The organism is Candidatus Pantoea rara, from assembly GCF_051136265.1.
GTDB lineage: Bacteria > Pseudomonadota > Gammaproteobacteria > Enterobacterales > Enterobacteriaceae > Pantoea > Pantoea rara.
Genome location: NZ_CP194942.1, coordinates 1375593 through 1490935 on the forward strand (window position 1 = coordinate 1375593; position 115343 = coordinate 1490935).

General features: G+C 53.6%; 93 protein-coding genes and 1 riboswitch (2 of these 94 cut by a window edge). Of the genes, 55 read left to right on the plus strand and 38 right to left on the minus strand.

Annotated features, from left to right (window positions below):
• From ACR8BF_RS06545 to yeiP, 7 genes are all read right to left on the minus strand, one after another.
• Positions 1 to 168, minus strand: the beginning of a protein-coding gene (locus ACR8BF_RS06545) for a microcin C ABC transporter permease YejB (RefSeq protein WP_434745743.1). 927 nt of this gene lie to the left of the window's left edge; only the first 168 of its 1095 coding nucleotides appear in the window; its start codon is at positions 166 to 168; the stop codon falls past the left edge of the window.
• Positions 169 to 179: 11 nt separating this feature from the next.
• Complete coding sequence (locus ACR8BF_RS06550) at positions 180 to 1988, minus strand: extracellular solute-binding protein (protein ID WP_314984480.1); 1809 nt, start codon at positions 1986 to 1988, stop codon at positions 180 to 182.
• A gap of 43 nt (positions 1989 to 2031) precedes the next feature.
• On the minus strand, positions 2032 to 3594 hold the full coding sequence (locus tag ACR8BF_RS06555; RefSeq protein WP_314984479.1) for a cyclic di-GMP phosphodiesterase: 1563 nt from the start codon (positions 3592 to 3594) through the stop codon (positions 2032 to 2034).
• Positions 3595 to 3816: 222 nt separating this feature from the next.
• Complete coding sequence (mepS, locus tag ACR8BF_RS06560) at positions 3817 to 4392, minus strand: bifunctional murein DD-endopeptidase/murein LD-carboxypeptidase (protein ID WP_179895253.1); 576 nt, start codon at positions 4390 to 4392, stop codon at positions 3817 to 3819.
• 512 nt (positions 4393 to 4904) lie between these two features.
• Complete coding sequence (locus ACR8BF_RS06565; protein WP_179895254.1) at positions 4905 to 5612, minus strand: phosphatase PAP2 family protein; 708 nt, start codon at positions 5610 to 5612, stop codon at positions 4905 to 4907.
• A 46-nt stretch (positions 5613 to 5658) separates the two neighbouring features.
• A complete protein-coding gene (locus ACR8BF_RS06570; RefSeq protein ID WP_179895255.1) occupies positions 5659 to 6627 on the minus strand; it encodes a CobW family GTP-binding protein in 969 nt (322 codons plus the stop codon).
• A gap of 75 nt (positions 6628 to 6702) precedes the next feature.
• Complete coding sequence (gene yeiP, locus ACR8BF_RS06575) at positions 6703 to 7275, minus strand: elongation factor P-like protein YeiP (protein ID WP_003854146.1); 573 nt, start codon at positions 7273 to 7275, stop codon at positions 6703 to 6705.
• Between the two features lie 163 nt (positions 7276 to 7438).
• On the opposite strand from yeiP, the gene ACR8BF_RS06580 reads away from it, so the two are divergent.
• The 4 genes from ACR8BF_RS06580 to fruA all read left to right on the plus strand — a co-directional run bounded on the left by ACR8BF_RS06580 (position 7439) and on the right by fruA (position 11760).
• Positions 7439 to 7693 carry a YkgJ family cysteine cluster protein gene (locus tag ACR8BF_RS06580; RefSeq protein WP_179895256.1) on the plus strand — a complete coding sequence of 85 codons (255 nt, stop codon included), beginning with the start codon at positions 7439 to 7441 and terminating at the stop codon, positions 7691 to 7693.
• A 272-nt stretch (positions 7694 to 7965) separates the two neighbouring features.
• Positions 7966 to 9096: a fused PTS fructose transporter subunit IIA/HPr protein gene (gene fruB / locus ACR8BF_RS06585; RefSeq protein WP_314984471.1), complete on the plus strand. Its 1131-nt coding sequence runs from the start codon at positions 7966 to 7968 to the stop codon at positions 9094 to 9096.
• Positions 9093 to 10031, plus strand: a complete 939-nt coding sequence (gene fruK / locus ACR8BF_RS06590) for a 1-phosphofructokinase (protein ID WP_090959394.1) — start codon at positions 9093 to 9095, stop codon at positions 10029 to 10031. Before fruB ends, fruK begins: the two co-directional genes overlap by 4 nt.
• A gap of 16 nt (positions 10032 to 10047) precedes the next feature.
• Positions 10048 to 11760 carry a PTS fructose transporter subunit IIBC gene (gene fruA / locus ACR8BF_RS06595; RefSeq protein ID WP_179895258.1) on the plus strand — a complete coding sequence of 571 codons (1713 nt, stop codon included), beginning with the start codon at positions 10048 to 10050 and terminating at the stop codon, positions 11758 to 11760.
• Positions 11761 to 11894: 134 nt separating this feature from the next.
• Here fruA and nfo read toward each other — a convergent pair whose 3' ends face one another.
• Both nfo and ACR8BF_RS06605 read right to left on the minus strand, forming a co-directional pair.
• On the minus strand, positions 11895 to 12740 hold the full coding sequence (gene nfo / locus ACR8BF_RS06600) for a deoxyribonuclease IV (RefSeq protein ID WP_434745744.1): 846 nt from the start codon (positions 12738 to 12740) through the stop codon (positions 11895 to 11897).
• A gap of 51 nt (positions 12741 to 12791) precedes the next feature.
• The gene (locus ACR8BF_RS06605) at positions 12792 to 13847 is read right to left on the minus strand and encodes a YeiH family putative sulfate export transporter (protein WP_434745745.1); all 1056 of its coding nucleotides are present in this window, start codon (positions 13845 to 13847) and stop codon (positions 12792 to 12794) included.
• 106 nt (positions 13848 to 13953) lie between these two features.
• Here ACR8BF_RS06605 and ACR8BF_RS06610 point away from each other — a divergent pair, with 106 nt between their 5' ends.
• The 6 genes from ACR8BF_RS06610 (at position 13954) to ACR8BF_RS06635 (ending at position 20392) form a co-directional block, all read left to right on the plus strand.
• Positions 13954 to 14328 carry a YkvA family protein gene (locus ACR8BF_RS06610; RefSeq protein ID WP_434745746.1) on the plus strand — a complete coding sequence of 125 codons (375 nt, stop codon included), beginning with the start codon at positions 13954 to 13956 and terminating at the stop codon, positions 14326 to 14328.
• A gap of 9 nt (positions 14329 to 14337) precedes the next feature.
• Complete coding sequence (gene yieE, locus ACR8BF_RS06615; RefSeq protein WP_179895262.1) at positions 14338 to 15204, plus strand: DNA-binding transcriptional regulator YeiE; 867 nt, start codon at positions 14338 to 14340, stop codon at positions 15202 to 15204.
• Between the two features lie 116 nt (positions 15205 to 15320).
• Complete coding sequence (locus tag ACR8BF_RS06620; RefSeq protein WP_292992140.1) at positions 15321 to 16787, plus strand: amino acid permease; 1467 nt, start codon at positions 15321 to 15323, stop codon at positions 16785 to 16787.
• A 395-nt stretch (positions 16788 to 17182) separates the two neighbouring features.
• Positions 17183 to 18202 (plus strand): alpha/beta hydrolase, encoded by a 1020-nt coding sequence (locus ACR8BF_RS06625; protein WP_292992141.1) that lies wholly within the window; start codon positions 17183 to 17185, stop codon positions 18200 to 18202.
• A gap of 325 nt (positions 18203 to 18527) precedes the next feature.
• A complete protein-coding gene (locus ACR8BF_RS06630) occupies positions 18528 to 19604 on the plus strand; it encodes a FecCD family ABC transporter permease (protein WP_434745747.1) in 1077 nt (358 codons plus the stop codon).
• Positions 19604 to 20392 (plus strand): ABC transporter ATP-binding protein, encoded by a 789-nt coding sequence (locus ACR8BF_RS06635; RefSeq protein WP_434745924.1) that lies wholly within the window; start codon positions 19604 to 19606, stop codon positions 20390 to 20392. Before ACR8BF_RS06630 ends, ACR8BF_RS06635 begins: the two co-directional genes overlap by 1 nt.
• A gap of 90 nt (positions 20393 to 20482) precedes the next feature.
• Here ACR8BF_RS06635 and fghA read toward each other — a convergent pair whose 3' ends face one another.
• The 3 genes from fghA to ptrR form a co-directional block, all read right to left on the minus strand.
• Entirely contained in the window at positions 20483 to 21325 is an 843-nt protein-coding gene (gene fghA, locus ACR8BF_RS06640; protein WP_292992143.1) for an S-formylglutathione hydrolase, read from the minus strand.
• A gap of 12 nt (positions 21326 to 21337) precedes the next feature.
• Positions 21338 to 22462 carry an S-(hydroxymethyl)glutathione dehydrogenase/class III alcohol dehydrogenase gene (locus tag ACR8BF_RS06645; protein ID WP_010248270.1) on the minus strand — a complete coding sequence of 375 codons (1125 nt, stop codon included), beginning with the start codon at positions 22460 to 22462 and terminating at the stop codon, positions 21338 to 21340.
• Positions 22463 to 22539: 77 nt separating this feature from the next.
• Complete coding sequence (ptrR, locus tag ACR8BF_RS06650) at positions 22540 to 23451, minus strand: putrescine utilization regulator PtrR (RefSeq protein WP_179895268.1); 912 nt, start codon at positions 23449 to 23451, stop codon at positions 22540 to 22542.
• Between the two features lie 117 nt (positions 23452 to 23568).
• On the opposite strand from ptrR, the gene ACR8BF_RS06655 reads away from it, so the two are divergent.
• The 7 genes from ACR8BF_RS06655 (at position 23569) to mglC (ending at position 31811) form a co-directional block, all read left to right on the plus strand.
• On the plus strand, positions 23569 to 24696 hold the full coding sequence (locus tag ACR8BF_RS06655; protein ID WP_434745748.1) for a YbfB/YjiJ family MFS transporter: 1128 nt from the start codon (positions 23569 to 23571) through the stop codon (positions 24694 to 24696).
• A 124-nt stretch (positions 24697 to 24820) separates the two neighbouring features.
• Positions 24821 to 25486 (plus strand): GTP cyclohydrolase I FolE, encoded by a 666-nt coding sequence (gene folE / locus ACR8BF_RS06660; protein ID WP_179895270.1) that lies wholly within the window; start codon positions 24821 to 24823, stop codon positions 25484 to 25486.
• Positions 25487 to 25536: 50 nt separating this feature from the next.
• The gene (gene yeiB, locus ACR8BF_RS06665) at positions 25537 to 26697 is read left to right on the plus strand and encodes a DUF418 domain-containing protein YeiB (protein WP_179895271.1); all 1161 of its coding nucleotides are present in this window, start codon (positions 25537 to 25539) and stop codon (positions 26695 to 26697) included.
• 147 nt (positions 26698 to 26844) lie between these two features.
• Positions 26845 to 27885 (plus strand): HTH-type transcriptional regulator GalS, encoded by a 1041-nt coding sequence (gene galS, locus ACR8BF_RS06670; RefSeq protein ID WP_292992146.1) that lies wholly within the window; start codon positions 26845 to 26847, stop codon positions 27883 to 27885.
• 311 nt (positions 27886 to 28196) lie between these two features.
• Positions 28197 to 29192, plus strand: coding sequence for a galactose/glucose ABC transporter substrate-binding protein MglB (gene mglB, locus ACR8BF_RS06675; protein ID WP_179895273.1), 996 nt, complete (start codon positions 28197 to 28199; stop codon positions 29190 to 29192).
• Positions 29193 to 29260: 68 nt separating this feature from the next.
• On the plus strand, positions 29261 to 30781 hold the full coding sequence (gene mglA, locus ACR8BF_RS06680) for a galactose/methyl galactoside ABC transporter ATP-binding protein MglA (RefSeq protein ID WP_313700400.1): 1521 nt from the start codon (positions 29261 to 29263) through the stop codon (positions 30779 to 30781).
• Positions 30782 to 30800: 19 nt separating this feature from the next.
• Positions 30801 to 31811 carry a galactose/methyl galactoside ABC transporter permease MglC gene (mglC, locus tag ACR8BF_RS06685; RefSeq protein ID WP_090959445.1) on the plus strand — a complete coding sequence of 337 codons (1011 nt, stop codon included), beginning with the start codon at positions 30801 to 30803 and terminating at the stop codon, positions 31809 to 31811.
• A 143-nt stretch (positions 31812 to 31954) separates the two neighbouring features.
• Here mglC and sanA read toward each other — a convergent pair whose 3' ends face one another.
• The 6 genes from sanA to metG form a co-directional block, all read right to left on the minus strand.
• Positions 31955 to 32674, minus strand: coding sequence for an outer membrane permeability protein SanA (gene sanA, locus ACR8BF_RS06690; protein WP_179895275.1), 720 nt, complete (start codon positions 32672 to 32674; stop codon positions 31955 to 31957).
• A gap of 134 nt (positions 32675 to 32808) precedes the next feature.
• Positions 32809 to 34506: an NAD-dependent malic enzyme gene (locus tag ACR8BF_RS06695; RefSeq protein ID WP_292992148.1), complete on the minus strand. Its 1698-nt coding sequence runs from the start codon at positions 34504 to 34506 to the stop codon at positions 32809 to 32811.
• A 269-nt stretch (positions 34507 to 34775) separates the two neighbouring features.
• A complete protein-coding gene (cdd, locus tag ACR8BF_RS06700) occupies positions 34776 to 35666 on the minus strand; it encodes a cytidine deaminase (protein WP_434745749.1) in 891 nt (296 codons plus the stop codon).
• A gap of 120 nt (positions 35667 to 35786) precedes the next feature.
• Positions 35787 to 36479 (minus strand): CidB/LrgB family autolysis modulator, encoded by a 693-nt coding sequence (locus ACR8BF_RS06705; RefSeq protein WP_179895278.1) that lies wholly within the window; start codon positions 36477 to 36479, stop codon positions 35787 to 35789.
• Positions 36472 to 36864 carry a CidA/LrgA family protein gene (locus tag ACR8BF_RS06710; RefSeq protein ID WP_434745750.1) on the minus strand — a complete coding sequence of 131 codons (393 nt, stop codon included), beginning with the start codon at positions 36862 to 36864 and terminating at the stop codon, positions 36472 to 36474. Before ACR8BF_RS06710 ends, ACR8BF_RS06705 begins: the two co-directional genes overlap by 8 nt.
• Positions 36865 to 37090: 226 nt before the next feature.
• Positions 37091 to 39124 (minus strand): methionine--tRNA ligase, encoded by a 2034-nt coding sequence (gene metG / locus ACR8BF_RS06715; RefSeq protein WP_434745751.1) that lies wholly within the window; start codon positions 39122 to 39124, stop codon positions 37091 to 37093.
• A gap of 176 nt (positions 39125 to 39300) precedes the next feature.
• On the opposite strand from metG, the gene apbC reads away from it, so the two are divergent.
• Complete coding sequence (gene apbC / locus ACR8BF_RS06720) at positions 39301 to 40413, plus strand: iron-sulfur cluster carrier protein ApbC (RefSeq protein WP_314984450.1); 1113 nt, start codon at positions 39301 to 39303, stop codon at positions 40411 to 40413.
• Here the strand turns inward: apbC and ACR8BF_RS06725 are convergent.
• Positions 40410 to 40865 carry a GNAT family N-acetyltransferase gene (locus ACR8BF_RS06725; protein WP_292992150.1) on the minus strand — a complete coding sequence of 152 codons (456 nt, stop codon included), beginning with the start codon at positions 40863 to 40865 and terminating at the stop codon, positions 40410 to 40412. The genes apbC and ACR8BF_RS06725 overlap by 4 nt on opposite strands.
• A gap of 235 nt (positions 40866 to 41100) precedes the next feature.
• On the opposite strand from ACR8BF_RS06725, the gene ahpC reads away from it, so the two are divergent.
• Positions 41101 to 41664, plus strand: a complete 564-nt coding sequence (gene ahpC, locus ACR8BF_RS06730) for an alkyl hydroperoxide reductase subunit C (RefSeq protein ID WP_090959470.1) — start codon at positions 41101 to 41103, stop codon at positions 41662 to 41664.
• 71 nt (positions 41665 to 41735) lie between these two features.
• Complete coding sequence (ahpF, locus tag ACR8BF_RS06735; RefSeq protein WP_313700414.1) at positions 41736 to 43304, plus strand: alkyl hydroperoxide reductase subunit F; 1569 nt, start codon at positions 41736 to 41738, stop codon at positions 43302 to 43304.
• Positions 43305 to 43364: 60 nt separating this feature from the next.
• Here ahpF and ACR8BF_RS06740 read toward each other — a convergent pair whose 3' ends face one another.
• Positions 43365 to 44324: an AEC family transporter gene (locus ACR8BF_RS06740; RefSeq protein WP_179895284.1), complete on the minus strand. Its 960-nt coding sequence runs from the start codon at positions 44322 to 44324 to the stop codon at positions 43365 to 43367.
• 97 nt (positions 44325 to 44421) lie between these two features.
• Positions 44422 to 44619, minus strand: a complete 198-nt coding sequence (locus tag ACR8BF_RS06745) for a hypothetical protein (RefSeq protein ID WP_314984739.1) — start codon at positions 44617 to 44619, stop codon at positions 44422 to 44424.
• Positions 44620 to 45462: 843 nt separating this feature from the next.
• Here ACR8BF_RS06745 and ACR8BF_RS06750 point away from each other — a divergent pair.
• The 6 genes from ACR8BF_RS06750 to thiD all read left to right on the plus strand — a co-directional run bounded on the left by ACR8BF_RS06750 (position 45463) and on the right by thiD (position 52714).
• Positions 45463 to 46173, plus strand: a complete 711-nt coding sequence (locus ACR8BF_RS06750) for a fimbria/pilus periplasmic chaperone (protein ID WP_434745752.1) — start codon at positions 45463 to 45465, stop codon at positions 46171 to 46173.
• A gap of 75 nt (positions 46174 to 46248) precedes the next feature.
• A complete protein-coding gene (locus tag ACR8BF_RS06755; protein ID WP_434745753.1) occupies positions 46249 to 48837 on the plus strand; it encodes a fimbrial biogenesis usher protein in 2589 nt (862 codons plus the stop codon).
• A gap of 90 nt (positions 48838 to 48927) precedes the next feature.
• Positions 48928 to 49476: a fimbrial protein gene (locus tag ACR8BF_RS06760; RefSeq protein WP_179895287.1), complete on the plus strand. Its 549-nt coding sequence runs from the start codon at positions 48928 to 48930 to the stop codon at positions 49474 to 49476.
• Positions 49477 to 49535: 59 nt separating this feature from the next.
• Positions 49536 to 50306 carry a hypothetical protein gene (locus tag ACR8BF_RS06765; protein WP_434745754.1) on the plus strand — a complete coding sequence of 257 codons (771 nt, stop codon included), beginning with the start codon at positions 49536 to 49538 and terminating at the stop codon, positions 50304 to 50306.
• A 676-nt stretch (positions 50307 to 50982) separates the two neighbouring features.
• Positions 50983 to 51083: riboswitch (TPP riboswitch) on the plus strand.
• A gap of 34 nt (positions 51084 to 51117) precedes the next feature.
• Positions 51118 to 51927 (plus strand): hydroxyethylthiazole kinase, encoded by an 810-nt coding sequence (thiM, locus tag ACR8BF_RS06770; protein ID WP_434745755.1) that lies wholly within the window; start codon positions 51118 to 51120, stop codon positions 51925 to 51927.
• Positions 51914 to 52714 carry a bifunctional hydroxymethylpyrimidine kinase/phosphomethylpyrimidine kinase gene (gene thiD / locus ACR8BF_RS06775; protein ID WP_179895290.1) on the plus strand — a complete coding sequence of 267 codons (801 nt, stop codon included), beginning with the start codon at positions 51914 to 51916 and terminating at the stop codon, positions 52712 to 52714. The genes thiM and thiD overlap by 14 nt, the downstream gene beginning before the upstream one ends.
• A 51-nt stretch (positions 52715 to 52765) precedes the next feature.
• Here thiD and ACR8BF_RS06780 read toward each other — a convergent pair whose 3' ends face one another.
• The 13 genes from ACR8BF_RS06780 to ACR8BF_RS06840 all read right to left on the minus strand — a co-directional run bounded on the left by ACR8BF_RS06780 (position 52766) and on the right by ACR8BF_RS06840 (position 72499).
• Positions 52766 to 53452 carry a GntR family transcriptional regulator gene (locus tag ACR8BF_RS06780; protein WP_179895291.1) on the minus strand — a complete coding sequence of 229 codons (687 nt, stop codon included), beginning with the start codon at positions 53450 to 53452 and terminating at the stop codon, positions 52766 to 52768.
• Between the two features lie 99 nt (positions 53453 to 53551).
• Complete coding sequence (locus ACR8BF_RS06785; RefSeq protein ID WP_179895292.1) at positions 53552 to 55012, minus strand: mannitol dehydrogenase family protein; 1461 nt, start codon at positions 55010 to 55012, stop codon at positions 53552 to 53554.
• A 68-nt stretch (positions 55013 to 55080) separates the two neighbouring features.
• Positions 55081 to 56364: an MFS transporter gene (locus ACR8BF_RS06790; protein ID WP_179895293.1), complete on the minus strand. Its 1284-nt coding sequence runs from the start codon at positions 56362 to 56364 to the stop codon at positions 55081 to 55083.
• Positions 56365 to 56444: 80 nt separating this feature from the next.
• Positions 56445 to 57455, minus strand: a complete 1011-nt coding sequence (locus ACR8BF_RS06795; protein ID WP_313700434.1) for a Zn-dependent oxidoreductase — start codon at positions 57453 to 57455, stop codon at positions 56445 to 56447.
• Positions 57456 to 57465: 10 nt separating this feature from the next.
• Positions 57466 to 58680 carry a D-mannonate dehydratase ManD gene (gene manD / locus ACR8BF_RS06800; protein ID WP_179895295.1) on the minus strand — a complete coding sequence of 405 codons (1215 nt, stop codon included), beginning with the start codon at positions 58678 to 58680 and terminating at the stop codon, positions 57466 to 57468.
• 208 nt (positions 58681 to 58888) lie between these two features.
• Positions 58889 to 59788, minus strand: coding sequence for a lipid kinase YegS (gene yegS / locus ACR8BF_RS06805; RefSeq protein WP_179895296.1), 900 nt, complete (start codon positions 59786 to 59788; stop codon positions 58889 to 58891).
• 222 nt (positions 59789 to 60010) lie between these two features.
• Positions 60011 to 61390 carry a tRNA 5-hydroxyuridine modification protein YegQ gene (yegQ, locus tag ACR8BF_RS06810; RefSeq protein WP_314984431.1) on the minus strand — a complete coding sequence of 460 codons (1380 nt, stop codon included), beginning with the start codon at positions 61388 to 61390 and terminating at the stop codon, positions 60011 to 60013.
• Positions 61391 to 61513: 123 nt separating this feature from the next.
• Positions 61514 to 62221, minus strand: coding sequence for a two-component system response regulator BaeR (baeR, locus tag ACR8BF_RS06815; protein WP_179895298.1), 708 nt, complete (start codon positions 62219 to 62221; stop codon positions 61514 to 61516).
• A 6-nt stretch (positions 62222 to 62227) separates the two neighbouring features.
• Positions 62228 to 63616 carry a two-component system sensor histidine kinase BaeS gene (gene baeS, locus ACR8BF_RS06820; RefSeq protein WP_434745756.1) on the minus strand — a complete coding sequence of 463 codons (1389 nt, stop codon included), beginning with the start codon at positions 63614 to 63616 and terminating at the stop codon, positions 62228 to 62230.
• The gene (locus ACR8BF_RS06825; protein WP_434745757.1) at positions 63613 to 65019 is read right to left on the minus strand and encodes an MFS transporter; all 1407 of its coding nucleotides are present in this window, start codon (positions 65017 to 65019) and stop codon (positions 63613 to 63615) included. The genes baeS and ACR8BF_RS06825 overlap by 4 nt, the downstream gene beginning before the upstream one ends.
• Before the next feature lie 51 nt (positions 65020 to 65070).
• Positions 65071 to 68145: a multidrug efflux RND transporter permease subunit MdtC gene (gene mdtC / locus ACR8BF_RS06830; RefSeq protein WP_292992164.1), complete on the minus strand. Its 3075-nt coding sequence runs from the start codon at positions 68143 to 68145 to the stop codon at positions 65071 to 65073.
• Complete coding sequence (locus ACR8BF_RS06835; RefSeq protein ID WP_434745758.1) at positions 68142 to 71264, minus strand: MdtB/MuxB family multidrug efflux RND transporter permease subunit; 3123 nt, start codon at positions 71262 to 71264, stop codon at positions 68142 to 68144. The genes mdtC and ACR8BF_RS06835 overlap by 4 nt, the downstream gene beginning before the upstream one ends.
• Positions 71264 to 72499 (minus strand): MdtA/MuxA family multidrug efflux RND transporter periplasmic adaptor subunit, encoded by a 1236-nt coding sequence (locus ACR8BF_RS06840; protein ID WP_434745759.1) that lies wholly within the window; start codon positions 72497 to 72499, stop codon positions 71264 to 71266. Before ACR8BF_RS06840 ends, ACR8BF_RS06835 begins: the two co-directional genes overlap by 1 nt.
• A 240-nt stretch (positions 72500 to 72739) precedes the next feature.
• Between ACR8BF_RS06840 and ACR8BF_RS06845 the strand changes: the two genes are divergently transcribed.
• On the plus strand, positions 72740 to 73699 hold the full coding sequence (locus tag ACR8BF_RS06845) for an aldo/keto reductase (RefSeq protein WP_434745760.1): 960 nt from the start codon (positions 72740 to 72742) through the stop codon (positions 73697 to 73699).
• Between the two features lie 207 nt (positions 73700 to 73906).
• The gene (locus tag ACR8BF_RS06850; protein ID WP_179895305.1) at positions 73907 to 75247 is read left to right on the plus strand and encodes a carbohydrate porin; all 1341 of its coding nucleotides are present in this window, start codon (positions 73907 to 73909) and stop codon (positions 75245 to 75247) included.
• 224 nt (positions 75248 to 75471) lie between these two features.
• Here ACR8BF_RS06850 and yegD read toward each other — a convergent pair whose 3' ends face one another.
• The 3 genes from yegD to ACR8BF_RS06865 form a co-directional block, all read right to left on the minus strand.
• Positions 75472 to 76824 carry a molecular chaperone gene (gene yegD / locus ACR8BF_RS06855; RefSeq protein ID WP_179895306.1) on the minus strand — a complete coding sequence of 451 codons (1353 nt, stop codon included), beginning with the start codon at positions 76822 to 76824 and terminating at the stop codon, positions 75472 to 75474.
• Positions 76825 to 76899: 75 nt separating this feature from the next.
• Positions 76900 to 80238, minus strand: a complete 3339-nt coding sequence (locus ACR8BF_RS06860) for a diguanylate cyclase (RefSeq protein WP_434745761.1) — start codon at positions 80236 to 80238, stop codon at positions 76900 to 76902.
• 163 nt (positions 80239 to 80401) lie between these two features.
• The gene (locus tag ACR8BF_RS06865; RefSeq protein WP_313700453.1) at positions 80402 to 81016 is read right to left on the minus strand and encodes a phosphatase PAP2 family protein; all 615 of its coding nucleotides are present in this window, start codon (positions 81014 to 81016) and stop codon (positions 80402 to 80404) included.
• Between the two features lie 284 nt (positions 81017 to 81300).
• Between ACR8BF_RS06865 and udk the strand changes: the two genes are divergently transcribed.
• From udk to asmA, 3 genes are all read left to right on the plus strand, one after another.
• A complete protein-coding gene (udk, locus tag ACR8BF_RS06870) occupies positions 81301 to 81942 on the plus strand; it encodes a uridine kinase (protein WP_179895309.1) in 642 nt (213 codons plus the stop codon).
• A gap of 83 nt (positions 81943 to 82025) precedes the next feature.
• On the plus strand, positions 82026 to 82607 hold the full coding sequence (gene dcd / locus ACR8BF_RS06875) for a dCTP deaminase (protein ID WP_004571280.1): 582 nt from the start codon (positions 82026 to 82028) through the stop codon (positions 82605 to 82607).
• 12 nt (positions 82608 to 82619) lie between these two features.
• A complete protein-coding gene (asmA, locus tag ACR8BF_RS06880; protein ID WP_434745762.1) occupies positions 82620 to 84443 on the plus strand; it encodes an outer membrane assembly protein AsmA in 1824 nt (607 codons plus the stop codon).
• Positions 84444 to 84473: 30 nt separating this feature from the next.
• On the opposite strand, the gene ACR8BF_RS06885 is transcribed toward asmA, so the two are convergent.
• On the minus strand, positions 84474 to 86045 hold the full coding sequence (locus ACR8BF_RS06885) for a TerC family protein (RefSeq protein WP_434745763.1): 1572 nt from the start codon (positions 86043 to 86045) through the stop codon (positions 84474 to 84476).
• A gap of 796 nt (positions 86046 to 86841) precedes the next feature.
• Between ACR8BF_RS06885 and wbaP the strand changes: the two genes are divergently transcribed.
• The 24 genes from wbaP to ACR8BF_RS07005 form a co-directional block, all read left to right on the plus strand.
• The gene (wbaP, locus tag ACR8BF_RS06890; RefSeq protein ID WP_179895312.1) at positions 86842 to 88275 is read left to right on the plus strand and encodes an undecaprenyl-phosphate galactose phosphotransferase WbaP; all 1434 of its coding nucleotides are present in this window, start codon (positions 86842 to 86844) and stop codon (positions 88273 to 88275) included.
• 294 nt (positions 88276 to 88569) lie between these two features.
• Complete coding sequence (locus ACR8BF_RS06895; RefSeq protein WP_179895313.1) at positions 88570 to 89709, plus strand: polysaccharide export protein; 1140 nt, start codon at positions 88570 to 88572, stop codon at positions 89707 to 89709.
• 9 nt (positions 89710 to 89718) lie between these two features.
• Entirely contained in the window at positions 89719 to 90153 is a 435-nt protein-coding gene (locus tag ACR8BF_RS06900; protein ID WP_136198042.1) for a protein tyrosine phosphatase, read from the plus strand.
• A 12-nt stretch (positions 90154 to 90165) separates the two neighbouring features.
• Entirely contained in the window at positions 90166 to 92343 is a 2178-nt protein-coding gene (gene wzc, locus ACR8BF_RS06905; RefSeq protein ID WP_434745764.1) for a tyrosine-protein kinase Wzc, read from the plus strand.
• A 277-nt stretch (positions 92344 to 92620) separates the two neighbouring features.
• Positions 92621 to 93760 carry an EpsG family protein gene (locus tag ACR8BF_RS06910; protein ID WP_179895315.1) on the plus strand — a complete coding sequence of 380 codons (1140 nt, stop codon included), beginning with the start codon at positions 92621 to 92623 and terminating at the stop codon, positions 93758 to 93760.
• A 14-nt stretch (positions 93761 to 93774) separates the two neighbouring features.
• Positions 93775 to 94479 carry an SGNH/GDSL hydrolase family protein gene (locus ACR8BF_RS06915; protein WP_179895316.1) on the plus strand — a complete coding sequence of 235 codons (705 nt, stop codon included), beginning with the start codon at positions 93775 to 93777 and terminating at the stop codon, positions 94477 to 94479.
• A 33-nt stretch (positions 94480 to 94512) separates the two neighbouring features.
• Complete coding sequence (locus ACR8BF_RS06920) at positions 94513 to 95691, plus strand: acyltransferase family protein (RefSeq protein WP_179895317.1); 1179 nt, start codon at positions 94513 to 94515, stop codon at positions 95689 to 95691.
• Between the two features lie 75 nt (positions 95692 to 95766).
• The gene (locus ACR8BF_RS06925) at positions 95767 to 96684 is read left to right on the plus strand and encodes a glycosyltransferase family 2 protein (protein ID WP_292992171.1); all 918 of its coding nucleotides are present in this window, start codon (positions 95767 to 95769) and stop codon (positions 96682 to 96684) included.
• 69 nt (positions 96685 to 96753) lie between these two features.
• Positions 96754 to 97506 (plus strand): glycosyltransferase family 2 protein, encoded by a 753-nt coding sequence (locus ACR8BF_RS06930; RefSeq protein WP_179895319.1) that lies wholly within the window; start codon positions 96754 to 96756, stop codon positions 97504 to 97506.
• A gap of 46 nt (positions 97507 to 97552) precedes the next feature.
• Positions 97553 to 98587: a glycosyltransferase gene (locus tag ACR8BF_RS06935; protein ID WP_434745765.1), complete on the plus strand. Its 1035-nt coding sequence runs from the start codon at positions 97553 to 97555 to the stop codon at positions 98585 to 98587.
• Between the two features lie 82 nt (positions 98588 to 98669).
• Positions 98670 to 100886 carry a phage tailspike protein gene (locus tag ACR8BF_RS06940; protein WP_434745766.1) on the plus strand — a complete coding sequence of 739 codons (2217 nt, stop codon included), beginning with the start codon at positions 98670 to 98672 and terminating at the stop codon, positions 100884 to 100886.
• 160 nt (positions 100887 to 101046) lie between these two features.
• A complete protein-coding gene (gene wcaK / locus ACR8BF_RS06945) occupies positions 101047 to 102309 on the plus strand; it encodes a colanic acid biosynthesis pyruvyl transferase WcaK (protein WP_292992173.1) in 1263 nt (420 codons plus the stop codon).
• A 4-nt stretch (positions 102310 to 102313) separates the two neighbouring features.
• Positions 102314 to 103537, plus strand: coding sequence for a glycosyltransferase (locus tag ACR8BF_RS06950; protein ID WP_314984410.1), 1224 nt, complete (start codon positions 102314 to 102316; stop codon positions 103535 to 103537).
• Positions 103534 to 104874 (plus strand): lipopolysaccharide biosynthesis protein, encoded by a 1341-nt coding sequence (locus ACR8BF_RS06955; protein WP_031591354.1) that lies wholly within the window; start codon positions 103534 to 103536, stop codon positions 104872 to 104874. The genes ACR8BF_RS06950 and ACR8BF_RS06955 overlap by 4 nt, the downstream gene beginning before the upstream one ends.
• Positions 104875 to 105152: 278 nt before the next feature.
• On the plus strand, positions 105153 to 106055 hold the full coding sequence (galF, locus tag ACR8BF_RS06960; protein WP_292992175.1) for a UTP--glucose-1-phosphate uridylyltransferase GalF: 903 nt from the start codon (positions 105153 to 105155) through the stop codon (positions 106053 to 106055).
• Between the two features lie 42 nt (positions 106056 to 106097).
• Entirely contained in the window at positions 106098 to 107111 is a 1014-nt protein-coding gene (gene galE / locus ACR8BF_RS06965) for a UDP-glucose 4-epimerase GalE (protein WP_179895325.1), read from the plus strand.
• A 432-nt stretch (positions 107112 to 107543) separates the two neighbouring features.
• Positions 107544 to 108623 (plus strand): dTDP-glucose 4,6-dehydratase, encoded by a 1080-nt coding sequence (gene rfbB, locus ACR8BF_RS06970; RefSeq protein WP_179895326.1) that lies wholly within the window; start codon positions 107544 to 107546, stop codon positions 108621 to 108623.
• Positions 108623 to 109510, plus strand: coding sequence for a dTDP-4-dehydrorhamnose reductase (gene rfbD / locus ACR8BF_RS06975; RefSeq protein WP_434745767.1), 888 nt, complete (start codon positions 108623 to 108625; stop codon positions 109508 to 109510). The genes rfbB and rfbD overlap by 1 nt, the downstream gene beginning before the upstream one ends.
• 44 nt (positions 109511 to 109554) lie before the next feature.
• A complete protein-coding gene (rfbA, locus tag ACR8BF_RS06980) occupies positions 109555 to 110436 on the plus strand; it encodes a glucose-1-phosphate thymidylyltransferase RfbA (protein WP_115764907.1) in 882 nt (293 codons plus the stop codon).
• Positions 110436 to 110984, plus strand: a complete 549-nt coding sequence (rfbC, locus tag ACR8BF_RS06985) for a dTDP-4-dehydrorhamnose 3,5-epimerase (RefSeq protein WP_115764906.1) — start codon at positions 110436 to 110438, stop codon at positions 110982 to 110984. Before rfbA ends, rfbC begins: the two co-directional genes overlap by 1 nt.
• A gap of 1 nt (position 110985) precedes the next feature.
• Entirely contained in the window at positions 110986 to 111915 is a 930-nt protein-coding gene (locus ACR8BF_RS06990) for a glycosyltransferase family 2 protein (RefSeq protein ID WP_179895328.1), read from the plus strand.
• A 35-nt stretch (positions 111916 to 111950) separates the two neighbouring features.
• Positions 111951 to 112784, plus strand: a complete 834-nt coding sequence (locus ACR8BF_RS06995; RefSeq protein ID WP_115765539.1) for an ABC transporter permease — start codon at positions 111951 to 111953, stop codon at positions 112782 to 112784.
• The gene (locus ACR8BF_RS07000) at positions 112774 to 114147 is read left to right on the plus strand and encodes an ABC transporter ATP-binding protein (RefSeq protein ID WP_241528063.1); all 1374 of its coding nucleotides are present in this window, start codon (positions 112774 to 112776) and stop codon (positions 114145 to 114147) included. Before ACR8BF_RS06995 ends, ACR8BF_RS07000 begins: the two co-directional genes overlap by 11 nt.
• Positions 114140 to 115343 carry the 5' portion of a methyltransferase domain-containing protein gene (locus tag ACR8BF_RS07005; RefSeq protein WP_179895330.1) on the plus strand. 815 nt of this gene lie beyond the right edge of the window, so only the first 1204 of its 2019 coding nucleotides appear in the window; the start codon lies at positions 114140 to 114142; the stop codon falls past the right edge of the window. The genes ACR8BF_RS07000 and ACR8BF_RS07005 overlap by 8 nt, the downstream gene beginning before the upstream one ends.

The following is a 115343-nucleotide window of genomic DNA, read 5'->3' on the forward strand; positions in this document are numbered from 1 at the left end:
CTCCGCACCGCTGCCGGGCAGGCCGGTTGTCTGGCCAAACTGAATGTTAGCCAGCGCCTGATCGACCGGGCCGCCGGGCGCGATTTGCACGATAAAAAAGTTAAGCGTGATGATCGCCCATAAGGTCGGGATGATCAGCAGCAGTCTACGCAGAAAGTAAGCGGCCAACGGTCATCTCCTTAGCGTTTGCTGGCCGGCAGGCGTCCGGCTTTGTTGGTGTCATACCACCAGTTTTCCAGCCCGGTGCTGTAGGCGGGCCTGCGGGCAGGGTGAGAAAACTTATCCCAGTACGCCAGCCGCTGTTCAGCGTTGTACCACATCGGGATCATATACGCATTCCACAGCAGCACCCGATCCAGCGCCTGAGCCAGCGGCCGCAGCGCGGCGGGATCCCCCTGGTGCGCCACAATCTGTTTCACGAAGTGGTCGACCAGCGGATCTTTGACCCGGGCGGTGTTCCACGATGAGGTGATGTAGTCGGATTGCCAGAAGATCTGCAGGCTGGAAGACGGGATCGGCATCGCTGAATAAACGGTGGCAACCATGTCGTAGTCACCTTCACGCAGTCGCCGCAGATACTGCGAGTTGTCGATCTGCCGCAGGTTCAGGGTAATGCCAAGTCGGGAAAGATTGTGCTGGAACGGTAGCGCCCAGTCGGTATTGGTGCCGCCGCGCAACAGCAACTCGACGGTGAACGGCTGACCGGTTTTGTCGTTTACGAGGCGGCGATTTTTAATCTGCCAGCCCGCCTGTTTCAGAAGCTCAAAAGCGGTTAACAGACTGGCGCGGTCATAGCCACTGCCATCGGTTTTGTGTGGCTGAAAAGGCTGGCTGAACAGCTCAGGCGGCAGTTGCGCGCGCCAGGGGTCAAGCAGCGCCCGTTGCTGTGCATCCGGCAGGCCGCTGGCAGCATACTCCGTGTTCTGGAAATAGCTGCTGGTGCGCTGCCAGGCACCGTAATAGAGCGCTTTGTTCATCCACTCAAAGTCGAACATCAGAGAGAAAGCCTGACGCACGCGGCGATCGTGAAACTGCGTTTTTTCATTGTTAAAAGCCAGCCAGCGGGTATCGATAGCGGCATCGTTGGGCGAAGTCTCTTTGACGATGCTGCCCTCGTCGAAATTGCGGCCGCGATACTGAGTGGCCCATTTCTTCGCTGAGGTCTCTTCGCGCAAGTCGTAAGCACCTGCCTTAAAAGCCTCAAACGCCACATTGTCATCCAGATAATAGTCATAGCGCAGGCGATCAAAATTAAAGCGCCCGCGATTCACCGGCAGATCGGCGGCCCAGTAATCTTTTACCCGGCTGAACTCAATAAACTGGCCCAGCTTCCAGCGGGTGATGCGATAAGGTCCGCTGGATAACGGCGGTGCGCTCAACGGCTCGTTAAACTTCTTATCATGCCAGAACGACCCGGCGATAACCGGCATCGTCAGTAAACCAAGCAGCAGATCTTTTTCCGGCTTCTGTGCCTCAATGCGTACCGTGAGATCGTTCAGTGCTTTAACGGTTACGCCGCGATAGGCGACGCGAAACTGGGGCACGCCCTCAGTCATGAATTTTTGAAAGGTGAACGCCACGTCGCGGGCGGTGATCGGTGTGCCATCCTGGAAACGAGCGCGTGGATTCAGATGGATCTCAATCCATGAAAAATCGCTGGCGTAGCGCGCCGACTCGGCAATCAGCGGATAATAGCTACCTGGTTCATCATCTGAGCTGGTGTAAAGTCCGTCATAAAGCGTGCCGGTATTAATGCCCGGATTGCCGCGTGAGGCATAGCGGTTGAAGTTGTCGTAAGTGCCGACCACCGCCTGAGTCAGGCTGCCGCCCCTGGGGGCGTCGGGATTGGCGTAGTCGTAATGACTGAAGCCAGGCGGATATTTCGCTTCACCGGCCTGAGTGAAGGCGTAGCTTTGCAGGACCGTCGCAGCCAGCAACGGGGTGCTGAACAGGCTGCACAGCAGCAGAAGTCCGTAACGAAACAGCATGCTCTCTCCTGTTAAATGCCCGTCATCTGCCGGGCGGGCCATGTCAGGCGTTATGATGCCGGAAATAGTCTATCAGCGTTTCTGGCCGCAGCGGACGGCTAAAAATGTACCCCTGCAAATGAGTCACACCTCGGTTAATCAGCCAGGCAGCCTGCTCGCCGGTCTCTACACCCTCGGCCACACTTTTCAGGTTCAGCTTCTTCGCCAGCTGCAGCACGATATCCAGTACCGGCGAGGTCTGATTATCATGACCGATGCTCTGAACAAAGCCACGATCGATTTTCAGGTAATCAAAGTTATAACGTTCCAGATAGATCAGCGCGCTGTGACCGGTACCAAAATCGTCAATGGCGATATGGATCTGCTGCTGATGCAGCCAGTCGAACAGTTCTCCGACGTTTTCGCCGCGCACCATAGCCCGCTCGGTGATCTCAAACACGTAATTAAAGTGGTCCGCAGGCATGGTATCAAGCCAGTGCAGCACATCCTGACGAAAGCGGTTATCAGCCAGATGCAGGGGCGAAATGTTGAGGCTCAGGCAGGCATGACGGGGAATGGTATGACACAGCAGGTGTGCATCACGGGAAACCAGCTGAAACAGATGCTGCGTCAGCGGAATAATCAGGTTTTGCGACTCGGCGTACGGAATAAACGCATCGGGTGGGATGGGCCCTTTGGTTGGATGAGTCCAGCGTAATAACGCTTCCATGCCATATGGCTGACCATCATGAGAGGTGACCAGTGGCTGATATTCAACGTGAAACTCGCCGCGCTTCATACCCTGGATCAGCTCTTTACCCGGACGCTGATAAACCGACAGCAACAACCAGCAGCCGCCAGCAACCATAAGCGACAGCAGAAGGCCGCACAGCACAATAGTCTGATAATCGGTGAACGCCAGCGTGGTGCCGTACAACACAAACTGCAGCGGATAACCTGTCAGCGCCTGCCGGACCAATGGCTGCGGCAGATTTGTATTCTCAATAACGCCGGCCTGCCAGCTGGTTAAGGCGCTGCGCTGGGCCATCAGTGCCATAGCGGTAATTTCCGGATGCCGTGACGCCAGCAGCTGATAGGGTGCCAGGGTAATATTGATCGTCGCGAATACGCCTGACTGCAGGGTACCGGGATTTTTAACCCATAATGCCAGCGCCGGTTTGTTTGGCTGTAACGGTGTGCCTGGCATCAGCTGTACATCGAAATCACGCGAAATATCACTATGAGGCGCAATGACATTAATCGGCAAATTAAAACTGCCGGTGGCCGAAGAGCAAAAGGCATTACCGTTATTAACCAGCAGGATAGCGCGAAGGTTGCCGGCAAAGGCGGCGCGTGAGGTGAGTTCACGATTAATGGTATGACAGGCAGTGTGGGTAAACGGAAGCAGGGGGCTGAGGGTATTGTTGAGCAGGCTGGAGAGCGTTTGCTGTAAGGCTGTGCGGCTCTTCTCCAGCAATTGCTGATGTTGTCGTTCGCGCTTCTGCCATGTCTGGTGAAGCGACAGTGCGGTAAATAAAATAAAGAATAAGCCGCCGGCCATCGCGCTACTCCATGCGATGCGGCGAGGATAGGTTGCATGGCGCCGTAGCGCCCCCGACAGTGGCATGAGGAACTTCCCCTGATCAAATTATTATTATGTTATTGCGCACGACTGCTTCGGTTTAAGCGACCGAGAATATAACGAGAGTGTCTGAAAAGTCTCGATATTAATCTGAATTACAATGCATTTAACTTATCTGTCTGCTGCCCGTAAAAATATGAGACGAAAAAAAACGCTGCATAAGCAGCGTTTCATGTTCTCTGGCTGAGAGAAGATCGAAGGTGATAATCAGGTCGGGTTACGACTTAATACACGGCGTCCTTCACGATAACGTTTTTTCCAGTAGTCATCATTAAGACTGGAGATCATGACGCCACTGCTGGTGGAGGCATGAACGAAGTTATCATTACCCAGGTAGATACCGACATGACGGCCCGTTGAACCGGCACGAAACATCACCAGATCGCCAGGACGCAATTTACCGCGGGTAATCTCTTTGCCGGTATCCTGCTGCTCAGAGGTCGAGCGAGGTAATTCTAAGCCAAATTGATCGCGGAAGGTGCGTTGTACAAAGGCGGAACAATCGATCCCGCGTTTGGTATCGCCACCGAGGCGATAGCGCACACCTTTCCAGACGGCGTATTGTTCCATGATGCGCGACTTAACGTCGACATTACGCACCATTTCTTCAAACTCATCCTGAGACGCCTGAAGTAAAAAACCATTGTGGTTGTTAACTTCATGATTCTCGTTATTCGCGTTCTCACTACTATGGGTACTGCTACAAGCTGAGAGGAGTGTTGCCAGTGCCAGGGCGGGCACGATCCGCAAGATATATCTCAGTATTGGTTGAGACTTGACCATTATTCAGGTTTTCCTTCGATTTCCTTACGACAAAATTGTCGCCAGCCAGATGACAAAACAGGGAGATTAATAAGCGCAACAGACTAAGACAAATCCTTAATTACTAAAATGTGTTAATGGACACATTTTAACGGTAAAAAATCCGAATTTTCTGCCGCTGTAGCCTCACTGCGACTGAGGTTAACTGATTACAGACGCCGTGGCGAGTGCTTTTAATCAATTTCATATAGGTTTTTTTGATGAGAATCAAACCGTAACACACTGACTACTTTAGCGACAATTGTGGTCAGATGATGAAGAGAACAGGGGGAGAAAGGGGCGCTAATTCAGGACATAGACCCTGTTTTTAGATATTTCGTTATTGACAGAGAAAGTGGGTGGATATTTAGCCTGCCAGCAGGGTCATAACCTTTTCTTTTCGTGATTTTAATTAGCAGGCTAATAGTGATTATCTGTTTTTAATAAGCGCTGAGGGTTAAGACCAGGGCGGTTTAACCGACAGCGCTTAACATTTACATCACGGGCTTATATTTGCCCGGTAATTTGCGATAAAACCAGTTAACCAGCACATCACTGGCAGGCGTTAATAGCCACCAGCTCAGACCCACTAATATCACTGACAGCGAACCGACAGCAATATCGGTAAACCAGTGTGCACCCGCCATGACGCGCGGCAGTGAAAATAGAATCACAATCGCGGCGGCAATTAAAAAACGGCTGAAGCCAAAATAACGCCATATAAAGCAGGCGAAAATAATCAGCATCATACCGTGGTCGCCAGGGAAACTGTCTTTGGAGGCATCTTTTGCGGGGATACCTGTCAGTTCACTGACGCGATGCACGTTCTCGAAGAACAGTGTCGGACTGGAATGTTTCACTGGCAGCAAATGCCCAAGCTGATTGAGTACCACTGCGGTAAGCAGCATAGTAATACCAATCGCCAGCATTCGTCGGCGCGCCTGAGGGGCTTCCCGCTGCCAGATCGACAGATAAAGCAGGCTCATCGCCAGCAATGACACCGCATCAAAACCACGGAAATTCGTGATGGCAACGATCAGCGCGAACAGCGGATGGGTGACCATCTGATTATTGAAGCCAAAGAAAACAGATTTATCGATGCCAAACCAGAAACCATGTTCAGGCGGCAGATACCACGAAAGAAATAGCACTATGCCCAGTGCATTAAGCAGCAGGATAGTAATGAGGCGGGTTGCACGCATAATCAAAAACTCATTATTAAAAAAATAACCGCCGACAATACCTTTCTTAGCGTAAACGGCACTTCAACAACGCCGATTGTAGCCGATTCCAGTCAGTCTGCTGAGAATGGATGATCTCAATGCGACTATCGGGTGGCGGTGAGGTGAGCGTTTCACTTTGCAGGTCTTTTGCCTGGCAGTTAATACGCATCGTGCCTTCTGCTGTGCGCATTACGCCTTTAATGCGATCGACCTGTGCCTGCCTGACCCATTCCAGTAGCGCGTCGCTATCAAAAAGCGTATCCGCATCGAACAGCCAGCCGCAGGCGCTATAACCCTGGCCGTGGTTCAGCGCCCGACGCCAGCGCGCCTCGCCATCCAGTCGTAACGCCGCCAGCCCACTCGCGTGATTGGCCGGATGATGATGATGGGGCACGGGAAGCTCGCGGGACTGATAAGGCGTATCCAGCAGGGAAAGGGGGATCTGACCAAATTCTGTTTCTATTAATGGACGCAGAGGCTGCATCTGTTGCTGCCAGTCAGCCAGGCGCAGGCGATCCTCTTCATCCCAGCAATCACGCTTATTGGCGATAATTATGTCGGCTGCAGCCAGTTGATCGCGAAAGTTTTCATTGGCAACGATACGCGGATCGGCGAGCTGGCGCGCATCCAGCAGTGTCAGGGTGGCGTTCAGTTGCAGCCACGCCTGATAAACCGGCGCACTTAGCATCTCCAGCACCTGACGGGGATGGCCCAGACCAGTAGGCTCGATCAGCAGACGATCGGGATTGCTCTTCAGCAGCATGTTCAGCCCGACCTGCATTGGCAGGCCATTCACGCAGCAGAGGCAGCCGCCAGGGATCTCTTTGAGGGTGGCTCCGCGATCGGCCAGCAGGGCGCCGTCGATCCCGATCTCGCCAAATTCATTCACCAGCACCGCCCACGTTTCTCCGGCAGGCCGGGCTGCCAGCAGATGGCAGAGCAGCGTGGTTTTGCCGCTGCCCAAAAAACCGGTAATCAGATTTACGTGTGTCATGGGACTGACTCCTGCCTGGGAATAGCGTGATAATGTAATACTATAACACTATCACGATCGGCAGCGTGTCAGGGGTTAGTCTGCACGGCCCATATAGCGGCGTTCAGCAATATGGATGCGGATGCGGTCACCGTTGCTGAGATATTCCGGCACCTGGATAGAGAGGCCTGTGCTCATCCCGGCTGGCTTGGTGCGGGCGCTGGCGGAAGCGCCTTTAATGCCTGGTGAAGTATCTACGATTTCCATATCCACGGTCTGTGGCAGTTCCAGCGCCAGCACCTGACCCTCCATCGTCAGCACATGAATGCCAGGAATGCCGCCTTCAGGGATAAACAGCAGCTCTTCTTCAATCTGCTCCTGTTTAAAGGAGTAAGGGGTGTAATCCTCATCATCCATAAAGATATATTCGTCACCGTCTATATAAGAGAAGGTCACGCTGCGACGGCTGAGCGAAATCGCATCAATTATCTCGTCGCCTTTAAAGCGTTCTTCGACTTTTAAACCGGTGCGGACATCGGTAAAGCGCATTTTATACAGAGTGGCGGCACCGCGTGCGCTGGGGCTCTGGACATCAATGTCTTTAACCAGCAGCAGTTTACCGTTGTGTGTGACGGCCATCCCTTTTTTGATTTCATTGGCTTTTGGCATTGCTGTTCTCGCTATCTTGAGAGTGAAGTGCGCGCAACGTTACCCGTGCCGGTGAAAACTGGCAATATGGCGGATGCGAAATTTTGTGTCAGGCTGCGGCTTTCATGGCAATTGCAGCCCCGGACTGCTATTGTCGCCACGACATTCTCTGCCGGAGCACAGCATGCAATGCCGTAGTCAATGCGGTGCCTGTTGCACAGCGCCCTCTATCTCTTCACCCATTCCTGGCATGCCTGACGGCAAACCTGCGAATACGCCCTGCGTTCAGCTTGATGACACACTGCGCTGCAAACTCTTTGGCTCACCACTGCGTCCTGCTGTCTGCGCAGGCCTGCAACCCGCCCACAGCATGTGTGGTAACTCGCGCCAGCAGGCGATGACCTATTTACTTCAGCTCGAGGCCGATACTGCGCCCTGATGCGCTGACGCTGCTGAATTTTCTGGTCCACTCATTTCTGGTTTACAGCTGCCGCGTCAGCCTGTTCACTTTTTATTCCCCTTAACCACCCCGAAATGTGCGTAACGTCAAAAATCTGGTACGCCGCTTGCGCATTTTCTTGCCTCCGGAAAGTTGCTGTACCACAATCCCTGAAACGTTTCAGCGGTGACTGCGCCACCTGTTTTTAACAGCATGGCGTAAAAAAATTCCCACTGGCTGAAACGATTCAATCTCAGCAAGCGAGGAGAATTATGTTCCAGCTCGAATTGCAGGCCATCCATACCGGAGCCAGCGCCAGTAATAAAGAAGAGGCCATTCGTCAGGTTGCCGCCGCGTTAACCGCTGCGGGCAATGTGACGGAAGGCTACGTCAACGGCATGCTGGCGCGTGAACAGCAGACTTCAACCTTCCTCGGCAACGGCATCGCAATCCCTCATGGCACCACTGATACCCGCGATATGGTGCTGAAAACCGGTGTTCAGGTGTTCCAGTTCCCGCAGGGCATTGCCTGGGGTGACGATCAGACCGCCTATGTCGCCATCGGGATTGCCGCTAAGTCGGATGAACATCTGGCGCTGCTGCGTCAGCTGACGCATGTTCTGAGCGATGACACCATTGCCGAACAGCTAAAAACCGCCTCTGCTGAAGACCTTCGTGCGTTGCTGATGGGCGAGAAACAAGCCGCCGAGTTCAGCTTCGACACTTCATTAATTACACTCAACGTGGGTGCCAGCGATCTGATCACCCTGCAGGCGATGAACGCTGGCCGGCTGCAGTCCGCGGGCGTAGTGGATTCCAGCTACGTTGCAGATGTGGTCTCAACGGCTCCGCTGAATCTGGGTCAGGGTATCTGGCTCAGCGACAGCAGCCTCGGCAACCTGCGCAGCGGCGTGGCCATCAGCCGTGCTGAACATGCATTCGACCATCAGGGCGAATCAGCGGCGCTGTTAATCAGCGTTTCGGCGACCGATGAGCGTCCGCTGGAAGTACTGGGTTATCTCAGCGCATTGCTGCAGCAGGGCAAAGCAGATCGTCTGCTGAAAGCCGATGCGGCAGGCGTCTACGCACTGCTGACCAGCGAAGTTGATGAGCAGGCTGACGTGCTGACCGCTGAATTCACCATTCGTAACGAACATGGCCTGCATGCCCGTCCGGGCACCGCGCTGGTCAGCGTAATCAAGCAGTTCAACAGCGATATCACCGTGACCAATCTCGACGGCAGCGGTAAACCGGCTAACGGTCGCAGCCTGATGAAAGTGGTTGCGCTGGGCGTGAAGAAAGGTCATCGCCTGCGCTTTACCGCCAGCGGTGAAGATGCTCAGCAGGCGCTTAACGCTATTGAAGAAGCGATCACCAGCGGTCTGGGTGAGGGGGCATCATGAGCAGACGCGTTGCCACCATCACGCTGAATCCGGCGTACGATCTGGTGGGATATACTCCTGAAATTGAACGCGGCGAAGTCAACCTGGTGAAAACCACCGGGCTGCATGCGGCGGGCAAGGGCATCAACGTTGCTAAAGTTCTGAAAGATCTGGGTATCGATGTCACCGTGGGTGGCTTCCTGGGTAAAGAGAATCAGGACGGCTTCCAGCAGCTGTTCAGCGAGCTGGGCATTGCTAACCGTTTCCAGGTGGTGCCAGGCCGAACCCGTATCAACGTCAAACTCACTGAACAGACCGGCGACGTTACCGATCTGAACTTCTCTGGTTTTCAGGTAACCGCTCAGGACTGGGATCGTTTTACGACGGATTCTCTGACCTGGCTGGGCCAGTTTGATATGGTCTGCGTCAGCGGCAGCCTGCCAGAAGGCGTCGATCACGATGCCTTTACCCGCTGGATGACCGAACTACGCACCCACTGCCCATGCATCATTTTTGACAGCAGCCGCGAGGCGCTGGTGGCAGGACTGAAAGCCGCACCGTGGCTGGTGAAACCTAACCGCCGTGAGCTGGAGATCTGGGCTGGCCGCAAACTGCCTACGCTGCAGGATGTGATTGGTGCTGCGCATGAACTGCGTGAGCAGGGTATCGCCCATGTGGTGATTTCACTGGGTGCTGAAGGCGCGCTGTGGGTCAACGCTTCAGGCGAATGGATTGCTAAACCGCCGGTGTGTGAAGTTGTCAGCACCGTGGGTGCCGGTGATTCCATGGTTGGCGGCCTGATTTATGGCCTGCTGATGCGCGAATCCAGCGAACATACGCTGCGACTTGCGACTGCCGTGGCGGCGATGGCCGTCAGCCAGAGCAACGTTGGCGTTTCCGATCGTACTCAGTTGGCCGCCATGATGGCGCGCGTCGACTTACAACCCGTTAACTGACAGCAGGAGAGCGATAATGAAAACGCTGCTGATTAAAGACCCTACACTGGGACTGGCTTCCGCATACATGGCGCAACAACGTCTGGCTGCTGCCGCAGCTGCTGCGGGCCTGACCCTGACTGATAATCCTGCCGACGCTGAACTGGCGATTGTGCTGGGCAAAAATGTGCCGGACGATGCGGCGCTCAACGGCAAAGCGGTCTGGCTGGGTGATATCCAGCTGGCGGTACGCGAGCCGGAAACCTTCCTGAATCGCGCGAAGGCTGAAGCCAAAACCTGGCAGGCACCGGCTGCGGTGGCAACACCTGCAGGCGCACCTGCTGCGGCACCGGCTCAGGCTGGCGCGCAGAAACGCGTGGTTGCGGTGACCGCCTGTCCGACCGGCGTGGCGCACACCTTCATGGCTGCCGAAGCCATTCAGGCTGAAGCGACCCGTCGCGGCTGGTGGGTGAAAGTTGAAACCCGCGGTTCAGTGGGTGCCGGTAACGCGATTACGCCTGAAGAAGTCGCTGCCGCCGATCTGGTTATCGTCGCAGCAGACATTGAAGTCGATCTGGCGAAATTTGCCGGAAAGCCGATGTACCGCACCTCAACCGGTCTGGCGCTGAAGAAAACCGCACAGGAACTGGATAAAGCAGTCGCTGAAGCGAAGCCGTACAAAGCGGCGGCTGGCGGACAGAGTAATGAGAGTGAAGAAGAGAAGAAAGGCGGCGCAGGGGCTTATCGTCACCTGCTGACCGGTGTTTCTTACATGCTGCCGATGGTGGTCGCGGGGGGGCTAAGCATTGCCCTGTCGTTCGCTTTTGGTATTACAGCCTTTAAAGAGCAGGGCACCCTGGCCGCTGCGCTGATGCAAATTGGTGGGGGGAGCGCCTTTGCCCTGATGGTACCGGTGCTGGCGGGCTTTATTGCCTTCTCTATCGCTGACCGTCCAGGTCTGACGCCAGGTCTGATTGGCGGTATGATCGCCACCAGCATCAACGCCGGTTTCTTAGGCGGTATCATCGCGGGCTTCATTGCCGGTTATGCAGCGAAGCTTATCAGCGGCAAAGTAAAACTGCCGCAGAGTATGGAAGCGCTGAAACCGATACTGATTATCCCGTTATTCGCGAGCCTGATCACCGGTTTGCTGATGATCTACGTGGTAGGTAAACCGGTTGCGGGCATCATGAGCGGCCTGACGCACTGGCTGGCGAACATGGGTACGGCGAATGCGGTCCTGCTGGGTGCGATTCTGGGCGGCATGATGTGTACCGATATGGGTGGGCCGGTGAACAAAGTGGCTTACGCATTTGGTGTCGGCTTACTGAGTTCGCAGACGTATGCGCCGATGGCCGCCATCATGGCAGCCGGTATGGTGCCACCGCTGGCTATGGGTCTGGCAACACTGGTTGCCCGTCGTAAATTCAACAAAGGTCAGCAGGAAGGCGGTAAAGCGGCTCTGGTTCTGGGTCTCTGCTTTATCTCTGAAGGTGCGATTCCTTTCGCTGCCCGTGACCCGATGCGCGTTCTGCCTTGCTGTATCGTGGGCGGCGCAACGACCGGCGCGATCTCCATGGCGATTGGCGCAAAACTGATGGCACCGCACGGTGGACTGTTTGTATTGCTTATCCCTGGCGCGATTACCCCGGTTGTCGGCTATCTGATGGCGATTATTATCGGCACTGCGATTGCAGGTCTGAGCTACGCGGTACTGAAACGTCCTGAAGAGCAGCTGGCGAAAGCCTGATTTGCAGAAGTGCCTAATCTGCTGATGTAAAAATAGCAGGGAGCCGGATGGCTCCCTGTTTGCTTTTGTGAGGGACCTGCTCCCTGAGCCAGCATTCGGTCTGAACGAAAAGGGAGCCAGCAGGCTCCCTTTTTCTATCCCTGCTGTTCGGCTTTCAGCCAGGCAATCTCATCTTTCCAGATATCAGGATTAATGGTCTCCAGAATCAGCGGAATACCATCAAACCGCGGATCTTTCATCAGCCAGCTAAACGCTGTTTTACCGATATTTCCTTCACCCAGGCTGTGATGGCGGTCAACGCGACTGTCGAAGGTACTTTTGGCATCGTTAAGGTGCATGCCGCGCAGATAGGTAAAGCCGACAATGCGCTCAAACTCGGCAAAGGTTGCCTCGCAGTCCGCTTCGGTACGCAGATCATAACCGCCAGCAAACGCATGACAGGTATCAATGCAGACACCGACGCGCGACTTATCTTCAACATGTCCAATAATGGTGGCGAGGTGCTCGAAGCGGAAGCCCAGGTTACTGCCCTGACCGGCAGTGTTCTCAATCACGGCGGTCACGTTCTGGCTCTGATCAAGGGCGATATTGATCGACTCAGCGATCCGCTTCAGGCAGGCCTCTTCATCAATCTGATGCAGATGACTGCCAGGATGGAAGTTCAGTAGCGTCAGACCGAGCTGGTCACAACGATGAAGTTCATCAATAAAGGCAGCGCGGGATTTCTCCAGCGCCTCTTCAACCGGATGACCGAGGTTAATCAGAAAACTGTCGTGCGGCAGGATTTGCTGCGGACTGTATTTGTACGTCTCGCAGGCGGCGCGAAAAGCATCAATCACGTCAGTGGAGAGCGGGGCGGCCTTCCACTGACGTTGATTTTTAGTAAAGAGGGCGAAGGCGGTGGCTTCTATTTCATGGGCGCGGATCACGGCCTGATCCACGCCACCTGCCGCACTCACGTGTGCGCCAATATATTTCATGCCTTTCTCCTGGGGCTATGCACGGATGAAACGGCATGATACCCGATGCCGTTAGCCCATGAAATGTTGCACCAGCAGATTGATGGTGCCGCCACCCACAATTAACCAGCCAAATACCAGCGCACCCAGCAGCAGCGGTTTAACGCCCGCCTCACGTAATGCCCCAAAACGAGTGGTTAATCCCAGTGCCGCCATCGCCATCGCCAGCAGCAGACCCGCCAGCTCGTTCAGCGTGGCAACCACCATGGCAGGCAGCAGCTGCAGCGAGTTAAACAGGGCGACTGCGATAAACAGCAGGGCGAACCAGGGAAACGTCACCGGCTGACGCGCTTTGCTCGCTTTGCGTTTGCCGCGTAACACTGCACTCAGGCAGAGCAGGAACGGGGCCAGCATCATCACCCGCAGCATTTTGGCAATCACCGCGCTGTTTTCGGCGTCCGGGCTGATACTGTGTCCGGCGGCGACCACCTGTGCCACTTCATGGATAGTTGAGCCAGTGAAAACACCAAACTGCGCCGCACTGAGATCCGGAAACAGGTTATGCGCCAGCGGCCACAGCAGCGGATAGATAAAAATCGCCAGCGTGCCGAACAGCACCACGGTCGCGATAGCCACCGCGACTTTCGACGGCGCAGCTTTCACTACCGGTTCCGTCGCCAGAACGGCTGCAGCACCACAGATACTGCTGCCCGCGCCAATCAGCCAGACGGTATCGCGATCCAGCTTCAGCAACCGGATGCCCAGCAGGCAGGTCACCAGAAAAGTACTGCTCAGCGTCAGTGCATCAATCAGAATGCCGCTAAAACCAACGTCAGCAATCTGTTGTAAGGTGATACGAAAACCAAACAGGATGATCCCCAGCCGCAGCAGCTTCTGTTTAGCCAGTACCACGCCGCTGTCGCAGCGCGACGCCAGGGGCGTATAGACGCTATTGCCGACCAGGATGCCCAGCATAATCGCCAGGGTCAGTGAACCCAGCCCTGCTGCTGCAACTGTCGGTTGCTGTGCGAGCCAGCTGGCAGCAGCGGCAATCGCGGCAGTCAGCAGCAGACCGGGGAACCAGAGCGTAACAGGATGATGTGTTTTAGCGATGCTCAGTTCGGTCATGATGGTCACTCCTCGTGGTTGAGTCATGATCATGAGGGTCGCTGGCTTAAAAGTGAAATTGATAATATATTTATAATTGACCAGAATAAACGATAAGGCAGCAATCATGATAGTTTCGCGTCTGCGCCGCTGGGCAACGCTGATCAAAAAAGATGTGTTTGTGCTGTGGTTCGCCTTTCGCGATCCGCGCACGCCCTGGTGGAACAAGCTGGTGATGCTGGGGCTGGTCGCCTACGGTGTCAGCCCGATCGATCTTATCCCGGATGTCATTCCCTTCGTCGGACTGCTGGATGACGCGGTCATCATCCCCATGGGGGTCATGGTGCTGTTGCGGTTGCTGCCGCGTGAGGTGCGCATCAGCAGCAGCGAGCGGGCGCAATCCCAGCGTTCCCGTGGCAAAAAAATCGCTGGCTGGCTGGGGGTAATAGGGCTGATCTGGCTGGCGATAATCATTTACCTGGTCAGGCATTCACTGAGTTAAGAGGCGACGATGCACATTACGCTGCGGCAAATCGAAGTGTTCACCGAAGTGCTGAAGAGTGGTTCCACAACTCAGGCTTCACAACTGCTGGCGCTATCGCAGTCGGCAGTCAGCGCGGCACTGGCCGATCTGGAAAGTCAGATCGGCGTGCAGCTGTTTGATCGGGTCGGCAAGCGGCTGGTATTGAATGAGCACGGCCGGCTGCTCTATCCGCGAGCGGTCGGGTTGCTGGAGCAGGCGGGTGAAATTGAGCAACTATTCAAAGAGGATAACGGCGCGATCCGCATCTTCGCCAGCAGCACCATCGGTAACTATCTGCTGCCGGGCATGATGGCGGCTTATCGTCGTGATTTTCCCGGTCTGCCCCTGGAGCTGAGTGTTGGCAACAGTCAGGATGTGATTCAGGCGGTTTCCGATTTTCGTGTAGATGTCGGTCTGATTGAAGGGCCGTGCCATATGACCGAGCTGGTCAGCGAACCCTGGCTGGAAGATGAGCTGGTCGTGTTTGCCGCGCCTGACGCCGCGATCCTGCAACAGCCAGTGACGCTGAAAACGCTGGCGGAAGCGCCGTGGATCCTGCGCGAACGTGGCTCGGGCACCCGGGAAATCGTCGATTATCTGCTCCTGTCACACCTGCCAAGTTTTCAGCTGGGCATGGAACTGGGCAACTCCGAAGCGATCAAGCATGCGGTGCGACACGGTATGGGCATCAGCTGTCTTTCGCGCCGGGTGATTGCCGATCTGCTGGAGGCGGGAACGCTGACAGAGCTGGCGATTCCGTTACCGCGTCTGACCCGGACGCTCTACCGCATTCATCACCGGCAGAAGCATATTTCAAAGGCACTGACGCGCTTTTTGTCCTATTGCCGTGAGTGACCGCTAATAATTCGGGCGCGATCATGAACTTAACTTATAACAGCATGGCATCGCTATACAGAGTCGGTCTGGCTGCTACAATCGCGCCTCATTTTTACCCAGCGTAGCGTTAACACATGCATAATGACTCAAAAACAACACAACAACCTGCATTACGACGTGCGTTAAAAGCCCGTCATCTGACGATGATCGCCATCGGCGGTTCCATCGGTACCGGCCTGTTTGTCGCCTCTGGCGCAACCATCGCGCAGGCTGGCCCTGGCGGGGCACTTCTCTCCTATATGCTCATCGGCCTGATGGTCTACTTCCTGATGACCAGTCTTGGTGAGCTGGCCGCCTTCATGCCCGTATCGGGTTCCTTCGCCACCTACGGTGCAAAATATGTCGAAGAGGGCTTTGGTTTCGCGCTCGGCTGGAACTACTGGTACAACTGGGCGGTAACCATCGCGGTTGACCTGGTCGCGTCACAGCTTGTGATGACCTACTGGTTCCCGGACACACCTGGCTGGATCTGGAGCGCACTCTTCCTGGGTCTGATATTCCTGCTTAACTACATCTCGGTGAAAGGCTTTGGCGAGGCAGAATACTGGTTCTCACTGATCAAAGTCGCCACCGTGATCATCTTTATCATTGTTGGTGTGCTGATGATCACCGGCATTATGCGCGGTGCAGAGCATGCGGGCTGGCAGAACTGGCAGGTAGGCGATGCGCCGTTTGCGGGTGGCTTTGCGGCGATGATTGGCGTGGCGATGATTGTGGGATTCTCCTTCCAGGGCACCGAGCTGATCGGTATCGCGGCGGGCGAATCTGAAGACCCGGCGAAAAATATCCCGCGCGCGGTGCGGCAGATTTTCTGGCGTATTCTCCTGTTCTATGTGTTTGCCATCCTGATTATCAGTCTGATCCTGCCGTACACCGATCCGCAGTTGCTGCATAACGACATCGACGATATCAGCGTCAGCCCGTTTACTCTGGTGTTCCAGAACGCCGGTCTGCTCTCTGCGGCTGCGGTGATGAATGCGGTGATTCTGACGGCGGTGCTGTCAGCCGGTAACTCCGGCATGTATGCATCAACGCGTATGCTTTACAACCTGGCCAGCGAAGGCAAAGCGCCGCGTATTTTCGCGAAGCTTTCTAAGGGCGGCGTGCCGCGCAATGCCTTATGGGCGACGACCGTGGTGGCCGGGCTGTGCTTCCTGACCTCTAAATTTGGTAATCAGGAAGTGTATCTGTGGCTACTGAATACCTCAGGGATGACCGGTTTTATCGCCTGGCTGGGTATTGCTATCAGTCACTATCGCTTCCGTCGCGGCTATGTCGCTCAGGGACATGACCTGAACGATCTGCCTTACCGCTCTGGTTTCTTCCCGCTGGGACCGATTTTCGCCTTCGTGCTCTGCCTGATCATCACGCTGGGTCAGAATTATCAGGCCTTCCTTAACGACAGCATTGACTGGTATGGCGTGGCGGCAACCTACATCGGCCTTCCGCTGTTCCTGATTATCTGGTTCGGCTACAAGCTGACGCGCGGAAGCCATTTCGTGAAGTACAGCGAGATGGAGTTCCCTGTTCATAAAGAGTAATGCTGATCTGGCGCTGCAGCGCGGCGCCAGAAACCGCCTTTACAGACCAGCGATAAGCGTAAAGCGATGGGCGTATTCGCCCCCGCTGCGGCTTCTCAAATCTTTATTGAGTCAGGCGTCGTCAACAGAAACTCCGCTTCACTGATGTCAACCCCACCGTAAACCGTTATGCGGATATCAATAACCTGGCCGACGAGGCTATGTGTATAGAAATGCCAGCTACGCCATCCAGATGCGCACCTCACTTCTGAACCCCTTGATCATCGCCATCACATGTCTGTCAGCGCTAAATATTAACTTGCGCGCTATTTAGTTGTTTGCAATGTGACTGCGGCCTGTCATTCTGCTCAAACTAAATAGCACGCTACTTAATAATGAATATAAGGAAGCCAGAAATGAACGTGAAACTCACTGCAGGAGCTTTATTATTAGCCAGCCAGATCGCTTCAGCATGGGCAAGCCCGGCGGAGAATCTGCCGCAACCTACCGCCGGTGTTGCCGCCTTTCTTAAAGCTCTGAACAGCAGCGGTGGCAAGCCCATCGAAACCTTAGCGCCTGTCGAGGCGCGCGCAGTGTTAACGGGTGCTCAACAGGGGGCGTTGCTGCCACCCGCACAAATTTCTGAAAAAACCATTACAGCACTGGGTAAACCGCTCAAACTGACGATCGTAAAACCTGAGCACAGTTCTGGCGTGCTGCCCGTATTTATGTTCTTCCATGGGGGAGGCTGGGTGCTGGGTGACTTCCCGACCCATGAACGTCTGGTAAGGGATCTGGTGAATGAGTCCGGCGCTGCTGCCGTATTTGTGAATTATGATCCTTCCCCGGAAGCCCATTATCCGGTCGCCATTACACAGGCTTATGAAGCAACAAAATGGGTGGCCGAAAACGGTCATGAAATTGGCGTAGACGGCAAGCGACTGGCACTGGTCGGTAACAGTGTCGGCGGCAACATGGTCGCTGCTGTCGCGCTTCAGGCTAAGCAGAACAATGCACCGTCCATTCGTTATGATGTCATGTTGTGGCCTGTTACTGATGCCAGCTTTGATGATGCTTCCTATAAGCAGTTTGCCAGCGGCTATTTTCTGACCCGGAATATGATGAAATGGTTCTGGGACAACTACACGCCTTCAGAAAAAGATCGGAATAACATTCTGGCCTCTCCGCTGCGTGCAACCCAGGCCCAACTGGCTGGTTTGCCACCAACGCTTATTCAGACTGCTGAACTGGATGTATTACGCGATGAAGGCGAAGCTTTTGGGCGCAGGCTGGATAACGCTGGCGTGCCGGTGACCGTCACCCGTTATAACGGCATGATCCATGACTTTGGGCTGCTGAATGCGCTGAGTAAAGAGCCTGCAGTGCGCACAGCGATTGGCCAGGCGTCTGCGGAGCTTAAGGAACACCTTAAGTAAACCCTGCCTTAATGCCTTACCCCGGACATTCTTCGCAGACTGTCCGGGTCATTATCACCACTGCGCGCAGCATAGCGTTTGATGCCATACCTTTACGGCGCAGAGTCCGCTAACCAGCGTTAGTTTTTCGCTTATTACGGTCATGAAAGTTGCGGACCTTGCGCACACGGGTCACCATGCTGGATCCGGAGCCAGTATCCTTCCCATAACAACACCGTTTTTTTCTGTTTTTTCACGTCTCGCTTATGTTCTCGAATTGATAATTATTATCACCTGCACTATTGTGGCTGCGTTTTCTGACGTGATAGCCACACAGGGTTCAAACATGACTACCGAAACTTCGCTGCTGGCGGGGGAAGAGACGCTTCACCACACCATGCAAAATTACCATCAGGTGCTGCGCCGCCGCCTGGTCTGGATTGGCGTATTACTGGTGGCAATTGTCGCCTCGCTGATCCTCGACTTCACACTGGGTCCGGCTGGACTCTCCCTTGAAACGCTGTGGAATACGCTGCTCAGCCCCGACAGCGTCGATGCCGGCACCCGCGTTATTGTCTGGGACATTCGTCTGCCCTATGCGCTGATGGCGCTGGTGGTGGGGCTGTCGCTGGGTCTGGCGGGTGCAGAGATGCAGACCATCCTGAACAATCCGCTGGCCAGCCCGTTTACGCTGGGTGTCTCATCGGCGGCGGCGTTCGGAGCCGCGCTGGCGATCATTCTTGGCGTAGGTATTCCCGGCATACCCGATCAGTGGTTAATTTCTGCCAACGCCTTTGTGTTTGCGCTGTTTGCTGCGCTGATGCTGGATGCGGTGACCCGCTGGACGCAGGTCTCCTCTGCAGGTGTGGTGCTGTTCGGTATCGCCCTGGTGTTTACCTTTAACGCGCTGGTCTCGATGATGCAGTTCATCGCCAGCGAAGACACGCTGCAGGGCCTGGTGTTCTGGACCATGGGCAGCCTGGCGCGTGCCTCCTGGGAGAAGCTGGGCGTACTGACTGTGGCGCTGGTCATCCTGGTGCCGTTCTCAATGATGAGCAGCTGGAAGCTGACGGCGCTGCGTCTGGGCGAAGACCGCGCAGTGAGCTTTGGCATTGATGTGCGTCGTCTGCGCCTGACCACCTTGCTGCGTATCAGTATTCTCTCGGCGCTGGCCGTGGCGTTTGTCGGACCCATCGGTTTCATCGGCCTGGTCGCACCCCACATTGCCCGCATGATGTTTGGTGAAGATCATCGCTTCTATCTGCCTGCCAGTGCGCTGGTCGGTGCGCTGGTCCTGTCGCTGGCGTCGGTCGCGTCGAAAAACCTCCTCCCCGGCGTAATCATCCCGGTTGGCATCGTCACCTCACTGATCGGCGTGCCGTTCTTCCTGAGTATTATTCTGCGTCATCGGGGGACAGTATGATGGAACAGGGTCTGACGTTACGCGGCTTCAGTGCCGGTTATCCAAAAAATAAAGTCATTGATAATCTCAATATCGCGCCGCTGCCACGCGGTGAAATCACCGTGCTGCTGGGGCCAAATGGCTGTGGTAAATCGACGCTGTTGCGCGCGCTGGCCGGTCTGAATAAAGGCCAGGGTGAGATGTGGCTCAACGGTGAAGATCTCATGACCCAGCCGTTTGCCCGCCGGGCGAAGAATGTGGTCTATCTGCCGCAATCGCTGCCTGCGGGCGTGCATCTGCATGTGCTGGAATCGATTATCGTGGCGCAGCGTGCCTCCGGTGGTCTGCATAGCGCCAGCAGCGAAGCGGAGATCATGCATCTGCTGGAGCAGCTTGGCATTGCCCATCTGGCGATGCGATACCTCGATCAGCTCTCTGGCGGTCAGAAGCAGCTGGTCGGGCTGGCGCAGTCCCTGATCCGTCGCCCTGAACTGCTGCTGCTGGATGAACCGTTGAGTGCGCTGGATCTTAATTACCAGTTCCACGTCATGGATCTGGTACGCCGTGAAACTGCCCAGCGCAATATTGTGACGGTGGTGGTGGTGCATGACATCAACATCGCACTGCGCCATGCGCAACATGCGCTGATGCTGAAGCAGGGCGCACTGGTGGCGGAAGGGCAACCGGATAAGGTGATTACGCCGGCTACGCTGGCAAAAGTGTATGGCGTCAATGGCCGAATCGAACACTGCTCGCGCGGCATACCGCAGGTGATGATCGATGGGCTGACGGGGCCGGCACTGGTCTGAGAGTCGGGCGAGGCCTGGCGTTGAGCCCGCGTTTGCGGCAGTACAGTATGCAGAAAAATTCAGGGCCGCAATTGCGGCCCTGATGAGTTACTACGCCAGCAGATGCTGCGCATGGAAGCGCAGATGATCTTCCACGAAGCTGGCAATAAAGAAGTAGCTATGGTCATAACCTGGCTGAATACGCAGCGTCAGCGGGAAACCCACCTCGCGGGCGATTTCCTCTAACCGCTCTGGTTGCAGCTGATCGGCCAGGAACTGATCGCTGTCGCCCTGATCGATTAGCATCGGCAACCGATGAGATACTTCCGCCATCAGCTGGCAGCTGTCATATTCCCGCCACGCCGCACGATCGTCGCCCAGATAGGCCTGAAACGCTTTCTGGCCCCACGGCACCTGCATCGGATTCACAATCGGCGCAAAGGCAGAAGCCGAGGCAAACCGGTTACTCAGTCGCAGCGCCAGCATCAGCGCCCCGTGTCCGCCCATAGAATGACCCATGATCGACTGACGTTCACTGACCTTGAAATTATCCGCAATCAGGGCGGGTAACTCGCTGCTCAGATAGTCGAACATGCGGAAATGGCTCGCCCAGGGTTGCTGGGTGGCATTGAGATAAAATCCCGCGCCCTGGCCCAGATCATATCCCTCATCATTCGCCACCTCATCACCGCGCGGGCTGGTATCTGGCATAATCAGCACCAGACCCAGTTCCGCCGCAACGCGCTGCGCGCCCGCTTTGGTGGTGAAGTTCTCATCGTTGCAGGTCAGCCCGGCCAGAAACCAGACGACCGGCGGCGGTGCATCACCGTGCGGGGTGGGCAGATAGATGCTGAAGGTCATCGGGCAGTTCAGCACGGCTGACTGATGACGCCAGCGCTGCTGCCAGCCACCAAAAATACGGTGTTCTTCCAGTAGCTCCAGAGTAGATGCCATAACGCCTCCTGATTACTTGTTAAAGTGCACGACCGAGCGAATCGATTTTCCTTCGTGCATTAAATCAAAGGCATCGTTGATCTCTTCCAGCGGCATGGTGTGGGTAATAAAGTCGTTCAGCGCAAATTTACCGTCGAGGTAATCCTGCACAATGCCCGGCAGCTGTGAACGGCCTTTCACGCCGCCAAAGGCGGAACCGCGCCAGACGCGACCGGTTACCAGCTGGAACGGACGGGTGGAGATCTCTTCACCGGCACCCGCGACACCGATAATCACAGATTCGCCCCAGCCTTTGTGGCAGCACTCCAGTGCGGAACGCATTACGTTCACGTTGCCGATACATTCAAACGAGAAATCCACGCCGCCGTCGGTCAGCTCGACAATCACATCCTGAATGGGCTTATCATAATCTTTCGGGTTGATCAGATCGGTAGCACCCAGCTTGCGAGCGAGATCGAATTTGCTGGTGTTGAGGTCAATCGCGATGATGCGGCCGGCTTTCGCCATTTTCGCGCCGATGACCGCAGAAAGACCGATGCCGCCGAGACCGAAGATTGCCACGGTGTCGCCTTCTTTCACTTTGGCGGTGTTCATGACTGCGCCCATGCCGGTTGTGACGCCACAACCCAGCAGGCAAACCTCTTCCAGTGGCGCTTCTTTACTTATTTTCGCCAGCGAGATTTCCGGAATAACGGTGTACTCAGAGAAAGTCGAGGTACCCATATAGTGGAAAATCGGTTTGCCATCTTTAAAGAAGCGGGTGGTGCCATCCGGCATCAGGCCTTTGCCCTGGGTCGTGCGGATCGCCTGGCAGAGATTGGTTTTGCCCGACAGGCAGTACTTACATTTGCCGCACTCCGGGGTATAAAGCGGGATGACATGGTCACCCACTTCGACGCTGGTTACGCCTTCGCCCACGGCTTCCACGATGCCGCCGCCTTCATGGCCGAGAATCGCCGGGAAAACACCTTCCGGGTCAGTGCCGGAGAGGGTGTAGGCGTCGGTATGACACACGCCTGTCGCGACAATGCGCACCAGCACTTCACCTTTCTGCGGCGGCATCAAATCCACTTCTTCAATTTTCAGTGGTTCGCCAGCAGCCCAGGCAACAGCGGCACGGGTTTTGATCATGTTCATACAATCCCTCTTTCAGTCAGAGTGGCGCGCACAATGGCGCCGGGTGGTCGTGATAATGTAAACATAGCGTGGAACGCTTACTCCGCCGCCTGTAATGGGTGAATCAGCTCATCATTGAGCGGACGATCGTCAAATTGTTCAATAATCAGGTATTTCAGTGCTTCAACATTCGGGGTAAAAGCGTCACGTCGCCACATCAGCCAGGTGGCGGTATCACGATAAGCCGCGGGTAAGGTATGTGCCTGCACCCGTGACCGGTCCGCCATCTGCTTTAATACTGAGGCCGGAATCATCGCGACGCCTGCGCCACCCGCTACGCAGGCCAGCATGGCGTGATAGGACTGGATCTCCATTACATTATCCGGCGCCGTCTGGCTGTCGCGATACCAGCTCTCCAGCTTCACCCGATAAGAGCAGCTGTTGCGAAAGGCAAACAGGGTGTCGTCCTGCACGTCGCGCGCTGTACTGATCGGCCCATGATCCAGCCCGGTGATGAGGACCATCTCCTCGCGAAAGGCGATGCAGCCATTCAGATCATCATGGGAAACCGGGCCATCAACCAGCGCGGCGGCCAGGGTGCCCTCGCGAACCCGATCAATAATTTCGCCTGAGGTGCCGGTAATCAGCGACAGCGCCACTTTGGGAAAGCGCTGGTGGTAGGCGGCGAGCAGGCCAGGCAGGCGGGTCGCCGCAGTACTCTCCATGGAGCCCAGTGCAAAGTTGCCCGCCGGTTCGCCGGTTCGGGTCATGCTCATCGCTTCTTCACTTAACGCCAGAATACGCTGCGCATAATTCAGGAAATTATGGCCCATCGGCGACAGGCGAATGCGCTGCTTCTCACGAATAAACAGATCCACACCCAATTCTTCTTCCAGCTGGCGTAGTCGCGTGGTGAGATTAGAGGGGACGCGATGCAGCTGTTCTGCTGCGCGTGCCAGAGAACCGGTTTCGGCGACGGAACAGAACATACGCAGCTGAACTAAATCCATATCTTCTCTTCCCGTAAGCAAGTTGGTTAAAATTATTCACTTTCCGTGAGTTTAGTCATCCTGCATGCTGTTGGCAAGTCAGAAGAGATCTCAGGGCAGAACAACAGGAGTTCAGCAATGGCGTTACGCGTCGCGCTCAGCGCGTTTTTAACTTTATTTGTGGCGATGGGCATTGGGCGCTTCGCCTTTACGCCGCAGGTGCCGCTGATGATTCAGGCACATCAGCTGACACTCACCAGTGCCAGCCTGGTGGCAGCCTTCAACTATCTTGGCTATCTGTGTGGCTCGTTTGATGCCATGCGCGCGCACCGGCGGGTGGAGTTGCGACTGCAGGCAGGCGTGTGGGGCGCAGTGATACTGACGCTGCTTTCCGCTCTGGCAACGGGCCCCTGGTTGCACGGCGTAATCCGCTTTCTGATTGGCTGGGCCAGCGGCTGGGCGATGGTGCTGGTAGCGGCCTGGAGCAATGAACAGCTGCATCGGCATGGCCGGGCAGGGCTGTCGGCGGCCGTTTTTGCCGGGCCGGGCTGCGGCATTTTTGTCAGCGGTCTGCTGGGCGTCGCGCTGCACACGCTGCAGGTCTCTGCAGGTCTGGCCTGGGCCGCTTACGGTGCGCTGGCACTGCTGCTGATTGCGCTCATCACCCGTCACCTGCCGCGGCGGGGCGAACTGCATCGTCCGGAACAGGCACCTGAGCCTCTGGTGCTAAGTCGCAATCTTAAACGTCTGGTGCTGAGTTACAGCCTGGCGGGCTTTGGCTACATTCTTCCTGCCACCTTTTTGTCGCAGATGGCCGCTACGCGTTTTCCTGACGGTATTTTCGCGCAGTTTGTCTGGCCGATATTCGGCGGCGCGGCGATGATCGGCATCCTGCTGGGTATCCTGACGCGGCGCTGGGGACACAGCCATGTCCGGCTGGCGGTGGTGCTCTGGGCGCAGGCGCTGGGCGTATTTGCCGCGGCGCTTCTGCCAGGCTTTAGTGGCCTGCTGGCCGGTGCGCTGCTGGTGGGGGGCGGCTTCCTCAGCGTGGTGCAACTGTCGATGCTCTGTGCCCGTGAACTGGCACCCAATCATCTGCGTTACATGGCTGGCCTGCTGACTACGGGCTATGCGGTCGGACAGCTGGTCGGCCCGCTGCTCTCTTTCCTCTCTACGGCCCTGTTACATCGGCTGGAACCAGCCCTTTGGGTGGCCGGGGTCAGCCTGGTCTGGGCAGGCCTGCTGGTCTGGCGAAGAATTGAGTGAAAAGCTTTCATCGCCAATCTGATTGATTGCTGGATTCCCCGCAAAGAAAGTTTCACAATACGCGCCTGATTACAGGGCCCGCAGGCAAAAGCTCGCGGGCGCAACACCAGCCGGAGAAGAGTAGATGAGCACCCTAAGTCAGGAAGCTGCCCTGGTTCACGAAGCGCTGCTTGCGCGTGGACTGGAAACCCCGTTACGTGCACCGACGCGCGACATTGATGATAAAACGCGTAAGAGCCTGATTGCCGGGCACATGACCGAGATTATGCAGCTGCTGAATCTGGATCTTGAAGATGACAGCCTGATGGAAACGCCACATCGCATCGCCAAAATGTATGTTGATGAGGTTTTTTCCGGTCTCGACTACGCCAACTTCCCGAAAATCACCGTCATCGAGAACAAAATGAAGGTCGATGAGATGGTGACTGTACGTGATATCACTCTGACCAGCACCTGTGAACACCACTTTGTTATCATTGATGGCAAAGCGACTGTCGCCTATATACCTAAAGAAAAGGTGATTGGTCTGTCGAAAATCAACCGCATCGTGCAGTTCTTTGCCCAGCGCCCACAGGTGCAGGAGCGTCTGACGCAGCAGGTTCTGGTAGCATTGCAGACGCTGCTGGGCACTAACAATGTAGCTGTCTCGATTGATGCGGTGCACTACTGTGTCAAAGCGCGTGGTATAAAAGATGCGACCAGCGCCACCACCACGACTTCACTGGGTGGCCTGTTCAAGTCCAGCCAGAATACCCGCCAGGAATTTTTGCGCGCAGTGCGCCATAGTTGAGTCAACTGCGGGCGCATAACGGTGCCCGCCTCAATGGGGCAGGGTGCCGCATGCAACGCTATCACGCACTGGATTTCATTCGTGGCTGTGCCATTCTCGGCATTTTGCTGCTCAATATTGTCGGCTTCGGCCTGCCTTCTGCTGCCTACCTGAATCCGGCGTGGCAGGGCAGCGTCAGTCTCTCCGATACCTGGACATGGGCGCTCTCTGACACCTTCGCTCAGCTCAAATTCCTCACTCTGTTCGCACTGTTATTTGGCGCGGGTCTGCAAATGCAGCTGCCGCGCGGTAGCCGCTGGCTCACAGCCCGACTTTCCATTCTGGTCCTCATCGGTTTTGTGCACGGTATTTTTCTCTGGGAAGGCGACATCCTGCTGGATTACGGCATCATCGGACTGGTGGTCTGGCGGGTGCTGCGCGATGTCCCCTCCACCCGCAGCCTGATGAATACCGGTATTCTGCTCTACCTGGTGGGTTGCGGCGTACTGCTGGTGTTTGGGTCGATCTCCGCTCCTGAACCGACTCATTCCTGGCTGCCGGGCGCAGCCGATCTGCAATATGAACAGTACTGGAAACTCACCGGCGGCTGGGAGGCGATACAGAACCGGCTGGACCATCTCTCGTCAGGGCTGATGGCGCTGGCGGCACAGTATGGCTGGCAGCTGGCGGGTCTGATGATGATGGGTGGCGCACTGCTGCGCAGCGGCTGGCTGACGGGCGAGTTTCCTGCACAGCATTACCGTCAGGCGGCGGCGCTGCTACTGACGATGGGATTCTGCATTGCGGTGGCCGGTGTGGCAGCGCAATGGCTGTTACACTGGGCGTTCCGCTGGACCGCTTTTTACCTTCAGGCCCCGCGCGACCTCGCCAGTCCGCTGATCAGTCTGGGCTATGCCGCGCTCTGTCTGGCTTACTGGCCGAAGATTGCACGCTGGCGCATCAGCTACGCCATCCAGTGTGTGGGCCGCATGGCGCTGACCAACTACCTGCTGCAGTCGCTGATTTGCACCACGCTGTTTTACCGCTTTGGCTTCTATATGCACTTCACCCGGCTGGAACTGGTGATGATGGTGCCTGCGGTATGGCTTATCAATATCCTGTTTTCACTCATCTGGTTACATTTCTTCGCACAGGGCCCACTGGAATGGCTGTGGCGGCGATTTACGCTGCTCTCAGCCAGTAAATCACGCCTCACGGACAACACAGGATAATGACAGCCATCACAAAGGTTACATAATTGTATGTAACCGTTTTCATTGATGTGACGCAATTCACGCTGTATGCCTCCTGCCCCTGACAGAATAGCGCCGGTATATAACCCGGCGTGATGCCCTATTTTTCCTTTCTGGAAGTGCTGCATGATAACTATTCGTGATGTTGCCCGTCAGGCTGGCGTGTCAGTGGCGACCGTGTCGCGCGTCCTTAACCAGAGCAACGCCGTGACCTCTGATACCCGTGACGCTGTGTTACAGGCGGTGGAGGCGCTGGGCTATCGCCCTAATGCCAACGCCCAGGCGCTGGCGACACAGGTCAGCGACACGATCGGGGTAGTGGTGATGGATGTCTCCGATCCCTTCTTCGGAGCACTGGTTAAGGCGGTGGATACCGTGGCGCAACGCGTGCACAAGCACGTGTTAATCAGCAACTCCTGGCATCAGGAAGAGAAAGAGCGTCATGCTATTGAAGTCCTGATCCGTCAGCGCTGCAGCGCTCTGGTAGTGCACGCGAAAACGCTGCCGGACGCTGAGCTGGCGGACTTTATGCAGCACGTTCCCGGCATGGTGGTGATTAACCGCATCGTCCCTGGATTCGAACACCGCAGCGTCAGTCTGGATAATGTCACTGGCGCACTGATGGCCTCAAGAACGTTGTTACAACAAGGGCATAGCCGCATTGGTTATCTCTGCTCCAGTCATCCCATCGAGGATGTCGCGCAGCGCCGTGAAGGGTGGATACAGGCAATGGCAGAGCAGGGTATCCGGCCGCAGGAGAGCTGGATAGCCAGCGCAGAGCCTGACATGCAGGGCGGCGAAGCGGCGATGGTAGAGTTGCTGGGGCGCAATCTTAACCTCACTGCGGTGTTTGCCTACAACGACGGCATGGCGGCGGGCGCACTCACTGCGCTGAAAGACAACGGTATTCAGGTACCACAGCATTTTTCTGTCATTGGCTTTGATGACATCCCCATTTCCCGTTACACCGACCCGCAGTTAACTACCGTTCGCTATCCCATTGTTTCAATGGCAAAAATTGCGACTGAACTGGCTTTGCAGGGCGCGGCCGGACTGCTGGACGACACCGCAACACACATCTTTATGCCCACCCTGGTGCGGCGTCATTCGGTGGCGCAGCGGCAAAATGTGGAGTCCGTCACTAATTCAGGCGATTCAGGCATGTAACCGTTTTCAATCTGTGATTACATTCACAGTTAATTAACATTGCTCTCACTATGATGGCAGCGTCTTACCGGACTGAAACATTATGTAACGCCAGTGTAACGGCATCAGTTGTGGTCTCAGTAGCCGGTTAAAGGGTTCACCCCCTCTTCAAGGAAGCATTCTGGCACAGGGAAGTCAGGTTTTAGACGGTGTCGAATGGCTTAACCTCCTCATTACGTTAGCCAACGCGCCGATCTGTTTTACCGATTGCTCTGCCGCCTCTATGGCGCGGTAGCGCTAAAAAGACCCTGCATAATAAAACCGGAGATACCATGAATAAGAAGGTTTTCACGCTTACAGCACTGGTTGCCAGCATGATGTTTGGTGCAACCGCTCACGCAGCTGACACCCGTATCGGCGTGACCATTTACAAATATGATGACAACTTCATGTCAATGGTGCGCAAAGACATCGAGAAAGAAGCGAAAGCGATCGGTGGCGTGCAGTTGCTGATGAATGATTCACAGAACGACCAGTCCAAACAGAATGATCAGATTGATGTGCTGATGGCAAAAGGCGTTAAAGCGCTGGCGATTAACCTGGTTGACCCGGCGGCGGCTGCAGTAGTGGTAGACAAAGCGCGTGCCAATGAAGTACCGGTTGTCTTCTTCAACAAAGAACCGAACGCCAAAGTCCTGGCCGGTTATGACAAAGCGTATTATGTGGGTACCGACTCTAAAGAGTCTGGCATCATTCAGGGTCAGCTGATCGAGAAACACTGGAAATCGACGCCAGCCTGGGATCTGAACAAAGATGGCGTGATTCAGTTCGTGCTGCTGAAAGGCGAGCCGGGCCATCCTGATGCAGAAGCCCGTACCAAATATGTGATCGACACGCTGAACAAAGATGGCCTGAAAACCCAGCAGTTAGCGATGGATACTGCAATGTGGGATACCGCGCAGGCTAAAGATAAGATGGATGCGTGGCTGTCAGGCCCGAATGCTAAGAAAATCGAAGTCGTCATCGCGAACAACGATGCGATGGCGATGGGTGCAGTTGAAGCGCTGAAATCGCACAACATGACTTCAATCCCTGTCTTCGGCGTCGATGCACTGCCAGAAGCCCTGGCGCTGGTGAAATCCGGTGCGCTGGCGGGTACCGTGCTGAACGATGCAGAAAACCAGGCGAAAGCGACACTGGATATTGCCAACAATCTGGCGAACGGCAAAGCGGCTACCGACGGAACAAACTTCAAGATGGTTGATAAAATCGTCCGTGTTCCTTACGTACCCGTCGATAAAGAAAATCTGTCTCAGTTCGTGAAATAAGATCGATTACGGGCGCGGCTGCTGTCGCGCCTTTTTTATGTCACCACCGTTTTTTAGCCAGGTAAAATATGGCCAGTGATAACACGACCGCGCAGCGAGAATATTTGCTGGAAATGACGAATGTCTCAAAATCATTTCCCGGCGTTAAAGCGTTAGATAATGTTAATTTGAAAGTGCGGCCTCACTCTGTTCATGCATTAATGGGCGAGAACGGTGCCGGGAAATCCACCTTATTAAAATGCCTGTTTGGTATTTATAAAAAAGATACCGGCAGTATCCTGTTTCAGGGTAACGAAATCGACTATAAAAGCTCCAAAGAGGCGCTGGAAAATGGCGTGTCGATGGTGCACCAGGAATTAAACCTGGTTCTGCAGCGTACCGTGATGGACAACATGTGGCTGGGGCGTTATCCACGCAAAGGCTTCTTTGTCGATCAGAATAAAATGTACCATGACACTAAAGCGATTTTTGACGAGCTGGATATCGATATCGATCCGCGCGACAAAGTTGCCAATCTTTCTGTATCACAGATGCAGATGATTGAAATTGCCAAAGCATTCTCTTACGACGCGAAAATTGTGATTATGGATGAACCGACCTCCTCGTTAACCGAGAAAGAGGTTAATCACCTGTTCACGATTATTCGTAAGCTGAAAGATCGCGGCTGTGGCATCGTTTATATTTCGCACAAGATGGAAGAGATTTTCCAGCTGTGTGATGAGATCACGATTCTGCGTGATGGTCAGTGGATTACGTCCCAGTCGCTGCAAGGGCTGGATATGGATAAGATCATCTCGATGATGGTCGGCCGTTCACTGAACCAGCGTTTCCCTGACCGCACCAACGTGCCAGGTGAGACGATTCTTGAGGTGCGTAATCTGACGTCTCTGCGTCAGCCATCCATTCGCGACATCTCATTTGATTTGCGTAAAGGGGAGATACTCGGCATTGCCGGGCTGGTGGGTGCCAAACGTACCGATATCGTCGAAACGCTGTTTGGCATTCGCGAAAAATCGGGCGGCACCATTAAACTGCATGGTAAACCGATTAATAATCACAGCGCCAACGAAGCCATTAACCACGGCTTTGCGCTGGTAACGGAAGAGCGCCGCTCTACCGGTATTTATGCGTTCCTCGACATTGGTTTTAACTCGCTTATTTCCAATATCAAAAAATATAAAAACAGTATGGGACTGCTGGATAATAAACGCATGAAGAGTGATACCCAATGGGTGATCGATTCAATGCGGGTTAAAACACCAGGCCACCATACTCAAATTGGTTCGCTTTCGGGCGGTAACCAGCAAAAAGTGATTATTGGCCGCTGGTTATTGACCCAGCCTGAAATCCTGATGCTTGATGAACCAACACGCGGTATTGACGTTGGTGCAAAATTCGAAATTTACCAGCTGATTGCTGAGCTGGCGAAAAAAGAAAAGGGCATCATTATTATCTCATCTGAAATGCCGGAGCTGTTAGGCATTACCGATCGTATTCTGGTAATGAGTAATGGACTGGTAGCAGGCATAGTTGATACCAAAACGACCACGCAGAACGAAATATTGCGTTTAGCGTCATTACACCTTTAATGAAGCAAGGGCTGTTAACATGAAAGCGACTACAAAAAAGAATGCGCTAACCTGGTTAAAAGAGGGCGGCATTTATGTCGTCCTGCTGGTATTGCTGGCTATTATTATTTTCCAGGACCCATCATTCTTAAGTTTAATGAACCTGAGTAATATTCTGACCCAATCTTCGGTGCGCATTATTATTGCACTGGGTGTGGCGGGTCTGATTGTGACCCAGGGTACAGACCTGTCAGCCGGACGTCAGGTTGGTCTGGCCGCTGTAGTAGCTGCAACGCTGCTGCAGGCGATGGATAACGCGAACAAAGTCTTCCCGACGCTGGATACGGTGCCGATTCCACTGGTTATTCTGACCGTGTGCATCATCGGCGGTGTGATTGGTCTGGTCAACGGTGTGATTATTGCTTACCTGAAGGTAACGCCATTTATCACCACGCTGGGCACCATGATTATCGTTTACGGTATCAACTCACTCTATTATGACTTTGTTGGTGCATCACCGATTGCCGGTTTTGATGCAGGGTTCTCGAAATTTACTCAGGGCTTCTTACGCTTTGGTGATTTCAAACTTTCGTTCATCACGTTCTACGCTGTGATTGCCATCATTTTCGTCTGGGTGCTGTGGAACAAAACCCGCTTCGGCAAAAACATTTTTGCTATCGGTGGTAACCCGGAAGCGGCGAAAGTGTCTGGCGTCAATGTGAACCTGAACCTGATCCTGATCTATGCGTTGTCAGGTGTGTTCTATGCCTTCGGCGGGATGCTGGAAGCGGGTCGTATCGGTTCGGCGACCAACAACCTCGGCTTTATGTATGAGCTGGATGCGATTGCGGCCTGTGTGGTCGGCGGCGTCTCCTTCGCCGGGGGTGTGGGTAGTGTGGCAGGCGTTGTGACCGGTGTATTAATCTTCACCGTTATCAACTACGGTCTGACCTATATCGGCGTCAACCCTTACTGGCAGTACATCATTAAGGGCGGCATCATCATCTTCGCCGTTGCGCTGGATTCACTGAAATATTCACGTAAGAAGTAAGTCTGATTCAACGCTTAAGAAGCGACCTTCGGGTCGCTTTTTTTATGGGCGAGTGCCGGGCGCGTTGCTTTGAGATTGAGGTTGCGAAGGGAACACGATCAGATTGCAATGACGCTAAGGCCTAATCAGGCACTATCACTGAGTTATTTCCGCAGCTTCTGTTCCAGCTCCAGCAACTGCTCTGGCGTCACAGCAGGGTAACTCTGCGCATCTTCAGGAACATCATGTACGGCAGGAATCGGCACCAGCGGCCCTAAGAAACGGGGTTCGCGCTTAAGCAGGAAAAGGTCCGCCAGCGCGCCCAGTCGGGCACCCACTTCGCGGAAACGCACGCTAAGCATGTTTTTCGGGGAGGGCACGGCATAACACTGCGCCTGAATACCCAGCTGTAAGGCGATAAACAGCGCGCGCTCACAATGAAAACGCTGGGTGATAATAATGAAATCATTGGTATCAAACACCTTGCGGGTGCGCACAATCGAATCCAGCGTGCGGAACCCGGCATAATCCAGCACGATATCGGCCGGATCGACGCCCGCTTTGATCAGGTCGCGGCGCATGGTCATCGGTTCGTTATAGCTCTGTTGGGCATTATCACCGCTCAGCAGCAGATAGTTCACCTTGCCGCTGTTGTAGGCATTCAGTGCGCCCTGCATACGATAGAGGTAATACTGATTGATGACGCCAGTACGATAATATTTAGCCGTACCCAGCACCACACCGACCTGACGATGGGGCAAAGAAGCGACATTTTCGTAGATAAAAGGCGCAGTTTTCCAGCTGATCCAGCGATCAAGGCCGAGCGCGGTTGCCATCATCAGTAAGATGATGAAAAGCAGACCAATGAGAACGCGTTTCAGCATGCGCCTGGAAACTCGATGTCAGAATGTTGAGATGGGACAAGGCTACTTGAGCTGTCGCAGCGAAGCAAGCTACTGCCGGCTGGCTGTGCTCTTTTTGAACACTGCCGGATCAAAGGGATCCGGCAGTCTGACGATTAAATCGAGGTACGACGATAGTGACGATACTGCGGTAGCCAGAAGTTATTGGCGATAGCCTGTGACAACACATCTTCTGAGGTCACTACGGCGACACCCGCCAGCTGAGCGGCTTTACCCACTTCCATCGCGATGATTTTCGACACGCCCTGAATATCTTTGATCTCAGGCAGCACCGGGCCTTCGCCTTCATTCACCAGCGGTGAGCAGTCAGCGAGCGCGCGGCTGGCCGTCATCAGCATGGTATCGGTAACGCGGCTGGCACCCGATGCAATCACACCCAGACCAATGCCCGGGAAGATGTAGGAGTTATTACACTGTGCAATCGGATAGGTTTTACCGTTCCAGCTCACCGGTGAGAATGGGCTACCGGTTGCGACCAGCGCGGCTCCGTCAGTCCAGGCAATGATATCAGCCGGCGTCGCTTCCACACGTGAGGTCGGGTTCGACAGTGGCATCACGATAGGGCGTTTACAGTGCTTGTGCATCTCGCGGATAATTTCTTCGGTGAACAGACCCGGCTGGCCAGAAACACCAATCAGAATATCGGGCTTCGCATTGCGCACGACGTCCAGCAGCGAAATGGAATCATTGGTGATATCCCACTGCTGCAGATTTTCGCTTTTCTGCACCAGCTTGCTCTGGAAATCGAGCAGGTTAGGCAGCTTGTCCGTCAGCAGACCAAAGCGATCCACCATCATCACCCGGCCACGGGCTTCATCATCACTCAGACCTTCTGATTTCATCTGCGCGATAATTTGTTCAGCGATACCACACCCTGCAGAACCGGCACCCAGGAACACGACTCTCTGCTCGCACAGTCGGCTTCCGGCCGCACGGCTGGCGGCAATCAGCGTACCCACGGTTACGGCAGCGGTACCCTGAATATCATCGTTAAAGCAGCACACTTCGTCGCGATAGCGGTTCAGCAGCGGCATGGCATTCTTCTGGGCAAAATCTTCGAACTGCAACAGCACTTTCGGCCAGCGGCGCTTAACAGCCTGAATAAATTCGTTCACGAACTCATCATACTCTTCGCCGGTAATGCGCGGATGACGCCAGCCCATGTAGAGCGGATCGTTCAGCAACTGCTGGTTATTAGTACCGACATCCAGCACGACTGGCAGCGTATACGCCGGGCTGATGCCGCCACAGGCGGTATAAAGTGAAAGCTTACCGATCGGGATGCCCATGCCACCGATGCCCTGATCACCCAGACCCAGGATACGCTCGCCATCGGTTACCACTATTACTTTCACATTCTGCTTGGTGGCGTTTTGCAGCATATCTTCGATGTGAGCGCGGTTAGGGTAGGAGATGAAGACGCCACGTGCACGACGGTAAATTTCAGAGAAGTGTTCGCAGGCTGCGCCGACGGTCGGGGTGTAGATAATTGGCATCATCTCTTCGAGATGGTTATCCAGCAGGCGGTAGAACAGCGTTTCGTTGGTGTCCTGAATGTTGCGCAGGTAGACATGCTTATCGTTATTGTTTTTGAAGTCCTGAAACTGACGCCAGGCACGCTGCGCCTGCTCTTCGATCGATTCCACCGCTTCTGGCAGCAGGCCGTTGAGGTTGAATTCGTTACGTTCTTCGATGCTAAAGGCGCTGCCTTTGTTCAGCAGGGGAAATTCCAGCAAAATCGGGCCAGCATAAGGGATATACAGCGGGCGTTTACTTTCGTAGTCGAGTTCCATGTAGTGATGCTCCGGTTGCAGTGTTGTCTGGCGTCACGCCGGAAAGGTAGCGCCAGTTTTCTTACCCGTTATAGCTCAGACTGCAGGCCCGGCAGCGGCAGGGTAACAGCTGCGGAAACATTCACGACCGTGCTGCCATCCTGCAAGCTGAATTATTCAGAGTAATTTGTGATGACGTGAATTCTGGCGCCAGATCCTATGAAATTTCCCACAGAAGTACAGCGTTTGTTCATAAAAGCTCACAAAACTGTGGCCTCTCTGACAGCGGGTTATGCTTTGTACAGCGTTACCTGCAGCAGCTCACCGCAACCAAATGTCGCAAGCGTCGCCTGCGTGGCGGCGAACTGGCTTAATGTGGCATTTTCCACTTCCGCTAATACCGCTTTTTTTATCTGCCGGGCATCGCCGCCCTGCATGTTCAGCAGGACCAGCGCCGCCTGCAAGGGCGGGAAGCTCGGGTTAAACGCCGCGTTTTCCGCATAGCGACCGGCGACAATCTCTCCATCCGTGGTCAGCAGTGCGACACCGGCATGGGACTGGCTATAGGGTGCGTGGCTGGCATTGGCGGCGGCAACGGCGGCTTGTATCAGTTCATCGCCCTCGGCCACATAACCGTGATCGACCTTGTCCATCAGGAAAGTGGTGATGCCGAGATCGCGGGGTCCAAAGGCATCCGGCAGATAATCGGCCAGGGTGCTGATCGCACGTTGTGGCAGGCTGATACGAATGCGGGTGCCGCTGTTCAGCTCGTTCATAAACTGACGGCAGTGACCGCACGGTGTGTAGTTAACGGTGATAGTCTCAAGCTGGCGTTCGCCACGCAGCCACGCATGGGTAATGGCGCTTTGCTCAGCGTGAACCGTCTGCTGCATCGGCGTGCCGACAAATTCCATGTTAGCGCCGAAGTACCAGTTACCGCTGACGCCACGGGCAATCGCCCCGACGTTAAAATGCGATACGGTAGCAACGGCACAGGACGCCGCCAGAGGCAGCAGTGACAGCGCCAGCGCATCGGCATCCATTTGGGTCTGTTGTTGCAGTGAGGCGACCTGGTCTGCGCTCAGCACCGCATGGAAGCCAGGATCGTTCAGCAGGGGAGCAAGTGCAGTTTGCAGCGTTGACGGCAATGCCTCAAAAGCGGAGAGGAAACGGGATTGCATGTGAGCCTCATTAAATTCAGCAGGGCGATGTGCCAGTCACCGGTTTATATGTGATCCACATCGCTCTGACAATGTAACCTGTGTTGCATGTTTCAACTTTGCGAGATCTCTCGCAAACTTTCAGCCAAACCAGTGCATCATTAGCGGAAAAATAAACGGCGCCAGCAGTGAGGTGATGATGCCGCAGATCACCAGCGCCAGTGAGCTGAAAGCGCCTTCCTGATAATCGAGTTCGGCAGCGCGCGCCGTGCCGAGGGCATGTGACGCATTACCAATCGCCAGTCCGCGCGCCGCTTTAGATTTTACGCCCAGCAGGTTCAGCACCGTGTGGCCGAATACCGCACCCAGAACCCCGGCAATCAGCACGCAGATGGCGCTGATGGCGGGAATGCCGTGCAGCGAACCGGAAACGGCCATCGCAATGGGCGTGGTAACGGATTTAGGCACGATAGTCGCGGCAATTTCAGGCGTGGCACCCATCCACAGGGCGATTGCGGTACCTGACGTCATGGCAGTCAGGCTGCCGATGAAGCAGACGCCAATAATCGACTTCCAGCGGGCGCGGATCTGATGCATTTGCTCATAGAGCGGCAGTGCCAGGGCGACCACGGCCGGTTGCAGTAGCTGATTGAGAATCTCACTGCCCGCGAAATAGCGCGAGTAGGGCAACTGCAACAGCAGCAGGATTGGGATAATAATTGCCATCGCCACCAGCAGCGGATTAAGCAGCGAGATTTTGAGCCGTATCGCCAGCTTGCGCGCCAGAAAAAAGGCCACCAGCGTCAGTGGCAGTGACCACCACATTTCACTCATCGGCTGACTCTCCGGCCGGACGGCGGCTGTGAAGCTGGTGGGCGCTTACGCCAACAATGGAGAGGACCAGCAGGGTGCTGACGACGCAGGAGACGACGATGGGGCCAAACTGGGCGGTCAGAATATCGGTGTAGCTCATTACCCCGACGCTTATTGGCACAAACAGCAGCGCCATATAGCGAATCAGCAGATGGCAGCCCGGTTTCACCCAACTGACCGGCAGGATCTGCGAGGCAAGCAGGGCGAACAGAATGAGCATCCCAAGGATGCTGCCGGGCAGTTTAATGGGCAGCAGCGAAGCGATGCCGACACCGGCGTATAAGCAGAGATAAATGATGATAAAGGCGCGAAGATAACGTCCGCAGACAGACAGCACGGTGAGCATGGCAGGCTCCTGTTTTCACTGAGCTTCATCATACGCATTAACCCCTTAGCGTGCTAGCGATCACATTTATGGGATGATGTGGCAGGACCACGCGCAGCTTGTCAGTAAACGAAGCTGGACTGAGGGGAGGCTGAGGAGGGAAAGGTAACCCTTCGCGCCAGAGAAAAGGCGCGAAGGGCTTCAGAACGGCACTGCGCTAAGCTGTTTCAGCCGCCGGGTGCAGCGATTACTTAACCGGCATACCCGGCACAGCACCGCTGTCGACGGACAGCACAAACAGATCTTTTCCGCCCGGACCCGCTGACAACACCATACCTTCGGAGATACCGAAGCGCATTTTGCGCGGCGCCAGGTTGGCCACGATGATGGTCATTTTACCGACCAGCACGGAGGGGTCAGGATAGGCGGCGCGGATGCCCGAGAAGATCTGACGCTTTTCACCGCCCAGGTCGAGCTGCAGACGCAGCAGCTTGTCTGAACCTTCAACCAGTTCCGCCTGCTCGATCAGCGCGACGCGCATATCAACTTTGGCGAAATCGTCGATGGTGATGGTCTCACCGACCGGCGCATCGGCCAGCGGACCGGTTACGGCTGGTGCACTCGCTGCGGCAGCATCCTCTTTCGAGGCCTCGATCAGTCCCTCAACCTTCGCCATTTCAATGCGGCTGTAGAGCGCTTTGAACGGCGCAACCTGATGATCCAGCAGCGGCTGCGCAATGGCATCCCAGCTCAGTTCACAGTTCAGGAAGCCTTCTGCACGGGCGCTCAGGGACGGCAGCACCGGCTTCAGCCAGGTCATCAGAATGCGGAACAGGTTAATGCCCATTGAGCAGATCGCCTGCAGATCGGCATCACGGCCTTCCTGCTTCGCCACCACCCACGGAGCCTGCTCATCCACATAACGGTTCGCCAGGTCGGCCAGCGCCATGATTTCACGGATAGCACGGCTGTATTCGCGCGCTGCCCAGGCGTCACCAATCTTCTCAGACGCCTCCACGAAGGTCTGATAGAGCGCCGGATCGGCCAGATCTGCCGCCAGTTTGCCGTCAAAGCGTTTGGCGATGAAGCCCGCGTTACGTGACGCCAGGTTAACCACTTTGTTGACGATGTCGGCATTAACACGCTGGACGAAATCTTCCAGATTCAGGTCGATATCATCAATACGTGAAGAGAGTTTCGCCGCGTAGTAGTAACGCAGGCTGTCGGCATCCAGATGCTGTAGCCAGGTGCTCGCTTTAATAAAGGTGCCGCGCGACTTCGACATCTTGGCACCGTTAACGGTGACATAGCCGTGTACAAACAGGTTGTTTGGCTTGCGGAAGTTGCTGCCTTCCAGCATCGCTGGCCAGAACAGGCTATGGAAATAGACGATATCTTTCCCGATGAAGTGATACAGCTCGGTCGTGGAATCTTTACGCCAGAATTCGTCGAAGTCGATGTCGCCGCGCTTGTCGCACAGGTTCCTGAATGAGCCCATGTAGCCGATAGGCGCATCCAGCCAGACGTAGAAATATTTGCCTGGCGCGTCCGGAATTTCAAAGCCGAAGTAGGGGGCGTCGCGGGAGATATCCCACTGCTGCAGGCCCGACTCAAACCACTCCTGCATTTTGTTCGCCACCTGATCCTGCAGCGCACCGGAACGGGTCCAGGCCTGCAGCATGGCGCTGAAGGACGGCAGATCAAAGAAGAAGTGCTCAGAGTCGCGCAGTACTGGCGTCGCACCAGAGACCACAGATTTCGGCTCAATCAGCTCGGTCGGGCTGTAGGTCGCGCCACACACTTCGCAGTTATCGCCATACTGATCGGCAGATTTACATTTCGGGCAGGTGCCTTTCACAAAACGGTCCGGCAGGAACATCCCTTTTTCCGGGTCGTAAAGCTGGGAAATAGTGCGGTTTTTAATAAAACCGTTCTCTTTCAGGCGGCCGTAAATCAGCGCTGACAGCTCACGGTTTTCTTCGCCGTGCGTCGAGTGATAGTTGTCATAGCTGACGTTGAAACCGGCAAAGTCGGCTTCATGTTCGCTTTTCATTTCTGCAATCATCTGCTCTGGCGCAATGCCCAACTGCTGAGCTTTCAGCATGATAGGCGTGCCGTGCGCATCATCCGCACAGATGAAATAAACCTGATTGCCACGCATTCGCTGATAACGCACCCAAATGTCGGCCTGGATATGCTCGAGCATGTGGCCGAGATGGATTGATCCGTTCGCATAAGGCAGTGCGCACGTTACCAGAATTTTTTTAGCGACTTGAGTCATAGTTTGCGTAGCTTTCTGTTGATTGAAAAAACGGGCTTAGATGGTAACTGAAGGCTTCACCTGCGTAAACACAAGGGATTCACCCCGCCAGTCGCCGCAGATCCACGAGCATCTGATATCATTGACATTACATCGCTGAAACACAGCGTAAGCACAGCCGAAATAAGGAGCAGGGGATGACAGCACAATCCCGGGAACCGCACACGCCAGAGGGCCTGCGCGCCATCGTAGCGGGCGCATTGAAAAGCTTTGAGCATCCGACCCTTAAACAAAATCTCACCGCGCTGAAAGCGCTGCATCACGTGGCGCAGCTTGATGGTACGCTGCATGTTGAACTGCTGATGCCGTTTGCGTGGGCCAGCGGGTTTGACGTCCTGAAAGAGCAGGTCAGCGCCGAACTGCTGCGTCAGACTGGCGCACGCGCCATCGACTGGCGACTCAGTCACGATATCGCAACCCTGAAGCGGGTGAAAAACCAGCCGGGCGTTAATGGCGTTAAAAACATTATTGCGGTCAGCTCCGGCAAAGGCGGCGTGGGTAAATCCAGCACCGCCGTGAATATGGCGCTGGCGCTGGCAGCCGAGGGCGCGCGGGTCGGCATTCTCGACGCGGATATTTATGGTCCGTCTGTGCCGAACATGCTTGGCACTCAGGATCAACGGCCAACCTCACCGGATGGCACCCATATGGCGCCGATCATGGCGCACGGGCTGGCAACTAACTCCATCGGTTATCTGGTCACGGATGACAATGCGATGGTGTGGCGCGGGCCGATGGCCAGCAAGGCGCTAATGCAGTTGCTGAATGAGACGCTGTGGCCGGAGCTGGATTATCTGGTGCTGGATATGCCGCCCGGTACCGGCGACATTCAGCTGACGCTGGCGCAGAATGTGCCGGTGACCGGCGCGCTGGTGGTGACCACGCCGCAGGACATCGCCCTGATTGATGCCCGCAAGGGCCTGGTGATGTTCGAAAAGGTCAATGTGCCAGTGCTGGGCGTGGTGGAAAACATGAGCCTGCATATCTGCAGTCAGTGTGGCTTCCACGAACCCATTTTTGGCACCGGCGGCGCGCAGAAACTGGTGGAGGATTACCATACGCAACTGCTGGCCCAGTTGCCGCTGCACATTGACCTGCGCGAAGACCTGGATGAAGGGGAACCAACGGTTATTCGCCGGCCCGATAGCGAGTTTACCGCGCTGTATCGACAGCTGGCCGGACGCGTCGCGGCCCAGCTTTACTGGCAGGGCGATGTTATCCCTGGTGATATCGCCTTCCGCGCGCTTTAAGCCCGACCCGACCCGCTGGCGTATTGTGAGGCCAGCGGGTAATGCATCAACACGTAACCGCCATGCTCGCCTTCGCCCTGTGAAATCATCTTCCAGCCATGCTTCAGATAAAATGCCTGCGCCGCTTTGTTCTTCTGCAGGCACTTAAGCGCCCCGGTTGAAGTAAAGTGCGTTTCTACCGCCTCCAGCAACGCGCTGCCCACACCGCGACCCTGCCAGTCAGGATCGACATAGAGGCTGTGCAGGAAGTTATCGTTCTTCAGCAGGCCCGCAAAGCCGACCCGCTGCCCATCAGCTTCCGCGACCAGCACGGTTTCCCCGAGGATGACCCCATCAAAATCTTCCAGCTGCCACTCACTGCCATCCAGCCAGCGCCAGTTGTGTCGTCGCGCCGCCAGAAACAGCGTACGCAGGAAAGGACGATCGGCTTCCGTAAACGGACGAATCTTCACAGGTCAGCTCCCTTTTAATCCGGTCTTACAAAACTAGCAGCGATTCGCAGAGACGCGTGAAAAGATAAAGCGGGTTAAATGTCACGTAAATCGCTGTACACTGCCTGCCGGGCCAGAGAGCATAAGGCTCTCAGCGTTTGATAGCTTTCGTTTATCAGATTGATAACGTCCGCGTATTAGATGTTGGCCCGAAAATTATGTAACCTGCATCACATATTTTAACGGAGGCCACCAGATGTCTATTATCAATACCAAAATTAAGCCGTTCAAAAACGCAGCATTCAAAAACGGTGAATTCATCGACGTAACCGAGAAAGACGTTGAAGGTAAATGGAGTGTGTTCTTCTTCTATCCAGCTGACTTCACTTTCGTCTGCCCGACCGAACTGGGCGACGTGGCTGACCACTACGAAGAGTTCCAGAAACTGGGCGTAGATATCTACTCCGTTTCTACCGACACCCACTTTACCCACAAAGCCTGGCACGGTTCTTCAGACACCATCGCGAAGATCAAATACACGATGATCGGTGACCCGACTGGCGCGCTGACCCGTAACTTCGAAATCATGCGTGAAGACGAAGGTCTGGCTGACCGTGGTACGTTCATCGTTGACCCGGAAGGCGTTATCCAGGCAATCGAAATCACTGCTGAAGGCATTGGCCGTGACGCCTCTGACCTGCTGCGCAAAGTGAAAGCGGCTCAGTACGTGGCATCTCACCCAGGTGAAGTGTGCCCGGCTAAATGGAAAGAAGGTGATGCAACACTGGCTCCGTCTCTGGACCTGGTTGGCAAAATCTAAATCCGCTTCGCTCTTTCGATCATTCTCCAATCGGGTGCTGCGGCACCCGATTTTTTGACCAGGATATCACTATGCTCGACACAAATTTGAAAACTCAGCTCAAGGCCTACCTTGAGAAATTAACCAAACCTGTTGAGTTGATTGCCACGCTGGACGAAGGTGCAAAATCAACCGAGATCCGTGAACTGTTGGTTGATATCGCCGGTTTGTCTGACAAAGTCAGCTTCCGCGAAGAGAACGATCGTCAGGTGCGTAAGCCCTCATTTCTGATCACCAACCCAGGTTCGAACAGCGGCCCGCGTTTCGCCGGTTCACCTCTGGGTCACGAATTTACCTCACTGGTGCTGGCACTGTTACAGACTGGTGGGCATCCGTCGAAAGAAGCACAGAGCCTGCTTGATCAGATTGCCGCGCTGGACAGTGACTTCCATTTCGAAACTTACTATTCACTTTCATGCCATAACTGTCCTGATGTCGTCCAGGCGCTGAACCTGATGGCGGTGATTAACCCGCGCATCAGCCACACCGCTATCGACGGTGGTTTGTTCCAGAACGAGATTCAGGAACGTAACGTGATGGGTGTGCCAGCGGTTTACCTCAACGGTAAAGAGTTTGGTCAGGGCCGCATGAGCCTGGCGGAAATCGTCAGTAAAGTGGATACCAACGCGGACAAACGTGCAGCAGAAGAGCTGAACAAGCGTGACGCCTATGAAGTTCTGATTATCGGCAGCGGCCCGGCGGGCGCAGCGGCAGCCATCTACTCAGCGCGTAAGGGCATCCGTACTGGTCTGATGGGCGAACGTTTTGGCGGCCAGGTGCTGGACACGGTGGATATTGAAAACTATATCTCCGTCCCAAAAACCGAAGGCGCAAAACTGGCGGGTTCACTGCGCGCACACGTTGATGATTACAACGTGGATGTCATTGAAAGCCAGAGTGCCATCAAATTAATCCCGGCTGCGAAAGAGGGCGGACTGCACGCCATCGAAACCGCCTCCGGCGCAGTGCTGAAATCACGCAGTATCATCCTGGCGACTGGCGCACGCTGGCGTAACATGGGTGTGCCGGGTGAAGAAGAGTATCGCACCAAAGGCGTCACCTACTGCCCGCACTGTGATGGCCCGCTGTTTAAAGGCAAGCGCACAGCAGTGATCGGCGGCGGTAACTCCGGCGTGGAAGCGGCCATTGACCTGGCCGGTATCGTTGAACACGTTACGCTGCTGGAGTTTGCCGGTGAGATGCGTGCCGACCAGGTGCTGCAGGATAAACTGCGCAGCCTGAAGAACGTGGATGTGATCCTGAACGCGCAGACCACCGAAGTGAAAGGCGACGGTACTAAAGTGACCGGCCTGCACTATATCGACCGTACCACGCAGACCACCCATGAGCTGCCGCTCTCCGGTATCTTCGTTCAGATCGGTCTGCTGCCAAACACCCCATGGCTGGAAGGCGCCGTTGAGCGCAACAAAATGGGTGAGATTATCATCGATGGTAAATGCGAAACCAGCCTGAAAGGCGTGTTCGCAGCGGGCGACTGCACCACCGTGCCGTACAAGCAGATCATCATCGCCAGCGGCGAAGGTGCAAAAGCCTCACTGAGTGCTTTTGACTATCTGATTCGTACTCAATCGGCTGAATAACTTTCGCCAGCCAGACAACAGCCCTTCAGCCTCCGAGCTGAGGGGCTTTTTTTTAACCTGTTAATAGCCTGCCAGCGTCATCAGCATCATCCAGACTGGCGTCGTCACCGCTGCCAGTACCGTAGAAAAGAGCATGCTGGCCGCCGCCGGGCCGGTAATGACATTAAACTTCTGCGACATCAGATAGACGTTAACCCCGACCGCCATCGATCCCAGCAGCACCACCACTTTACTCTCCAGCGGCGGCAGACCGGTCAGCCACGCGATAGCCCATACCGTCATTGGTTGCAGCACCAGCTTCAGCAGGCAAATGGTATAGCTCTCTTTCAGGCCATCCCGCACCCGATAGTGCGCCAGGCTCATGCCCAGCGTCACCAGCGACAGCGGCGCGGCCAGCGAGGCCAGCATTTTTAGCGGTTCTGCGGCCAGCACCGGCAACGGACGTTGCAGAAAACTCCAGGCTGTTCCACTGAGAATGCCAATGATCAGCGGATTCTTCAGTACGCCGAGCAGGGTGCGCCAGAGACCTTCCAGCGAGAAGCTGCCTTGTTTTGCCCACTCGACCGAAACGGTCAGTAAGGTCCAGAGGATCAGGCTGTTAAATACCAGCACCAGCGCCACCGGGGGCAGGGCTTCAGGCCCGAGCAGTACCGTTGCCACCGGGATGCCCAGCATCACGTTATTGGAAAAGATGCCGCCCAGCGCAAAGACCGAAGCCGCCACGCCATCCAGATTAAACACTCTGGTTGCCAGCACTCTCCCCACGATAAACACCAGCAGGCAACTGCCAAAGAAGGCCAGTAACAGGCGCGCATCCACCGGCGGACTTTGCGAAAAGGTGCTCATCACCCGGAACAGCATGCAGGGTAGCGCGACATTAAACACAAAGCGGTTCATCCCTTCGCTGATGCTGGCAGGCCATTTTCCGAGGCGCGTCAGGCAGTATCCCAGCAGAATCAGGATAAATAGCGGAGCTGACAGATAAATTTGATGGCTTAAGCTTTCAAAGAGGCGCGGCATAGAGAGAGTCTGATCAGACGATGATTAGTTACCAGACTAACAAATTGCTAACTAACTGTTAACTGTAACGGTGCCTGGAATGAGCGTTGCCGGGACGCTAACCCAACCAGCGACGCGCCTGCTGATCGCTGATGTCGCGATAATAGACGCGGTGAATGATTTCGCCGCAGCCCATGCAATGGGCGGAAATATAGGTGGAGAAGTAATGTCTGCCATTGGGTGCGACGGCACCCTGACGTTCAATAATAATGTCCTGCCATCGATGGCGGTGGGGAATAAGCACTAAAAATCGCATCATACATCCTGAATAGTATGAAGTTCCGCTTCAGGAGCTTTTAACTCCATGAAATAAAGTGTTTTTTACGATGATGCTGCGCGCAGGTTAATTATTATGGGGCGGTCTCAATAATCCGGAAAATATTACCGGTTAGGTTGATAAACAGTGGGTACCTATAAATAGGTATTTTTTGAGACCGGCGGCATTAAGCCTTTTTTTGCATCGCTAAGCGTTGATCAGGATCATAGGAAATGTTGCATGGCCGATTAATTACTATGCAATCGTGTTTTTTCTGCTACGTCTTCTTGTATTCACTACGGCGGAACACGAGCCCGGGACGGATCTCAGCAGGGTAAAGCTGAAAAAATCTGGTTCTGAACAGCGTCTGAATCCTGGCGTGGATCACATTTAACGTTCAGATCATTTCATGACGATATAAGGAGTAATAACAGAGTGCTTATAAAGCGGCTTAAAGCATGGTTAATATTTTTAAGAAAAAACACTTTATGATAAATTTGCTTGAGTAGAGTAATAGACCTTATTATTTATCACATTGGTTTAACACTAAATCAATGAAATTTTATCTTATTTGATATGTTGGTTCGAAAATAAAGCAATAAAAGAAATATCAAATGAATATTGATATTTCTTATTTTCATACACAATAATATTGTATGCTAATAAATTAATTAATTTTAGGGTTAAATTCTGACTTAAAGCTATATCTCCTGCCCCCTGTGATTTTTTATTTTGATGGAGATATCCTTTACGGGATAAGTCTCTTAATTTATGATTCTATAAATAATTACATAATGCTTTCTCTTGATAGAATTTCAGTAATGTCGTTTTGGAGGTTGCCAGGTGCTTTTTTTTTACTTAATCAGAAAGTTTTCATTTTTTTTCGTAACGGCTTTTTTATTTTCTTCTTTTTCTTTTTCTGTTTCGGCTGAAGGTGGCGTTTCAATACAGGGCACGCGTATTATCTATCCTCAGAACTCCCGTCAGGAAAGTATTTCTCTACGAAATTCCTCTGCAACGGATTCGTTTCTGGTCCAGTCATGGATAGAAAATGCCAACGGGAAAAAATCAAAAGACTTTATTGTTACGCCTCCGTTATATCTCAGTGGCCCTAAAAACGAGAATACGCTGCGATTGATGCTTGCCGCACCTGATATAGCGGGAGACAGAGAGGTTTTATACTATTTCGTGGCCAAAGCGATCCCTTCTATTGATAGCAAGGACACTTCCGGGAGAAGTGTTATTCGTATTGCTGCAGCAAGTCGAATTAAACTCTTTATTCGCCCGTCTGGCCTTAAAATAAAGCCAGAGAAAGCACCCGCTGAACTCAGCTTTAAACGGTTGGGTAAAAAAATAGAAATTACTAACCCTACACCCTATTATATTACGATGACAGAGATTAAACACAGCGGACGTTCTATCGCTGGAGTAATGGTTCCACCTATTGGCACCATGCTGTTAGATACCCCTTCAGATAGTAATAATACGCTGACTTTTAGTACTATCAATGATAGCGGAGCCATTACTAAACCCCAGACAGTTATAATGAAATGATAAAATTAAAATAATTTTTTATAAAAGATAATGCTTTTGCCAATGTAATTTTTATCCGGGTGAACAGGTTTTATTTTGAAAAATAATAAACAGGGGATATCTTGCATTGCGTTTTCTGCCTGGGGTGTTTTAATGGCAATTTCCGGCGTTGTTCATGCTGAACTCCAGTTTGACGCATCAATGATTTCCAATGATATTAATTCTGTGGCGGATTTATCACGATTTTCCAGCAAGGGGGCTCAGCTTCCAGGGACATATTTCGTCGATGTTTATCTGAACAGAAATAGCATTGCTTCCCGGAATATACGGTTTGTTTCCGCCGATGATGAAAAGCCTGAAAATAATTTGCGTGATTCAACCGGTCTGATGCCATGCCTTACCACAAAAGACCTTGTTGAAATGGGGGTGAAAACTACTGCGTTTCCTGAGTTAACCAGGCGTCCAGTGGATCAGTGCCTCTCTCCGGGCAGATATATTCCTGATGCCAGGGTTATTTTTGATTTTCAGAAAATGCGCCTGGACATCAGCATTCCGCAAGTCGCCTTACAGAATAATCCTCGCGGTTGGATTCCACCTGAGCAATGGGATGAAGGCATCAGTGCAGCTTTAATGAGCTGGCAATTCAGCGGAAGTGAAAACCATGGCGAGTATGGTAACAGCCGCAGTCAATATCTGAACCTGATGAGCGGGTTTAATGTTGGCCCCTGGCGTCTGCGGGATAATAGCACCTGGAGTTTTTACGAAAATCGTTACAGCCGTAAACAGCAATGGCAACACATTAACACCTACCTCCAGCGCGCTATTATCCCGTGGCGTAGTGAGCTGACGATTGGCGACAGCTCGACGAGTAGCGATGTGTTTGATCCTCTGGCTTTTCGCGGGGTGAGAATAGCAACAGATGATGAAATGTATCCGGAGACCATGCGTGGCTATGCGCCTGTTGTAAAAGGAATAGCAGGGAGTAATGCAGAAGTCAGTATTCGGCAGAATGGTAGTGTTATTTACCGTACCTATGTTGCCGCAGGGGCTTTCGTTATTAACGATCTATATCCACTCTCTTCGGGTGGCGATCTTGAGGTGGCAGTGACCGAGGCCGATGGCTCCGTAAGGGTATTTACGGTTCCTTATTCTTCTGTACCGGTGCTGCAACGTGCAGGGCATATTCGCTACGGTATGACTGCTGGTCGCTATCGCAATACGTCAGATCGCTATGATAAACCGGCATTTATGCAGGGAACTCTCCTTATGGGTTTGCCTCATAATCTGACCGCCTATAGCGGTGTTCAACTGGCGGATCAATACCGAGCGTTCGCGTTGGGTGCAGGGGTAAATTTAGGTATGTGGGGGGCGGCATCTGCCGATATTACCCAGGCAACCAGTACGCTGGCAGACGGTTCCAGGCACCAGGGGCAGTCGTTGCGTTTTCTTTTTGGTCGCTCGCTGGTTTCCACAGGAACCACGTTTCAATTAGTTGGATACCGTTATTCTACAGAGGGATTCCACACGCTGGATGAAACGGCACTGAAGAGAATGTCGGGATGGATGAATAACACCCTGGATGTGGATGCGGCAGGACGTCCGCTGAAGCAAAACTGGGTTGATCACTACAATCTGTACAGCAATAAACGTGACCGATTTCAGGCAAATATCACTCAACGTCTGGGGGATATGGGCTCCTTGTATCTCACGGGGACCCGTCAGACCTATTGGAACAACGCATCAACGACTCATTCTCTTCAGGCTGGTTTTAGCAGCGTCTTTAAAAAGATTAATTACAGCGTTTCTTATGGACAAACCCGCTACAGCGGGCAAAAGAGTGCCGATAAAACGCTTTATCTCACACTGTCAGTGCCACTGAATGATTTATTTGCAGACGGCAACAACCGCTCTTTGTGGGCGAATTACAGTGCGAATCGAGACGATCAGGGACATATCACTAATCAGGTTGGTCTGAGCGGTACCGCACTGGAGGAAGGAAATCTCAACTGGGCCGTTTCTCAAGGGTATGGACGTCGGGATGGCGGAAGCGGTGATGCTTCCCTGGCCTACCAGGGGACCTATGGCAATGCCTCTGCGGGATATGGCTACAGCCGTAACTATAAGCAGTACCGTTACGGGCTGTCTGGTAGTGCAGTTCTGCATAGCGGCGGGTTAACACTCGGGCAGCCGCTGGGTATCACCAATGTATTGGTGGCGGCGCCGGGCGCTGCCGGTGTTCCGGTAGCAAATGCCACAGGCATCCGCACGGACGCCAGGGGATATACTTTGCTGCCTTACGCCAGCATGTATCGGGAAAACAGAATCGCGCTGGACGTTAATCAACTGGATGACCACACAGAAATCGATAACGCAGTAACCCGTGTTGTCCCTACGCATGGGGCGCTGGTGCGAGCAGATTTTAAGACTCGCACGGGATTTCGCGTTCTTATGACGCTAATGCATAAGAATCAACCCTTACCGTTTGGTTCTACCGTCAGCATCGTCGGTGGAGAAAACAGTGGTCTGGTTGGGGATGGGGGACAGGTTTATTTGTCTGGAATGGCTTTGAAAGGAGAACTGAAAGCGAAGTGGGGACAGGGCGCCGAACAGCAATGTACGGTGCGATATGTGTTGCCAGTGAAAACGCAGTCCGTTCTCGTTCAGCATCAGGAAGTCTGTCGTTAGTGGCTAAAGGATTGGCTTTTTATTCACACCCCATTCGCGGTGATGTGAATTTCATTTAACTATCAAATTTTAAAAAAGGCTCTGCACAATATGAAGTTTATTAAATTTAAAAATGCTTTTGTTATGGGTGGCATTGCGGCTGCAATGTTAACGGTTTCTATTGGGGCGCAGGCTGCTTCCGAATCCGCAACGATTAATATCTCCGCCAACGTAGTAGCGAATACCTGTACGCCGGATTGGACAGCGGCTGGAAAAGACGTGAACATGAACCGGGTATCGGTAGATGATTTTGGGAGTGACAAAATTGGTGCCACTCAGCAATTCACTCTCAATTTGACAGAGTGTGGGGCGGGTACAACCAAAGTCAAAGTGACTGCTTCAGGTATAGCTGATACTACCGACAGCACTCTTTTTTCCAATACGTTGGCTGAAGGTGCGTCTGGAGTAGGTGTTGGGGTATGGGGAGGTCCGACTCAGGCAACTCAGCTCAATCCAGCAGGTAATAACAGCGTTGAATATGCGGTGTCAAACAATGCTGTCAATATGACGTTTTTAACCAAATTGATGAAAACGGGTACGGAAGCCGTTACCGCAGGTAATCTGAAAAGTATCGTTACACTGACTGTCGACTACGAGTAATTCAAAAGGCAGTGGTCCTTAGATCACTGCCTGTTTATTTATTATTCAGAGAGAGTTTTATGATTGCTGTATTCTCCAGAAAAAATGAAATCTATAAATTCAGCGGATCAGTTTTTGTTTTTCTGACAATGTTAAATTCATTGCCCGTTAACGCTGTAACCATTGAGGCTAACTCTCCAGGTTTAGCCGCGGTGGGAAAAAATACTACTGTTGTACTTGGTGGCGGTGGCGTCTATACGTTTGCGCTCAAAGCTACCGCCGATGGCAATGCTGTTCGTGATAGGGCAGCAGAGCAATGTCTGGATATCGTCTCGGGTACAATGACCGGAATCACTATTACAGGTTGGGGGGCGTTAACCTCATCCCTGGCATGGGGAGCTTCACTTAATTATTCAGCAACGCTGAGTAATCATTGTAATAATGAACTTCGGCGGTATGTGGGTTTGTGGAGTACAAAGGCGCCTGGCATATTCAGTGGCGACTGGGTAACTGTACCCGCAAACAGAACCTGCTCTGTAAATGTTGTCACCTCTCCAGCCATCCCTGACCTTGTACCAGGCAAAGCAGTCAACGCGATACAAATTACGTCTGCGTCAACGGGAACTGGAATGCTCGCTTTCAAACCCAATGCTAATAATGGCAGCAAAGGGACGATTACTGACGGAACACATTTTTTGACTTATTCTGTACCGGGTACAACGTGGAATAGTGGCACAGGGCAATGGACGGGAGGGTTGGGTGATTACTTGCTGAAACTGGATAATATTCCTGATCCAACAACGCCCGGTAAATATAAAGGAAATATGACAGCCACAATTTCATGTGACTAATCAGCGAGACCAGAATCGTAATGCAGTTAGGGTTGTGACCCATATGAAGAAAAGCGTAATGACACTGCAGAGATTGCGACAGTGAACATTATCGCCGCTTACAGTGCAGGCATTTCTCTGAACCGGTCAATTTCCGATCAGATTTTTTGCGACATATTCTTTGTCTCCCCTGGAGATTACTCTGCGTGAAACTCAGTTTTGTAGGTTCCCGACAATCAATATGGCTTTGAGCCTGAAAAACATCACATTGATTAAATACCCTCAATATTCGTAATGTCTTCATCAGAAGCATGAATACATTACCCTCTGAATGTATTTTCCGACGAACAGATCATCAAAAATGGCTATCAAGACGTGATGGAACTGAAGTGGATAAAGTGCCATAAACAGCAGCACACCCGTCTGAAGATAGTGGTAAGAAATCGAATAATTGTCCTGCCCCAGCAGACCCATTTTTACTATAGGGTTGAACAACGATTTGAAAAAGAGGGCGAAGGGTCATATCCAGCGTTGTTATAGGCTCGCATACATCACTAACAGGCGGATTTGCATTGCCCTCATTGTTTTGTAACCCGCACTCGTTTTCAGCAAGCTGAAAAGACGGAGTGTCTTTGCCCTGAAGCAGGCTTGTGCAAACAAGCCCCTTCCCTTAAGCTGCTAATAGATGGAGTAATATCTATATGACTCGGGGTGCCGCTTTCCACACGGAAAGGGCTGAGAAAAACCCGCTGACCTGAACTGGATAATGCCAGCGTAGGGAAGTCTGATGCCTGACCGCATTCGCCTTCTTGTTCGCCGGTTGGGAGCTACGATGACTCATCAATCTCAACACCTTTCTCTCGCGCATTTCGCGCCCGTTCTGCACACTTTCCGCCTTCACTCACCGCTGGTGCACTGCATGACTAATGACGTGGTGCAGAACTTCACCGCCAACGTCTTGCTGGCACTTAATGCTTCACCGGCAATGGTTATTGATGCTGAAGAAGCGGCAGAGTTTAGCCGCATCGCTGATGCGCTGCTGATCAACGTGGGCACCCTGACCCGCGAGCGCCAGCAGGCGATGCAGGCTGCTGTAATCGCGGCCCAGGAGGCGGGCACGCCCTGGACACTCGATCCGGTCGCTGTCGGCGCGCTGACGCTGCGCAGTAACTTCTGCCAGCAGCTATTAAGCCAGCAACCGGCGGTGATTCGCGGTAACGCGTCAGAGATTCTCGCGCTGGCGCAGCAGGCCAGCGGCGGACGCGGTGTCGATACGCTGCATCAGGCGGATGCGGCACTCGATGCGGCACTCGATGCGGCACAGCAACTTGCTGAGACCTGGAACACACTGGTTATCGTCACCGGTGAAGTGGACTATGCCACGGATGGTCAGCGGACACTCGCCATAAGCGGTGGAAGCCCCTTAATGACGCGGGTGGTCGGAACCGGCTGCGCGCTCTCGGCCGTGGTAGCGGGGTTCAGCAGTCTGCCGGGTGATCGGCTGATGAACATTGCGACGGCCTGTCAGGTAATGGCTCTATCGGGTGAAAAGGCGGCGGCGCTGGCCACCGGACCGGGTAGTTTCGCCACCGCGTTTATTGATGCACTCTGGACGCTGGAGGTGGAGCATGAAGCGCATTAATGCCCTGACAATTGCCGGTACCGATCCCAGCGGCGGCGCAGGGATTCAGGCCGATCTCAAAACCTTCTCAGCACTGGGAGCCTACGGCACCAGCGTGATCACCGCGCTGGTGGCACAGAACACGCTCGGCGTTCAGTCGGTCTATCGCATTGCACCTGACTTTGTCGCCGCCCAGCTCGATTCGGTGCTGGACGACGTCCGCATCGACAGCGCAAAAATCGGCATGCTGTCAGAAACCGCTATTGTAGAGCAGGTTGCGGCAAGGCTGAGGCGAGCTGCGATCCCGTTCGTGGTGCTGGATACGGTCATGGTCGCGAAAAGTGGCGATGCGCTGCTCTCGCCAGATGCCGTGGCCAGCGTTCGGGAGCTATTGTTGCCGCAGGTCTCGCTGATTACACCTAATCTGCCGGAAGCGGCGGCGTTGCTCGATTGTGCTGTCGCCAGCGATGAGGAAGAGATGCGCGAGCAGGGAAGGGCATTGCTGGCTCTGGGCTGTCAGGCTGTGCTGATGAAAGGCGGGCATCTGACGGCGAAGGAAAGTCCGGACTGGCTGATCACGTACTCAGCAGAGCAGCGATTCAGCACACCGCGCGTGAATACCCGTCATACGCATGGCACCGGCTGTACGCTGTCGGCCGCCTTAGCCGCGTTGCGGCCGCGCCATGCTGACTGGGCAGCGACGATTGGGGAAGCCAAAAACTGGTTACAACAGGCGTTATTACTGGCGGATTCGCTGGAGGTCGGGAAGGGTATCGGGCCGGTTCACCATTTTCATCAATGGTGGTGACGGCAAAGGCCCGCATCAGCCTTTTAATCAGGCGATGCGGGCGATGAGCGATTAGGGTGCCTCAAACCAGGCGCTGTTACGCTCCGCAATCGGGGTGATGGAGAAGATCATCTCCTGCAGATGGCGACGCATCGCTGCTTCGGCGGCGTCGGCGTCGTGATGTTTCAGCGCGGCAAAAATCTCTTCATGCTGCTCAATCAGCTTCTCCGGTGGAGAGACTTCACTCAGCGTCAGAAACCGTACCCGGTCCATGGCGGCTTTAATGTTTTCCACCGTCTCCCAGGCCAGCTTGCAGTCAATACTTTCAGCGATCAGGCGATGAAACTCATCGTCCAGAGTCAGAAAACCCTGGCTGTCATGGCGCTCACCGGCCATGCGCTGCAGCTGCAGGTTATGTTCCAGCGCCATCAGGGCTGAATCGTCTATCTCCAGCGCTGCACGACGCACCACTGACACTTCAACCGCCTCACGGATAAAACGGCCATCCGCCACCCGCTTAGCGGAGATTTTACGCACGAAGGTGCCGCGCTGCGGTAATACCTGTACCAGTCCGGCTTCGGCAAGCTTGATGAACGCTTCGCGCACTGGCTGGCGCGAGACGTTGAAGCGCGCGGAAACCTCTTTTTCAGAGAGCAGCGAACCCGGCTGAATGGCACAGGTAACGATATCTTTGCGCAGATAACGATAAATCTGCTGATTCACCGGTTCGCTGGTGGTAATGGTATAGGCGATCGACATGCAGCAATATCCATATTACGGCTGGCTAAGGCCAGCACGATGGGAAAGTGTCAGTCTAATCAGGGCGCTGCATCTGCGCCAGCGCTTTGTTAACCGCCATTATCCACGCTTGAGACACTGATGGACCGTGGCGCGAGCGCCCTGCGTGGTCAGTTGCTGATACCAGGCAGTCAGTCGGGCAACCACGTCTCCATTTTGCAGCAGGTCCTCGCCAAACACTTCGCGAAGGGAGAGTAACGCCCGCACGCGAGCCTCGCCATCGTCGCTGGCGGCAACGCACTCAGCCAGTTGCTTCTGCATCGGGTCGCGAATCTCAATCGGTTGATGCTTCTCGTCAATGCCGCCGACATAGCGCATCCAGCCCGCCACGCCCAGCAGCAGCAGGTCGCAGTCGCTGCCGCGCTGCAGGTGCCAGCGCAGGCTATCGAGCATACGTTGTGGCAATTTCTGGGTGCCGTCAGTGGCAATCTGTCCGGTGCGATGTTTAATCGCACGGTTTTCATAACGGGCTATCAGCGAATCAGCGTATGCATTGAGATCCACGCCCTGAGTGCGCAGCGTCGGGGCTTGCTCATCGACCATCAGTGAACGGGCGGCGGCGCGGAAATGCGGATCGGCCATACAGTCGCTGATGTACTCATAACCCGCCAGGAAGCCAAGATAAGCCAGGAAAGAGTGACTGCCATTCAACATCCGCAGTTTCATCTCTTCATAGGGCAGGACGTCGCTGACCAGTTCTGCGCCCGCTTTTTCCCACGCCGGACGACCATTAACGAAGTTATCCTCGATCACCCACTGGAAGAAGGGTTCCGCTTCAACCGCAACCGGATCGCTGCAACCCAGGCGGGCGTTCAGCGCGGCAAATGCCGCATCGGTCATGGCCGGAACGATGCGATCCACCATGGTTGAGGGGAAGGTGATGTGCTGCTGAATGTAGTCTGCCAGCGCCGGATCCTGATGCTGTGCCAGCTGCACAATCACATTACGGGTGACGTGACCATTTTCCGGCATGTTGTCGCAGGACATGACGCTGAACGCAGGCAGATCCTGCTCCCGTCGGCGGCGAATCGCGGCCAGAATCAGACCCGGCAGCGAGCGAGGCGAGTCCGGATTCTGCAGATCGTGCACGATATCAGGATGATCGGGATTTAAATTTCCACTGACGGGCTGGTGGCAGTAGCCTTTCTCGGTGACGGTCATGGAGACAATGGCCACGTCTGGCTGACACATTGCGTTAATCACTGCCTCAATACCGTCACTTTTACCGTGTAGCGCCTCGGTAATAACGCCAATTACCCGGGTCTGCAGTGAATCATCGGCCATCTCAGTGAGGGTATAGAGCAGATGCTGCTCACGCAGTGCCTGAATCAGTGCGCCACTGTTGAGGTTAACTTCGCAATACCCCCAGTCGCTTCCCTGTGCAGCAAGCTTATCGCTGCACAGTGCCTGATGAGCACGGTGAAAGGCACCAAAACCGATATGTACCATGCGGGTTTTTAATTTGCTGCGGTCGTAAACGGGGCGCTGTACGTCAGCGGGCAGGCGATCAAGCTGTAACATAATCCGTCCTTAATGGAAAACGGGGCGCAAAGCGCCCCAAAATCATCGTTCTGTTAGTGGAACAACACTCAGACCGAAACCGGTTTATCCCCGGTTTTCGGACTGCGAATCACAAACAACACCAGGAAGGCACCCAGCGCCGCGACACAACCGGCAAGGATAAAGGCGCTATCGAATTTGCCGGTGTGCTGAACAATAAAGCCTGTGACGATCGGCCCGATGATACCGGAGAGGCTACCCACCAGATGGATAAAGCCGCTGATGCTGCCGATACGACTCTTGTGCACCACATCCTGAATAATCGCCCAGTAGATCGCACCGGTGATGTAGAGAAAGAAAATCGACACCGACATCATCATCACGGCGGGAACAACTTCTTTTATCGTACCCGCCAGTGCTACACAAATTGCGGCTGCCAGCAGTGAGACCACCAGCACAATTTTACGGGACAACAACAGTTTGCCGGTGATATTGAAGATTTTATCGGAGATCCAGCCACCCAGCGCCAGGCCAACGAATCCGACAATCCACGGGATCATGGTGGTGATGCTCATCGATTTGATATCCAGGCTGTGCGCCTGCACCAGATAGGCCGGGAACCAGCTCAGGAAGAAGAACAGGATGTAGTTGTAGCAGAAGAAGGCAAACGCGGTGACCAGGATAATCGGCTGACGGAGGTAGTAGCCAAAGGGATGTGGCGTTTCTGCCAGGTCGACCTCATCATTCGGGTTGGTGGCTTTCAGGCGATCAATCAGCAGACGCTCCTCTTCGCTCACGCGTTTGCTCTTCGCTGGGTTATCTGCGGCGAAGAACAGCCAGAACGCCATCCATATCAGACCGATACAGCAGACGACCACAAACGCCGGACGCCAGCCGTAGGCCAGGGCCAGATAACCAATGATCGGCCCGGCGACTGCGCCACCCAGTGGTGAGCCGGCGCTCAGCAAGCCCATGGCCGTTGCGGCCTGTTTCTTCGGAAACCAGCCATTAATCGCCTTGTTAGCGGAGGAACAGATCGGGCCTTCAGCCATGCCAAACAGCACGCGCAGGATCAGCAGCGACCAGAAGCCGGTCGCCAGCGCGGTCATGCCGCAGAAAATGGACCAGGCACCGACCGCCACAGCCAGCACCACTTTAGGTCCAAAACGATCAACAGCGAGGCCGCCGACAAAGTTAAACAGGGCATAGCCAAAGAAGAAGCTGCCGAAAATCATGCCGAACTGCTCAGCATTAATCGCCAGATCTTTCTCCACCAGCGGCACCGTCAGCGACAGGGCGACACGATCGAGGTAGTTGATCATGTAAACCAGGAACAGCAGTAAAACGAGGGTCCAGCGCAGATTCTTGAACATAAAAACTCCGTGATCTGTTTTATCGTTATCGTTGTACCGGCGCGAACGTCGGCTCAGGTGACCTGGTGTTGAGCAGAGACTTAACCCATCTGAAGTATGACTTTGCAGCAGGTGCGGGGATCTTTTTCGAACAGGGTCATCGCGCGTTCAATCTCCAGCAGCGGGAAGTAGTGGGTGACCAGTTTCTCTGGCTGGATTAATCCTTTCTCTATCCAGTCAATCACCTGCGGGAAGCGGTTACTGTTCAGGCGGGAGGTAAACAGCGACAGCTCTTTGCTGGTCAGGCTTTGCTGAGTAATGCTGCACGGTTCGCCGGAAAAGCCCAGCAGGCCGATGCGCGCGGCCGGAGAGGCGAGCGCTGCGGCTTCCGCCAGAATGGAGGGATGGCAGGCCGCATCAATAATCAGCGTTGGCTGGACGCCCTCAAGCTGTGCCGCCAGCGGGATTTCGCTGTTATCGAACAGCTGATCGGCACCGCTCTGCGAAGCCAGCGCCAGACGTTCCGGCAGGCGATCCACCACCATCACCGTTTTGACCTTATAGACGCCTTTCAGCACCTGAATGGCGGTGAGACCCATCGGACCGGCACCATAAATCAGCGCCACATCGTCTGGCTGCGGTTTGAGGAATGCCGTGATGTTGGCCGCGATAGTGAAAGGCTCTACCAGACTGGCGAGTTTGTCGGGAATGGCGTCCGGCAATGGCCAGGCATTTTTTGCCGGAGCCAGCGCATAGTCGCTGAAGCCGCCGTCGCGATGCACGCCAATCACCTGCAGCGTGGTACAAACATTGGGACGACCCACCGAGCAGGGATAGCAGCTGCCGCAGCTCACCACCGGATCGACCGCCACGCGCTCACCGAGTCGGGCCGCGTTGACACCGTCGCCCACCGCATCGATAACGCCAAAAAATTCGTGACCAATGACACGTGGATATTTCGCAAACGGATTATGACCATGCCAGATATGCACATCAGAACCGCAGATGCTGGCATACGCCACCTTAACCCGCACTTCGCCTGCCGCCGGTTGTGGCAGCGGACGTTCAGCAATCACCAGCTGGCCCGGCTGTTCGATAACAACACTTTTCATAGGGTTCTCCTTACCAGTTCCACAGGGTGCCATCTTCAAGACGGGCAACCGGCAGATAGGCAGGTTCATAGGGATATTTCGCGGCCAGTTTCTCATTGAACTCAATGCCGAGGCCCGGCTTGTCACCTGGATGCATGTAGCCCTGATCAAAGGTCCAGTTTGCGTCAAATAGCTCCATCATCTGTTCAGAGAAGCCCATGTACTCCTGCACGCCGAAGTTCGGCACCCAGAGGTCAAAGTGCAGCGCCGCCGCCATGCAAATCGGGGAGAGATCGGAAGGACCGTGCGAGCCAGTGCGCACCTGATAGAGCGAGGCAAAATCAGCGATACGGCGCATACCGGTAATGCCGCCCGCATGTGTGATGGTGGTGCGGATGTAGTCGATCAGCTGCTCTTCAATCAGCTGCTTACAATCCCAGATGCTGTTGAACACTTCGCCCACCGCAATTGGCGTGACGGTGTGCTGACGGATCAGACGGAAGCACGCCTGATTCTCAGCAGGCGTCGGATCTTCCATCCAGAACAGGCGATAATCTTCCACACTCTTACCAAAACGCGCCGCTTCAATCGGCGTCAGGCGGTGGTGCATGTCATGCAGCAGATGCTCATCGAAACCAAACCTGTCGCGGATAGCGGCAAACAGTTTCGGCGTGAAATCGAGGTATTTCTCAGTTGACCACAACTGCTCTTCCGGCCAGTTACCTTTGGTTGCAGGCTCGTAAGCCAGGCCTTTGCCTTTTGCCATCCCGTATGTGGTCTTCATGCCCGGCACGCCGCACTGTGCGCGAATCGCTTTGAAGCCCAGCTCTTTGTGCTTCGCGTAGTCATCCATCACTTCATCGATGGAATGGCCGGTGGTGTGGCAATAGACCATCACGCCAGTCCGTGAGGCACCGCCCAGCAACTGGTAAACCGGCATATTGGCGGCTTTGCCTTTGATATCCCACAATGCCATATCAACTGCAGAAATAGCGGACATGGTCACCGGACCACGACGCCAGTAAGCGCCTTTGTAGAAATATTGCCAGATATCTTCGATCTGATGGGCATCGCGGCCAATCAGCTGCGGACAGACGTGATCTTTCAGGTAGGAGGCGACCGGTAATTCACGGCCATTCAGCGTGGCGTCGCCAATGCCGGTCAGTCCCTGATCGGTGGTGATTTTCACGGTGACAAAGTTTCTGCCTGCGCAGGTTACAAATACTTCCGCCTTAACTATTTTCATCCTGTTTGCCTTTCAGTCAGCGTTCAATGACGAAAAAGTACGCGCTTTAATACTACCATACAAGTCAGGCTGGCAGAGTTGTGAACCCAGTCACAGAGAGTTTCAGGGGGACCAAAGCACGGCAAAAAGGAGAAATGAAAGAGGCATTTTTTAAAAACAAAGATTCAGACCGGTGTTAAAAGGGAGCTTTCGCCCCCCTTACTCAGGCTCAGGAAAGGAGTTCACACTGCGGTGGCAGACGACAGCTCAGCGCGCCCTCCATCACCTCAATCACGAATTCCCGTCCTGAGAGCGGCTCGCCATCAAGGTTAAAGGTCATCTCATGCGGCGAACGGATGGTCAGTGACGCCAGCTGCGTCGTGACAATACCAGGATTGTCATCGTCGCCGGTCAGCGAGTGCAGCAACGTTGGCAGCAGCTCCTGCGCGGTGACAATGCTGACGTCCAGGCGGCCATCATTAATCAAAGCCGACGGGCACAAGCGCTGACCGCCGCCCGCCTGACGCCCATTACCGATACCGATCACCAGAGCATCACCCTGCCAGGCGAAATCGGGACCGCTGATCTCGCAGGTATCCGGCTTCAGGGTATCCATGCGCATCAGGCCGTGAATAAAGTAGGAGACACCGCCCAGCGCCGACTTCAGTTTTTCCGGGGTTTCTGTGGTGATGCGGGTGCCAAATCCGCCCGTTGCCATATTGATGAAGTAGTGGCTCTGGTTCACTCTGGCCAGATCGATGGCATTCGCTTTGCCCTCAATCGCCAGCCGCAGTGCCGGTTCCATCTCTTCCGGGATGCCGACGCTGGTGGCAAAGTCGTTGGCGGTGCCCAGCGGCAGGATGCCCAGCACCGGACGATGATCGGCGCTGGATGCCGCGAGCGCCGTCGCGATCTCATTGATCGTGCCATCGCCACCGCCTGCCACCACGGTCTCGGCCTTCAGCGCAATCGCCTCTTTGACATACCTGTCGCCGTCACCTTTTTCAAACGTGACACGCACCGCAATATCGAAGCCTTCTTCACGAAGGGTAGTAATGGCTTCGCGCAGATCATCATTGCCCGCGCCTTTCCCATTCAGGATGAGTAGCGTAAGCGGTTTATTATCCATTTTGCGTTCCTTGAAGATCTACAGAGTAAGAAGGGGAATTTATAACATAGCTGCCAGCAGTAAATAATTGGCGAAAGAGAGAAAAAAGAAAACCCGCACGGGGGAGCCGGGCGGGTAAATGAGGTGGTTCCAGGTAAATCTGCCGTTTGTTGTTACTCATTAGCAGCAGGCGGGACTATAAAGCAGCCCTGCACAGGGGTCTGTGATCCTGTTCTGATTTCCTCAAAATGTTTCCGTTAGTAAACGATTATGTGGATCACGAGTATCTTCGCCGTGATCGAAGTTGCGCAGCAGCAGTGCAAAGCGCAGATCAACCTCTTCCGGCACCCGCAGCCAGACGCGATGGCCATCGCCCGGCGCCACTTCAGTGGGTTCGCTGCGGGCATTCTGCAGCGCATCCAGCTGGCAATGCAGATTTCCGTCAGGCGTCATGATCTCCACGCTGTCGTGCAGCATAAACTTATTCTTCACCGCGACTTCAGCCCATTCGCCCCGGCGCTCGCCGGTGAATTCGCCGACAAACTGCTGGCGATCGGAAACTGAAAAACCCTGCTGATAATTCTGGTAGCTGTCGTGCGTGTGGCGGCGCAGGAAGCCTTCGGTATAGCCGCGATGTGCCAGACCTTCCAGCGTTAACAGGAGTGATGGGTCAAACGGCTTGCCGGCAGCGGCATCGTCAATCGCCCGACGATAAACCTGGGCAGTGCGGGCGCAGTAATAGTAGGACTTGGTGCGTCCCTCAATTTTCAGCGAATGCACGCCCATCTCGCTGAGCCGCTCAACATGCGCGACCGCGCGCAGATCCCGCGAGTTCATAATGTAGGTGCCGTGTTCATCTTCGAACGCGCTCATTACCTCACCGGGCTTCATCTTCTCTTCCAGCAGAAACACCTTGTCGGTGGGCTGTCCGATACCCAGCACAGGCGTGACATCCTGCACCACGACAGGCTCGTGGATACCGACGATATTCCCCACCTCATCCTGCTGGCCTTCCTGCACGTTATATTCCCAGCGGCAGGCATTGGTGCAGGTGCCCTGATTCGGGTCACGTTTGTTCATATAGCCTGACAGCAGGCAGCGACCGGAATAGGCCATGCAGAGCGCGCCATGAACGAAGACTTCCAGCTCCATCTCCGGCACCTGCTGGCGGATCTCAGCGATCTCCTCCAGCGACAGCTCGCGTGACAGAATCACCCGACTCAGCCCCATCTGCTGCCAGAATTTAACCGTGGCCCAGTTGACCGCATTAGCCTGCACCGATAGATGAATCGGCATGTCCGGGAAAGCATCACGCACCAGCATGATCAGGCCAGGATCGGACATGATCAGCGCGTCAGGCTGCATCGCCACCACCGGCGCTAAGTCGCGAATAAAGGTTTTCAGCTTGGCGTTGTGCGGCGCAATGTTCACCACCACATAGAATTTTTTACCCAGCGCGTGCGCTTCATTGATGCCCACTGCGAGATTTTCATGGGTGAATTCGTTATTGCGCACCCGCAGGCTGTAGCGCGGCTGGCCGGCATACACGGCATCGGCACCATACGCAAAGGCATAACGCATGTTTTTCAGCGTACCGGCGGGGGAAAGCAGTTCGGGTTTCATGGTTTTCTCACTGATGTCAGGTCAGTATGCCGCCTCAGGCGGCAGGTGCAGGGCCATTAAGCCCTGCAAAGGGTGCGAAATTGTAGGCAGTGAGAAAAGGGAAGTAAATTGATCGGGATCAAACTAGATCAAATGACAGGCATCAGCTTCCCAGCGATAGCCCATGCCATAGACGGCGCGGATAAAGGGTTGCTCGCTGTCCAGGTTCTCCAGCTTGCGCCGCAGATTCTTGATATGGCTGTCGATGGTGCGATCCGTGACGACCCGGTAGTCATCATAAAGATGGTTGAGCAGCTGTTCGCGTGAAAAGACTTTGCCGGGCTCCAGCGACAGCGTTTTCAGCAGGCGAAACTCCGCCGGGGTCAGGTCCAGCGGCTTTTCGCGCCAGCTGGCGAAGAAGCGGCTCTCATCGACCCGGAGTAGCGATGCGCTCTGCGGCTCTTCTGATGATCGTTTTACGCGGCGCAGAATCGTTTTGACCCGTGCGACCACTTCACGTGGGCTGAAGGGTTTACAGATGTAGTCATCTGCGCCCAGCTCCAGCCCCAGCAGCCGATCGATCTCCTCGGTGCGGGCGGTGACCATAATAATCGGCAGCTCGGAATGACGGCGGATTTCGCGGCACAGTGTTAAGCCATCGGTACCCGGCAGCATCAAATCCAGCAGCATCAGGTCGGGCGGCGTCTGGCGCACATACTCCAGCACCGCATTGCCGTCGGCGATGTGATGGGTCTGGTAATTCGAGGCGTGCAGATAATCGATCATCAGCTGCGCCAGTTTCGGCTCATCTTCGACCACCAGAATCAGCGGATCGTGGTTTTCCTGGCTCATAAGCGTCTATACAAGGGGAACATAGCGCAAGTGTAGCGCGATTTTCAGTCCACCTAAATCAGAGTGCGTCGCATGAATATCGCCGCCGTGAGCGTCTGCAATATTTTTACAGATGGCCAGGCCCAGGCCGGAGCCGCCGCTGGCGCGATTGCGTGAGCCTTCGGTGCGGAAGAATCGCTCAAAAATCTGCGCCTGATGTTCCCTGTCGACGCCGGGTGCGCTGTCATCAAAATCGATGCGCCAGTGGGGGGTTTCATACTTCAGTGTGACTTCAACCCGCCCGCCGCTGTCCGTGTAGCGCAGGCTGTTCTCCAGCAGATTGGTGAATAACTGCATCAGGCGGTCGGGATCGCCAAAGAAGGGAGCGCTATCGGGCAAATTTAGTTTCAGCGTCAGACCATGCGCGCGATAGCGTTCGGCAAAGCTGCCGGCCGTCACTTCCAGCAGCTGCACCAGATCGGTGGCCTGTTTGCGGTAGGCGAGGGCACCCTCATCCGACAGCGACAGCTGATGCAGATCGTCGACCAGCTTGGTCAGCACCACCACTTCGCTCTGCAGCGATGCGATCGCTTCTGGCGTCAGTTTGCGTACCCCATCCTGCATCGCTTCCAGTTCACCGCGCAGGATAGCCAGCGGCGTGCGCAGTTCATGGGAGATGTCGGCCATAAAGGCACGCCGCATGCTTTCGTTTTTCTCCAGCGAGCTGGCAAGAAGGTTAAAATCACCGGCCAGCTGGCCCAGCTCATCGCGGCTGCTGACCTCCACGCGGGTAGCAAAATTACCGGCCGCCAGATGATGGGTGCCATCCACCAGCCGTTTGACCGGGGCAAGCAGGCCGCGCGCCATCAGCCAGGTCGCCAGCGCCGCCAGAAGTGTCGACAGACCGACGATAATCCAGCTGGTGCGTCGCTGCTGTTGATCGAAGTTAATGTCGGTGCTGCGCGTCAGCCGCTCCGGCGGCGAGCCGATCACCCAGCCAACGACTTTATTATTGCTGGTGGTGATATTGCGTCGGGTGCCTTCGGGCGGCACCGGTGATTTTGGTCCGGCCAGTACTTTATATTGCTGGTCGAGGATCCAGAACTGGGTGCGCCAGCCGTGTGGTGGCAGCTGACTGTTGCTGTCCGGATTCTGCTCCAGCGAGCGCAGCATGGTGAAGACCAGCCGATCGTTGTGGCGCAAAAAATCCCAGTTGCCGTGCTGTTCATACTGATCGGCCAGCGCATCGCTGAGCAGATTTAACCGCTGCTCGTTGCCGCGCTTGATGTAGTCGACAAAGCCATGCTCGAAACTGAGGCGAACGCCCCAGTGCATGGTGATCAGCACCAGCATGCAGGTGGCGAAAATCGCCATAAACAGTTTGGCCCCGATACCCAGGCGCAGGTTGAGTTTCATTTTTTTCTCCGGCGTCGCAGATCGACATGGGTATTCACCTGTGGCGGGACGCGCCAGAACACCAGCGCGGGCAGGATGATAATCAGCGACATACAAAGGTAGGTATAAATAAACATCTGATGTTCCGCTGCGCTGCTCGCAACGCTTTCCTGGGCAAACGCCCCCAGCAACAACCCGGCCACGGTGACACCGATACTCATCGACAGTTGCATAATCATCGACAGCAGGCTGTTACCGCTGGACGCCAGCTCATCAGGCAGGTCCTTCAGCGTCAGGGTATTCATCGAAGAGAAGCGAATGGCATTGACCATCCCCTGCAGAAACAGCACCAGCGGCAGCAGCCAGACCCAGCCCAGCAGCGCCACCAGCGGAAATAGCAGCACCACCAGCGCCAGCGCTACGGTCGACATCACCAGCACGTTACGGTAGCCATAGAGATTGACGATGCGCACCACAATGCGCTTCATCCCCATATTCCCCAGCACCATCGGAATCATCATCAGACCGGCGTGAAACGGGCTGTAGCCCATGCCGAGCTGGAGAAAGATAGGCGTCATAAAGGGCAGCATGCCGCTGCCGATGCGGCCGGTAAAACTGCCGAGCAGGCCAATGGCGTAAACGCGATTATCAAACAGCTTCAGGCTGAACAGTGCAGTGTCATTGCCGCGGGCATGCATCAGGTAGAAGAGCAGAGAGAACATACCGATGAGGATCATGGCACCCAGCAGCAGCGGAGAGCCGCCACTACTGCGCTGACCATCCAGCGCCAGTGTCAGGGTTGCCATCCCGGCGGCCAGCAGGATAAAGCCACCAAAATCAAAGCGACGCGTCTGCATGCGGTAATTGGGCATCAGGATCAGAGTGGCGATAGCGCCTGCGATGCCGACCGGAATATTGATCAGAAAGATCCAGTGCCAGCTGGCGTACTCCACCAGTACACCGCCCAGCGCCGGACCCAGCAGCGGGCCGATCTGGCCGGGCAGCGTCACAAAGGTCATGGCGGACATATACTGCTCGCGCGGCACGATTTTCATCACCGTCAGGCGACCTACCGGCACCATCATGGCCCCGCCAATCCCCTGAACCACCCGTGACAGTACCAGTTGATCCAGCGTGCCGGAAACGGCGCACAGCAGCGATCCCAGGCTGAACAGCACAATTGCGGAGAAGAAGATATTGCGCACGCCAAAGCGATCCGCCAGCCAGCCGCTGACTGGCAGCATTACCGCCACGGTCAGCACGTAATAGACGATCACCGAATGCATGTGCAACGGACTGACACCCAGGTCATGCGCCATCGATGGGATCGCGGTATTCACGATGGTGGTATCCAGCGTCTGCATAAAGAAGCCGATAGCAACGATCCACAGTTGCCAGCGGACGTTAGTGCTCTGCGTAGTCATCGATCCCTCCGATAAAAGCGTCACGCCCCATGCCGGCCGACTTCGCACCCATTACGGCTGCTGCGCGGCGGTCAGCGGGCGTTTTTTGCGCCGCAGTTTATCCATCATTAAATAGACCACCGGTGTGGTGTAGAGCGTCAGCAGCTGGCTCATCACCAGGCCGCCCGCGATGGTAATCCCCAGTGGCTGACGCAGTTCGGCACCGTCGCCGCTGCTCAGCACCAGCGGCAGCGCGCCAAACAGTGCCGCCAGCGTGGTCATCATAATCGGCCGGAAGCGCAGCAGGCACGCCTGGAAAATCGCATCCCGCGGGCTGAGCTGGCCGTTACGCTCAGCCTCCAGTGCAAAATCGACCATCATGATGGCGTTCTTTTTCACAATACCAATCAGCAGCAGAATACCGATGAGCGCAATCAGACTGAAGGGCGTATCAAACAGTTCCAGCGCCAGCAACGCCCCGACACCCGCCGAGGGCAGGGTAGAGAGAATGGTCAGCGGATGCACATAGCTCTCGTAAAGGATGCCCAGCACGATATAGACCGCCGCAATCGCTGCCAGCATCAGCCAGAGCTGGCTGCTTTGTGACTGCTGAAACACCTGCGCCGTACCGGCAAAGCTGCCGCGCACGCTGGATGGCACACCAATAGCGGTCATCGTGCGCGCAATCGCTTCTGATGCCTGCGACAGTGATACTCCCTCTGGCAGGTTAAACGAGATAGTCGAGGCGGCCGACAGCCCTTCGTGGTTCACCGAAAGCGGGGCATTCGTGGGTTGCCAGTGGGCGAACCATGACAACGGAATCGCTTTACCGTTGCTGTTTATCACAAACATCTGTGACAGCGCGCTGATATCCTGGGTGTAACGCGGATCGACCTCCATCACCACTTTGTACTGGTTGAGGGGCTGATAGATGGTAGAGATCTGACGCTGACCAAAGGCGTTATTCAGCAGGGCATTGGCCTGTGAGACATCAATGCCAAGCCGCGCCATGCTTTCCCGATCGTAGGTCAGCGCCATCTCGCTGCCTTTATCCTGCTGATCGGAGTTCACATCGGCCAGCTGCGGCAGGGCAGAGAATGCCTCGCGGATTTTCGGCTCCCACGTCCGCAGCGCACCGAGATCGTCCGATAGCAGGGAATATTGATAAGCGGCATTCGATTCCCGACCGCCCGCGCGCAGATCCTGCACCGCATTCAGATAGAGACTGGCACCCGGCTCTTTTGCCAGTTTGGTGCGCAGCCGGGCGATAATTTCGATAGCGCTCTCTTTACGTTCCGACAGCGGCTTCAGCGAGATAAACATGGAGCCGCTGTTCGTCCGCATCCCGCCGGTAAAGCCCACTACGCTTTCTACTGCCGGATCGGCGCCGACAATCTCCATGAAATCCTGCAGCTTGCTGCGCATCGCCTGAAACGAAATGCTCTGGTCGGCAGAGATAAAGCCAGAGAGTCGCCCGGTATCCTGCTCCGGCATAAAGGTTTTCGGGATATGAACAAACAGCCAGCCGGTCAGGGCGATGGTGGCGAAAAACAGCAGCAGCACCCAGCGTGCATGGTTCAGCACCACGCTCAGTGACCGGCCATAGCCCTGCTGGATCGCCATCAGCAGCCGACCCACGCCGCGCTGACGCGGCTGGCTGCGTGGCGCGTGCGGCTTCAGCAGATACGCACACATCACCGGCGTCAGGGTGACAGAAATAAACAGCGAGATAAGAATCGACACCGACAGGGTAATGGAAAACTCAGAGAAGAAGCGGCCAATCAGCCCGCCAATCATCAGCAGCGGCAGGAATACCGCAATCAGCGACAGACTCATCGACAGCACAGTAAAGCCGACTTCACGCACCCCTTTCAGTGCGGCAGCCAGTGGTTTCATGCCCGCTTCTACGTGGCGGGCAATGTTCTCCAGCACCACTATCGCATCATCCACCACAAAGCCGGTGGCAATGGTCAGCGCCATCAGCGACAGATTATTCAGGCTGAAGCCGCACAGGTACATTGCGGCGAAGGTGCCGATCAGCGAAACCGGCACGGCGACGGCGGGGATCAGCGTGGCACGGCCCGAGCGCAGGAAAACAAACACCACCAGAATCACCAGTACCACGGCGATGATCAGCGACTGCTCCACTTCATGCAGCGAGGCGCGAATGGTAGGCGAGCGATCCTGAGCAATCTGCAGATCGATGGCGGCGGGGATCACCTCATGCAGCAGCGGCATTTCGGCGCGGATCCGGTCTACAGTGTCGATGACATTCGCTTCAGGGGTTTTGCGGATCAGCAGCAACACCGCAGGTTTACCGCGCGACATCCCGGCATTGCGCACGTCCTGAACCGAGTCCTCAACGGTTGCTACGTCCGACAGCCTGACCGCTGCGCCATTGTTGTAGTGCACCACCAGCGGCTGATATTCACTGGCGGTCTGCAGCGCGTCGTTGGTTCGCAGCTGCCAGCGCTGTTGCGAATCATCCAGTGCACCCTGTGGCCGCCGCTGATTGGCGTCAGAGATGGCGGTGCGCACCGCATCCAGCGACACGCCCTGATTAAACAGCGCCTGGGGATTCAGCGCCACGCGCACCGCAGGCAGCGAACTGCCGCCTACGGTGACGTCGCCTACGCCCTCAATCTGTGACAGCTTCTGCGCCAGCTGGGTCGAGGCGTAGTCATAGAGCTGTCCCGGATTGTAGGTATCTGAGGTCAGCGTCATGATCATAATCGGCGCATCAGAAGGGTTAACTTTGCGATAGGTCGGACGCGACGGCATCCCGGTCGGCAGCAGGCTTTGCGCCGCATTAATCGCGGCCTGCACATCGCGCGCCGCGCCGTTGATGTCGCGGTCAAAATCAAACACCAGAATGATGCGGGTGCTGCCCAGCGAACTGGTGGAGGTCATTTCACTGACCCCTGCGATGCGTCCCAGCGAGCGTTCCAGCGGCGTGGCTACCGACGACGCCATGATCTCCGGTGAGGCACCCGGCAGGGACGCCGAGATAACGATCACCGGGAAATCGACCTGCGGCAGCGGCGCCACCGGCAGCAGGCGAAAACCCAGTATCCCGGCCAGCGCGATAGCCAGCGTCAGCAGGGTGGTGGCGACGGGCCGATGGATGAACAGGGCAAAGAACTTCACTCTGCGGCCTCCGTGCGGCCAAAACGACGACGCGTAGCGTGCGCCAGGCGATCAAACAGGAGGTAGATCACCGGCGTGGTGAAGAGTGTCAGCACCTGGCTCAGAATCAGGCCGCCGACCATCGCAATCCCCAGCGGATGACGTAGCTCGGCACCGACGCCGGAACTGAGCATCAGCGGCAGCGCGCCGAGCAGGGCGGCCAGTGTGGTCATCAGAATCGGCCGGAAGCGCAGCAGGCAGGCCTGATAGATAGCCTCAACAGGCTTCATGCCCTGTTCACGCTCAGCTGCCAGCGCAAAGTCGATCATCATAATGGCGTTCTTTTTCACGATGCCGATGAGCAGGATGATGCCGATGATCGCCACGATATCCAGCTCATTGCCGCTGAGCATCAGCGCCAGCAGTGCGCCGACACCCGCCGTGGGTAGCGTTGAGAGAATGGTGATTGGGTGAATAAAGCTCTCATAGAGCACACCCAGCACGATGTACATCGCGACAATGGCCGCCACAATCAGCCAGACGGTGCTGCTCAGCGCCGCCTCAAACGCCAGCGTGCTGCCCTGGAACTGTGTCATCAGCTCGGCAGGCATGCCAAGCTGTGCTTCCGCCTGAGACACCGCTTTCACCGCATCTTCCAGCGAATAGCCGTCAGCCACGTTAAAGGAGAAGGTCGCTGAGGGGAACTGGTCGAGATGATTAATGGCGAGCGGTGTGTGACGCTGTTCAATGCGGGCGATGGCGCTCAGCGGTACACTGCCGCCCTCGCTGCTGTTAAGGCGAATGCCCTCCAGGCTCGCCAGCCCCGGTGTGGCGCTATTGTCCTGCTCGAGCACCACACGATACTGATTCGCCTGGGTGTAGATGGTGGAGATGAGCCGCTGACCAAACGCGTTGTAAAGCGCGTTATCGACGTCAGCCATGCTGATGCCGAGGCGGCTGGCGCTGTCGCGGTCAACGTTGACATAGGCTTCCAGTCCCTGATCCTGCCAGTCACTGCTGACATCGCGCAGCTGTGGCAGGGTGCTGAGTCGGGTCAGCAACGCCGGAACCCAGGTACTGAGCGATGACAGTGAACCCGACTGGAGCGTGAACTGGTAGGGCGTACGGCTCGCCTGAGTATCAATGGTGAGATCCTGCACCGCCTGCAGCCACAGCTGCACGCCCGGTAACTGGCTGACCTGCTGCTGAAGGCGCTGCTGAATGGCCGGAATGCGGTCTTCGCGTTGATCCAGCGGCTTGAGGTTGATCTGCAGCCGCGCATTGTTCAGCGAGGCATTGGTGCCATCCACGCCAACAAACGAGGTCATGCTCTCCACCGCCGGATCTTTCATGATGATGGAGGCAACGTCGCGGGTGCGCTGCGCCATGCTGGCGTAGGAGACCGACTGCGGTGCCTGCAGCGTACCCTGAATAATGCTGTTGTCCTGCTGCGGGAAAAAGCCTTTGGGGATCACCATCCACAGCAGCAGTGTCAGCACCAGGGTGCCAAGTGCGACCGACAGCGTCAGCCAGGGATGATTCAGCACCCGTTTCAGACCCCGGCCATAGGCGGCCACGATACGATCAAACATCGCTTCGCTGGCACGCGAAAAGCGGTTCTGTTTGCGCAGCGACTCTGCACTGAGCATCCGGGCACACATCATCGGCGTCAGAGTCAGTGAGACCACCGCGGAAATCAGAATCGCCACTGCCAGCGTGACCGCAAATTCCCGGAACAGGCGGCCAATGACGTCGCCCATAAACAGCAGCGGGATCAGCACGGCAATCAGCGAAAAGGTGAGGGAGATAATGGTAAAGCCGATCTCGCCGGCACCTTTCAGCGCGGCAGTCAGCGGCTTTTCCCCTTTTTCGATGTAGCGCGAGATGTTCTCAATCACCACGATGGCATCATCGACCACAAAGCCAGTGGCAATGGTCAGCGCCATCAGCGTCAGGTTATTAATTGAAAAGCCCAGGAAGTACATTGCCGCAAAGGTGCCAATCAGCGACAGCGGCACTGCCACGGCCGGGATCAGCGTGGCGGGCACGTTGCGCAGGAACAGATAGATAATCATCACCACCAGCGCCATTGCCAGTATCAGCTCAAACTGCGTGTCGTTGACTGAGGCGCGAATATTGGTGGTACGATCGGTAAGCAGTTTTACGTCTACCGACTTCGGCAGAGCAGCGGTCAGTGCGGGCAACATGGCGCGGATGTTATCTGCCGTGGCGATAATATTGGCGCCAGGCTGACGCTGAACGTTGAGCACAATCGCTGCATCGCGGTTAGCCCAGGCACCGAGCCAGCTGTTTTCGGCACCCTGTTCGATGGTCGCCACATCACCCAGACGCACCGGCGCACCATTTTTGTAGCTGATAATCAACTGGCGATAATCTTCCGCAGACTTCATCTGGTCATTGGCTGACAGGGTGATAGAGCGGGTCGGGCCATCCAGGCTGCCTTTAGCCGAATTGACGTTGGCATTGCTGATCGCGGTTCGCACCGTTTCGCTGGTCAGACCTAATGCCGCCAGCGCCTGTGCATTCATTTTTACCCGCACCGCCGGACGCTGACCGCCTGAAAGAGTGACCAGCCCGACACCACTGACCTGCGAAATTTTCTGAGCGACACGCGTTTCTACCATGTCCTGAACCTGCGTCAGCGGCATGCTGCGCGTAGTCACAGCCAGCGTCATGATCGGCGGGTCGGCAGGATTGACTTTGCTGTAGACCGGCGGATTGGGCAGGTCGTCTGGCAGCAGGTTAGTGGCAGAGTTAATGGCTGCCTGCACCTCCTGCTCGGCCACATCCAGCGGCAGCGTCAGCTGAAACTGCAGCGTCACCACCGAGGCTCCGCCAGCGCTTTGCGACGCCATCTGTTTCAGACCCGACATCTGACCAAACTGACGCTCAAGCGGGGCGGTAATGGAAGAGGTGACCACATCCGGGCTGGCACCCGGATAGAGCGTGACCACCTGGATGGTCGGATAGTCGACTTCCGGCAGCGCCGAGACCGGCAGAAAGCGGTAGCCCAGCACACCGGCCAGCAAAATCGCAATCATCAACAGCGTCGTGGCGACCGGACGCAGAATAAACTGGCGTGACGGCCCGCCACTGTGATCGGGAGGCATGACCTGCATTACTCACGCTCTCCTTTTGACGGCAGAGTGGCGCGGGTGGCGCGCGGTGCGTTGCTCTGCGGCGCGACTATCTCTACTTTCGCGCCTTCGGTCAGGCGATCCAGACCATCGGTCACCACGCGTTCGCCTGCCTCCAGACCGGCGCTGACCACCACTTTCTCACTATCCTGCAGTCCAGCCACCACACTTTTCTTGCTGACCTTGTTGTCACTGTTCACCACCCAGACAAAGTGGCCCTCGTTGCCCATCTGCAACGCAGCAGGCGGGATCACAACCGCATCCTGCAGGGTGTTGACCTTGAGTCGCACATTCACGAACTGATTGGGAAACAGCGTGTCGTCCTGATTATCAAACCGCGCTTTAATTTTGATGGTGCCGGTGGTGACATCAATCTGGTTATCGAGGCTCAGCAGTTTGCCGCTGGCGATCAGATTCTGATTACTGCGATCCCAGGCCTCCACCAGCAGTGACTGGCCGCTTTTCTGCGCCGTGAGAATGGCGCTGATGCTGTTCTCCGCCAGGGTAAAGACCACATCAATCGGATGCGTCTGGGTGATCACCACGATGCCGGTGGTGTCACCGCTGGTGACGTAGTTACCGACATCCACCTGTTTCAGGCCGACACGACCCGCAATCGGCGCGGTGATGCGGCTGTAAGTCAGATTAAGCTGCGCACTGGCGACACCCCCTTCATCGGCTTTCAGGGTGCCGAGCGTTTCGCTGACCAGTGAGCGCTGGGTATCCAGCTCCTGTTGCGACACCAGAGAGGTTTTTGCCAGCTTCTCGAAGCGCGCCAGGTCGCGACGGGCGTTGGCCAGCGTCGCCTGATCTTTCGCCAGCTGGCCCTGAGCCTGGGTTAACGCCACCTGATAAGGCCGTGGGTCGACTTCTGCCAGCAGATCGCCCGCGTTGACCTGCTGGCCTTCAGTGAAGTGGATCGCCAGTAAATCGCCATTGACCCGGCTGCGTACCGTGGCCGTGTTCGCGGCCGTCACCGTACCCAGCCCGCTGAGGTATTGCGGCACGCTCTGACGGGTGGCGGTCGCAGCCTGCACCGGCGCGAGTGGCCGACGAGCACCGTCTCCGCCTTTGCCGCCATGTGGCGCGGGCGAATCTGTCTGGCTACTGCTCTGCGGCTGGGCGTGGCGCTGCCAGGCATAGTAGCCTCCCGTGGCCACAGCGATCAGGGCCAGCACGATCAGGGTTTTTTTCATAACAGGATGTCGGGTGCTCATGATTGTTGATGCTCTCCAGCAGTGACGTAGTCCCAGGCGCAGGCATCAAATGGGGAGCCTGCAAACGACAGAGTGTAGTCGCCTCTGACAGGCAGAAATTGAAGGAAATAAGGAATATCTGTCAGGGTCAGGTAATTATGCCTGTTCTTACATTAATCGCAGCACAATCGTCATAAAGCCGTGAAATCACTTTGCTATGCTGAGAGACAGGCAGTTTTTGAGGCAAATAAGGAGCAGATAATGAGTCAGAATCAAACCCGGCAGTTGGGTGACAGTGGTATTACGGTGCCGTTACTGACGTTTGGCGGCAATGTGTTTGGCTGGACAGTGGATCAATCCACCTCGTTCTCTCTGCTGGATGCGCTGGTGGAGCGAGGGCTGTGGTTTATCGATACCGCCGACGTCTATTCCCGCTGGGCACCGGGTAATAAAGGCGGGGAGTCAGAAACAATTATGGGTGAGTGGCTGAAGAAAAGCGGCAAACGCGACCAGATTGTGCTGGCAACCAAAGTTGGTATGGAGCTGTCTCCGGAGAAGACCGGGCTGAAACCGCAATATATCCGTCAGGCGGTCGAAGATTCACTGCGCCGGTTACAGACCGATTATATCGACCTCTATCAGGCGCACCGTGACGATCAGGATACGCCACTGGCGGAAACGCTGAGCGCCTTTGACAGCCTTATCCGCGAGGGAAAAGTGCGGGCCATTGGCGCATCGAATTACAGCGGGGCGCGGCTGCAGGAGGCGTTGAAGGTCAGTGAGTCGCAGGGGCTGGCGCGGTACGAAACCCTGCAGCCGGAATATAATCTGTATGACCGCCAGCCTTATGAGGCTGAGCTGGAGCCGGTGGTCAGAGCGCACGGCTTAGGCGTTATCAACTACTATTCTCTTGCCAGCGGTTTTCTCAGTGGCAAATACCGCGATGCAGCAGATGCCGGTAAAAGCGCACGGGGCCAGGGCGTGGTTGAGAAGTATCTTAACCCACGCGGTTTGCGGATTCTGGATGCGCTGGACGTGATCAGTGAAGCGCATCAGGTGACGCCGACTCAGGTGGCCCTGGCATGGCTGATTGCCCGTCCCGGTATCACCGCCCCGATTGTCAGTGCGACTTCGCTTAAACAGCTCGACGATCTGACGGGTGCAATGCATCTGACGCTCACCCCGGCGCAGATTGATCAGCTGAATCAGGCAAGCCGTTAATTAAAGGGGGCGCTGGTGCCCCCTTTAACGTTGTGCCTGTTAAAAGAACGCATCTCTGCTCAGAGAATAACCGTTCAGAGATCCCGATCACACTTGCTTTAATAAACGGATGTTACGGGTAATGGTGCGCACATTTTTATAAAAAACAGAGGCTATCCAGCACTATCCTCTGCGCGTCACTTTCCTTAACGCATAAGAATAAGCAAGATGAAAAACAGAAAAGCCCCTGTCTTTTCCGCTGCCCGTGTGGCATCCGGTACCCTGATTCTGGCCATGTTTTCCTCACAGGCGCTCGCCGCTGACGCCCTGAGTCCGGACTCCGAATGGATGTTTGGTGACTGGGGCGGCTACCGAACGCAATTGCAGGATGACGGCATTAAGTTTGACGTTAACTACACCCTGGAGAGCGCCGCTAACTTAGGCGGCGGTGCAAATACCAACACCACCATGCGCTACAGCGATCAGTGGACGTTTGGGACCAATTTTGATTTGCAGAAGCTGCTGGACTGGCAGGATGCCGAGTTCCAGATGACCGTGACCAGTCGAAACGGACAGAATCTGTCTGATCAGGTCGCCGATCAACGCACCGGGATGCTCTCCTCGGTGCAGGAGGTTTATGGTCGCGGCCAGACCTGGCGTCTGACGCAGTTCTGGTTGCGCAAAGGGCTGTTTAACGATGTGGTCGATCTGAAAGCCGGACGCGTGACGGTGGGAGAAGACTTCGATAACTTCGACGGCAATCTGTTCCAGAACCTGGCGCTGGGCAGCGGGCAGGCGGGGAACTGGCGCGGAGACCGCTGGTTCAACTGGCCGGTATCGCAGTGGGGCGGTCGGGTTAAGTTCAATATCAGCCCGGACGTCTTCTTCCAGGTCGGTTTCTATAATCAGAATCGCGCTAACTACGATCGCGGTGATGGCTTCCGTCTGGATACCAGCAATTCCGAGGGCAATCTGGTGCCGGTCGAACTGGGCTGGAAACCGACCTTCGGGCCGGAGAAATTACCGGGTAATTACCGCATCGGTTATTACTATTCGTCGGTGGATGGCGATGTCTACGGCAGCTGGCGTAATGGCGGCTATCAGGATCAGGCGCATTCCTATGGTGGCTATCTGCTGTTACAGCAACAGCTGACCGCGCAGGATGGCGATGTGAATCGCGGTCTGGGCGTGCGTGTTCAGGCAGTGATGAACGATCACAAGACCTCGAAGACCGACAACTACCAGTCTATCGCCTTTACCTGGACAGGACCGTTTGATGCCCGTCCTCAGGATGAGATCGGCGTGGGCGCGTCGCGAATTCATGTGAACAGCGACTATACCCGCTCACTGCGTCAGCAGAACCAGGCTAATGGTGAGAGCCGCTTTGACAGCCCGACCTATCTGCCGATTCAGGAAGGTTCAGAGTACAACTATGAGGTTTACTACAACGCTAAAGTAACTAACTGGATGTCACTGCGACCTAACCTGCAGTATGTGGTTGCGCCAGGGGCGGTGAGCGAAGTGAAGGATGCATTTATCGGTGGTATCAGCGCCAATATCGCCTTCTGATTCTTAATAAAAACAGCACCTGAACAGACGACTCTCAGACGTAAAGCGATGGGAGCATACGCCAGTAGCAAAGCATAGCGGGCCAGGGATGGCCCGCGCTGAGCCCGCCATGGATGGCGGGTTTTGCGTCTTTGCGAAAGGCGTATGCTCCCTGAGCCTGCTCTCTGTTATCCGCAAACAAAAACGACACCCTCAGGTGTCGTTTTGGGTATTACAGTGCCAGCCTAGCGGAACATCACTTCCGCCCAGCGGGCCAGCCCTGCGGTGACGGAGGCGAAATCATCGCCGCCTGCAATCGGCGTGTCCGGCAGCGTCTGCTGCAGTGCCGCGCGCAGTAACGGTGAACGCGCACTGCCGCCGGTCAGGTAGATAACATCCGGTTTAATCTGGCTGGTGGCTAAAGCCAGCTGCACCTGCTCCAGAATTTTCTCCAGCGGCTGACTGATGGCATCCTGCAGCTGCTCCACACCAATTTCTGTCTCTAAAGCAGCGGCAATAAAGTCGAGAGAGGCGGTATGCGCCGGGCTGGCTGACAGCGCAATCTTGCTCTCTTCCGCTGCCCGCACCAGGCGATAACTGAGCTTCTGCTGCCACACTTTCAGCAGGCGAGCGACCACATCACCCTGTTCCGCATCCCGCACTAAATCCCGCAGCCACTTTCCGCAGGCCGGACTGTAGAAATCGCTCTGCGCCGGAACATCGTTAATGGCGATGGCGTTCCACCACGGCAGGGCAGGCAGGGCGGTGCCTTTCTGGGTATTACCACCCAGACCGAGTAACGGCATCAGGGTCTTAAACGTCAGCATAATATCCAGGTCGTTTCCGCCGACGCGGCAACCGCTATGGCCCAACAGGCTTTCGCGACGGTCCGCCTTATCACGCCACTTTGGTCCCATCAGCAACATCGAGCAGTCGGTGGTACCGCCGCCGATATCCACCACCAGCACCCGTGTCTCCTGCTTCAGCGTCGCTTCAAAATCGAGTCCCGCAGCCACCGGCTCAAACTGAAACTCCACGTCGCGGAATCCGGCACGATGCGCGGCCCGCAGCAGGATGCCTTCAGCCTGCTGGTTAGACTCTTCGCTGCCTAAGCCCTGGAAGTTTACCGGTCGTCCGATCACTGCCTGATCGATAGTGTGATCAAGCTGGCTTTCGCCCTGCTGGCGGATGTGCAGCATCATGGCGCAGACCAGATCTTCAAACAGAGCGATCTGTTGTGGCTTAAGACCAGTGGCACCGAGGAAGGATTTGGGGGATTTAACGAACCAGACATCTTCAGGATCGACCATATAGTGCTGCAGAGCGGTAAGGCCAAACTGCACACTATTGGGCTGGACGTCGATATCTTCTTCGCGGTTGTAACGTAGTGCACGCTGCAGCAGCGCCGTGGTTTCGCTGTCCGGTGTCGCCACCTGATGATGACGATAGAGCCATTCGCTGATCGACTCGCGGGTCGGCGCACAGATCATCGACGGCAACAGGCGCTGATCATTTTCCAGCGTTAACAGACGTGGCGTGCCATTTTCGCTGACTGCAATAGAACAGTTAGCCGTGCCGTAATCGAATCCTATGAACATTTTCGCCCCCATGCCGGAAAAAAGGGGGCGACTTTAGCGCAGCTTCAGCAGGGTAGCAAGCGGGCAACGAGGGAATTAACGTATGGCGAAGATGCGATCTTCAGCCAGTGAGCGCAACGGCTGACGTTCAGCCACGGCACTGCCCCAGACACCATCGACATTCAGGTTTGCCAGCGTACTCAACAAAGCAGGCACCGTAACCGGACCGGCAAGCACCGAAATATTGCGCTGCGTTGCCTGGCCCTGAATGATGGTCAGCAGCATCTCATCCATCAGATTATTGTGAACATTGGTGACCAGCTCCGGTGCCAGCAACAGATAATCGACCACCTCGTCACTCAACAGATTAAAGGCATCCAGGTTACGGCCAAAATTATGCAATACGATGCGGCAGCCACACTGACGCAGTTGCAGCAGCGCGGCATAGCACTGGTCACCCTTGCTCAGCACACTGGCGGCAGGGAAAGCGAAACCACAGTGGCTTTCGGAAAGACCGGCGGCGACAAAGCGCTGACAGAGCTGCTGCACAAAGGCGGCATCATTCAGTAGCTCAGCATTGAGCGGCAGAATCACCGGAATGCCTTTTTGATTTAGCTTTTCCACATCGTGGCGGAAAAAAGCCTCAAGAATATTGTTATCGAGACGGCGTCTCAGTAGCGTCTCATCGGGCAGGTTATTGCGCAGCAGCGTCTCATCTAACAGCAACCCGTCTGCGGTTAACAGCTGCACATCAAGCAGCCAGATAAAAGCCGACTGCGGCGTGTTTGGCGGCGCAACGGCCCAGGCGGGCAGTTCGATCTGCAGCGCATCAATCATTGCAGCATCCATATTCTGATGCGTGCCCGGCAGCGGTAAGCGATGCTGTTCGTAAATCATCAGTCGCCCGCGTCCGCTACGTTTGGCGTTGTAACAGGCGATATCCGCCTGCGAAAGCACGTCGCTGCTTTGACAGTTTTCTGGCGAAATCTGTGTCACACCGGCGCTGGCGCCCACATGATAGAGGCGACCCAGCCACTGAAAACGGTAATCGTTTACTGCGGCGACAATGCGTTGCACCACGTCATGTGCCTGATCGACATCGCAATCGGGCATCAGCAGCGCAAACTCATCGCCACCCAGTCGGGCCAGGAAATCGCTGCTGCGCAGATGATGCTGCATCAGATCGGAGAGTTCGCGCAGGAGCGCATCGCCAGCAGCATGACCCGCGCTGTCGTTGACGGCTTTAAACTTGTCGAGGTCGATAAACACCAGCACATGCTGATGCTGATGTTCAGCGGCATCAAACAGCAGACGCTTAAGCTGAAGCTCAAAGCTGGCCCGGTTAGGCAGGCGCGTCAGGGTGTCATGCAGCGCGCTGTAGCTCAGGCGCTTCATCAGCTTGCGTGACTCACTCACATCCTGAATGACCATGACGGCACCCTGTTCCAGACCGGCTTCCGAACGCAGTGGCGTGATGCTGTAGTGAATGTCGATGTGACCGCCATCCGGGGTGTGCAGCACCAGATCATCCGCCAGGCTGGGGGTGATTTTTTCCGGCGGCAGCTGGCATAACAGCAGATTCTCTACCTCGGGGCCGTTACGCCCCTGAGTAATGTGCAGCAGCTCACTCAGCGACTGGCCAGCGGCCTGCTCCTGTGACAAGCCACTCATCTTCTCCGCTACCGGGTTCATAAAGGCTACGCGCATCTCTTTGTCGGTGCTGATCACCGCTTCGCCGATCGAATCCAGGGTGATGGCCATGCGCTCCTTCTCCTGAAACAGCGCTTCATTCAGCTTGCGGAGCGGCGTGATGTCCTGGCAGATGCCCAGCATGCGCTCAATCCGACCTTCTTTACTCAGTAGCCGGTTAGCCTGGGTACGAACCCAGCGCTGCCCCTCGGCATTGACCACGCGATACTCCATATGAAAAGCGCTGCGCAGCTCAATTGCCTGCTGCACTGTCAGCGCGACGTGTTCGCGATCGGCGGGATGCAGCAAATGGATCCAAAGGTCATAGCTGGGCGACTCATGAGGAGCAAGGCTAAACAGGGCGTACATGCGTTTGTCCCATAACATCTCACCGGTCAGCAGGTTCCATTCCCAGACACCGATGCCCCCCGCTTCGTTGGCCAGCGTAATGCGCTCCATCAGCCTGCGATTCACCTGCTCGCTCTGCTTCAGCTCAGAGATATCGATAATCTGCGCAATAAAGTACAGCGGCGCCTGGCTGCCATCGCGGACCAGCGACACCGTCAGTCTTGCCCAGACAATCTCACCATCTTTACGGAAATAACGCTTCTCTAAGGTATAGGTATCGATCTCCCCCTCCAGCAACCGATTCGCATGTTGCAGGTCAAGGCTGAGATCGTCGGGATGGGTAATCTGTTGAAAATTCATTCGCTTGAGCTCCTCGTCGGGGTAGCCCAGAATCTGGCACAGCGAACGGTTGACCTGCAGCCATTTGCCCTGCGGTGCGACCAGCGCCATGCCGATCGCAGAGTACTCCATAGCGTGACGGAAGCGGGTTTCGCTGTCGGTAATGTGGAGCTTTTCACGCCGGAACGCATCCATCACCAGCGACATAATGTGGCTGGGGATCAATACCAGCAGAAACGGCAACCAGCTGGAGACCGGTCCCAGCACGGTGTTGTTGTTAACCACACTGACCAGGTCAACGGCGAGCAGAACCGAGATAAAACTGGCGTTAATAAAGAACAGTACAAATGCCTGCAGTTTGGGCAGGCGGACCGCGCACCAGAAAAGGATCACCACAATAAAGGTAAAAGGCCACGGCAAAAAGCGCAGCGCCAGATAACTGGCCCCGAGGGTGAGCAGCAGTGTCAGCAGGGATTCGGCCAGGTGCAGATCGCTGAAATGCGAGCGACGAAGCGGCCAGGGCAGAAGCAGCAACATCGGACCTAACACCAGCATGCCGATGATCTCGGAGATCACCCAGGTATAAAAGAAGGGAAACGACGCGTGACCGCTGACCTGCAGTGTCCAGAGCGCCAGCAGACCGCCGAGCACCGGCGTGACAATGCCCACCGACAGCACCATCCTGGCCCAGTCGCTGAGCGAATTCAGCGGAGCACGCCGATCCAGCAGGACGCGCAGCAGCATGCCACCCACACTAGCCTGGATAAGATTGAGCAGGGCGAATTTAATATTTGAGAGGGCCGGCCCGATCATGATGGCGTTAGCCCCGGCGGTGCCCAGCACGCAGGCGGTCAGCAGCAGCGGTAACTGTCGTGACGGACAGCGGAAAACGACCACGGTCATTAAGGTGGTCGGGAACCAGAGCGGGGAGATTTTCCCGCTGACGACGATCAGTTCAAGACAGAACAGGGTCAGGATAAACACGACGCAGCCAATGATCAGCGCTGAGAGCCAGCGGTTTGGCGAACTATTTTGCGGGGACAGGATCTCTATCGTCATGCGGACTTCCGGCAGGGTGCGACGCTCCGCAACGGCGAATCAGGCACCAGTCATTCTCTGACTGAATGCTAGCACATCCGGCAAAGAAAAACGGGGTGAAATCAATATTGCCCGTTATTCGGTGAATTGACGGGCAGGCTAAGATTGATTGCCAGTATGTTGATTACTGACGAAAAAGGTCGGCGCGGGTATAAGGCTTCTCCATCCCGGCGAGGCTGGCAGAGAAACGTTCCAGGAACTGCTGCGTGGTGGCAACACGACCATGACCCATCAATACAAACGGCACTAACAGCGCAGCGCCGACCTGCGGCCAGCTGAAGCCTTTGAGTGAGGTGCGGCGCTGAGAGATCAGAAACGCGGTGCTCAGCATGAAGCCCAGCAACAGACCGGTGACAACTTCACTTTTTGAGTGCGCGTGAATCACCAGGCGCGAGAAACCGACCATCAGCGGAATCAGGTAACCGACGCCGATCGCCGCAATGCGCCACCTGGCCGACCATCGCCCGGAAATCAGCCACAGCATCACTGGCCACAGCGTGGCGGACATGGCGCTATGACCGCTGAACCCGGTAAAATTAAAGCGTGCACTGCCGATGCCAAACCCCAGGAACAGAATTTTAGAGAGGCTGACGGTGAGGCCAGCCAGGCCAAAGGCCAGAATCCAGTAAAAGACCGTATGACGATTGTCACTTTTCCACGGCAAAATCAGCGCAATAATTACCGCTGTCGGAATCAACAGCATGCTGTCGCCAAAATAGGTCAAAGTCTTCCAGTGCATACCACTCCTGATGCATCATTCGGTCGGAACGTTTGCGACACGCGTTGTCTGAACAGCGCGCCGCGCAGGCCATTTTTTTTATAGTATGGTGTGCCGTTAGTTTATCGGTGAAATGAGTGGCGTCCAAAGGAGAAAGTCTGAAAAGACAGCCGCGCCATTTTTCTGGCATCAAAAGGCCGAAATCCCTATACTTAGCGCGAACACACCCTCTCCATTTCGGCCCGTCCGCTGCCCGCGTAATGTGTGACCAGTGGCAGGCTCCAGTTATCAGGTCTTAAAAAAGTATGACTGACAAGTCTCATCAGTGCGTGATTGTAGGCATTGCCGGCGCTTCCGCATCCGGTAAAAGTTTAATTGCCAGCACGCTCTATCGTGAAATCCGTGATCAGGTAGGTGACGAGCACATCGGGGTTATCCCGGAAGATGCTTATTACAAAGATCAAAGTCACCTCACCATGGAAGAGAGGGTTAAAACCAATTATGACCATCCCAGTGCGATGGATCATGATTTGCTGTTGCAGCACCTGCAGGCGGTGAAAGCCGGGCAGGATATTGAGCTGCCGGTCTACAGCTATGTGGAACACACCCGCACCCAGCAAACGCAATACCTGAAGGCAAAAAAGGTCATTATCCTTGAAGGCATCCTGCTGTTAACCGATGCCCGTCTGCGCCAGGAACTCAACTTCTCTATCTTCGTGGACACGCCGCTCGACATCTGTCTGATGCGCCGTATGAAACGTGACGTCAATGAGCGTGGCCGCTCAATGGATTCGGTGATGAGCCAGTATCAGAAGACCGTGCGTCCGATGTTCCTGCAATTTATCGAGCCATCAAAACAGTACGCCGATATCATTGTGCCGCGCGGCGGAAAAAACCGTATTGCCATCGATATCCTCAAGGCGAAAATTAACCAGTTTTTTGAATAACGCACGTCCGTCGGGACGTGGTGCAGACCGGCGGCAGCTACGCTCTCGCTGGTTCGCTACACTTATGTCATGGAGTTCCCGCAATGAGATTATGCGATCGCGATATTGAAGCCTGGCTGGACAATGGCAAACTGGCCATCGAGCCACGCCCGCCGGTCGAGCGCATTAATGGGGCCACCGTCGATGTGCGCCTGGGTAATCAGTTCCGCACCTTTAGCGGCCACACCGCGGCCTTTATCGATCTGAGTGGCCCGAAACAGGAAGTGAGCGCGGCACTCGATCGGGTCATGAGTGATGAGATCGTGCTGCCTGATGGTGAAGCCTTTTTCCTCCATCCGGGTGAGCTGGCGCTGGCGGTCACCCTGGAGTCCGTGACGCTGCCGGATGATCTGGTGGGCTGGCTGGATGGACGCTCATCGCTGGCACGACTGGGTTTGATGGTTCACGTAACAGCCCACCGCATTGATCCTGGCTGGCAGGGGCGTATCGTGCTGGAGTTCTACAATTCAGGTAAACTGCCGCTTGCTCTGCGTCCCGGCATGTTGATTGGTGCGCTAAGTTTTGAACCCCTTTCCGGCCCGGCTGCGCGTCCTTACAACCGGCGTGAAGATGCGAAATATCGCGGTCAGCAGGGCGCTGATGCCAGCCGTATCGATAAAGACTGATTTGAGGATGTAATGAAAAGAGTGATAACCACGCTGGCCATCCTTTTAGTGGTGGTCGTAACGGGAATGAGCGCGCTGGTGCTGCTGGTCAATCCCAACGACTTTCGTGCCTATATGGTGCGAGAGGTCGAACAACGCAGTGGTTATCACCTTGAGGTCAGCAGCGATCTGCGCTGGCACGTCTGGCCACAGCTCAGTATCCTGGCTGGCCGGATGAGTCTCACTGCGCCGGGTGCCAGTCAGCCGCTGGTTTCAGCGGAAAACATGCGGCTCGATGTCGATCTCTGGCCACTGTTATCCCATCAGCTCAGCGTCAGCCAGGTGTTGCTGAAAAACGCGATAGTGCGGGTAACGCCTGATAGCAGCGCGCAGCGCGCCAGAAATGCCCCGCAGGGGCCACGTGATGCGGAGCCGACAACACCGTCTGCCGGCTGGTCATTTGATATTGCTAAACTGCGCGTAGCCGACAGTCTGCTGATCTGGCAACAACCCGGTGGTGACGAATATAATTTCCGCGACCTCAACATTAATATGGAACAGGACGCGAATAAGCTGGCGACACTGTCGCTGAGCACCACGCTGATGCGCAACCAGCGTAACGCCATGCTGAATCTCAAAGGGCAGCTCGATGCCGCGCAATATCCGCATCATCTCAGCGGCCAGTTGCAGCAGCTTGACTACACCTTATCCGGCGCCGATATTCCGGCTCAGGGCATTAAAGGATCGCTGAGCCTGCAGGGCGAATGGAGTGGCGATCGCCAGCAGTTCTCCTTCAGCAATCTGCAGCTTACCGCCAATGACAGCACACTGACCGGGCAGGGCAGTGGGCATATTGCGCCGCCGCAACAGCTGGCGCTGGACCTGAAAGCCAGCAATCTGAACCTTGATAATTTACTCACCAGTGCGCCTGTCTCTGAGGCACCTGGCGTGCAGCACGCCACTGTGGCGCGTTCACCGGTGATTGCTGCGCCACGCGAACGCACTAATGCGGACTCTCCGCTCAATGATATGGACCTGGCCCTGAAGCTGAATGCGGATACTGCGTTATGGCGCGGACTCTCAATGACCCATTTCGCCGTAAACGCCAGCAACCAGCGGGGACTCATGACGCTGAATACCCTCAGCGGTAAACTGGGTAATGGCACTTTCTCGGTGCCTGGCAGTATCGATATTCGTCAGCCTGAGACGCGGGTCAGCCTGAAACCACAACTCCGGTTAATTGCCATTCAGCCGCTGCTAAAAGCGTTTGAGCTGCCAGAAAGTCTGCAGGGCAATCTGAGCGTCGACGGCGAACTGTCGGGCAATACTCTGACGGTTGAAGCGGCGAAGCGCAGCTGGCAGGGCAGGGCGACCATCAGCGCCAGTAACCTGAAGCTGGCACAGCTTAATCTGCAGCAGATGGTGCAGCGTGCCGTAGCGCGGGTCAGCGATAAAGTCAGCAGCCAGGAAGCCGTCGATGAAGGTATTGAGTCGATCAGCGGTCAGGTCGCGCTGAATAAAGGTGTGCTGAGCTTCAGCGATATCAATGGCAACGGTCAGAATCTGGGCCTGCAGGGTGCGGGCAAAGTCGATATGGTGCAGCAGCAGCTGGATGTGACGCTGGGCCTGAAAATCAGTGGCTGGCATGGCGATGACGCGCTGGTGAAAGCGCTCTCGGATCAGCCTATTCCGCTGCGCATGTATGGCGACTGGAACAGCCTGCAATACTCCCTGCCGGTAGATGACGTTCTGCGTAATCGCCTGCAGAGTGAGGCGAAGTCACGGCTGAATCAGTGGATCGATCGCCAGCAAGAGGGCGGGAACAAAGAGAACCTGAAGAAAATCATGCGCCCGTAGCGGGCGCATGACCTCATTGAGGGTAATGGCTTAAACCTCGTCATCCCCCTCGGGCTGCAGCAGGATTTCAACCTTCTGAACCCGATGATTTTCGACCTGCAGGGTTCGCAGCAGATAATCACCCAGTTGCAACACTTCGCCTTCCTGCGGAATGTGTTGCAGTTTATCCATCAGTAATCCAGCCAGCGTATGATAGTCACGCTGTTCATCCAGCGGTAATTTCACATGGAGCGCCAGATCTTCCAATGGCATATGACCATTGGCAATCCAGTGGCCTTCACCCTGAATCTGAATATCGTAACGTGCATCGATCTCTCCCGCCTCATTCGGCAGATTGCCGGCGATGGTTTCCATCACATCGCTCAGCGTCACCACGCCTTCCACTGAACCAAACTCATCCACTACAAAAGCGAAGTGAGTGTGGGCCTGACGGAACTGTTCCAGCGCCTGCAGCAGCGTCAGTCGCTCAGGAAAGACCAGCGGCTGCCGAATCAGGGCGCGTAAATCGAGCGAATTATGATGTAGCGACTGATGGAGCAGATCGATAACGTGCACCACGCCCAGCGGTTCGCTGGAGTTTTCGGTTATCAGGATGCGTGTGTGCTGGTTGCGGTCAAGGCGCGACATGATTTCTGTCGGATCATCACTGAGGTCGATATGGTCGACGTCGTGGCGTGAGGTCATGATGCTATTAACGTGACGCTGACCCATGCCCAGTACGCGGGCAATCATGACGCGCTCCTGCCGGTTAAACAGCATACTGGCATCGCTGTCCGCGATCAGTGATGATGTTTTCGCATCCAGTTCTGCCGGTTCCGCCGTGCCACGTAGCATCCGTAACACCGCTTCGGCCGTGCGCTGGCGCAGCGGACGTCCTGCTGATAGCACGCGACGACGATTGAAGTGCGCCAGCTGGTTCAGCGCTTCAATCACAACCGAGAAACCGATCGCCGCGTAGAGATACCCTTTGGGGATCACAAAGCCAAAGCCTTCCGCCACCAGACTGAAACCAATCATCAACAGGAAACTTAAGCAGAGGATCACTATGGTAGGGTGTTTGTTCACGAAACGGGTTAACGGTTTGCTGGCGAGCAGCATCAGCAGAATAGCAATGGTGACCGCAATCATCATGACCGGTAAATCATTCACCATGCCGACAGCGGTAATGACCGCATCCAGTGAGAAGATGGCATCCAGAACCACGATTTGCGCCACCACCGGCCAGAATTTAGCGCCGCCTTTTTGTTGACCGGACGCCTCATCATGTCCTTCAAGGCGCGCGTTCAGCTCTGTGGTGGCCTTAAAAAGCAGGAAAATCCCGCCCGACAGCAGCAATAAATCACGCGCACTGAAGGAATGTCCCCCCAGTGTCATCCAGGGTTCTTTCAGCGTAACCAGCCAGGAAAGCGATGCCAGCAGCAATAATCGGCACAATAATGCCAGCAGCAGCCCGATCACGCGCGCGCGGTCCCGAAGTGGCCCTGGAAGCTTCTCCACCAGGATGGCAATAAAAATGAGATTGTCGATGCCTAAAACCAGTTCCAGAACGATTAGCGTGACTAATCCCGCCCATAGCGAGGGATCTGCAATTACCTCCAGCATGTCTTGTTCACCTGAATATCTAAAATTGAGTTTTCTCTGATGATAGTGGAGTGCGAAGCCACGTACAAATGGCAGCTCAGGTGAGTTTTGACCTGAACCTGGCGATATTTCGTGCGAAATGTGAACATATCATTATGACGCTTTGATTAACTTCAGAGGGAGCAGGGGAGAGTATTCTGAGTCAATTTCTATCATGAATGAGATATTCACCTGCCGCGCTTATGCGATTTATCTCATCCGGAGTATGGCATTAATCCTAATTTTGAAGAAAGCATTGCACTGGCTGTCAGGCATCAATACTAATCGCTGGTAGTCTTTTTCCTAAAATAGTCCAGGGATAGCGGGACCTGCTTGTAAACAAGCCAGTAATAACTAGTATAGCAACAAGTTAGCAAACTCTGCCCCAGAGTCGTAATTCGCGTACCTATTCGACATTAATCGCAATGTGACGAATCCGTAATTCGTCGATGTACGACTGTGTGATGCAATGCGGTTATGTCATTGCATTTTGGGGAGCACTATGAATGATGACAGCGATATTGGCAGCGACAGCCAAGGGCGGTAGCGTGCCCGAATCGCGTTTTTGTTGATAAAGTGAGCATCGCTGGCGGGGGTTAAGTCAGAGTAATCTGTTGGTAATTATCACAATATTACTGGTTTCATGGTTAAGATCATTGGCGTAAACGCCGCAGGAGCTCCCCTTAGAAACGGCTCAGTCTGGAGAGGTTTCATCGCTTAATGATTAAACAGGCGATAGCCGTTGCGGGTTTAAGGAAATAAAATAAAAGAGTTAAATATGCGCGATACAGAATTTACGTTTAAAAGTCTTATTACCAAATTAATGCTGGCATGTTCAGACTTAATTTGTTTCAACGCAGCATTATTTCTGGCGATGATGCTAATTAATCTTCACTCGGGTTCGCCGCTGGCAGATATTTCTGAAAAAGAAATGAATCTGCAAATTGCAACGCACATCTGTCTGTCAATAATTTGTATTGGCTGGTTTTGGGTAAGGCTTCGTCACTATACTTACCGCAAACCTTTCTGGTTCGAATTAAAAGAAGTTTTTCGTACCATTCTTATATTTTCTATCATCGACCTGTCGATTACCGCACTGTCACAGTGGCAGATGTCGCGCTTCGTCTGGTTACTGACCTGGATTCTGGCACTGATCTTAATTCCGACCTGCCGCGCGCTGTCTAAACGTCTGCTGAATAAAAAAGGGCTGTGGAAGAAACAGACCATTATTATCGGCAGCAGCAAAAATGCGCACGAAGCCTGGCAGGCACTGCAAAGTGAAGAGGTCATGGGTTTTGACGTTATCGCCTTCTACGACGTTGACAGAACCTGTCCGCAGGAGATCATGAACGGTGTGCCGGTGCTGCGCGACGAGCAGGAGCTCTGGAGCCTGACCAATAGCGAAACCCAGTTCATTGTGGCCGTGGAGTATGAGCAGAGTCAGTACCGTGATGTCTGGCTTAAATCGCTGGCGATGCACAACTGCCGTTCAGTCTCTGTCATCCCGACCCTGCGTGGTGTGCCGCTTTACGGTACCGATATGGCTTATATCTTCAGCCACGAAGTGATGATTCTGCGGGTTCAGAATAACCTGGCGAAACGCACCTCGCGTTTCCTGAAGCGGGCATTCGATATCGTGGGTGCGTTCTCGATTATCCTGATGCTGATGCCAGCACTGCTGGTGCTGGGCTTCCTGGTGGGCCGGGATGGTGGACCACCGATTTATGGTCATGAGCGTGTGGGAATGAATGGCCGTAAATTTAAATGCCTGAAATTCCGCTCAATGGTCATTAATTCTAAAGAAGTGCTGGAAGAGGTGTTGCGCACCGATCCCGTTGCCCGTGCGGAATGGGATAAAGATTTCAAACTCAAAAATGATCCACGTATTACAAAAGTGGGTCACTTCATCCGTAAAACAAGCCTCGATGAGCTCCCGCAGCTCTGGAACGTGGTGCGCGGTGATATGAGTCTGGTTGGACCTCGTCCGGTCATTGAAGATGAACTCTGTCGTTATGCTGGTGATGTTGATTATTACCTGATGGCTAAGCCAGGCATGACGGGATTGTGGCAGGTCAGCGGTCGTAATGACGTTGACTATGAAACCCGCGTCTATTTCGACTCGTGGTACGTGAAAAACTGGTCACTGTGGAATGACATCGCCATTCTGTTTAAAACAGTGGGCGTAGTGTTAAAACGCGACGGTGCCTATTAATCGTGAGTCGAAATGAGCGTGCTAACGCGCGCTCAGAGGTGTTTTGCCGTTGTCAGGCGTGTCGTTAATAGTGACCATCATCAGGGATATCGCAGTGCACCCATAGTCCGCTATGATGCCAGGCGTTCCAGGTAGACCCTGATAGATGGCCACGACTTATAACAAGTGGAGCAAGGATAATGAACGACAGGTTCAGAGCTTAAGGCTGACGTCAGCCAGGATTTACTTTTTGTTGGACGCTTACACAGCGGCGGTTTCGCCTCTATCAATAAATAACTGATAGCGAAGATCTAAATGATTACAATCAAAATGAAATTGATACCCTTGCTGGTATCCGCCACATTCCTTGTCGGGTGTACGATCGAACCCGGTTCTCGCCTTTCTACATCAGGAAAAGATGTCGTCGAGCAGCAGGATAGCAACTTTGACATCGACAAATATGTCAACGTCTTCCCGTTAACGCCGTCACTGGTTGAGAAGATGCGTCCTAAGCCACTGGTGGCTCAGACCAATCCTTCACTGCAGAACGAAATTCAGAACTACGAATACCGTATCGGTGTGGGCGATGTCCTGACCGTGACGGTCTGGGATCACCCGGAACTGACGACCCCAGCAGGTCAGTACCGTAGCGCCAGCGACACCGGTAACTGGGTGCATTCTGATGGCACCATCTTCTATCCCTACATTGGCCGTGTCCGTGTAGCGGGCCGTACCGTCGGCGAAGTGCGTGACGAAGTGTCGCGTCGTCTGGCTCAGTACATTGAAAGCCCACAGGTTGATGTCAGCATCGCCTCGTTCAAATCGCAGAAAACCTATGTTACGGGTTCCGTCACGACGTCAGGTCAGCAGCCAATCACCAACGTACCGTTGACGGTACTGGATGCGATCAACGCCGCGGGCGGTCTGGCCCCTGATGCTGACTGGCGTAACGTCGTGCTGACGCACAACGGTCGTGAGCAGCGCGTCTCTCTGCAGGCACTGATGCAGAACGGCGACCTGAGCCAGAACCACCTCCTCTATCCAGGCGATATTCTTTACGTTCCGCGTAACGACGATCTGAAAATCTTCGTGATGGGTGAAGTTAAGCAGCAGACAACCCTGAAAATGGACCGTAGCGGCATGACGCTGGCGGAAGCGCTGGGCAATGCGGCAGGCATAGATCAGACTACCTCTGACGCCACCGGTGTCTTCGTTATCCGTCCACTGCACGGCACCGATCGCAGCAAGATTGCCAACATCTATCAGTTGAATACCAAAGATGCGGCATCCATGGTGATGGGAACTGATTTCCAGCTTCAGCCTTATGACATTGTATATGTCACCTCTACACCGCTGACGCGCTGGAACCGTGTGATTTCGCAACTGATACCAACCATTGCAGGTATCAACGATGCGACTCAGGCCGCACAGCGTATCCGCAACTGGTCGAACTAAGGTCTGACCATGATTACGTCCGTGTTAGTCGTTTGCATTGGCAACATCTGCCGCTCTCCCACCGGAGAGCGCCTGTTTAAACGTGCGTTGCCCGATTTAGATGTTCGCTCTGCTGGCCTGGGGGCGCTGGTCGGCCACCCGGCCGACAGGATGGCATCAGAAGTCGCGGCTGCACAGGGTCTGTCGCTGGAAGGGCATCAGGCGCAGCAGCTGACATCCGAAATGTGTCGTCGCGCTGACCTGATTCTGGTCATGGAAAAGCGACACATTGAACAGGTCAACCGCATCGACCCGGCCGCACGTGGCAAAACCATGTTGCTTGGGCACTGGCTCAATCAGAAAGAAATTGCGGATCCGTACAGAAAAAGCCGTGAGGCCTTTGAAGAGATTTACGGATTACTGGAAAACGCTACCCAGAAGTGGGTCAACGTATTAAGCCGATAGTTGGGATTATCCATGAATATAAAAAATAAGGTCAGAACCGCGCCGGGAGAGGAGTCGAATGGATGGGATCTGGCGCATCTTGTGGGACAGCTCATTGATCATCGCTGGATCATTGTTGCCGTTACGGCATTTTTCATGCTGGCGGGAACACTCTACACACTGTTTGCAACACCGATTTATAGCGCAGATGCGTTAGTTCAGGTTGAGCAGAAGAATGCCAGTACCGTTCTGAACGAAATTGACAGCATTCTGCCACCGACGCCAGCCTCTGATACGGAAATCGAGATTCTGGAATCCCGCATGGTCATCGGCAAAACCGTTGACGATCTGGGTCTGGATACCGTAGTTGAGCAGAACTACTTCCCTGTTATCGGTAAAGGTCTGTCACGCCTCATGGGCAACAAACCTGCCAGTATTGCGATTTCGCGCCTGGAAATCCCACGTACTATCGACAAACGTAACGTTGAACTGGAAGTGACCGGTCCGGACAGCTACACCGTCTCCAAAAATGGCGATGAGTTGTTCAAAGGTAAAGTTGGCCAGCTGGAGTCGCATGGCGACATCAGCATGCTGGTGAGCGAGATTCATGCCGATGAAGGCACCAGCTTCACCGTGACCAAGCTGAATGACCTGCAGGCGATTAATTCTGTCCTCTCCAACCTGACCGTGGCAGACAAAGGTAAAGATACCGGCGTTCTGGGTCTGGAGTATATGGGTGAAGATCCAGACCAGATCAGCAAAGTACTGAACCAGATTGTGAACAACTATCTGTTACAGAACGTTGAGCGCAAGTCAGAGCAGGCCGAGAAAAGCCTGGAATTCTTACGCACTCAGCTGCCTGCTGTTCGCAGCAAGCTGGATGAAGCAGAAAACAAGCTGAACACGTTCCGTCGTCAGAACGAATCGGTAGACCTGTCACTGGAAGCGAAATCCGCCCTGGACTCTTCTGTCAGTGTGCAGAGTCAGCTGAATGAACTGACCTTCCGTGAAGCTGAAGTTTCTCAGCTGTTTACTAAAGATCACCCAACGTACCGCGCGCTGCTTGAAAAACGCAAAACGCTGGAAGGTGAGCAGGCTCAGCTGAACAAGAAAATTTCTGGCATGCCGCAGACCCAGCAGGAAATTCTGCGTCTGACCCGTGACGTTCAGTCTGGTCAGGAGATTTACATGCAGCTGCTGAACCGCCAGCAGGAGCTGAGTATCAGTAAGGCCAGCACTGTAGGTGATGTCCGCATCATCGACAGCGCGCAGACCGCTAACTCGCCGGTAGCACCGAAGAAGCTGCTGATCATTGCCGCGAGCCTGATTTTTGGTCTGATCGTGTCAATGGGTCTGGTTCTGCTGAAAGCCCTGCTGCATCACGGCATCGAGAACCCGGATCAGCTGGAAGAGCTGGGCATGAATGTCTACGCCAGCGTTCCACTGTCTGACTGGCAGCGTAAAAAAGATACCGAAGCCCTGGCACGTCGTGGCAGCAAGGTGAAAACCGATCCGCACGAAACGCTGCTGGCGCTGGGTAACCCGACTGACCTCTCCATTGAAGCGATTCGTAGCCTGCGTACCAGTCTGCACTTCGCCATGATGGAAGCGAAAAACAACATTCTGATGATCACCGGCGCCAGCCCGGGTATTGGTAAAACCTTTATCTGTGCCAACCTGGCGACCCTGGTCGCGAAAGCGGGTCAGCGTGTTCTGTTTATCGATGGCGACATGCGTCGTGGTTATACCCACGAACTGCTGGGCGCGGATAACAAATCAGGCCTGTCAAACGTACTCTCCGGTAAAACGGAGTTCAGCCCGGCGCTGATTCAGCAGGGCGTGTACGGTTTCGACTTCCTGCCACGTGGTCAGGTTCCACCGAACCCGTCTGAGCTGCTGATGCATCGTCGCATGGGTGAGCTGCTGGAGTGGGCGAGCAAGAACTACGACCTGGTGTTAATCGATACGCCGCCAATCCTGGCCGTCACCGATGCGTCTATTATCGGTAAGCTGGCTGGTACCTCACTGATGGTGGCGCGCTTCGAAGCCAACACCACCAAAGAAGTGGATGTCAGCTTCAAACGCTTTGCCCAGAACGGTATTGAGATTAAAGGTGTGATTCTCAACGCCGTGGTACGTAAAGCCGCTAATGCGTATGGCCATGGTTATGACTATTACGCTTATGACTACAGCAAGCCCAATAAAAGCTGATCATTGAGTAATAACCAGGGGGCGGTCTGACCGCCCCTTTTTATCGTCCTTTTGAATGACGACACGCATCAATTTACACAGGTTATTCTGTCCAAACCCACAAAAGCGATACCTCTATAAATCGCATGGCGAGCGTCACTCAACAGAATTCATCACCAGCATGGCATTGCCTGCACGCAATGTGTGACCGTCTTTTCAGGCTCGCTGCAAAGCCAGTCGGGAAGGTGAAGCGTGTGTATTGCTGGCATGAAAACTTGTGGAATTAAGGAATCACACCATGGCTCCATATTGGTATGTATCAGGCTTTTTGCTGCTACTTTCGCTGTTTGAAATACTGCTAAAAAAAGATGAACGCACCTCCCATATTCTGACTTATCTGCTCTGCATCGCGACCGTGACGCTGATTGTTTTCGGCGGTATCCGCGGGCTCGGCACGGGCATGGATGACTATCAGTACCGTAGCTTCTTTGAAGATTTTGTCCGGCGTATTGAAGTTAACGGCTTCTTAAACACCGTGGCGTTTTTCCGCTATGAGCCGCTGATCTTTGCCATTGCCTGGCTGACCAGCCTGTTTTCGCACAATGCCAGCATTTTCCTGTTTGTATTCTCGATCCTGGCGGTTGGGACCAATGCCATCTTCTTTAAAAAGATGTCACCCTATCCGGTGCTGGCACTGGCGCTCTATTCGGCCCATATCTTCATTAACAAAGATGTTAACCAGATCCGCTTTGGTCTGAGCTCGGCATTTTTCCTGGGCGTGGTCTGGACGCTTTATATAAAGCGTTACTGGATGGCATTTGGCTTCTTTGTTCTCTCATTCATCAGTCACAATACCGCTGTCATGGTAGTCACACTGATTCCTTTCCTGTTCCTGCGTGAACGTCGCTGGTTCCCGATTGCAATTATTGTGCTGAGTATTCCAGCGTCGAAAGTCGGTGGGATGGGCTTTGTTACAGCAATTGCCGGTCACCTGGGTGGATTAGGTGAAAGGGCAGCTGGCTACAATAATGACAACGCAGCGACAGCCAGTACCGGCAGTGTTTTTTCGGTATCGAACCTGAAAAACGTGGCGCTGGTCTTTATTTTTGTCTACTTCATGCTGTCGAACCGCCTGAAGCGTGACAATTATGATGCCTGGCGACTGAACTACCTGCTGATTATCACCTTTGCGGTCGGGGGAGCTATCAGGATCTTTTTCTACAACTACTCCTCGGGCGCTCGTCTCTCAAACTACCTGCTACAGGTAGAGCCGATAGTTCTGACGTTGTTGATATATCAGTCAAAAAGAGCCTGGAAGCCCGCAATGTTTGCGATGTTTGTCTTCTTCCAGGTGTACTACCTCTATTACAACACCATTTCGCTTAAACAGGCGGTGGTAGGGTATGAAGTGGCGCGTGAATTTAAGTTAGTTCACTAAGACGAGAGCTGAAAATGATTCGATTACTCCCCCTGCTGTTGATTGCCTCGCCGTTACTGGTACAGGCAACAGATGCCCCGGCCACGATTGTGATCGCCGCGTATGGCGACTCGACTACCGCTGGTGTGACCTCCTCCGGCGGTCGTAACGTCATCAGTAAAGAGAATGAAATGACCTATCTGCAGCAGATGCTGCAGGAAAAATATGGCCATGATGTCCGTATCGAAAACCATGGTTCGCCGGGCGCGCAGATCTCAGAACTTGTTAACGGCAAGGAGAGCTGGGAACAGCGTATGGCGCAATCGGATGCCAGCATCATTCTGATCAATTATGCCATCAACGATGCGCGCGTCTTTTCGGGTAAGAACCGATCTCATGGCGCGGAAAGTCCGCAGGACTTTAACCGCATTCTCACGGATCTGGTAAAAACGGCCAAAGCGCATGGCAAACAGGTGGTGCTGCAGCAGCCTAATCCCCTGTGTGGCCGTGCAGAGCAATGGAACGTCTGGCCTTATGTTTATCAGATCAATGCGGTGGCGCAGCAGCAGCACGTACCGGTCGTGAAGCAATATGAGCTGATTAAGCAGCAAAAAGAGTGGAGTAGTCAGATGTCACCGGACTGTATCCACCCGACGAAAGATCTTTATGAGATCAAGGCGCAGCAGACGTTCGCCTTATTAAGTGAAGATTTTGATGCTGTTTTTAAATCGACTCACTAAGCCGGCTATTTAAAACCCGAGGAGCAGGGCGATATGTACGTATTGATGATGGTGCTGTCATTAGTAATAGCACTGATGGTGTTACGCTTATTTTCTTTCCATCGCGGCGTTTATAACGGCAGCGGTATTAAAAGTATCTCTGGATTGCGCGCGCTGCTGGCGAGCATTGTTGCCTTCTCACACTTTGCACATTACGTCTATTCACTCGATCATGAGTGGATTTTTGATAAAGACTATTTTGCATGGGTGTCGCAGGGTAACTTTTTTGCCAACTCCGGTAAGTTCGGTGTTGCCCTGTTTTTCATGATCTCTGCTTTTCTGTTCTATCGCTGGCTGGACAATGACAAGCTGACCACCGCTGAACTCACACGCAAATTGCTGAAGTCCCGAGTGCGACGCATTGTGCCGATGTTCTGGTTCTCCGCACTGCTTATCGTGGTCATTGGCTGGTTTAGTGGTGACGTTGTCGCCAGCGGCGCAATGCTGGTTGATGGTCTGCGCTGGTTCCTGTTTGTCGGTAATTACCATATCGGTTCGATTCCGACGGCCAATATCAATGCCGGTGTCGAATGGACGCTGCGACTGGAATGGCTGCTCTATCTGTCGATTCCGGTGATCTATCTGTTGAATCGTGCCACCGGTGGTCGCTTCAGGATGTTACTCATTATGGGATCGATTGGCGGGATTTTAGCCATCGCTATAGCGCTGCGCCTCTGGGGCACCGCCTATACCGATCCTCGTCCGGTACTGGGCTTTGCCACAGGTTATCTGGCATGGCATTACCGCGACCGCTGGATGGCATTCCGCTCCTCGGGTTTAGCGGCCTCACTGGCGATTGCTCTGGCTGTTATCGCACTGTTCTTTACCAGCAGTACGTTCTACTACCTGATTTTCCTCTGCCTGTTGGCCGTGGTGTTTTTCATCATCAGTAGCGGCAATTCCCTGTTTGGTCTGCTGGAAAGCAAAACCCTGATGTCGGTAGGTGAAGTCAGCTATAGCCTCTATCTGATCCACGGCATCGTGCTTTATTTTATCAAAAAGATACCAGAGTCATTGATTCAGCATAACTTTTTCTTCTATACCCTGCTTTCTACTCTGTTCTTTGTGGCGTCATTCTATGTCGCCAGACTGACGTATCTCTACGTTGAGAAGCCATTCATCACGAGTAGCCAAAAGAAAAAAGAGGCAGCCAACGCTTCGGCAACAATTTAGGACATCACCGGTTACCCTGCCACGTCCGAACGTTATATCTTTGATATTGGAAATGTTTTTAATGAGGTGCTGGCAATGAAGGACATTCGCTTCTCTATCGTAATCCCCGCTTACAATGCGTCAGAATCGATTGTAACCACGCTGGATTGCGTTAAAGCGCAGACGTATCGCAATTTTGAAGTCATCATCGTGGATGATAAATCTGCGGATGCCGCCGCGCTGGCAGATGTGGTTCGCAGTGAACGCTACCAGGATCTTGACATCAATCTGGTGCTCTCTGAGGTCAAACTCAACGGGGCCGGTGCGCGTAATAAAGGTATTGAGCTGGCGACCGGTGATTATGTCAGCTTTCTTGACGCCGATGATGAGTGGGCCGCTGATAAACTGCAGCAGGTGAGTGAAAAAATTGCTCAGCTGGAAGCTCAGGGCAAAAAGAATTTCGTCATTTTCAGCCAGGTGAACATTTATCAGGACGGCACGTTCCTGAAAGTGATGCCAATGCAGCCACCGGGCAAAAATGAAACCGTCGCTGAGTATCTGTTCGGCTGTTACGGCTTTATCCAGACCAGCACCATCGTGCTGAAGCGGGAAGACGCGGCGAAAATTGAGTTCGATACCCGCTACATCCGTCATCAGGACTATGATTTCTGCATTCGTGCCGATCGCATGGGCTATGACTTTGTGATGATCGCTGCACCGCTGGCGAACTACCACCTTGTCACGAAATTTGGCTCGAAGCACAAAGGCGAATCGGTGAACTACTCGATGTTCTGGCTTGATAGCATGAAGCCGCATCTTACCCCGCGTGATATCCACACCTACAAAGCTTTTAAGCTGCCGCTGCGCTACAAAATGGATGGTAAGTCGCTGATGGCGAGCCTGAGCTTTGCTCGCTACTTCTTCCTCACCAACAAAGACAACCGTGCTTATTTTATGAACCGGGTTAAAGACAAGGTCAAAGCACGTTTCGGCGGTGAGAAAGCGATCTCCTGACGCGCACTGCGCCTCGCTCTGCTCCTGATGTCAGGAGCACCTCTCTTTTCGATTAATTCAGGGTTGAAGATGAATACTTCTGTTGGAACCGTTGGCATTGTCATGCCTATGTATAATGCCCGTCAGACGGTATTACGCGCTGTGCAATCGGTTATCAATCAGCACTATACCGACTGGCACCTCTATCTGGTCAATGACAAATCCACCGACGACTCGCTGGCGTTTGTGCGTGAACATTGTCAGGACCCACGCATTACCATTCTGGATAACGCCGTTAACATGGGCGCAGCAGAGACCCGTAATGTGGGACTGCGCGCGGCAACTGAAGAGATTATCGCGTTTCTCGACAGCGACGATGAGTGGCATGCGGATAAGCTGACCCAACAGGTTGCTGCCATTGCGGCGGGTGATAATTTCGTGATTACCGAATATCACTATAAAACCCGCAAGGCTGAGCACGATATTACCTACGGCAAACCTTACCTGCAGCAGGAAAACTTTGTGAAGAAGCAGTATCGTGTCTGTTTCTCCTCTGTCTGTTTCCGTCGTCCGCCGCAGGGTCTTTTCTTCCAGCGCAAAGGCCACGAAGATTTCCTTTTTTTATATGAATTGTTCACCCGCTATAAGCAGGCGCGCGTAATTCAGACGATTCTGGTCAACTATTACGAATTAGGCGATTCCCTTTCGCGTAATAAGAACAAAGCAGCCCAGTGGCACCTTGAATTATTAAGAATTATCTATAAAAACAATCCGTTAAAAATCTATTACTATTACGCCTGGTATATGGTGAATGGTGTGCTATTTACCCTTAAGCATCGTTAAGCCTGTCGGCAGGATTGTCTTTAAAATTTGAGGTGGATAGCGTTTCATGAAAAAAATTGTCCTGGTGATCAAAGATGCTTATTCGTATGCGGGCACCGAGAACATCTGTAACTTCATGTCAGAGTGTCTTGGCGAAACACATGAAGTCACCATCTACTCGCTGGAAGGCAGCGGTAAAACCTTTTATCCGTTTGAACATGTCAAACAGATCGTCAGCTTCGAAGGGCAGAGCAACCCGATCAAAAGCGCAGTAGCCCGTATCAACGAAGAGGGTTTCGATACCGTCTTCCTGATCAGCATGGGTCGCCTGAGCGTGATGTTCGCCTTCTGGAATCTGCTGGCAATGAAGAAGAAGCGGGGCAAGGCCTACGCCTGCGAACATATCGCCATTAACTCCTTCAGCAAACCGATCAAGTTCCTCAAGTTTCTGCTGCTGCGCTACTACGACCGCGTGATTGTTCTGACCGAAAAAGATCATCAGGTGTTCAGCCGCTGGCGCATTCCCAGCAAGCCAATCCCAAACCCGGTGGTTTACAAAGATTATCAGCGCCAGACCCGTCATCGTCAGGCGCTGGCGGTGGGACGTCTGGATAACCAGAAGGGCTTTGATTTGTTGCTGGATATCTGGCGCGACTTCGCACGCAACCATCCGGACTGGACACTGGTGATTGCCGGTGATGGCGAACTGCGTCAGCAACTGCACGATCAGGCTGCCGTGCTGGGCATCACCGACAGCGTGAAGTTTGTCGGTAAGGTCAACAATATCAATGACTACTATCGTGACAGCGATATGGCGCTGATGACCTCACGCTATGAAGGCTTGCCGCTGGTGCTGCTGGAAGCAAAATCCTGGTCACTGCCGGTGGTCGCGTATGACTGCCCGACCGGACCACAGGAGATCATCAACCATGGTGAAGATGGTTTCCTGGTTCCGATGAACGATAAAGCCACCTTTCTGGCGCGCATGGAGCAACTCGCCAGCGATGACGCGCTGTTCTATGCCATGAGCGAAAAAACCAAACAAACCGCGCTGAAATTCGACGGTAACCAGATTAAGCAAAGCTGGCTGTCATTGGTTTAAACGGAGCTGGAAACGCTCACTTGCGACGTGCCTCAGGGACACCGCCATGGCCATTGGCCTTATTGACTACGGGAATTGATGCATGAAAAGAAGAGAAGTTTTACAGACCGCCGCCTCCGCTCTGGTGGGGGCTCTCTCCGTGAGCACCTTTTCCAGCTACGCTGCAAAAAGTAACGGTATCGCCCTGAAGCCGGTTGATGCCACTGACATTCCTAAAGGCGACGTGCCTATCCTGACGCCGGAAAATGTCTACGCGATGCCACCGCAGTTCTGGCAGGGCTTTGAAGGCAAACTCTGGATTGGTAAAGCGGGTGTGGATGCCAGTAAACCCGGCAACCAGATCCCGGTTTTCCTGCGCGATGCCAGCGGTAAAGTCTCCGGGATTACTCAGCCTATCCCGCTGAACAAAGGTAACTTTGCGCAGTTCATTCAGGATAATGCCGCACTGATTGCCAATCCCTCGCATTCGATGGCTGTCGAGGACAGTAACGGTCAGACGCTGTTCAACATCGCGGATGTCAGCCGTCCTGGCGCTGCAGATTTCAGTCAGCGTCTGGCGCAGCCAGCAGGTTATCAGCTGATTGGTGAGATCCCGTCTGTAGAAGAGTTACGCAAAACCCGCCCGCTGTTTGAAGGGGCCAAGATTAAGCTTAAAAGCTGGCATGAAGGGCGGGAAGTCGGCGGCGGCGAGTTTGTCGGCAGCTTCCAGCCTGCTCAGAATGATGGCGGCGTAAACTTTGCCGGTGAGGGCTTTCACTGGCGCCGCGTGGTAGATGATTATAACCGCCTGACGCTGTTTGATTTCGGTGCAATTGCCGATGGCAAAACCGATACGGCGCCCGCCATTATGGCGATGTTCCAGTGGTCACAGCAGGCTAACCAGCAGATCTGTGTCCAGTTCCCGGCCGGCACCTTTATGGTTTCTGCCTGCAACCTTGGTAATAAGAATCTCAATTTATTCCGCATCTCAGGGGCAATGGTTAACTTCGGGTACTTCCCTGCGACAACCATTGTCTCGGATGGCAAGTCAGATTTCGTTTTTGAGATGAATGCCCGTCGCGTCGAGCTTTCTAACCTGATTTTTAACGGTAACAGTGATAAAAGCCCGAATCAGCAGGGCTTTTTCCATAACACCTGTCCTGGCGGACAATTTTTCCGTGGGGCCTGCCTGCGCTTTAACGCTGTCGGCGGCACCGCCATCAGTCTGCAGGATACCCTCGATTGCAAAATTGATCAGTGGTACGCCTCACGCTGCTCAGGTGATGTTATTAAGGCGGGCTGGTCAGGCCAAAAGCAGGGCAACTGGGATCATAGCACCGCAATCGAGCTGTCAAACTTCAATGCGCAGCACTGTCGCGGCGGCAAGGTTCTTAACCTGGCGCGCTGCGCCCAGTCGATTATTCACAATGGCTGGATTGAGCACTGTGAAAATCCAGGCGATATCTCCAACGGCCAGTGGATCATCGATGCGCTAAGCCTGGAGGATTGTAAGAATCCGCTTATCGCCCATAACAGCCGCCTGAATATGCGTCAGACCAGCCTGCAGTCGGGCAGCTGGATAGACAACTCCATGCAGGGTGAACGTCTGCTTAACATCTGGGAGATGGGATCAACCCGCGTTGAATCTTATGGTGTCGCCCTGGATGGCAGCCTGAATTATAACTACATCACCTCGCGCTGGCGTTTAGAGAACAATACTAACCAGGAGACCTGGTTTGATCTCGGCAGCCTCTACTCACCGACGGTCGGTGATTCGTGGGAGGTCGAGATTTTCGGTCAGTCACAGTTCAGCAACGGCAGTGGTGATCAACCGCTGATGAACCTGATCGGTGATAAGACGACGGGCGGCCGTGCGGTGATCCATGTGCAGCGCAAGAAAGGGCTGTCGGAAGCGAGCTGGTCTGCCGAAGGCAGCAGTCCGATTGTCGACGTACGTTACGTCGCTGAGCATGACACTGATGTCCGCCTCTTCGTCAAACTGGCAGGCTGGACGCCGTCAGCCGTCGTGCTGGTAAAAACCACCGGTAAAGACCGCTTTGTTACCGGACGCTGCGCGCGGGTTAATGCGGTAATGGAGAAAGGCAATCCGCCGTCGGGTGACGCGACTAAACGCGCGCCACAGCGCTTCAGCCTGCATAACGGTAAAGCAGGTGTGGGTGCCAACGAACAGGGCGATCTGCTGATGGCTTCCCGTCCGCTCTCTGCCGAACAGGTCGATACCAGTAAGCCGGAAGGGTTTGTTTCCGTGGTCATCAACGGTAAACAGGTCGCACTGCCTTACTTCGCGATTAAGTCGTAACAGCTTGCATCACGGCCGCCACAATGGAGGCGGCCGGTTTTGACAGGAGTACTACCTTTGGGTGCGTTATCCCGTAAAGCATTACTTTAATCAGAGTTCATTTTGCCCATTGCGGATCTGGGCGGCTTTCAGAATTAAAAAAAATTCATTCGGAGTTGTTATGAAAATTTTATTGGTGGGTAACCATACCTGTGGGAATCGCGGGGATGGCGCGATTCTTCGTGGACTGATTGATTCAATGAGGTCTGCACGCAGTGATTTAGACATTGACGTTATTAGCCGTTATCCAACCAGCTCCGGTTATCTGCTCCAGCAGGATATTCAGCAGGATGCGCTGTATCTGCACAACAGCAAGTCAGGCAAAGGTCTGGTCGGTTCGTTTAAGCGTAAAGTCGCGAACCGCCTGATGCCCGATATCATGATGGCGCATCTGGGCAAGGGCGGGATCTTTAAGTCTTTCTCTGTTCCGCCTCACCTGAAAGCGTTTACGGACAGCCTGGCAAAATATGATGCAATTATTCAGGTTGGCGGATCGTTCTTCGTTGACCTGTATGGCGTGACCCAGTTTGACCATGCGCTTTGTGCGCTGATGGCGAAAAAGCCGATCTATCTGATCGGTCACTCGGTGGGGCCATTCCAGAACCCGCGCGTCAATGCGCTGGCGAATTTTGTCTTTGATCGGGTCGACAGCCTGGTGCTGCGCGAGTCAGTCAGTCTTGATCTGATGAAGCGTGATGGCGTGACCAGCTCTAAAGTGGCGTCTGGTGTGGATACCGCTTTCCTGGTGCGTGCGCGTGAAGTCGAAAATCCGAGCCATAACCTGCTCTACTGGCAGGGTATTATCGATGGCCGTAAAACCATTGCGATTACGGTACGTGAACTGGCGCCGTTTGATAAACGTCTTGGTGTAACCCAGAAAGAGTATGAAGAGGCGTTTGGTCGGGTGATTAATGCCATGATTGCTGAAGGCTATCAGGTCGTGGCGTTCTCCACCTGTACCGGCATCGACAGCTATGCCAAAGATGACCGCATGGTTGCACTGACTCTGCGTGACCACGTGACGCAGCCTGAACATTATCATGTCATCATGGATGAGTTTAATGACCTGGAACTGGGCATCCTGCTGAATCATTGCCATCTGACCATTGGTACACGCCTGCACTCAGCGATTATCTCCATGAATTTTGGCACCCCGGCTGTGGCGATCAACTACGAGCACAAGTCGATGGGTGTGATGAACCAGCTTGGTCTGCCGCAGATGGCAACCGATGTAAAAAGCCTGATGGATGGCTCGCTGATCGACAAGGTCAAAACGGTCCTTGCCGATTACGACAACATCAAGCTTAAGGTCGACACGGCCGTTGCGAATGAAAGGGAAATTGGCAACCGGATCACTGAAGAGATTCTCAAAGTATTAGGGTAATGTGATGAAACTGACTTTTTTCACCATGCGTTTCCCGGTTGCCTCTGAGACATTCGTACTAAATCAGGTGACCCATTTTATTGATGCCGGTTACGAGGTGGAGATAATTTCAGTCTTTCCCGGCGATTTAGTGAACCGGCATGCTGCATTTGATGAGTATGGTCTGGCAGCGAAGACGCACTATCTGCTGCCGGAAGAGAAGATTTCAATTGTCGATAAGCTGAACCAGCGCATCAGGCTGGTGCTGCCAAAAGTGACCCGGCCATCGCTGCTGCGTTCACTGAATGTGCGCCGTTACGGTGCGCAGTCCAGCAAACTGCTGCTGCCGTCGATTGTGGCGAATGCAAAGCAGACCTTCACCGCAGATGTATTTCTGGTGCATTTCGGCTATGCCGGTGCGCTGGCGAACAAACTGCGTGAACTGGGCGTGCTCAAGGGTAAACAGGCAACCGTGTTTCATGGCGCCGATATTTCGCGTCGCCACATTCTGGAAGAGCACAAACTTGATTATGTGAATCTGTTCCGCCAGAGCGAGCTGATGCTGCCTATCAGCCATCTGTGGGAGAACAAACTGATTGAGATGGGCTGCCCGCCGGAAAAAATTCACGTTACGCGAATGGGTATTGAGCCGGAGAAGTTTAACTTCCAGCCGCGTCAGGCGTTCCAGACGCCGCTGCGTATCGTTTCAGTCGCGCGTCTGACCGAGAAGAAAGGGCTGGATGTGGCAGTGAAAGCCAGCGCCATCCTGAAACAGCGTGGCGGCCAGTTTCAGTACACCATCATCGGTAACGGTGATCAGGATGAGATGATGCGTGATTTCATCGCCCGCGAGGGAATGGAAGATTGCGTTAGCATGCCGGGCTTTAAACCGCAGGAGGAGATCCGTCGTGCACTGAGCGAGGCTGATATCTTCCTGCTGCCATCCAAAACTGCCGCAGATGGGGACATGGAAGGCATTCCGGTCGCACTGATGGAGGCAATGGCGGTTGGCCTGCCGGTGGTCTCAACGTTCCATAGCGGCATTCCGGAACTGATTGAGAACAACGTTTCAGGCTGGCTGGTGGAAGAGGACGATCCTGAGGCCCTGGCGGAGACGCTGCTGAAGCTCTCTCAGGGCGAAGTGGATGTGGCACCGGTCGTCGCGGCCGCACGTCACAAAGTTGAGACTGAATTTAATCAGCATATCGCCTACGGCGAACTGGCACAGATTCTGGAGCAACTGGTGTGAGTGGATTTAAGTCACAGGCGATTTGGCTGTTCGGCAGCACCTGCTTTTCGGCGGTGCTGCAGGTTGCACAGCTAAGCTTTCTCGCCCGCAAACTGGAAACCCACGAGCTGGGGCTGTTAGCCATCATCAACGCCATCCTTGCGGTGGCGGGCGTGCTGCAGGATATGGGGATGAGCAGTTATCTGGTGCATCGCCAGAACATTACCCGTCGTGAGCAGAGCACCATCTACTGGGTGAACGTCTCACTCAGCTTATGTACCGGTCTGATCATGCTGCTGATCGCTTTCCCGGTCTCCTGGTTCTATCATCTGCCAGAGCTGGTGGGTCTGATCATGCTGACCAGCCTGAACTTCCTGGTGCTGGGGCATCTGTCGCAGTATCAGGCGCACTACATCAAAACCAAGCGGATGGTGTCGCTGGCGAAGATTGAGATGGGCACCAAGCTGTTTGCCTTCCTCTGTGTGGTGGCGATGCTGGAGTTCACCTCGCTCACCGTGGCGGCGGCGATTCTTGGCTTGTTCATCAACGCCTTTACCCGCATCCTCTGCATGATTGCGCTGGGTGAGAAGTCCTGGCGGCCGACCTGGGAGTTTGACAAAGCGACCTTCATTGGTGCGATTCGCTACGGCAGCTATCAGCTCGGTTCGCAGACCATTAACCAGCTGCGTACCCAGGCCGATGCCCTGGTGGTCGGTAAAGTGATGGGCGCTGAGATGCTGGGTGTTTACTCGCTGGCGAAAGAGCTGGTGCTGCAACCGCTGAAGCTGGTGACGCCGGTGATCAACCGCCTGGCACTGCCGCGCTTTGCTGAGAAACAGCACGATGCCGAGCAGCTGAAGAAGCTGTTCCTGAAGGGCACGCTGGGGATCATGCTGTTCAGCAGCGCGATGTACCTGGCGATTGGCATCCTGTCACCCGTCATTGTGCGTGTCCTGTATGGCGCATCGCATGAGCAGGTCTATCACCTGATCCCGCTGATGCTGCTGTTTGGTATGCTGCGACCGATGGGGGGGCTGACTGGCGCGATTTCGCAGGCCAACGGACGGACCAACGTTGAGTTCTACTGGAACATTGTGGCGAGTATTGTGGTTCTGGCGGTGCTGGCGACCACCTTTATCTGGCCAAACGTGCTCTATGTGGCGCTGACGCTCTCTATCTCGCAGATCCTGATTTCGGCCCTGGCTCATCCGTTCTTCATTAAACCGGTTATTGGCATTCGGTTTATTCCTTATGCCCGGCAATGGGTGGCGGTGTCGGTGGTATTTGTCGGTATCATGTTGCTGGTGAATCACTTTAATCTGTTTGTGATGCCGGAGTGGTTTGAAGGCTGGCTCTGATTACAGCACAGATATATCAACGGGCGACCTCAGGGTCGCCCGTTTTCATTTATGGCTGGCCTCAGCCACCTGGCAACCAGGGAGAGAAATCGCAGTGGCGATATTCGATTACTGATTGTCTTTACTCAGTTTATGTCGTCGCTGGCAATGGGCAAAATGCCGAATTTCCAAGTTACGACAGAGAGTTACTGTCCGCTTTTCAGATAAAGATTATACTTGCTCTTCCGGCCGATCCTGCATAATCGACCCACATCTTCATTTTATTAAACGGAATAAATATGACCAAGCTTAAAGCAGTAATCCCGGTTGCGGGCCTCGGTATGCATATGCTCCCTGCGACTAAAGCCATTCCGAAAGAGATGCTGCCTGTCGTCGACAAACCGATGATCCAGTACATCATTGACGAGTGTGTTGCCGCGGGCATTAAAGAGATTGTGCTGGTCACGCATGCATCGAAAAATGCGGTAGAAAACCACTTCGACACCACCTATGAGCTGGAAGCACTGCTGGAAGCGCGCGTGAAGCGCCAGCTGCTGAGCGAAGTGCAGTCTATCTGCCCGCCAGGCGTAACCATCATGAACGTGCGCCAGGCGCAGCCGCTGGGCCTGGGCCACTCGATTCTCTGTGCCCGTCCGATGATCGGTGATAATCCGTTCGTGGTCGTGCTGCCAGACGTCCTGCTGGATGATTCGACTGCTGACCACATGCGTTATAACCTCGCTGCGATGGTTGCCCGTTTCGAAGAGACCGGCCACAGCCAGGTCCTGGCGCAGCATATGCCAGCGTCCAATCTGACTGAGTACTCGGTGATCACCACTGAAGAGCCGATTGAGCATCCTGGCGACATCAGCACCATTACCGATTTCGTTGAGAAGCCTGAAGATACCGCCGGATTGAGCTCTGACCTGGCTGCGGTAGGCCGCTATGTGCTTTCTGCTGATATCTGGGCGGAACTGGAGCGCACTGAGCCAGGCGCGTGGGGCCGTATCCAGCTGACCGATGCGATTGCCAGCCTGAGCAAACACAAAACCGTTGATGTTTCGCTGATGACCGGTCACAGTTTCGACTGCGGTCGTAAACTCGGTTACATGCAGGCGTTTGTCTCTTACGGCCTGCGCAGCAACGCACAGGGTCGTGATTTCCGCGAAGCTATCCAGACCATCCTCGCAAAACAAAAGTAATAAATTCGCCGCGTTCTGCGCGGCAGATTGAAAGGAGCTCACATGGCAATTTTAGTAACGGGTGGAGCAGGGTATATCGGCTCCCATACGGTACTGGCGCTGTTGCAGCGCGGTGATGATGTTGTGGTTCTGGATAACCTCTGCAATGCCTCACGCGAAGCGATTAACCGCGTTGAGAAACTGGCGGGTAAAAAAGCGACCTTCGTTGAAGGCGATATCCGTGACCGTGCCTGTCTGCGTGACCTGTTCGCCTCCAACAGCATTTCAGCCGTAATCCACTTTGCAGCCCTTAAAGCCGTAGGTGAATCGACCCGTATGCCGCTGGAGTACTACGAGAACAACGTAGCGGGCACCGTGGTACTGCTGGAAGAGATGCGTAATGCTGGCGTCTGGAACTTCATCTTCAGCTCATCAGCGACCGTCTATGGCGCAGATGCACCGGTTCCATACGTTGAGACCACGCCGATTGGCGGCACCACCAGTCCTTACGGCACCTCTAAGCTGATGACCGAATTCGTGATGCGCGACTTCGCTAAAGCAGAACCGAAGTTTAAATCGATTGCTCTGCGTTACTTCAACCCGGTTGGCGCGCATGAGTCAGGCGAAATCGGTGAAGATCCGGCCGGCATTCCTAACAACCTGCTGCCGTACATCGCACAGGTCGCGATTGGTCGTCTGGAGAAGCTGGGTGTGTTTGGCGGCGATTACGATACGCCAGACGGTACCTGCCTGCGTGACTACATCCACGTGGTTGATTTGGCGGAAGGGCACCTGAAAGCACTGGATCATCTGAGCAAAGTGGAAGGCTACACCGCCTTCAACCTGGGCGGCGGCAAAGGCTTCTCCGTGCTGGAGATGATCAAAGCGTTTGAGAAGGCGTCTGGTAAAGCGATTCCTTTCGAAATCAAACCACGTCGTGACGGCGACCTGCCTGCGTTCTGGGCCGATGCCTCCCTGGCAAACACGACGCTCGACTGGCGCGTGACGCGCGGCATCGATGAGATGATGCGCGATACGTGGAACTGGCAGAGCAAGAACCCGGATGGGTTTCGGTAACATCAAAAAGGCGAACTCAGGTTCGCCTTTCTTATCTTTGATTTGAATTATCTCATCAGACCTTTCTCAAAATTCTGATTGCATCACTCTGACGCATCAGCAACCATCACCTGCCCGATAAAATGCTCATTAGTTGAACTAACACCTGTCACATAATCGCATTTTATTCGTAATAGCTATACCTGAGTGATAGAATTTACGATTGTTGAATGATAAACCCACTTAAACAATTTCATTAATAAAGTGATATCAATCAACTGAATGCTGAACATCTGGCAGGTTTATGTTGTCAGCACACTCATTCGGTCAAAGATAATCAGCATCGTGGGAGCTGTAACCCAGGGGCGGTAGCGTGCCCTGAAAACGCCTATGATTGTCTGCTTTTTATTCAGGCGCCCATGCCTCAGATAGCTTGTCAGGAATAAACACGTTATGAAGATACTTATCACTGGTGGTGCAGGTTTTATCGGTTCAGCGGTTGTGCGTCATGTTATCAACAATACGAATGATGAAGTCATTAACGTTGATAAACTAACCTATGCAGGCAATCTTGAATCGTTGAAAGAGGTTAGCGGTAATCCACGCTACACCTTTAAGCAGATCGATATCTGCGACGGCCAGGCTATCACTGAAGCATTAAATGAATTTCAGCCTGATGCCATTATGCATCTGGCCGCTGAAAGCCATGTTGACCGCTCGATTACCGGCCCGGCCGAGTTTGTTCAGACCAACGTGGTTGGCACCTACGCACTGTTAGAAGCGACCCGTCAGTACTGGAACGCATTGCCTGAAGAACGTAAAGCAGCATTCCGTTTTCATCACATCTCTACAGATGAAGTTTATGGCGATTTACCGCATCCGGACGAAATGGACGGTGAACTGCCGCTGTTTACTGAAGAAACCCCTTATGCACCCAGCAGCCCTTACTCTTCAACCAAGGCAGCCAGCGATCATCTGGTTCGCGCCTGGGGCCGCACCTATAAATTACCGGTGATTGTGACCAACTGCTCGAACAACTACGGTCCTTACCATTTCCCGGAAAAACTGATCCCGCTGATTATCAGCAACGCGCTTGAAGGCAAACCGTTGCCTATCTATGGCAAAGGCGACCAGATTCGTGACTGGCTTTATGTTGAAGATCACGCGCGCGCGCTCTATACCGTAGTGAAAAATGCAAAAACCGGCACGACTTATAACATCGGCGGTCATAACGAAAAGAAAAACCTCGATGTTGTGATGAAAGTCTGCGAGCTGCTGGATGAGCTGCGTCCAAAAGCGACACCTTATAGCGATCAAATCACTTACGTTCAGGACCGTCCAGGGCATGACCGTCGCTACGCGATCGACGCCGCGAAGATTGAGAAAGATCTTGGCTGGAAACCGGAAGAGACGTTTGAAACAGGTCTGAAGAAAACGGTTGAATGGTACCTGAACAATTCACAGTGGGTTGAGCATGTGAAGAGTGGTGCATACCAGAACTGGATTGAACAAAACTACGAGAAACGTAGCTAATGGATATTCTGCTTTTTGGTAAACATGGTCAGGTGGGTTGGGAGTTACAACGAGCGCTGGCTCCGCTTGGAAAATTGACTGTCGTTGACCGTCAATCAACTGATTACTGTGGTGATTTTGAAAATCCTGCTGGCATCGCCGAGACAGTCCGCAAGCTCAGACCCACCGTGATCGTGAATGCCACGGCTTACACTGCTGTTGATAAAGCTGAATCTGAGCAAGATAAAGCGCGCCTGGTCAATGCAACCTCTATTGATGCATTGGCACAGGCAGCTGAGGAAATCGGCGCGTGGCTGGTTCACTACTCAACAGATTACGTTTTTGACGGTTCAGGTGATAGACCCTGGAGCGAAGATGATGCAACCGCTCCGCTGAATATCTACGGACAGACGAAGCTGGAAGGGGAGGAGGCCATCGTCAGCAATATGACGAAATATCTCATCTTCCGCACCAGTTGGGTCTACGCAGCTAAAGGCAATAACTTTGCCAAAACGATGTTGAAACTGGCAAAAGATCGGGAATCCCTGTCAGTGATAAACGATCAGTTTGGCGCGCCTACTGGCGCGGAGTTGATTGCTGACTGCACGGCTCATGCAATCAGAGTGGCACTGAACAAACCTACTGTTGCTGGTACCTATCATCTCATTGCTGCAGGTGAGACGACCTGGCATGCTTATGCATCTAAAGTGATAGAGTTTGCGAAAGCACAAGGCATCGAACTGCAAGTACAGGCGATCAATGCTGTGCCAACCAGTGCATTCCCTACGCCGGCTAAGCGACCTGCTAATTCGAGACTGAATACAGAGAAGTTTCAACAGGCCTTTGGTCTGAATTTACCCGACTGGACGGTCGGCGTTGAACGTATGTTGCTTGAAACTCTTATTTAATAGAAGCAGGCCGCAATAGCGGCCTGGCCAATTAAGGTGAAATAGTGAAAAAGAATAAAGGTATTATTCTCGCAGGTGGTTCTGGAACGCGTCTTTACCCTGTAACCATGGCAGTCAGCAAACAATTGCTGCCAGTTTACGACAAGCCGATGATTTACTATCCCCTCAGTACGCTAATGCTGGCAGGGATCAACGATATCCTGATCATCAGTACGCCGCAGGACACACCGCGTTTTGAGAGCCTGTTAGGTGATGGTTCCCAGTGGGGCATCTCCATTCAGTATAAAGTACAACCAAGCCCGGATGGCCTGGCGCAAGCCTTCATCATTGGTGAAGAGTTTATTGGTGACGATTCAGTCGCACTGATTCTTGGCGACAATATTTTCTATGGTCACGATCTCTACAAGCAACTTGAAGCGGCATCATTAAAAGATGATGGGGCAACCGTTTTTGCCTATCACGTCACTGACCCAGAGCGTTATGGCGTTGTTGAATTTGATAAAGATGGTAAAGCCATTTCTCTGGTAGAAAAACCTGAACATCCACGCAGCAACTATGCCGTGACCGGTCTTTATTTCTATGACAACAGTGTTGTGGAAATGGCAAAAAACCTTGCACCTTCACCCCGCGGTGAACTGGAGATTACGGATATCAACCGTATCTACATGGAGCAGGGCAAACTTTCAGTATCAATTATGGGTCGCGGTCATGCCTGGCTTGATACCGGTACGCATCAGAGCCTGATGGAAGCAAACAATTTTATTCAGACTATTGAGTCACGTCAGGGCTTAAAAGTTGCCTGCCCGGAAGAAATCGCATACAGAATGGGATTCATCGATCGTGAACAGGTGGCAGAACTGGCTAAACCTTATCTCAAAAATGACTATGGCAAGTACTTGATGGCTCTGGTTGAAGGACGTTTATAATGAACATTATTGATACTAAAATTGCTGATGTGAAGATCATTGAGCCTAAAGTGTTTGGCGATGATCGCGGATTTTTCCTGGAAAGCTTCAATCAGTCAATTTTTGATAAAGCTGTTGGTCGTCATGTCGATTTTGTTCAGGACAATCACTCCATGTCCAAAAAAGGCGTGTTGAGAGGTCTGCATTATCAACTTGACCCGCATGCGCAGGGTAAACTTGTGCGTTGCGTCGAAGGTGAAGTATTTGATGTGGCTGTTGATATCAGACGTTCATCAGAGACATTCGGACAGTGGGTAGGTGTGCATTTAAGCGCTGAAAACAATCGTCAGCTCTGGATTCCAGAAGGTTTTGCTCACGGTTTTATTACATTATCAGAACGCGTACAGTTTATTTATAAAACCACAAATTATTATGCGCCACAGTCTGAGAGAAGTATTTTGTGGAATGATCCACAGATAAATATTGAATGGCCTGAAGTTGAAGAAATGACTTTATCTGGCAAAGATAAAGATGGCGTATTGCTTAACAACGCAGAAACTTTCGACTGAAATGGATAAAACATCAAGCATCGCTGTTCTTTTATGTTCCTACAATGGAAGCCAATATATAAGGCAACAGATTGATTCTATTATAAATCAGACTGAAACCGAGTGGACGGTGTTTGTCTCGGATGATGGCTCAACTGATGGGACTCTTGATATATTACGATCTTATCAGGACAAGTTGGGCAGTGAGCGTTTTGTTATATTCAATGGTCCAGGCAAGGGATTTGCCTGGAACTTTTTATCATTACTTGAAAAGAGCGGTGATAATTTCGACTATTACGCTTTTTGTGATCAGGATGATGAGTGGATGCCCAACAAGTTAACCATGAGTGTATCTATTCTATCTGGTTATGATTGCAATACTCCATCTGTTTATTGTGGTCGAACATCGTTGGTTGATGAAAATTGTCTCCACTTAGGTGAGTCGCCACTATTTAGTAAACCTCCTTCTTTTAAAAATGCCCTTATCCAAAGTATAGCTGGCGGTAATACGATGGTATTGAATCGAGCCGCCAGAAATATCATTAATAAAACGCCTGGAGATGTAGAAATTATATCTCACGATTGGTGGATATATATAGTCATTACAGCTGTAGGTGGAAATATTTTCTACGATCCGAAACCATCTATTAGTTATCGGCAACATACTAATAATATAGTTGGCTCGAATTTAGGCTGGCTGGCCAGGTTTAAACGCATTTCGGGTCTTCTGGATGGGCATTTTAAGAAGTGGATAGACTCCAATATTTACGCTTTGAATAAAACAGACGTAAATATTACCCCGGAGAATAAATGTATTCTTGATAGCTTTAATGAGGCCAGGAATAGTAATTTATTTAAAAGACTGTATGTATTCAGGAAATTAGACATGTACCGACAAACTTTTTTAGGTACATTAGGTCTATATGTTGCCATTATCCTGAAGAAATTATAATGGATAGATAAATTTATTCGTTAAAAGGTGAAATTTTGCAGCAGAATACTAAACACGATACATCCCTGTGGTCGTTATGCAAGAATACCTATATTAATAGACATATTATTTTCGAAATGACCAAACGCGATGTTATAAGCAGATATAAAGGGTCGGTGATGGGCATCTTCTGGTCTTTCATAAACCCTGTTTTTATGCTGGCTGTATATACACTCGTGTTTTCAGAAGTGTTTAATGCACGCTGGGGGAATGCTGCGGCAAATGAGTCAAAAGCACAGTTTGCTATTATCCTTTTCGCTGGGCTAATTGTGCATGGAATATTTGGCGAGGTGCTGACTAAATCACCCACGTTAATACTTAACAATGCTAATTATGTCAAAAAAGTTGTTTTCCCACTTGATTCTTTTCCTGTAATAGCTTTGTTATCTGCATGTTTTCAGGCGTTAATCAACATTTTTGTGCTGTTACTGGCATTTACTTTTGCGAATGGATATATCCACTGGACGGCGGTATTGCTTCCTGTTGTATTTATTCCCGTATTGATTTTAGTATTAGCTTTAAGTTTTTTGATTTCTTCGCTGGGCGTATTTATCAGGGATTTGGGACAGTTTATAACGTTGTTAATTACGGTAATACTTTTCCTTTCGCCTGTTTTTTATCCACTTTCTTCTGTGCCTCAGAAATATCAGGTCATCATATTATCTAATCCATTGACATTCATAATCGAGCAAACCAGGGAAGTTGTTATCTGGGGTAGGCTGCCTGATTTTAATGGACTGTTAATATATGGTTGTATCTCAACAGTAATATTATGGTTTAGTTACTTCTGGTTCCAGAAAACACGTAAGGGATTTGCTGATGTTATCTAAAGATAATGCATTAGAAATAATCGATGTTAGCAAATGCTATCAGGTCTTCGATAGTCCTGTCAGAAGACTCAAGCAATTTATAGTACCTAATATTGAACGTAAACTTGGTAAAGTACCCCGGGTATACCATGAAGAATTTTGGGCGCTTCAGGATATAAGTTTTAATTTACCCAAAGGCGAAACACTGGGTGTGGTCGGACGAAATGGCTCCGGTAAGTCAACTCTATTGCAGATTATTGCAGGCACATTGTCCCCTACCCAAGGATCTGTAAATATTCAAGGACGTGTCGCTGCCTTACTTGAATTAGGGGCTGGATTTAATGGCGATTTTACTGGACGTGAAAATGTCTATCTAAACGGTGCACTCTTAGGTCTGACTAAAGAAGAAATTGATACTAAGTTAGATGATATCTTATCTTTTGCCGACATTGGGCATTTTATTAATAACCCTGTTAAAACTTATTCAAGCGGAATGATGGTTCGTCTTGCATTTGCTGTACAGGCGCAAATTGATCCAGAGATATTAATTGTTGATGAGGCATTAGCCGTCGGGGATGCTAAGTTTCAGGCAAAATGCTTTGCCAGACTGAAACAACTTAAAAATGATGGTACATCAATTCTTTTTGTATCCCATGCAACTGAACAGATCATTACCCACTGTGATAAAGCAATACTACTTAACGATGGTTCAATTGTAGATAACGGTGCTCCAAAAGATATTGTTAATAAGTATCTCGATCTACTTTTTGGAAAGTCATCCTCAGCCAATGCGAAGCGAAGCAAAGAGGATAATCATCTTAAGTCAGCCAGCAAGATTGAAAAAGACCAGACTGAAAGGTTTAATGTAAGTCAGGAGATTGAGCCTGTCGTCGCTTTAGAAGAAAATGGCTTCGAAAAACGTAATAATTACAATTCCAACGAATTCCGCTGGGGCGACAGGGCTGCTGAGATTCAGGATTTCTCAATCGTTCAAGGTGAGAACCTCTATCCGTTCAGTGTATCGGGTAATGGAAGTATCAAACTTAAGTTTCTTGTTAAATTCAACTTGACCATTTTCAGGCCTATATTTGGTTTTGCCGTTAAAACCAAAGAGGGGGTGACAATTTATAATACCAACACAAATATATTAGAAATACCTTTTATTGAAGTTGGAGAAGAAGGAAAGTCACATATAGTTAATATTGAAATGCCAATGCGCCTTTTCCAGGGCGACTATTTTATTTCAATAGGCCTTGCCAGCTATGATACATCAGGAGAGGTAGTTCCGCACGATCGGAGATATGATTCAATTCATATTACAGTAGAACCTACCCCAGAGTTTTTAGGTCTGGTAAATTTAGAGGCTTCGATTAACTGTGAATAAAGAAAAACTTTCAACGGTACTGTTATCGTCTGATTTTGTTTATGATGCTGAAATTAATATCTGGATCGAAAAAGATCAGCAGGAATTCAATTATAATGACGGCGATTATCACGAAAACTATATTTTAGATGTCGTTACCAAGGCTCAGGACTGTTCCGTGCTTTCGCAGGAGCTCGCTGGGTATATAAAAGACTGGCCTTCACAATATCATTTAACTTCAAAAAGATCTAACTTACTGAGACCTTTCGGGAAAAAATTCAAGGGTAAACGTGTTCTGGAGATTGGATGTGGCTGTGGTGCGATAACACGTTTCATAGCTGAAGCTGGCGCTGAAGTGATTGCCATCGAAGGCAGTAAAAGAAGGGCATCAATAACACGCAATCGCTGCAAAGACTTATCAAATGTTACCGTAATCAATTGTTCTAGCGATAAAATTCCAGATATTGGTGAGTTTGATTATGTCTTGTTAATCGGCGTCCTTGAATATGCTCAATGTTTCTTGGGGAGTGAGGGGCAGTTATCACTTTTGTCATTCTGCAAGAAGAGATTAACATCAGATGGTTCATTATTTGTAGCCATTGAGAACCAACTCGGCATGAAGTACTTGTCCGGGGCCAAGGAGGATCATTTGGGTATACCAATGGTGGGTATCAACAATGCCTATCATATTAATGGTGTCCGCACTTTTGGTAGAGTGGAACTACTCCAAATGATGAAAAATGTAGGATTCAGCAATGTTGAGGAATTTTTGCCTTTTCCTGACTATAAGCTTCCTACTCTGGTTATTACTCCTTATGGACATCAAAAACGAAGTTCTGTAATTTATCCTTTAGTAAGCGAAGTCCATCATAAGGATGCTCAGGCACCGGATTCCTATACATTCTCATTAGAAGAATCAACAAAAATAATTTGGAATAATGAGCTTGCATCGGATTTGTCAAATTCGTTTTTGATGATCGCTTCGGTCGCACAGGTAAGTCACGAAAGCGATAATACTTTAGCATGGTACTATTCCGATGCCAGAATTAACGATAGTCAGAAGAAAATAAAGTTTCTTGAAGTTAATGGCAATTATAAGATTGAAAGTTACAAAATCTCTGGTGAGTTTATTAACGAAGAGCCTTTCCATCAAGGTGAAAGCCTGTGGTTAAGCTTGGTAAGTATTATAAATAAACACGGATGGCAACTCAGCACTG

Bases quoted from the DNA above. Each gene is read 5' to 3' on its own strand.
- galS (WP_292992146.1), top strand. From the start codon at position 26,845: ATGATAACTATTCGTGATGTTGCCCGTCAGGCTGGCGTGTCAGTGGCG.
- ACR8BF_RS06645 (WP_010248270.1), bottom strand. From the start codon at position 22,462: ATGAACATGATCAAAACCCGTGCCGCTGTTGCCTGGGCTGCTGGCGAA.
- rfbC (WP_115764906.1), top strand. From the start codon at position 110,436: ATGAACATTATTGATACTAAAATTGCTGATGTGAAGATCATTGAGCCT.
- ACR8BF_RS06925 (WP_292992171.1), top strand. From the start codon at position 95,767: ATGAAGGACATTCGCTTCTCTATCGTAATCCCCGCTTACAATGCGTCA.
- ACR8BF_RS06915 (WP_179895316.1), top strand. From the start codon at position 93,775: ATGATTCGATTACTCCCCCTGCTGTTGATTGCCTCGCCGTTACTGGTA.
- ACR8BF_RS06790 (WP_179895293.1), bottom strand. From the start codon at position 56,364: ATGTTCAAGAATCTGCGCTGGACCCTCGTTTTACTGCTGTTCCTGGTT.
- ACR8BF_RS06565 (WP_179895254.1), bottom strand. From the start codon at position 5,612: ATGCGTGCAACCCGCCTCATTACTATCCTGCTGCTTAATGCACTGGGC.
- ptrR (WP_179895268.1), bottom strand. From the start codon at position 23,451: ATGGATTTAGTTCAGCTGCGTATGTTCTGTTCCGTCGCCGAAACCGGT.
- ACR8BF_RS06940 (WP_434745766.1), top strand. From the start codon at position 98,670: ATGAAAAGAAGAGAAGTTTTACAGACCGCCGCCTCCGCTCTGGTGGGG.
- fruK (WP_090959394.1), top strand. From the start codon at position 9,093: ATGAGCAGACGCGTTGCCACCATCACGCTGAATCCGGCGTACGATCTG.
- apbC (WP_314984450.1), top strand. From the start codon at position 39,301: ATGACAGCACAATCCCGGGAACCGCACACGCCAGAGGGCCTGCGCGCC.
- ACR8BF_RS06860 (WP_434745761.1), bottom strand. From the start codon at position 80,238: ATGACGATAGAGATCCTGTCCCCGCAAAATAGTTCGCCAAACCGCTGG.
- ACR8BF_RS06935 (WP_434745765.1), top strand. From the start codon at position 97,553: ATGAAAAAAATTGTCCTGGTGATCAAAGATGCTTATTCGTATGCGGGC.
- ACR8BF_RS06745 (WP_314984739.1), bottom strand. From the start codon at position 44,619: ATGCGATTTTTAGTGCTTATTCCCCACCGCCATCGATGGCAGGACATT.
- nfo (WP_434745744.1), bottom strand. From the start codon at position 12,740: ATGAAATATATTGGCGCACACGTGAGTGCGGCAGGTGGCGTGGATCAG.
- sanA (WP_179895275.1), bottom strand. From the start codon at position 32,674: ATGCTGAAACGCGTTCTCATTGGTCTGCTTTTCATCATCTTACTGATG.
- ACR8BF_RS06990 (WP_179895328.1), top strand. From the start codon at position 110,986: ATGGATAAAACATCAAGCATCGCTGTTCTTTTATGTTCCTACAATGGA.
- ACR8BF_RS06610 (WP_434745746.1), top strand. From the start codon at position 13,954: ATGATAGTTTCGCGTCTGCGCCGCTGGGCAACGCTGATCAAAAAAGAT.
- metG (WP_434745751.1), bottom strand. From the start codon at position 39,124: ATGACTCAAGTCGCTAAAAAAATTCTGGTAACGTGCGCACTGCCTTAT.
- ACR8BF_RS06710 (WP_434745750.1), bottom strand. From the start codon at position 36,864: ATGCTCACCGTGCTGTCTGTCTGCGGACGTTATCTTCGCGCCTTTATC.
- ACR8BF_RS06625 (WP_292992141.1), top strand. From the start codon at position 17,183: ATGAACGTGAAACTCACTGCAGGAGCTTTATTATTAGCCAGCCAGATC.
- ahpC (WP_090959470.1), top strand. From the start codon at position 41,101: ATGTCTATTATCAATACCAAAATTAAGCCGTTCAAAAACGCAGCATTC.
- yeiB (WP_179895271.1), top strand. From the start codon at position 25,537: ATGCAACGCTATCACGCACTGGATTTCATTCGTGGCTGTGCCATTCTC.
- ACR8BF_RS06835 (WP_434745758.1), bottom strand. From the start codon at position 71,264: ATGCAGGTCATGCCTCCCGATCACAGTGGCGGGCCGTCACGCCAGTTT.
- ACR8BF_RS06865 (WP_313700453.1), bottom strand. From the start codon at position 81,016: ATGCACTGGAAGACTTTGACCTATTTTGGCGACAGCATGCTGTTGATT.
- ACR8BF_RS06825 (WP_434745757.1), bottom strand. From the start codon at position 65,019: ATGACTACGCAGAGCACTAACGTCCGCTGGCAACTGTGGATCGTTGCT.
- udk (WP_179895309.1), top strand. From the start codon at position 81,301: ATGACTGACAAGTCTCATCAGTGCGTGATTGTAGGCATTGCCGGCGCT.
- mepS (WP_179895253.1), bottom strand. From the start codon at position 4,392: ATGGTCAAGTCTCAACCAATACTGAGATATATCTTGCGGATCGTGCCC.
- ACR8BF_RS06740 (WP_179895284.1), bottom strand. From the start codon at position 44,324: ATGCCGCGCCTCTTTGAAAGCTTAAGCCATCAAATTTATCTGTCAGCT.
- ACR8BF_RS06695 (WP_292992148.1), bottom strand. From the start codon at position 34,506: ATGGAACTCGACTACGAAAGTAAACGCCCGCTGTATATCCCTTATGCT.
- ACR8BF_RS06895 (WP_179895313.1), top strand. From the start codon at position 88,570: ATGATTACAATCAAAATGAAATTGATACCCTTGCTGGTATCCGCCACA.
- ACR8BF_RS06780 (WP_179895291.1), bottom strand. From the start codon at position 53,452: ATGTCGATCGCCTATACCATTACCACCAGCGAACCGGTGAATCAGCAG.
- ACR8BF_RS06950 (WP_314984410.1), top strand. From the start codon at position 102,314: ATGAAACTGACTTTTTTCACCATGCGTTTCCCGGTTGCCTCTGAGACA.
- ACR8BF_RS06630 (WP_434745747.1), top strand. From the start codon at position 18,528: ATGACTACCGAAACTTCGCTGCTGGCGGGGGAAGAGACGCTTCACCAC.
- wbaP (WP_179895312.1), top strand. From the start codon at position 86,842: ATGCGCGATACAGAATTTACGTTTAAAAGTCTTATTACCAAATTAATG.
- wcaK (WP_292992173.1), top strand. From the start codon at position 101,047: ATGAAAATTTTATTGGTGGGTAACCATACCTGTGGGAATCGCGGGGAT.
- mglA (WP_313700400.1), top strand. From the start codon at position 29,261: ATGGCCAGTGATAACACGACCGCGCAGCGAGAATATTTGCTGGAAATG.
- ACR8BF_RS06620 (WP_292992140.1), top strand. From the start codon at position 15,321: ATGCATAATGACTCAAAAACAACACAACAACCTGCATTACGACGTGCG.
- ACR8BF_RS06760 (WP_179895287.1), top strand. From the start codon at position 48,928: ATGAAGTTTATTAAATTTAAAAATGCTTTTGTTATGGGTGGCATTGCG.
- dcd (WP_004571280.1), top strand. From the start codon at position 82,026: ATGAGATTATGCGATCGCGATATTGAAGCCTGGCTGGACAATGGCAAA.
- yegS (WP_179895296.1), bottom strand. From the start codon at position 59,788: ATGGATAATAAACCGCTTACGCTACTCATCCTGAATGGGAAAGGCGCG.
- ACR8BF_RS06920 (WP_179895317.1), top strand. From the start codon at position 94,513: ATGTACGTATTGATGATGGTGCTGTCATTAGTAATAGCACTGATGGTG.
- asmA (WP_434745762.1), top strand. From the start codon at position 82,620: ATGAAAAGAGTGATAACCACGCTGGCCATCCTTTTAGTGGTGGTCGTA.
- ACR8BF_RS06795 (WP_313700434.1), bottom strand. From the start codon at position 57,455: ATGAAAAGTGTTGTTATCGAACAGCCGGGCCAGCTGGTGATTGCTGAA.
- fruB (WP_314984471.1), top strand. From the start codon at position 7,966: ATGTTCCAGCTCGAATTGCAGGCCATCCATACCGGAGCCAGCGCCAGT.
- ACR8BF_RS06705 (WP_179895278.1), bottom strand. From the start codon at position 36,479: ATGAGTGAAATGTGGTGGTCACTGCCACTGACGCTGGTGGCCTTTTTT.
- ACR8BF_RS06845 (WP_434745760.1), top strand. From the start codon at position 72,740: ATGAGTCAGAATCAAACCCGGCAGTTGGGTGACAGTGGTATTACGGTG.
- cdd (WP_434745749.1), bottom strand. From the start codon at position 35,666: ATGCAATCCCGTTTCCTCTCCGCTTTTGAGGCATTGCCGTCAACGCTG.
- baeR (WP_179895298.1), bottom strand. From the start codon at position 62,221: ATGAGCCAGGAAAACCACGATCCGCTGATTCTGGTGGTCGAAGATGAG.
- ACR8BF_RS06850 (WP_179895305.1), top strand. From the start codon at position 73,907: ATGAAAAACAGAAAAGCCCCTGTCTTTTCCGCTGCCCGTGTGGCATCC.
- wzc (WP_434745764.1), top strand. From the start codon at position 90,166: ATGAATATAAAAAATAAGGTCAGAACCGCGCCGGGAGAGGAGTCGAAT.
- yieE (WP_179895262.1), top strand. From the start codon at position 14,338: ATGCACATTACGCTGCGGCAAATCGAAGTGTTCACCGAAGTGCTGAAG.
- galE (WP_179895325.1), top strand. From the start codon at position 106,098: ATGGCAATTTTAGTAACGGGTGGAGCAGGGTATATCGGCTCCCATACG.
- thiM (WP_434745755.1), top strand. From the start codon at position 51,118: ATGACTCATCAATCTCAACACCTTTCTCTCGCGCATTTCGCGCCCGTT.
- ACR8BF_RS06605 (WP_434745745.1), bottom strand. From the start codon at position 13,847: ATGACCGAACTGAGCATCGCTAAAACACATCATCCTGTTACGCTCTGG.
- ACR8BF_RS06930 (WP_179895319.1), top strand. From the start codon at position 96,754: ATGAATACTTCTGTTGGAACCGTTGGCATTGTCATGCCTATGTATAAT.
- folE (WP_179895270.1), top strand. From the start codon at position 24,821: ATGAGCACCCTAAGTCAGGAAGCTGCCCTGGTTCACGAAGCGCTGCTT.
- thiD (WP_179895290.1), top strand. From the start codon at position 51,914: ATGAAGCGCATTAATGCCCTGACAATTGCCGGTACCGATCCCAGCGGC.
- yegD (WP_179895306.1), bottom strand. From the start codon at position 76,824: ATGTTCATAGGATTCGATTACGGCACGGCTAACTGTTCTATTGCAGTC.
- ACR8BF_RS06580 (WP_179895256.1), top strand. From the start codon at position 7,439: ATGCAATGCCGTAGTCAATGCGGTGCCTGTTGCACAGCGCCCTCTATC.
- yeiP (WP_003854146.1), bottom strand. From the start codon at position 7,275: ATGCCAAAAGCCAATGAAATCAAAAAAGGGATGGCCGTCACACACAAC.
- ACR8BF_RS06635 (WP_434745924.1), top strand. From the start codon at position 19,604: ATGGAACAGGGTCTGACGTTACGCGGCTTCAGTGCCGGTTATCCAAAA.
- ACR8BF_RS06555 (WP_314984479.1), bottom strand. From the start codon at position 3,594: ATGCCACTGTCGGGGGCGCTACGGCGCCATGCAACCTATCCTCGCCGC.
- ACR8BF_RS06885 (WP_434745763.1), bottom strand. From the start codon at position 86,045: ATGCTGGAGGTAATTGCAGATCCCTCGCTATGGGCGGGATTAGTCACG.
- baeS (WP_434745756.1), bottom strand. From the start codon at position 63,616: ATGAAACTCAACCTGCGCCTGGGTATCGGGGCCAAACTGTTTATGGCG.
- ACR8BF_RS06900 (WP_136198042.1), top strand. From the start codon at position 89,719: ATGATTACGTCCGTGTTAGTCGTTTGCATTGGCAACATCTGCCGCTCT.
- ahpF (WP_313700414.1), top strand. From the start codon at position 41,736: ATGCTCGACACAAATTTGAAAACTCAGCTCAAGGCCTACCTTGAGAAA.
- rfbD (WP_434745767.1), top strand. From the start codon at position 108,623: ATGGATATTCTGCTTTTTGGTAAACATGGTCAGGTGGGTTGGGAGTTA.
- fruA (WP_179895258.1), top strand. From the start codon at position 10,048: ATGAAAACGCTGCTGATTAAAGACCCTACACTGGGACTGGCTTCCGCA.
- ACR8BF_RS06785 (WP_179895292.1), bottom strand. From the start codon at position 55,012: ATGTTACAGCTTGATCGCCTGCCCGCTGACGTACAGCGCCCCGTTTAC.
- ACR8BF_RS06550 (WP_314984480.1), bottom strand. From the start codon at position 1,988: ATGCTGTTTCGTTACGGACTTCTGCTGCTGTGCAGCCTGTTCAGCACC.
- manD (WP_179895295.1), bottom strand. From the start codon at position 58,680: ATGAAAATAGTTAAGGCGGAAGTATTTGTAACCTGCGCAGGCAGAAAC.
- rfbB (WP_179895326.1), top strand. From the start codon at position 107,544: ATGAAGATACTTATCACTGGTGGTGCAGGTTTTATCGGTTCAGCGGTT.
- ACR8BF_RS07000 (WP_241528063.1), top strand. From the start codon at position 112,774: ATGTTATCTAAAGATAATGCATTAGAAATAATCGATGTTAGCAAATGC.
- ACR8BF_RS06910 (WP_179895315.1), top strand. From the start codon at position 92,621: ATGGCTCCATATTGGTATGTATCAGGCTTTTTGCTGCTACTTTCGCTG.
- ACR8BF_RS06840 (WP_434745759.1), bottom strand. From the start codon at position 72,499: ATGAGCACCCGACATCCTGTTATGAAAAAAACCCTGATCGTGCTGGCC.
- fghA (WP_292992143.1), bottom strand. From the start codon at position 21,325: ATGGCATCTACTCTGGAGCTACTGGAAGAACACCGTATTTTTGGTGGC.
- ACR8BF_RS06570 (WP_179895255.1), bottom strand. From the start codon at position 6,627: ATGACACACGTAAATCTGATTACCGGTTTTTTGGGCAGCGGCAAAACC.
- galF (WP_292992175.1), top strand. From the start codon at position 105,153: ATGACCAAGCTTAAAGCAGTAATCCCGGTTGCGGGCCTCGGTATGCAT.
- ACR8BF_RS06765 (WP_434745754.1), top strand. From the start codon at position 49,536: ATGATTGCTGTATTCTCCAGAAAAAATGAAATCTATAAATTCAGCGGA.
- mglB (WP_179895273.1), top strand. From the start codon at position 28,197: ATGAATAAGAAGGTTTTCACGCTTACAGCACTGGTTGCCAGCATGATG.
- ACR8BF_RS06655 (WP_434745748.1), top strand. From the start codon at position 23,569: ATGGCGTTACGCGTCGCGCTCAGCGCGTTTTTAACTTTATTTGTGGCG.
- yegQ (WP_314984431.1), bottom strand. From the start codon at position 61,390: ATGAAACCCGAACTGCTTTCCCCCGCCGGTACGCTGAAAAACATGCGT.
- mglC (WP_090959445.1), top strand. From the start codon at position 30,801: ATGAAAGCGACTACAAAAAAGAATGCGCTAACCTGGTTAAAAGAGGGC.